111 protein-coding genes (2 of these 111 cut by a window edge) are annotated in these 112,368 nt (G+C 69.0%); 59 read left to right on the forward strand and 52 right to left on the reverse strand.

What is annotated here, in order from left to right:
• The 12 genes from LRQ07_RS04305 to LRQ07_RS04360 all read right to left on the reverse strand — a co-directional run.
• Positions 1-1,634 carry the 5' portion of a flagellar biosynthesis protein FlhA gene (locus LRQ07_RS04305; RefSeq protein ID WP_131491833.1) on the reverse strand. The gene continues 433 nt to the left of window position 1, outside the view, so the window shows 1,634 of its 2,067 coding nt (coding positions 1-1,634); it begins with the start codon at positions 1,632-1,634; the stop codon falls past the left edge of the window.
• The gene (locus tag LRQ07_RS04310; protein WP_256535941.1) at positions 1,631-2,722 is read right to left on the reverse strand and encodes a flagellar biosynthesis protein FlhB; all 1,092 of its coding nucleotides are present in this window, start codon (positions 2,720-2,722) and stop codon (positions 1,631-1,633) included. The genes LRQ07_RS04305 and LRQ07_RS04310 overlap by 4 nt, the downstream gene beginning before the upstream one ends.
• Positions 2,719-3,480: a flagellar biosynthetic protein FliR gene (locus LRQ07_RS04315; protein ID WP_256535942.1), complete on the reverse strand. Its 762-nt coding sequence runs from the start codon at positions 3,478-3,480 to the stop codon at positions 2,719-2,721. Before LRQ07_RS04315 ends, LRQ07_RS04310 begins: the two co-directional genes overlap by 4 nt.
• A 4-nt stretch (positions 3,481-3,484) precedes the next feature.
• Positions 3,485-3,757, reverse strand: coding sequence for a flagellar biosynthesis protein FliQ (gene fliQ, locus LRQ07_RS04320; protein WP_047524786.1), 273 nt, complete (start codon positions 3,755-3,757; stop codon positions 3,485-3,487).
• Entirely contained in the window at positions 3,754-4,569 is an 816-nt protein-coding gene (gene fliP / locus LRQ07_RS04325; protein WP_256535943.1) for a flagellar type III secretion system pore protein FliP, read from the reverse strand. Before fliP ends, fliQ begins: the two co-directional genes overlap by 4 nt.
• The gene (gene fliO, locus LRQ07_RS04330; protein ID WP_319944145.1) at positions 4,566-5,066 is read right to left on the reverse strand and encodes a flagellar biosynthetic protein FliO; all 501 of its coding nucleotides are present in this window, start codon (positions 5,064-5,066) and stop codon (positions 4,566-4,568) included. Before fliO ends, fliP begins: the two co-directional genes overlap by 4 nt.
• Positions 5,063-5,722: a flagellar motor switch protein FliN gene (gene fliN / locus LRQ07_RS04335; protein ID WP_047524792.1), complete on the reverse strand. Its 660-nt coding sequence runs from the start codon at positions 5,720-5,722 to the stop codon at positions 5,063-5,065. Before fliN ends, fliO begins: the two co-directional genes overlap by 4 nt.
• Positions 5,719-6,651, reverse strand: a complete 933-nt coding sequence (locus LRQ07_RS04340) for a flagellar motor switch protein FliM (RefSeq protein ID WP_256535944.1) — start codon at positions 6,649-6,651, stop codon at positions 5,719-5,721. Before LRQ07_RS04340 ends, fliN begins: the two co-directional genes overlap by 4 nt.
• Before the next feature lie 48 nt (positions 6,652-6,699).
• Positions 6,700-7,509, reverse strand: a complete 810-nt coding sequence (locus LRQ07_RS04345) for a flagellar motor protein MotB (RefSeq protein ID WP_047524795.1) — start codon at positions 7,507-7,509, stop codon at positions 6,700-6,702.
• Positions 7,506-8,318, reverse strand: coding sequence for a motility protein A (locus LRQ07_RS04350; protein WP_131491838.1), 813 nt, complete (start codon positions 8,316-8,318; stop codon positions 7,506-7,508). Before LRQ07_RS04350 ends, LRQ07_RS04345 begins: the two co-directional genes overlap by 4 nt.
• A complete protein-coding gene (locus LRQ07_RS04355) occupies positions 8,318-8,569 on the reverse strand; it encodes a flagellar FlbD family protein (RefSeq protein WP_131491839.1) in 252 nt (83 codons plus the stop codon). Before LRQ07_RS04355 ends, LRQ07_RS04350 begins: the two co-directional genes overlap by 1 nt.
• A gap of 140 nt (positions 8,570-8,709) precedes the next feature.
• The gene (locus tag LRQ07_RS04360; protein ID WP_232762435.1) at positions 8,710-9,051 is read right to left on the reverse strand and encodes an ArsR/SmtB family transcription factor; all 342 of its coding nucleotides are present in this window, start codon (positions 9,049-9,051) and stop codon (positions 8,710-8,712) included.
• Between the two features lie 84 nt (positions 9,052-9,135).
• Between LRQ07_RS04360 and LRQ07_RS04365 the strand changes: the two genes are divergently transcribed.
• On the forward strand, positions 9,136-10,473 hold the full coding sequence (locus LRQ07_RS04365; RefSeq protein ID WP_256535945.1) for an NAD(P)-binding domain-containing protein: 1,338 nt from the start codon (positions 9,136-9,138) through the stop codon (positions 10,471-10,473).
• Here LRQ07_RS04365 and LRQ07_RS04370 read toward each other — a convergent pair.
• The 3 genes from LRQ07_RS04370 to LRQ07_RS04380 are packed head-to-tail and all read right to left on the reverse strand — an operon-like array spanning position 10,424 to position 12,895.
• Positions 10,424-11,224 (reverse strand): ABC transporter permease subunit, encoded by an 801-nt coding sequence (locus tag LRQ07_RS04370; RefSeq protein WP_256535946.1) that lies wholly within the window; start codon positions 11,222-11,224, stop codon positions 10,424-10,426. The two genes, LRQ07_RS04365 and LRQ07_RS04370, sit on opposite strands and share 50 nt — an antisense overlap.
• Positions 11,217-12,155 carry an ABC transporter ATP-binding protein gene (locus LRQ07_RS04375; RefSeq protein WP_047524801.1) on the reverse strand — a complete coding sequence of 313 codons (939 nt, stop codon included), beginning with the start codon at positions 12,153-12,155 and terminating at the stop codon, positions 11,217-11,219. Before LRQ07_RS04375 ends, LRQ07_RS04370 begins: the two co-directional genes overlap by 8 nt.
• A gap of 50 nt (positions 12,156-12,205) precedes the next feature.
• Positions 12,206-12,895: a TetR family transcriptional regulator gene (locus LRQ07_RS04380; RefSeq protein ID WP_232762432.1), complete on the reverse strand. Its 690-nt coding sequence runs from the start codon at positions 12,893-12,895 to the stop codon at positions 12,206-12,208.
• Between the two features lie 80 nt (positions 12,896-12,975).
• On the opposite strand from LRQ07_RS04380, the gene LRQ07_RS04385 reads away from it, so the two are divergent.
• From LRQ07_RS04385 to LRQ07_RS04395, 3 genes are read left to right on the forward strand one after another with little or no spacing between them, the layout of a single operon-like run.
• A complete protein-coding gene (locus LRQ07_RS04385) occupies positions 12,976-13,533 on the forward strand; it encodes a TetR family transcriptional regulator (RefSeq protein WP_166804704.1) in 558 nt (185 codons plus the stop codon).
• Positions 13,530-14,294: an ABC transporter ATP-binding protein gene (locus LRQ07_RS04390; RefSeq protein ID WP_248539821.1), complete on the forward strand. Its 765-nt coding sequence runs from the start codon at positions 13,530-13,532 to the stop codon at positions 14,292-14,294. Before LRQ07_RS04385 ends, LRQ07_RS04390 begins: the two co-directional genes overlap by 4 nt.
• Positions 14,291-15,058 (forward strand): ABC transporter permease, encoded by a 768-nt coding sequence (locus LRQ07_RS04395; RefSeq protein ID WP_256535947.1) that lies wholly within the window; start codon positions 14,291-14,293, stop codon positions 15,056-15,058. Before LRQ07_RS04390 ends, LRQ07_RS04395 begins: the two co-directional genes overlap by 4 nt.
• An 18-nt stretch (positions 15,059-15,076) precedes the next feature.
• Here LRQ07_RS04395 and nhaA read toward each other — a convergent pair whose 3' ends face one another.
• Complete coding sequence (gene nhaA / locus LRQ07_RS04400) at positions 15,077-16,375, reverse strand: Na+/H+ antiporter NhaA (protein WP_256535948.1); 1,299 nt, start codon at positions 16,373-16,375, stop codon at positions 15,077-15,079.
• 218 nt (positions 16,376-16,593) lie between these two features.
• Between nhaA and LRQ07_RS04405 the strand changes: the two genes are divergently transcribed.
• The gene (locus LRQ07_RS04405) at positions 16,594-17,979 is read left to right on the forward strand and encodes a TrkH family potassium uptake protein (RefSeq protein ID WP_240740471.1); all 1,386 of its coding nucleotides are present in this window, start codon (positions 16,594-16,596) and stop codon (positions 17,977-17,979) included.
• A gap of 127 nt (positions 17,980-18,106) precedes the next feature.
• Positions 18,107-18,592, forward strand: a complete 486-nt coding sequence (locus LRQ07_RS04410) for a hypothetical protein (RefSeq protein ID WP_248569682.1) — start codon at positions 18,107-18,109, stop codon at positions 18,590-18,592.
• Here the strand turns inward: LRQ07_RS04410 and LRQ07_RS04415 are convergent.
• Positions 18,585-18,971, reverse strand: coding sequence for a MerR family transcriptional regulator (locus LRQ07_RS04415; protein ID WP_256536464.1), 387 nt, complete (start codon positions 18,969-18,971; stop codon positions 18,585-18,587). The two genes, LRQ07_RS04410 and LRQ07_RS04415, sit on opposite strands and share 8 nt — an antisense overlap.
• 182 nt (positions 18,972-19,153) lie before the next feature.
• On the opposite strand from LRQ07_RS04415, the gene LRQ07_RS04420 reads away from it, so the two are divergent.
• Complete coding sequence (locus tag LRQ07_RS04420) at positions 19,154-20,677, forward strand: SulP family inorganic anion transporter (RefSeq protein WP_256535950.1); 1,524 nt, start codon at positions 19,154-19,156, stop codon at positions 20,675-20,677.
• Between the two features lie 32 nt (positions 20,678-20,709).
• Here LRQ07_RS04420 and LRQ07_RS04425 read toward each other — a convergent pair whose 3' ends face one another.
• From LRQ07_RS04425 to LRQ07_RS04505, 17 genes are all read right to left on the reverse strand, one after another.
• Positions 20,710-22,176 carry an alanine/glycine:cation symporter family protein gene (locus LRQ07_RS04425; RefSeq protein ID WP_248569680.1) on the reverse strand — a complete coding sequence of 489 codons (1,467 nt, stop codon included), beginning with the start codon at positions 22,174-22,176 and terminating at the stop codon, positions 20,710-20,712.
• A gap of 60 nt (positions 22,177-22,236) precedes the next feature.
• Positions 22,237-23,397, reverse strand: a complete 1,161-nt coding sequence (locus LRQ07_RS04430) for a flagellar hook protein FlgE (RefSeq protein ID WP_131491850.1) — start codon at positions 23,395-23,397, stop codon at positions 22,237-22,239.
• Between the two features lie 31 nt (positions 23,398-23,428).
• Positions 23,429-23,866: a flagellar hook assembly protein FlgD gene (locus LRQ07_RS04435; protein WP_153243660.1), complete on the reverse strand. Its 438-nt coding sequence runs from the start codon at positions 23,864-23,866 to the stop codon at positions 23,429-23,431.
• Positions 23,867-23,881: 15 nt separating this feature from the next.
• A complete protein-coding gene (locus LRQ07_RS04440; protein WP_256535951.1) occupies positions 23,882-25,282 on the reverse strand; it encodes a flagellar hook-length control protein FliK in 1,401 nt (466 codons plus the stop codon).
• Positions 25,279-25,701 carry a hypothetical protein gene (locus LRQ07_RS04445; protein WP_131492584.1) on the reverse strand — a complete coding sequence of 141 codons (423 nt, stop codon included), beginning with the start codon at positions 25,699-25,701 and terminating at the stop codon, positions 25,279-25,281. The genes LRQ07_RS04440 and LRQ07_RS04445 overlap by 4 nt, the downstream gene beginning before the upstream one ends.
• On the reverse strand, positions 25,698-26,993 hold the full coding sequence (locus LRQ07_RS04450) for a FliI/YscN family ATPase (protein WP_047524141.1): 1,296 nt from the start codon (positions 26,991-26,993) through the stop codon (positions 25,698-25,700). Before LRQ07_RS04450 ends, LRQ07_RS04445 begins: the two co-directional genes overlap by 4 nt.
• Positions 26,990-27,595, reverse strand: a complete 606-nt coding sequence (locus LRQ07_RS04455; RefSeq protein ID WP_256535952.1) for a FliH/SctL family protein — start codon at positions 27,593-27,595, stop codon at positions 26,990-26,992. The genes LRQ07_RS04450 and LRQ07_RS04455 overlap by 4 nt, the downstream gene beginning before the upstream one ends.
• On the reverse strand, positions 27,585-28,589 hold the full coding sequence (gene fliG, locus LRQ07_RS04460) for a flagellar motor switch protein FliG (protein ID WP_134353140.1): 1,005 nt from the start codon (positions 28,587-28,589) through the stop codon (positions 27,585-27,587). Before fliG ends, LRQ07_RS04455 begins: the two co-directional genes overlap by 11 nt.
• The gene (gene fliF / locus LRQ07_RS04465; RefSeq protein WP_256535953.1) at positions 28,586-30,211 is read right to left on the reverse strand and encodes a flagellar basal-body MS-ring/collar protein FliF; all 1,626 of its coding nucleotides are present in this window, start codon (positions 30,209-30,211) and stop codon (positions 28,586-28,588) included. The genes fliG and fliF overlap by 4 nt, the downstream gene beginning before the upstream one ends.
• On the reverse strand, positions 30,211-30,513 hold the full coding sequence (gene fliE / locus LRQ07_RS04470) for a flagellar hook-basal body complex protein FliE (RefSeq protein WP_256535954.1): 303 nt from the start codon (positions 30,511-30,513) through the stop codon (positions 30,211-30,213). Before fliE ends, fliF begins: the two co-directional genes overlap by 1 nt.
• A complete protein-coding gene (locus LRQ07_RS04475; protein ID WP_047524146.1) occupies positions 30,513-30,905 on the reverse strand; it encodes a flagellar basal body rod protein FlgC in 393 nt (130 codons plus the stop codon). Before LRQ07_RS04475 ends, fliE begins: the two co-directional genes overlap by 1 nt.
• Positions 30,902-31,243: a flagellar basal body rod protein FlgB gene (gene flgB / locus LRQ07_RS04480; RefSeq protein WP_047524147.1), complete on the reverse strand. Its 342-nt coding sequence runs from the start codon at positions 31,241-31,243 to the stop codon at positions 30,902-30,904. Before flgB ends, LRQ07_RS04475 begins: the two co-directional genes overlap by 4 nt.
• A 112-nt stretch (positions 31,244-31,355) precedes the next feature.
• On the reverse strand, positions 31,356-31,646 hold the full coding sequence (locus LRQ07_RS04485; protein WP_231555080.1) for a hypothetical protein: 291 nt from the start codon (positions 31,644-31,646) through the stop codon (positions 31,356-31,358).
• Positions 31,647-31,648: 2 nt separating this feature from the next.
• Positions 31,649-32,035 (reverse strand): flagellar export chaperone FliS, encoded by a 387-nt coding sequence (fliS, locus tag LRQ07_RS04490; RefSeq protein WP_047524149.1) that lies wholly within the window; start codon positions 32,033-32,035, stop codon positions 31,649-31,651.
• Between the two features lie 2 nt (positions 32,036-32,037).
• Positions 32,038-33,426 (reverse strand): flagellar filament capping protein FliD, encoded by a 1,389-nt coding sequence (gene fliD, locus LRQ07_RS04495; protein WP_232762419.1) that lies wholly within the window; start codon positions 33,424-33,426, stop codon positions 32,038-32,040.
• A gap of 75 nt (positions 33,427-33,501) precedes the next feature.
• The gene (locus tag LRQ07_RS04500; RefSeq protein ID WP_047524151.1) at positions 33,502-34,332 is read right to left on the reverse strand and encodes a flagellin; all 831 of its coding nucleotides are present in this window, start codon (positions 34,330-34,332) and stop codon (positions 33,502-33,504) included.
• 109 nt (positions 34,333-34,441) lie between these two features.
• Entirely contained in the window at positions 34,442-35,242 is an 801-nt protein-coding gene (locus LRQ07_RS04505; RefSeq protein WP_256535955.1) for a sigma-70 family RNA polymerase sigma factor, read from the reverse strand.
• Between the two features lie 196 nt (positions 35,243-35,438).
• Between LRQ07_RS04505 and LRQ07_RS04510 the strand changes: the two genes are divergently transcribed.
• From LRQ07_RS04510 to LRQ07_RS04555, 10 genes are read left to right on the forward strand one after another with little or no spacing between them, the layout of a single operon-like run.
• Positions 35,439-35,921: a flagellar protein FlgN gene (locus tag LRQ07_RS04510; RefSeq protein WP_047524153.1), complete on the forward strand. Its 483-nt coding sequence runs from the start codon at positions 35,439-35,441 to the stop codon at positions 35,919-35,921.
• 13 nt (positions 35,922-35,934) lie between these two features.
• Positions 35,935-37,344 (forward strand): flagellar hook-associated protein FlgK, encoded by a 1,410-nt coding sequence (flgK, locus tag LRQ07_RS04515; RefSeq protein WP_047524154.1) that lies wholly within the window; start codon positions 35,935-35,937, stop codon positions 37,342-37,344.
• Positions 37,345-37,357: 13 nt separating this feature from the next.
• Complete coding sequence (gene flgL, locus LRQ07_RS04520) at positions 37,358-38,239, forward strand: flagellar hook-associated protein FlgL (RefSeq protein ID WP_047524155.1); 882 nt, start codon at positions 37,358-37,360, stop codon at positions 38,237-38,239.
• A complete protein-coding gene (locus tag LRQ07_RS04525) occupies positions 38,236-38,607 on the forward strand; it encodes a flagellar assembly protein FliW (protein ID WP_131492573.1) in 372 nt (123 codons plus the stop codon). The genes flgL and LRQ07_RS04525 overlap by 4 nt, the downstream gene beginning before the upstream one ends.
• Before the next feature lie 60 nt (positions 38,608-38,667).
• On the forward strand, positions 38,668-39,285 hold the full coding sequence (gene tsaB / locus LRQ07_RS04530) for a tRNA (adenosine(37)-N6)-threonylcarbamoyltransferase complex dimerization subunit type 1 TsaB (RefSeq protein WP_256535956.1): 618 nt from the start codon (positions 38,668-38,670) through the stop codon (positions 39,283-39,285).
• Complete coding sequence (gene rimI / locus LRQ07_RS04535) at positions 39,282-39,770, forward strand: ribosomal protein S18-alanine N-acetyltransferase (protein ID WP_256535958.1); 489 nt, start codon at positions 39,282-39,284, stop codon at positions 39,768-39,770. Before tsaB ends, rimI begins: the two co-directional genes overlap by 4 nt.
• On the forward strand, positions 39,767-40,834 hold the full coding sequence (tsaD, locus tag LRQ07_RS04540; protein WP_256535959.1) for a tRNA (adenosine(37)-N6)-threonylcarbamoyltransferase complex transferase subunit TsaD: 1,068 nt from the start codon (positions 39,767-39,769) through the stop codon (positions 40,832-40,834). Before rimI ends, tsaD begins: the two co-directional genes overlap by 4 nt.
• Positions 40,831-41,319, forward strand: a complete 489-nt coding sequence (locus tag LRQ07_RS04545; RefSeq protein WP_256535960.1) for a hypothetical protein — start codon at positions 40,831-40,833, stop codon at positions 41,317-41,319. Before tsaD ends, LRQ07_RS04545 begins: the two co-directional genes overlap by 4 nt.
• A 4-nt stretch (positions 41,320-41,323) precedes the next feature.
• Entirely contained in the window at positions 41,324-42,460 is a 1,137-nt protein-coding gene (locus LRQ07_RS04550; RefSeq protein WP_256535961.1) for a hypothetical protein, read from the forward strand.
• Positions 42,426-43,619 carry a hypothetical protein gene (locus LRQ07_RS04555; protein WP_256535962.1) on the forward strand — a complete coding sequence of 398 codons (1,194 nt, stop codon included), beginning with the start codon at positions 42,426-42,428 and terminating at the stop codon, positions 43,617-43,619. Before LRQ07_RS04550 ends, LRQ07_RS04555 begins: the two co-directional genes overlap by 35 nt.
• 7 nt (positions 43,620-43,626) lie before the next feature.
• On the opposite strand, the gene LRQ07_RS04560 is transcribed toward LRQ07_RS04555, so the two are convergent.
• The gene (locus LRQ07_RS04560) at positions 43,627-44,838 is read right to left on the reverse strand and encodes a class I SAM-dependent methyltransferase (RefSeq protein WP_256535963.1); all 1,212 of its coding nucleotides are present in this window, start codon (positions 44,836-44,838) and stop codon (positions 43,627-43,629) included.
• A gap of 163 nt (positions 44,839-45,001) precedes the next feature.
• Between LRQ07_RS04560 and groES the strand changes: the two genes are divergently transcribed.
• From groES to LRQ07_RS04575, 3 genes are all read left to right on the forward strand, one after another.
• The gene (gene groES / locus LRQ07_RS04565; RefSeq protein WP_047524164.1) at positions 45,002-45,298 is read left to right on the forward strand and encodes a co-chaperone GroES; all 297 of its coding nucleotides are present in this window, start codon (positions 45,002-45,004) and stop codon (positions 45,296-45,298) included.
• A gap of 110 nt (positions 45,299-45,408) precedes the next feature.
• The gene (gene rarD, locus LRQ07_RS04570) at positions 45,409-46,341 is read left to right on the forward strand and encodes an EamA family transporter RarD (protein WP_153243674.1); all 933 of its coding nucleotides are present in this window, start codon (positions 45,409-45,411) and stop codon (positions 46,339-46,341) included.
• A gap of 144 nt (positions 46,342-46,485) precedes the next feature.
• Complete coding sequence (locus LRQ07_RS04575) at positions 46,486-47,739, forward strand: ABC transporter substrate-binding protein (RefSeq protein ID WP_047524166.1); 1,254 nt, start codon at positions 46,486-46,488, stop codon at positions 47,737-47,739.
• 122 nt (positions 47,740-47,861) lie between these two features.
• Here the strand turns inward: LRQ07_RS04575 and LRQ07_RS04580 are convergent, their stop codons facing one another.
• The 4 genes from LRQ07_RS04580 to LRQ07_RS04595 are packed head-to-tail and all read right to left on the reverse strand — an operon-like array spanning position 47,862 to position 51,878.
• Positions 47,862-48,629 carry an ABC transporter ATP-binding protein gene (locus LRQ07_RS04580; protein WP_047524167.1) on the reverse strand — a complete coding sequence of 256 codons (768 nt, stop codon included), beginning with the start codon at positions 48,627-48,629 and terminating at the stop codon, positions 47,862-47,864.
• The gene (locus LRQ07_RS04585) at positions 48,626-49,621 is read right to left on the reverse strand and encodes an ABC transporter ATP-binding protein (RefSeq protein WP_052193800.1); all 996 of its coding nucleotides are present in this window, start codon (positions 49,619-49,621) and stop codon (positions 48,626-48,628) included. Before LRQ07_RS04585 ends, LRQ07_RS04580 begins: the two co-directional genes overlap by 4 nt.
• Complete coding sequence (locus tag LRQ07_RS04590) at positions 49,611-50,588, reverse strand: branched-chain amino acid ABC transporter permease (protein ID WP_131492557.1); 978 nt, start codon at positions 50,586-50,588, stop codon at positions 49,611-49,613. Before LRQ07_RS04590 ends, LRQ07_RS04585 begins: the two co-directional genes overlap by 11 nt.
• A gap of 3 nt (positions 50,589-50,591) precedes the next feature.
• Positions 50,592-51,878, reverse strand: a complete 1,287-nt coding sequence (locus LRQ07_RS04595; RefSeq protein WP_081997086.1) for a branched-chain amino acid ABC transporter permease — start codon at positions 51,876-51,878, stop codon at positions 50,592-50,594.
• A gap of 319 nt (positions 51,879-52,197) precedes the next feature.
• Here LRQ07_RS04595 and guaB point away from each other — a divergent pair, with 319 nt between their 5' ends.
• Positions 52,198-53,700, forward strand: a complete 1,503-nt coding sequence (gene guaB / locus LRQ07_RS04600) for an IMP dehydrogenase (RefSeq protein WP_131492556.1) — start codon at positions 52,198-52,200, stop codon at positions 53,698-53,700.
• Positions 53,701-53,767: 67 nt separating this feature from the next.
• Here guaB and LRQ07_RS04605 read toward each other — a convergent pair whose 3' ends face one another.
• Positions 53,768-54,163 (reverse strand): hypothetical protein, encoded by a 396-nt coding sequence (locus tag LRQ07_RS04605; protein WP_256535964.1) that lies wholly within the window; start codon positions 54,161-54,163, stop codon positions 53,768-53,770.
• A 153-nt stretch (positions 54,164-54,316) separates the two neighbouring features.
• Between LRQ07_RS04605 and LRQ07_RS04610 the strand changes: the two genes are divergently transcribed.
• From LRQ07_RS04610 to LRQ07_RS04665, 12 genes are all read left to right on the forward strand, one after another.
• Positions 54,317-54,631, forward strand: coding sequence for a DUF2277 domain-containing protein (locus tag LRQ07_RS04610; RefSeq protein ID WP_232762406.1), 315 nt, complete (start codon positions 54,317-54,319; stop codon positions 54,629-54,631).
• 143 nt (positions 54,632-54,774) lie between these two features.
• Positions 54,775-55,818 (forward strand): response regulator, encoded by a 1,044-nt coding sequence (locus LRQ07_RS04615; RefSeq protein ID WP_256535965.1) that lies wholly within the window; start codon positions 54,775-54,777, stop codon positions 55,816-55,818.
• Positions 55,818-56,807: an ATP-grasp domain-containing protein gene (locus LRQ07_RS04620; RefSeq protein ID WP_232762404.1), complete on the forward strand. Its 990-nt coding sequence runs from the start codon at positions 55,818-55,820 to the stop codon at positions 56,805-56,807. The genes LRQ07_RS04615 and LRQ07_RS04620 overlap by 1 nt, the downstream gene beginning before the upstream one ends.
• A complete protein-coding gene (locus tag LRQ07_RS04625; protein ID WP_256535966.1) occupies positions 56,804-57,520 on the forward strand; it encodes a PHP domain-containing protein in 717 nt (238 codons plus the stop codon). Before LRQ07_RS04620 ends, LRQ07_RS04625 begins: the two co-directional genes overlap by 4 nt.
• Entirely contained in the window at positions 57,517-59,004 is a 1,488-nt protein-coding gene (locus LRQ07_RS04630) for a glycosyltransferase family 2 protein (RefSeq protein ID WP_256535967.1), read from the forward strand. The genes LRQ07_RS04625 and LRQ07_RS04630 overlap by 4 nt, the downstream gene beginning before the upstream one ends.
• The gene (locus LRQ07_RS04635; protein ID WP_165875444.1) at positions 59,001-59,144 is read left to right on the forward strand and encodes a hypothetical protein; all 144 of its coding nucleotides are present in this window, start codon (positions 59,001-59,003) and stop codon (positions 59,142-59,144) included. The genes LRQ07_RS04630 and LRQ07_RS04635 overlap by 4 nt, the downstream gene beginning before the upstream one ends.
• Complete coding sequence (locus tag LRQ07_RS04640; protein WP_232762401.1) at positions 59,141-59,488, forward strand: response regulator; 348 nt, start codon at positions 59,141-59,143, stop codon at positions 59,486-59,488. The genes LRQ07_RS04635 and LRQ07_RS04640 overlap by 4 nt, the downstream gene beginning before the upstream one ends.
• Positions 59,485-61,290, forward strand: coding sequence for an ATP-binding protein (locus LRQ07_RS04645; RefSeq protein WP_256535968.1), 1,806 nt, complete (start codon positions 59,485-59,487; stop codon positions 61,288-61,290). The genes LRQ07_RS04640 and LRQ07_RS04645 overlap by 4 nt, the downstream gene beginning before the upstream one ends.
• Before the next feature lie 88 nt (positions 61,291-61,378).
• Positions 61,379-63,067: an ABC-F family ATP-binding cassette domain-containing protein gene (locus tag LRQ07_RS04650; protein ID WP_256535969.1), complete on the forward strand. Its 1,689-nt coding sequence runs from the start codon at positions 61,379-61,381 to the stop codon at positions 63,065-63,067.
• A gap of 152 nt (positions 63,068-63,219) precedes the next feature.
• A complete protein-coding gene (locus LRQ07_RS04655; RefSeq protein ID WP_047524178.1) occupies positions 63,220-64,335 on the forward strand; it encodes a GuaB3 family IMP dehydrogenase-related protein in 1,116 nt (371 codons plus the stop codon).
• 58 nt (positions 64,336-64,393) lie between these two features.
• Positions 64,394-65,152, forward strand: a complete 759-nt coding sequence (locus LRQ07_RS04660; protein ID WP_131492589.1) for an SURF1 family protein — start codon at positions 64,394-64,396, stop codon at positions 65,150-65,152.
• Positions 65,153-65,419: 267 nt separating this feature from the next.
• The gene (locus LRQ07_RS04665) at positions 65,420-70,009 is read left to right on the forward strand and encodes an ExeM/NucH family extracellular endonuclease (protein WP_256535970.1); all 4,590 of its coding nucleotides are present in this window, start codon (positions 65,420-65,422) and stop codon (positions 70,007-70,009) included.
• Between the two features lie 71 nt (positions 70,010-70,080).
• On the opposite strand, the gene LRQ07_RS04670 is transcribed toward LRQ07_RS04665, so the two are convergent.
• Both LRQ07_RS04670 and LRQ07_RS04675 read right to left on the reverse strand, forming a co-directional pair.
• The gene (locus tag LRQ07_RS04670; RefSeq protein WP_256535971.1) at positions 70,081-70,704 is read right to left on the reverse strand and encodes a glyoxalase; all 624 of its coding nucleotides are present in this window, start codon (positions 70,702-70,704) and stop codon (positions 70,081-70,083) included.
• Positions 70,705-70,772: 68 nt separating this feature from the next.
• Positions 70,773-71,579 carry a DeoR/GlpR family DNA-binding transcription regulator gene (locus LRQ07_RS04675; RefSeq protein ID WP_131492536.1) on the reverse strand — a complete coding sequence of 269 codons (807 nt, stop codon included), beginning with the start codon at positions 71,577-71,579 and terminating at the stop codon, positions 70,773-70,775.
• Between the two features lie 230 nt (positions 71,580-71,809).
• Here LRQ07_RS04675 and LRQ07_RS04680 point away from each other — a divergent pair, with 230 nt between their 5' ends.
• The 11 genes from LRQ07_RS04680 (at position 71,810) to LRQ07_RS04730 (ending at position 83,737) form a co-directional block, all read left to right on the forward strand.
• Entirely contained in the window at positions 71,810-73,108 is a 1,299-nt protein-coding gene (locus LRQ07_RS04680; RefSeq protein ID WP_256535972.1) for an ABC transporter substrate-binding protein, read from the forward strand.
• Between the two features lie 80 nt (positions 73,109-73,188).
• Positions 73,189-74,112 (forward strand): carbohydrate ABC transporter permease, encoded by a 924-nt coding sequence (locus tag LRQ07_RS04685; RefSeq protein WP_131492533.1) that lies wholly within the window; start codon positions 73,189-73,191, stop codon positions 74,110-74,112.
• Positions 74,113-74,114: 2 nt separating this feature from the next.
• Entirely contained in the window at positions 74,115-74,960 is an 846-nt protein-coding gene (locus LRQ07_RS04690; protein WP_131492531.1) for a carbohydrate ABC transporter permease, read from the forward strand.
• A 49-nt stretch (positions 74,961-75,009) separates the two neighbouring features.
• On the forward strand, positions 75,010-75,873 hold the full coding sequence (locus LRQ07_RS04695; protein WP_131492529.1) for a ketose-bisphosphate aldolase: 864 nt from the start codon (positions 75,010-75,012) through the stop codon (positions 75,871-75,873).
• 37 nt (positions 75,874-75,910) lie between these two features.
• The gene (locus LRQ07_RS04700; RefSeq protein ID WP_256535973.1) at positions 75,911-77,119 is read left to right on the forward strand and encodes an ADP-dependent glucokinase/phosphofructokinase; all 1,209 of its coding nucleotides are present in this window, start codon (positions 75,911-75,913) and stop codon (positions 77,117-77,119) included.
• On the forward strand, positions 77,116-78,093 hold the full coding sequence (locus tag LRQ07_RS04705) for a class I mannose-6-phosphate isomerase (protein ID WP_256535974.1): 978 nt from the start codon (positions 77,116-77,118) through the stop codon (positions 78,091-78,093). Before LRQ07_RS04700 ends, LRQ07_RS04705 begins: the two co-directional genes overlap by 4 nt.
• Positions 78,094-78,146: 53 nt before the next feature.
• Entirely contained in the window at positions 78,147-78,659 is a 513-nt protein-coding gene (locus LRQ07_RS04710) for a DUF3817 domain-containing protein (RefSeq protein ID WP_047524182.1), read from the forward strand.
• Positions 78,656-80,242, forward strand: coding sequence for a glutamine-hydrolyzing GMP synthase (gene guaA / locus LRQ07_RS04715; RefSeq protein ID WP_256535975.1), 1,587 nt, complete (start codon positions 78,656-78,658; stop codon positions 80,240-80,242). The genes LRQ07_RS04710 and guaA overlap by 4 nt, the downstream gene beginning before the upstream one ends.
• Positions 80,243-80,250: 8 nt before the next feature.
• Entirely contained in the window at positions 80,251-81,639 is a 1,389-nt protein-coding gene (locus LRQ07_RS04720) for a glycosyltransferase (protein WP_256535976.1), read from the forward strand.
• A gap of 361 nt (positions 81,640-82,000) precedes the next feature.
• On the forward strand, positions 82,001-82,426 hold the full coding sequence (locus tag LRQ07_RS04725; protein WP_256535977.1) for a YciI family protein: 426 nt from the start codon (positions 82,001-82,003) through the stop codon (positions 82,424-82,426).
• Positions 82,427-82,441: 15 nt separating this feature from the next.
• The gene (locus LRQ07_RS04730; RefSeq protein ID WP_256535978.1) at positions 82,442-83,737 is read left to right on the forward strand and encodes an RNA polymerase sigma factor; all 1,296 of its coding nucleotides are present in this window, start codon (positions 82,442-82,444) and stop codon (positions 83,735-83,737) included.
• A 64-nt stretch (positions 83,738-83,801) separates the two neighbouring features.
• Here LRQ07_RS04730 and LRQ07_RS04735 read toward each other — a convergent pair whose 3' ends face one another.
• Positions 83,802-84,728 (reverse strand): Bax inhibitor-1/YccA family membrane protein, encoded by a 927-nt coding sequence (locus LRQ07_RS04735; RefSeq protein ID WP_131492515.1) that lies wholly within the window; start codon positions 84,726-84,728, stop codon positions 83,802-83,804.
• A gap of 90 nt (positions 84,729-84,818) precedes the next feature.
• On the opposite strand from LRQ07_RS04735, the gene LRQ07_RS04740 reads away from it, so the two are divergent.
• Entirely contained in the window at positions 84,819-85,805 is a 987-nt protein-coding gene (locus tag LRQ07_RS04740) for a glycerophosphodiester phosphodiesterase family protein (RefSeq protein ID WP_256535979.1), read from the forward strand.
• 26 nt (positions 85,806-85,831) lie between these two features.
• Here LRQ07_RS04740 and LRQ07_RS04745 read toward each other — a convergent pair whose 3' ends face one another.
• Positions 85,832-86,230, reverse strand: coding sequence for a YccF domain-containing protein (locus LRQ07_RS04745; protein WP_131492512.1), 399 nt, complete (start codon positions 86,228-86,230; stop codon positions 85,832-85,834).
• 89 nt (positions 86,231-86,319) lie between these two features.
• On the opposite strand from LRQ07_RS04745, the gene LRQ07_RS04750 reads away from it, so the two are divergent.
• The 6 genes from LRQ07_RS04750 to ligD all read left to right on the forward strand — a co-directional run bounded on the left by LRQ07_RS04750 (position 86,320) and on the right by ligD (position 96,479).
• Positions 86,320-87,315, forward strand: a complete 996-nt coding sequence (locus tag LRQ07_RS04750; RefSeq protein WP_232762390.1) for an ABC transporter ATP-binding protein — start codon at positions 86,320-86,322, stop codon at positions 87,313-87,315.
• Positions 87,312-88,334 (forward strand): ABC transporter permease, encoded by a 1,023-nt coding sequence (locus LRQ07_RS04755; protein ID WP_256535980.1) that lies wholly within the window; start codon positions 87,312-87,314, stop codon positions 88,332-88,334. The genes LRQ07_RS04750 and LRQ07_RS04755 overlap by 4 nt, the downstream gene beginning before the upstream one ends.
• Positions 88,335-88,475: 141 nt before the next feature.
• Positions 88,476-91,550, forward strand: coding sequence for a lamin tail domain-containing protein (locus tag LRQ07_RS04760; RefSeq protein ID WP_256535981.1), 3,075 nt, complete (start codon positions 88,476-88,478; stop codon positions 91,548-91,550).
• 102 nt (positions 91,551-91,652) lie between these two features.
• The gene (locus LRQ07_RS04765; RefSeq protein WP_256535982.1) at positions 91,653-94,130 is read left to right on the forward strand and encodes an ATP-dependent helicase; all 2,478 of its coding nucleotides are present in this window, start codon (positions 91,653-91,655) and stop codon (positions 94,128-94,130) included.
• A 63-nt stretch (positions 94,131-94,193) separates the two neighbouring features.
• Positions 94,194-95,336 (forward strand): SseB family protein, encoded by a 1,143-nt coding sequence (locus LRQ07_RS04770; RefSeq protein WP_248539862.1) that lies wholly within the window; start codon positions 94,194-94,196, stop codon positions 95,334-95,336.
• 69 nt (positions 95,337-95,405) lie between these two features.
• Complete coding sequence (gene ligD / locus LRQ07_RS04775) at positions 95,406-96,479, forward strand: non-homologous end-joining DNA ligase (protein ID WP_256535983.1); 1,074 nt, start codon at positions 95,406-95,408, stop codon at positions 96,477-96,479.
• A 6-nt stretch (positions 96,480-96,485) separates the two neighbouring features.
• Here ligD and LRQ07_RS04780 read toward each other — a convergent pair whose 3' ends face one another.
• Entirely contained in the window at positions 96,486-97,529 is a 1,044-nt protein-coding gene (locus tag LRQ07_RS04780; protein WP_256535984.1) for an ATP-dependent DNA ligase, read from the reverse strand.
• 149 nt (positions 97,530-97,678) lie between these two features.
• On the reverse strand, positions 97,679-99,130 hold the full coding sequence (locus LRQ07_RS04785; protein ID WP_256535985.1) for a phytoene desaturase family protein: 1,452 nt from the start codon (positions 99,128-99,130) through the stop codon (positions 97,679-97,681).
• A gap of 72 nt (positions 99,131-99,202) precedes the next feature.
• Between LRQ07_RS04785 and LRQ07_RS04790 the strand changes: the two genes are divergently transcribed.
• Positions 99,203-99,691: a hypothetical protein gene (locus LRQ07_RS04790; RefSeq protein WP_232762384.1), complete on the forward strand. Its 489-nt coding sequence runs from the start codon at positions 99,203-99,205 to the stop codon at positions 99,689-99,691.
• A gap of 81 nt (positions 99,692-99,772) precedes the next feature.
• On the opposite strand, the gene LRQ07_RS04795 is transcribed toward LRQ07_RS04790, so the two are convergent.
• Together LRQ07_RS04795 and LRQ07_RS04800 are read right to left on the reverse strand one after the other, a co-directional pair.
• Positions 99,773-101,008 (reverse strand): acyl-CoA dehydrogenase family protein, encoded by a 1,236-nt coding sequence (locus tag LRQ07_RS04795; protein ID WP_248539867.1) that lies wholly within the window; start codon positions 101,006-101,008, stop codon positions 99,773-99,775.
• Between the two features lie 63 nt (positions 101,009-101,071).
• Complete coding sequence (locus LRQ07_RS04800) at positions 101,072-101,734, reverse strand: TetR/AcrR family transcriptional regulator (RefSeq protein WP_134353174.1); 663 nt, start codon at positions 101,732-101,734, stop codon at positions 101,072-101,074.
• Positions 101,735-101,793: 59 nt separating this feature from the next.
• Here LRQ07_RS04800 and LRQ07_RS04805 point away from each other — a divergent pair, with 59 nt between their 5' ends.
• From LRQ07_RS04805 to sucD, 3 genes are all read left to right on the forward strand, one after another.
• Positions 101,794-102,147, forward strand: a complete 354-nt coding sequence (locus LRQ07_RS04805) for a DUF2510 domain-containing protein (protein WP_256535986.1) — start codon at positions 101,794-101,796, stop codon at positions 102,145-102,147.
• A 115-nt stretch (positions 102,148-102,262) separates the two neighbouring features.
• On the forward strand, positions 102,263-103,429 hold the full coding sequence (gene sucC / locus LRQ07_RS04810) for an ADP-forming succinate--CoA ligase subunit beta (protein ID WP_047523104.1): 1,167 nt from the start codon (positions 102,263-102,265) through the stop codon (positions 103,427-103,429).
• A gap of 18 nt (positions 103,430-103,447) precedes the next feature.
• Positions 103,448-104,350, forward strand: a complete 903-nt coding sequence (sucD, locus tag LRQ07_RS04815) for a succinate--CoA ligase subunit alpha (protein WP_136042730.1) — start codon at positions 103,448-103,450, stop codon at positions 104,348-104,350.
• A gap of 94 nt (positions 104,351-104,444) precedes the next feature.
• Here sucD and LRQ07_RS04820 read toward each other — a convergent pair whose 3' ends face one another.
• Complete coding sequence (locus LRQ07_RS04820) at positions 104,445-105,020, reverse strand: TetR/AcrR family transcriptional regulator (protein ID WP_256535987.1); 576 nt, start codon at positions 105,018-105,020, stop codon at positions 104,445-104,447.
• Between the two features lie 74 nt (positions 105,021-105,094).
• Between LRQ07_RS04820 and LRQ07_RS04825 the strand changes: the two genes are divergently transcribed.
• Positions 105,095-105,496, forward strand: a complete 402-nt coding sequence (locus tag LRQ07_RS04825) for a VOC family protein (protein WP_047523107.1) — start codon at positions 105,095-105,097, stop codon at positions 105,494-105,496.
• 185 nt (positions 105,497-105,681) lie between these two features.
• Here LRQ07_RS04825 and LRQ07_RS04830 read toward each other — a convergent pair whose 3' ends face one another.
• Positions 105,682-107,157 (reverse strand): NCS2 family permease, encoded by a 1,476-nt coding sequence (locus LRQ07_RS04830; protein ID WP_047523108.1) that lies wholly within the window; start codon positions 107,155-107,157, stop codon positions 105,682-105,684.
• A gap of 90 nt (positions 107,158-107,247) precedes the next feature.
• Between LRQ07_RS04830 and LRQ07_RS04835 the strand changes: the two genes are divergently transcribed.
• From LRQ07_RS04835 to purH, 3 genes are all read left to right on the forward strand, one after another.
• Positions 107,248-108,648 (forward strand): DUF6350 family protein, encoded by a 1,401-nt coding sequence (locus LRQ07_RS04835; protein WP_256535988.1) that lies wholly within the window; start codon positions 107,248-107,250, stop codon positions 108,646-108,648.
• Between the two features lie 63 nt (positions 108,649-108,711).
• Positions 108,712-109,299 (forward strand): phosphoribosylglycinamide formyltransferase, encoded by a 588-nt coding sequence (gene purN / locus LRQ07_RS04840; protein ID WP_047523110.1) that lies wholly within the window; start codon positions 108,712-108,714, stop codon positions 109,297-109,299.
• A 35-nt stretch (positions 109,300-109,334) separates the two neighbouring features.
• Positions 109,335-110,942 carry a bifunctional phosphoribosylaminoimidazolecarboxamide formyltransferase/IMP cyclohydrolase gene (gene purH, locus LRQ07_RS04845; RefSeq protein ID WP_047523111.1) on the forward strand — a complete coding sequence of 536 codons (1,608 nt, stop codon included), beginning with the start codon at positions 109,335-109,337 and terminating at the stop codon, positions 110,940-110,942.
• 130 nt (positions 110,943-111,072) lie between these two features.
• Here the strand turns inward: purH and LRQ07_RS04850 are convergent, their stop codons facing one another.
• Together LRQ07_RS04850 and LRQ07_RS04855 are read right to left on the reverse strand one after the other, a co-directional pair.
• Positions 111,073-111,597 (reverse strand): hypothetical protein, encoded by a 525-nt coding sequence (locus LRQ07_RS04850; RefSeq protein ID WP_256535989.1) that lies wholly within the window; start codon positions 111,595-111,597, stop codon positions 111,073-111,075.
• Between the two features lies 1 nt (position 111,598).
• Positions 111,599-112,368 carry the 3' portion of a C45 family autoproteolytic acyltransferase/hydolase gene (locus tag LRQ07_RS04855; protein ID WP_256535990.1) on the reverse strand. Its footprint extends 322 nt past the window's final position, so the window shows 770 of its 1,092 coding nt (coding positions 323-1,092); its start codon lies beyond the right edge, outside the window; the stop codon is at positions 111,599-111,601.

Genomic DNA, 112,368 nt, shown 5'->3' on the forward strand with positions numbered 1-112,368 from the left:
GAGACCCTCGCCCGCAGCGCGAGTGCTTCGTAGATGCGGCTGAGGTCGTTGATCGGAACCCGCTCTGCGAGGAGTCCCTGGAGCACGCGCTGCACCTCGGCGAGCGACAGCAATGCCGGGGTGAGCTCCTCGACCGCGGCGGGGGAGGCCTGTTTGAGCGCGTCCGTGAGCTGGCGCACGTCTTCTCGGCTGAGCAGCCGCGCGGCGTGGGCGTGGATCACGCTGGAGAGGTGCGTGATGATCACGCTCGCCCGGTCGACCACGGTGGCTCCCGAGAACTCGGCGCTGTGGCGCATCTCGAGGGGGATCCACTTGCCCTCGAGCCCGAACACCGGGTCGAGCGTCGCGGCGCCGGGGAGGGACTCCAGGCCCTGCCCGAGCGCGAGGACGGAGCCGGCCGGAGCGGTGCCCCTCCCGGTCTCGACCCCGGCGATGCGGATGACATAGGTGGACTGGGGCAGCTCGATGCTGTCCCGGGTGCGCACCGGCGGCGCGATGAGTCCCAGATCGAGGGCGATCCGCCGTCGCAATGCCTTCACGCGCGCGAGGAGGTCATCGGGTCCTCCGGTGACCAGATCGACGATGTCGGGGGAGAGCAGGATCTCGAGCGGGTGCACGCGCATCTTCTCGATCAGCTCCTCCGGCTGATCCGCGGGGGCCGGCGTCGTCGTCTGCGCGGCGATGGCTTCGTCACGCTTCTGCGTCGCCTTGATGCGCTGCGCGATCAGCAGCAGAAGGGCGCCGATCGCCACGAACGGCAGCATCGGCATGTGCGGGATGAGCGACATGATGATCGCGGCGCAACCGGCGATGATGAGCGCATTGCGGGACTGACCGAGCTGCGCGGACGCGGCGCTGCCCATCTCGGCTTCCGCTGTCGAACGGGTCACGATCATGCCGGTGGACACCGCCATCAGCAACGCCGGGATCTGCGTGACGAGTCCGTCGCCGATGGTGAGGAGGCTGTACGTGCTCACGGCCCCGTCGATCGTCATGCCGTGCTGGACGATCCCGATCGCGATGCCGCCGACCACGTTGATGATGATGATGACGAGTCCGGCGATCGCGTCGCCCTTGACGAACTTGGAGGCACCGTCCATGGCGCCGTAGAAGTCGGCCTCTGCGGCGACCTCGGCGCGACGTTCCCGGGCTTCGGCGTCGGTGATGAGTCCCGCATTGAGGTCGGCGTCGATCGCCATCTGCTTGCCGGGCATGGCATCGAGGGTGAACCTCGCCCCGACCTCCGCGACGCGCTCCGCGCCCTTGGTCACCACCACGAACTGGATGACGACGAGGATCAGGAAGACGACGGCGCCGATGATGAGCGAGCCGCCGACGGCGATCGCACCGAACGCCTCGATGACCTGTCCGGCGTAGGCCTCCCCGAGCACCAGACGCGTGGAGGCGACGTTGAGACCCAGCCGGAACAGCGTCGCCACGAGCAGCAGCGAGGGGAACACCGAGAAGTCGAGGGGCTTCTTCACGAACATCGACGTGAGCAGGATCACGAGCGCGAACATGATGTTCAGGATGATCAGGATGTCGAGCAGGAACGGTGGCACCGGGACGACGAGCAGCATGATGATGCCGACGACGCCGACGGGCACCATGAGCTTGAGGAAGAGCTGTCTCATACGGTCCTCCGATAGGGAAGGGAATGGATGCCGCGCGCGGCCCCGCGCCGCCGCAGGGCGTCGACGAACACGAGTACGCGGGCGACGGCGTTGTACAGGTCCTCGGGGATCTCCTGACCCAGTTCGCACGCGGCGTGCAGGGCACGAGCGAGCGAGACCTCACGCACCATCGGGACACCGGTCCGTGTCGCTTCCTCGCGAATGCGCTCCGCGACGACGCCGCTGCCCTTCGCGACGACCTTGGGTGCGGCGCGTCCGACCTCGTATCGGAGCGCGACGGCGATGTGCGTGGGATTGACGAGGACCACGTCGGATCCCGCGACCGCGGAGATCATGCGGTTGCGGCTGATGGCCAGCTGTCGGGAACGCCGCTGCTGACGGATCAGGGGGTCGCCCTCGGAGTTCTTGTTCTCGTCGCGCACCTCGCGCTTGGTCATGCGGGTGTGCTTGCGGTTGCGTCGCATCACGACGAACATGTCGATCGCGGCCAGTACCAGTCCGACGGCGATGGCGGTCTGCAGGAGGGCGGCCGTCCCCTCGCTCGCGGTGCCGAGCAGCCGCGAGATCGAGTGTGCGCCGCTGGCGGTCAGCACGGGCATCAGGCTCGCGATCACGAACCACAGCGCGATGCCGATGGCCGCGGTCTTCAGGAGCGCTTTGGCGCCCTCCCAGAGGGCCTGCATGCCGAAGACGCGGCGGATCCCGGTGACGACGTTGAACTGCTCGAAGCGTCCGGTCAGCGGTTTCAGGTGGACCCCGCCCTGGACCACCGCGCCGATCAGCGTGACGATCGCGACCGCGGCCAGCATCACGGCGAGCGTGGGGAGCACGGAGGCGAGGCCGCGACCGAGGGCGGTGAGTGCCGCTTCCGGCGTCGGAGTGTCGACCAGCGAGGTCAGCGTGAGCAGCTGCTCGGTGCCGGCCGATGCCCCGAGGGTGATGGCAGCGGGCATGGTGACAGCCGCGGCGCCGATGCCCAGCCACGCGGTGAGATCCTGGCTACGCGACAGCCGCCCCTTCTTGCGGGCTTCGCGCAGGTGCTTGTCGGTCGCCTTCTCACTGCGCTCGCCGCTGTCCGTGCCGCTCATTCCTGCACCCCCTGCATCATCTTGAGGGCCTGTACGGCGAGGGCGTCCACGATGCCGGGCAGGACCGCGTAGACCGCTCCGGCCAGCAGGAGGGTCAGCAGGATCTTCACCGGGAAGCCCATCGCGAAGGCGTTGAGGGCCGGAGCCACACGCGTGATGAGGCCGAGCCCGACGTCGGCCAGGAAGAGCACGAGGACGAGCGGCCCGGCGATCTGCACGGCGGCCAGCACCATCTGCGAGACGCCGTCGACCAAGAGCTCCGCGGGACCGGACACCTCGAACACGCCGTCGAGCGGGACGGCGTCGAAGCTGCGCGCGAGTCCCGCGAGGATCAGCTGATAGCCCCCCGATGCGAACAGCAGGGTCAGCGCGGTCAAGTGGAAGAGGCGGGTGAACTGGGCGCCGTTCACGAGCGAGTGCGGGTCGAACGCCTGAGCGAGCTGGAAGCCGCCGAACACGTCGATCAGGCTGCCGGCGGCCTGGAGTGCCGAGAAGCACAGCAGCACCAGGAAGCCCAGGAGCGCACCGGTGACCAGCTGCAGCACCAGCGTGCCCAGGAAGGGTCCGGTGTCGAGGTTCTCGTATCCGGGGGAGACGGCCGTGCCGACGGCGAGCGAGAGGCCGATCGCGAGCATCGCCTTCACCCGCACCGGGATCGCCCCGTACGAGAAGGGCGGGGCGATCATGATGAACGCGGTGATGCGGACCGCGGCGAGCATCGTCGCCTCCAGCCACGCGAAATCGATGGGGATGAACACCGCGTCATCCGCTCAGGAGCGAGGGGATGCGGGCGAACATCTCGGTGGTGAACGCGATCATCTCCGCGATCATCCAGTTCCCGGCGATCAACAGGGCGATCCCGACCGCCACGATCTTCGGCACGAACGAGAGCGTCACCTCCTGCACCTGGGTGATGGACTGCAGCAGCGAGATCGCGAAACCCACCACGAGGGCGGTGACCAGGACCGGAGCGGCGAGCTTCGCGGCGATGATCAGCCCCTGGGTGCCGATGTCGATCACGGCTTCGGGGCTCATCCGACACCTCCATAGCTCTCCAGGAGGGCACGGATGATGAGCCCCCATCCGTCGACCAGGATGAACAGCAGGATCTTGAACGGCAGCGAGATCATGACGGGCGGCAGCATCATCATGCCCATTGACATGAGAGCCGCGGCGACCACGAGGTCGATCACCAGGAACGGCACGAAGATGACGAAGCCGATGATGAACGCGGCGCGCAGTTCGGAGATCATGAACGCCGGGATGAGCGTGTACATCGGCACGCTCGTCGGATCCTCCGGGTTGGGCTGACCCGCCATCCGCGTCATGAGCGCGAGGTCCTCCTCGCGCGTGAACCGCAGCATCCACTCCTGCAGCGGCAGTTGGCCGACGTCGATGGCCTGGGCGAACGTGTACGTGCCGTCGATGTACGGCTGCACCGCGACGGTGTTGATCTCGGTCAGCACCGGCCACATGATGAACAGCGACAGGAACAGCGACAGTCCTGCCAACACCTGGTTCGGCGGGATCGTGGGCAGGGACAGGGCGTTGCGTGTCATCGCGAGCACGACGAAGATCTTCGTGAACGACGACATCATCAGCAGCAGCGCAGGCGCCACCGAGAGCAGGGTGATGCCGAGCAGCGTCAGGATCGAGCCCGAGGGGGAGCCGTCGACACCGTTGATGTCGATCGTGACGCCGTCGCCGGGATCGTCGGGGGTCACGGCTGCGTGTGCCGGGCTGCCGGCGGCCAGCGTCAGCACGAGCACCAGAGCGAAGGCGACGGCGAGGAGCAGCGCGACCCGTCGCAGCGCGCGGCCGTCGGCGGCCCCACCGGGCATGCTCATCGCGTGCGCCGGATGGCCTCGGCGGTCTGCCGCCAGGTTTCGGGGGAGAGGATGGAACCGCGCAGCGGATCGTTCCGGTGGCGCACGCGTCGCTGCGGCACCTGCGCCGCGACGGCGGAGGTCGTGTCCTCGGTGCGCGCGGTCGCGGCGAGGATGCGGTCGAACTCGGCCGCGTCGGAGGCCGCTTCGGAGGTCGCGGCCGACCACACCGGTGTCGCCGGATCGTCGGGCAGGGCCGCGGGCTTGACGGGCAAACGGTCCACCACGTTGACGCCGTGTTCGGTGACGCCCAGCACGTAGCGGGCGTCTTCGGTCTGGACCACGACGATCTGCGCCTTCGGGCCCACTCCCTGGCGGCCCAGCACCGTGATGACCTCACCGTCGCGTCGCCGCACGGCGGTGCGCGAGACCCGGCGCTGCAGGAACCAGAGCAGCCCGAGCACCGCTGCGAGGGAGAGCGCGACCCGCAGCCCGAGCAGGAGGTCGTCCAGGATCAGGCCTCGACGTTCTCGAGGATGCGGGTGATCCGCACCGCATAGTCCTGGTCGACGACGACGACCTCACCATGCGCGATGACCCGGCCGTTGAGCTTGACGTCGGCGGGTGCACCGGCCGAGCGGTCGAGTTCGACGATGCGTCCCGGCTCGAGGCCGAGCACGTCGCGCACGGCCATCCTGGTGCGGCCGATCTCGACCGTCAGCTCCATCTCGACGCCGGCGATGCGGTGCAACCGGCGGGAAGAGCTCGCGGTGCCGGCCGGCGCGCGCGTGACGATCACGGCGAGGCGCCCGATCGTCCGGTCGGTGTCGTCCTGCAGGTCGAAGAGCTGGGCGGCGGGGTCGGCGAACAGAGCGGAGGCGTCGCCGATCGTGGCGTCACCAAGGGCGCCGGCCCCCAGCGCGCTCGCTGCGGCTTCGAGGGCATCGCGCAGCCGATCGCTCAGAGGCGCACCCCCGAGGCCGTCGACCAGGGCGTCGGGGTCGAACACCTGCACCGCCAGCTGCGCGCTGGCCTCGCCCACGAACGGGACGATCACGGCGTCGCCGGTGTCTCCCGACACCTGGGAGGCACGCGCGGAGGTCGCCGCGGCGGTCGGCAGCTTCGCCGCGAAAGCGGCGGCGACGGCGGACTCATAGGTGGTGGTGCTGGTCACGCGGGCTCCTCGGCGATGGCGGGATCGGGGATGGTGGTGGCGACGACGCAGGCCAGACGCGCCCCGGCGCTGCCCACGGCCGCGGTGGCGACGGTCTGATCGCCCACCGCGAGGATCATCGGTCGATCGGCGGAGTGCGGGAAGGAGACGATGTCTCCGACGGCGAGATCGAGCACCTCGCGGGGCAGCACGGCACGCGGGGCGAGCCGGAGCGCCACCTCGACGGGGGAGACCTCGACCTGACGGCGGACCAAGTCCGGCGCAGCCGAGCGATCCGCGTCCGAGGTGCGCACCGTGAAACCGGCGAGGACCGAGGCGGGCAGCATGACGCTCGCCGGGACGGCCCGACCGGCCAATCGCATCGAGAACCGCGCGACGATCACCGGTTCCCCCGAGGCCGCGACCTGCGCGAACTGGGAGCTGTACTGGATGCCGCTCACCGTGATCCCGGCGGGCAGCAACCCGTCCAGGGCACCGGTGAGGTGATCGAGGGCATCGACGATCAGGGAGCGGATCAGCGCCTGCTCGATCGGGGTGAAGGTGCGGTCTTCCGAGGAGCTGGACGAGCGTCCGCCGACCATCTGCACGATCCAGGTCGTGGCGGCGGAGGTCGGCAGCTGCACGATGAGGCGTTCGTCCGAATCGGGCAGCGCGCACACGATCATGGTGGTCGTGGTCGGGAGCGACTGCGCGTACTCGCCGTACGTCAGCATGCCGACATGCTCGACGGCGATGGTGGCGCGGACGTGGATCTTCGCCGAGAGCTGGGTCGACCACTGCCGGGAGAACGTCTCGAAGGCCAGTTCCAGGGTGCGGGTGTGCTCGCGCGAAAGGGTCGCCGAACGACCGAAGTCGTACACCTCGACTTCGGCGGTCTTCGTCGCCGTCGCTGCGCACGCTTCGGAGCGCACGCTGTCCTGAATCACCACGAACCCGACTATCGGGCGGCGACCTGCGTGCGTTAGGAGAGGAGGGGGTCAGGAGGACGGCTGCGCCGCCTGCGCTTCGGGAAGGAGGGCACGCACCTCCTCGTTCGCATCGGACAGGACGACGATGTCGACCCGTCGGTTCTGGGCCAGAGCCTCGCTGCTGTTGCCGGCGGCGATCGGCCGCGTATCACCGAACCCGACCGACTTCAGGTGGCTCGGCGGCAGCCCCGACGACTCGACCAGGTGCCGCAGCACCTGGGTGGATCGTCCGGCCGACAGTTCCCAGTTGGTGGGGTAGGGAGCGACGGAACCGCGCACGTCGGCATGACCCTCGACGGAGATCTCGTTCGGTGCGGTGACCAGCACCGAGCCGAGCGCGTCGAGGACCAGCACGGCGGTGGGGCTGAGTGCGGTGCTGTTCGTGGTGAAGAAGGTTTCCGCACTGACGAGACCGATCGTGAGCCCGCGCTCGTCGATCGTGAAGGTGACGTCGGCCTCGAGACCGTTGTCCGCGAGCACCCGCCGCAGCTTCTCCCGGAGAGCGGAGAGTTCGCTGAATTCGGTCTGTGCGGCGGCCAGGTCGACATCGGCGAAGTCGTCGCCGTCTTCGTCGACCAGTTCCGGAGGGACCACGACACCCGTGACCGCATCCACGTCGTCCGACGGTTCCTGACCGAAGCCGGTCGCGAGGGAAGCGCTGAGGGCCTCGAACTTCTCCTGGTCGACGGTCGACATCGCGAACAGCACGATGAACATGCACATGAGCACGGTGACCATGTCGAGGTACGAGGCCATCCAGCGCTCGTCCGGTCCGCTGTGCTCCTCTTGCGGCACCCGACGGCGGGCGCGCACGCTCATGGGGCCGGCTCCGTCTCCTCCGCGGCGCGAGTGCGGGTGCGCGACCGGGCGGATCGCGCCGAGGGGCGTTCGGCGACGAGTGCGCGCAGGCGTTCTCCGACGAACTGCGGCGGGGCGCCGGCCTGGATCGCGAGCATCCCCTCCATGAGCACGGTCATGCGTTCCAGCTCGAGTTCGCCGAGGCGCTGGAGCCGTCCGCCGATGGGGAGCCAGATGAAGTTCGCGGACAGCAGCCCCCACAGTGTCGCGACGAACGCGGCTGCGATCATCGGGCCGAGCGTGTCCGGCTTGTCGAGCTTCTCGAGCACGTGGGTCAGCGAGACGACGGTGCCGATGATGCCGACGGTCGGCGCGAAGCCACCGAGGGTCATGTAGAAGCGCGAGGCGGTGCGGTTGCGGGCGGCGGTCGAGGTGAGTTCGTCTTCCAACAGGGTCCGCAGGTCTTCGGCATCCGTGCCGTCGGCGATGCTCTGCAGTGCCTGGCGGAGGAACGGGTCCTTCTCCTCGTCCAGACCCTGTTCGAGGGCGAGCAGACCTTCCGCGCGCGCCTTCTCGGCGTATCCGACGACCGTGTCGATCGTGCTCGCGGCGGTGCGGCGTTCCCCGCGGAACGCCCGGGGGAGGGACTTGAGTGCGTGCAACGCGTCGCGCAGGGTGCCGCTCGCGAGGCCGACCGCGATGGTCGCGCCGAACACCAGGACCATCGGGGCCGGCAGCAGCAGGGAGCCGACGGTCGCGCCTTCGATGTTGATCATGGCGACCAGTGCGCCGAAGGCGAGGACCAGGCCGAGGATGAGGGACGGATCCATCAGAGGTCCGCCTCGGCGTCGGCGGCGATCGCGGGATTCTTCTCGTCCGCGGCGATCAGGGTCGCCGCGGTCGCGAGCACTCCGGCGCGGAACCGGGTGATCTGAGCGATCACGTCGTCCATCGTCTCGGTGACGACGAAGGTCGCGCCGTCGACCATGATGAGCGTCGTGTCCGGCGTGGCCTGGACACGTTCGATCAGGTCGGGATTCACCGCGAACCGCGAACGGTTCAGGCGCGTGAGGACGATCATGGGCTCCATCCTGGAAAGATCCGTCCGCGTTCCGGGGAACACGGACCCGACGGCCCGTCCTGGGCTGTCGGGGGTGACTGTCGGACGGAGGGCGCCGGTCGTTAGCCGGGAGGACCCGTGACGTCTGCCGGTGTGCGCGCTCAGACGGCGCGAAGGGCGTCGGCCGCGGCCGCCATCACGTTCGCATCGAGCGCGAAGTACGCCCACTTCCCCCGCTGTTCACGAGTGACCAGGCCGGCCTCCGTCAGGAGTTTCATGTGATGGGAGACCGTTCCCTGGGAGAGGCCCACGGGTTCGGTGAGGTCGCAGATGCAGGCTTCGCCGTCGGGTCCGGCGGCGATGAGGGACAGCAGTCGGACCCGCGTGGGATCGCCCAGTGCCTTGAACACCCGCGCGATGCGCTCCGCGTCCTCGGCGCTCACCGAAGGAGTGAGCGGAGGGACGCAGCACGCGGGCGCTTCGATCGTCGTCGGCAGGGTCACGAATCCATTGTGCCACGTATTGACAATCCTCGATAGATGCGCGACAGTCGCCATATTGAAGATTTTCGATTTGAGGAGAGTGTGATGTCCGAGCTTCCCGTCGTCGTCATCGGAGCGGGCCCGCAGGGGCTCGCCACCGCGGCGCATCTCGTCGAACGCGAGCAGGACGTGATCGTGGTCGAGTGCGGGCGCGGTCCTGCCGCCGCCGTCTCCGAATGGGGACACGTCCGCCTGTTCTCGGCGTGGCCGGAGCTCACGGATGCCGCCGCCCGTCGGCTGCTCGAGCCGACCGGGTGGACCGCGCCCGTCGCGGGATATCCCACCGGCGCGGAGTGGGTCAGCGCCTACCTCGCGCCTCTCGCAGAGGTCCTCGATGAGTGGATCCGCTACGAGACGACTGTCACCGGAGTCGCTCGGCAGGGCCGCGACAAGGTCGTGGACGGAGGGCGGCGGAGTCAGCCGTTCGTGGTGCACACCGTCGATGCCGACGGCCGGGAATCCCGCCTCCTCGCTCGTGCCGTCATCGACGCGAGCGGCACCTGGGCGCTTCCCAATCCGGCAGGCGCCGACGGCTTCCCCGCGATCGGGGAGTCCGCGTCGAGCCGACTGATCTCGTATCGCATCCCGGCGGAAGTCTCGGAGCTCGCGGGCGCGCATGTGGTCGTGGTGGGATCAGGGCACTCCGCCACGCACACCGTCCTCCGGTTGAGTGAGATGGCGCGACGGAACCCGGGCACGCGGGTGACCTGGGCGCTGCGCCGGGGGAGCACCGCGAACATCTTCGGAGGGGGCGCCGGAGACGATCTGCCGGAGCGGGCCGTGCTGGGCTCTCGTGCGCGCACGGTGATCGATGACGGGGCCGTGGATCTCGTCGCCGGATTCCGTGTCGCCGAGTTCCGCCAGGATGGATCCGGTCTGACGATCCTCGCTGAGGACGGGCGTGAGATCACCGGGGTCGGACGCGTGTTCGCGCTCACCGGGTTCCGGCCCGATACGGAGATCCTCCGAGAAGTGCGGGTCGATCTCGATCCGTCGCTCGAGGCCGTCGCCGGCATCGCATCCGAGATCGACCCGAACATCCACTCCTGCGGGTCCGTGGGGGCGACCGGCGCGAGAGAGCTCACGCACCCGGAACCCGGGCTCTTCATCGTCGGGGCGAAGTCCTACGGCCGGGCGCCGACCTTCCTCGCGATGACCGGATACGAGCAGGTGCGCAGCGTCGTCGCCCATCTCGTGGGCGATCAGGAGGCGGCGGCTCGCAACGAACTGGTCCTCCCGGCCACCGGAGTGTGCGGGGGATCCGGTGATTTCGATGCTGCTGCGGGTGGGTGCTGTGCCGCTCCCTCCGTGCTGCAGATCGGCGCGCCACCACTCAGCCGATCACGTCACGTCGCTGCAGCGCCCATGCGCTCCCCGCGATGAACGCGAGGCTCAGCGCCCACAGGACGATTGCTCCGCTCGGGCTGAGCCCCTCGGCGAGCGGAGGCTGGTGGAAGGCCCAGGAGTAGGGCGAGATCGTGCGCAGCCATTCGACCGCCTCGACCTGGTTGGCAATGGCGTTGAAGGCGTATCCGGCGAGCGCGATGCCCGCACCCGCTGCCATCGCCCAGGAGCGGCGACCGACCAGTGCGCCGATGAACAGCGCGGTGCTCCCCGCCAGCGCGGTGAGCCCGACGAAGACGACCGTGGCATCGACGATGTGGATCGGGGTGATGTCGAGTGTGGCGGAGTCGTTGAGCAGCGCGACGACCGCCCCGGCGAAGACGCCCAACCAGGCGAGCCTGACCAGGATCGCGGCGGCGGACTCCAGTGCATACCGCGCACGCCCGACCCCGTGAGCGAGATCGAGTTCGAGTCGGCCGGACTCCTCCGCGCCGGCGATGGCGCCCGCGCCCCAGGACGTGGCGGCGATGGTCAACAGCAGGAAGCCGATGAGCCCGTAGAACGTGCCCTGCGCGTATCCCGCACCGGTACCGATCTGGTCGTAGCCGAGTGCTCCGACCAGCTCGGGCGGGAGGCTGTCGATGATCTGCTGCATCTGGCCGTTGCCGCCGATGCTGGGGAAGAGTGGCAGGTACATGAACAGCACGGCGGCGACGCCGATGGTCCAGCCCAGGGTCCCGCGCCAGTCCTCGCGGAGGGAGCGCCGGAAGACGGGGAGTGCATCACGCATCGCGACCACCTTCCTCCGACTGCGAGGGTTCGCCGTAGAGCCTCAGCACGGACTCTTCCAGGTCTGGTTCCTCGATCGCCAGGTCGATGACGCGGTGATGGGCGAGCACCTTCACCAGCGGATCGATGTCGCCTTCGACGGTGGCGCTCACGCGCACGGTCTCGGCCGCGCCGCGCACCTCGAGATCCGTGACCTGCGGCAGCGCGCCGAGCTGCTCGCGGATCGTCGACTCGTCCGTCGCGAGGAGGCCGGCCCGCACTCGACGGACGGCCCCCAGTCGCAACGACGCCACGTCGCCTTCCGCGACGACCTTCCCCTGACTGAGGACGGCGACGACGTCGGCCGTCTGTTGGATCTCGCTGAGGACGTGTGAGCTCAGCAGCACGGTCTGGCCCCGATCCCTCGCGTCGGTGATGAGGTGGAGGAACTCGCGCTGCACGAGGGGATCGAGTCCGCTGGTCGGCTCGTCCAGCACCAGCAGCGGCGGCTCATGCATGAAGGCCTGGACGACACCGAGCTTCTGCTTGTTGCCCTTCGAGAGCGCGTGCACCGGGCGGCTCAGATCGAGGTCGAGTCGGTCCGCGAGCTCGCCGATCATGCCGGGCCTCACGGGTCCGGACACCTCGGCGTAGAAGTCCAGCATGCGCCGTCCGGTCGCTCGGCCGTCGAGTCGGAGTTCGCCCGGGATGAACCCGATGCGCCGTCGAAGGGCAGGGCCTCCCCGGCGCGGGTCTTCTCCCAGGACCCGGATGGTCCCCTCGGTGGGGCGGATGATGTCGAGGATCATGCGCAGCGTCGTGGTCTTGCCTGCGCCGTTGGGGCCGATCAGGCCGAACACGGTGCCGGGCTCGATGCTCAGATCCAGGGAGTCGACGGCCGTGTGCCGGCCGTATCGCTTGCGGAGGCGGGTCAGTTCGATGGCAGGGGTCATTTCCCTGCTCCTTTCGGATGGGTGGAGAGGAATCGGGTTCGGGCTTCGCGTCAGCGCGGCGGATCCGGATCCTGATTCGGGTCGTTCTCTCCTTTGTCGGACCGAGGGCCGCTGCGTCTGGACAGTGCTTCCTTGGCGGCGACGAGCAGCCGGTCGTCGGCGTAGAGGCCGTGCGTGTACAGCTCCAGGACGGGGATGGTCGAGCGTTCCAGCAGGGAGGTCGTCAGCGTGGTCTCACCGAAGGCGCGGGCGAGTTGGCGTCGCAGGATGACGGGGCCGAGGCCGTAGAGCGTCATGTACACGGCGGTCGCTTCGAGGTCGGATTGTGGGCGCATCGTCCCCTCGGCGATCTGCTCGCGCAGCATCTCCCTGGTGCTGGAGAGGAACGTGTCGAAGAGCCGGTCGGACGCGCCGGAGTCGTCGACGAGCATCCGAGCGAGGTAGTCCAGACCGGCGTTGCGCTCCTCCAGCGAGTCCAGGGCCTGGCGCATCAGCCGGGAGGCGTCAGCGCCGGTCATGCCGTCGCGCTCGGCGACGAACTCGTTCACGACGTGGGCGTCGCACACTTCCCTCAGCCCCTCTTTGCTGCCGAAGTGGTGGAGGATGAGCGCCGGGCTCACGCCGGCATCCTGCGCGATCTGTCGCACGCTCGTGCTCGCGAAACCCTGCTGGCCGAACCGCGATATCGCGGCGTCGCGAATGCGGGCGCGTGTCGTGAGATCCTCGGCTGCTGAACGCATAGTCAGGATGCTAAACGGTTGTTCAGTCACGCGCAAGAGGTGGTTGCATGCCAGTGGTGTTAGTGACTAACATCACTGGCATGGCCCGCACCTCCGCCACCGCCGAACGCCTGCGGGCGTCTGCCCTGCGATTGTTCTCCGAGCACGGTTTCGACGACGTCACGGTCGAGCAGATCGCCCGCGATGTCGGGGTGTCGCACATGACCTTCTTCCGGCACTTCCCGACGAAGGAGGACGCGATCCTCGACGATCCCTATGATCCGTTCATCGCGGAGGCGGTGGCGGCACAACCCGCCGACCTGCCCTCCGTGGAGCGGGTGCGAAGGGGCCTGTTGCGCGCGTGGGATTCCGTGCCGGCGGCGACCCCGGAGGAGACGCGCACCCGAGTGACGATCATCGCGGGTCACCCGCGGCTACGTGCCAGGGCCTGGCAGAACACGCAGCAGACGGAATCCCTCATCGTCGAGGCCCTGACCGCTCAGGGGACGCCGAGGCGCGAGGCGGTCGTCGCCGCGGGCGCCTGTCTGGGGGCAGTGATGGCGGCGCTTCTGGAGTGGGGGTCGGAAGCGTCCGATGCACCCCTCGGCCCGACGATCGTCGATGCGCTCGGCCTGCTCGCCACCGGGGCGAAGCCGTGACCGCGACGAGAGCGCTGCCGGTGATGATCGCCGCCCGGCAGGTGCACAAGCGGTACGGAGACGAGGTCGCGCTGCGCGGGGTGAGCCTCGACGTGCACGGCGGCAGCATCCACGCGCTCGTCGGCTTGAACGGGGCGGGAAAGACCACGCTCATGCGCTCGATGCTGGACATGATCCGCCTCGATGCCGGACGGGTGAGTATCCGGTGCGAGGACGACCTGGTCCCGGTGGAGAGGCTGCCGCGACCGGAATGGCGTCACGTCGGCCACATGATCGAGACGCCCTTCACCTACGCGGAACTCACGGTCACGGAGACGATCGTCGCTGCGGCCCGACTGCACGGGGTGTCGCGTGCGGATGCTCCGAAGGCCGCGCAGGCCATGATCGATCAGCTCGAACTCGGTCAGTGGGCGCATCGGAGAACGCACTCCCTGTCGCTCGGGAACAGGCAGCGCCTGGGGCTGGCCGGCGCGCTGGCACATCGACCCCGGCTGCTGATCCTCGATGAGCCGGCCAACGGTCTCGACCCCGCAGGCGTGCACGTCGTCCGCAGGATGCTGCAGCAGGCCGCGGCGAGCGGTGCCGCGATCCTGATCTCGAGCCATCACCTCGACGAGATGGCCCGCATCGCCGACACCATCAGCGTGATGCACCGCGGGTCGCTCATCGGAACCCTCCCGCCACAGGGAATCGACATCGAACGGCAGTTCTTCGACATGGTCTCCGTCCAGGACGGCGTCGACGGGGGAGGAGCAGGATGAGGGCTGCGCTCGCCGTGGAATGGATCAAGTTCCGCAGGGCGACGACGGTGCGTGTCGCGACCGTCCTCATCACGCTCCTCGTCCCCGCGATGAGTGCGGGTTTCCTCGTCGTGGTGCGTTCCGACTCGGACGGCGCGCTCGCGATCAAGGCTGCGGCACTCCTCACCGATGTGGGGTGGACGGGCATCACCGGTTTCTCGGCGCAGATCATGTCGGTGGGCGCCCTGCTCGCGGTCGGCGTCGTCGTCGCCTGGGTGTTCGGACGGGAGTTCACCGATCGCACGTTCGGGGCGCTCTTCGCCGCTCCGACGTCTCTCGGCGCCCTCGCCTCCGCCAAGATGCTCATCACGATGGTGTGGGGCGTCCTCGTATCGGGTGTCGCCGCGACGCTCACCCTCGTGGCCGGCGCGCTGATCAGACTCGGTATCCCCGACGCGGACGCCGTGGCCGGGGCGGGGCGGATCGCCGTCGTCGGAGCGCTCACCGTCGTGCTCACGCTGCCGCTGGCACTGGTCGCCAGCGCTGCCCGGGGCTATCTCCCCGCGATCTCCGCGCTGCTCGCCGTGGTCGTGATCACGCAGGTCGTTGTTGCGCTGGGCGCCGGGGCGTGGTTCCCGTATGCCGCTCCCGGCATGTGGTCCGGGTTGGGCGGCGCGAGTCTCGCCGAAGCGGTCACACCGCTCCAATTGCTCCTCGCGCTGCCGATCGGAGCAGTCTCGGCCGCCGCGACCTGGTGGTGGTGGCAGACGGCCGAGGCGCGGTGACGCCACGGCGTCCGAGGCTCAGGTCTCAGCGTCCGCAGCGTCGAGTCGGCGGTACCGGCGGTTGCGGATGCCGAGGAGCACCGAGGCGGCGAGGGCCGCGACGACGGATGCCGTGAGGATGGCGACCTTGGCGTGGTCGTGGTGCTCACTGCCGGCGGCGAAGCTCAGCTCCGCGACCAGGAGGGAGACCGTGAACCCGATCCCGGCGAGAAGGCCGACACCGACGATGTCCATCCACCGCAGTGAGGGATCGAGGTTGATGCGCCGGATCCTGGTGATGATCCAGGTCGCCGCCGTGATGCCGAGGGGCTTTCCGACCACGAGGGCCACGACGATCCCGACGACGACGGGGTCCGTGAAGGCCGAGACGAAACCTTCGCCTCCACCGATCGCGACGCCGGCGGAGAAGAACGCGAACACCGGTACCGCGAACCCTGCGGACAACGGACGGAAGCGGTGCTCGAACACCTCGGCGAGACCAGGCCCCGAGTCGGGTCCTCGGTCGGCCTTCTTGTGGAGTACCGGGATGGTGAAGCCGAGCAGCACGCCCGCGATCGTCGCGTGGACGCCGGACGCGTGGACCAGTGCCCAGGCGACGAGGCCGATCGGCAGGAGGATGAGCCAGGCCGCAGTGGGGCGCAGGTGGAAGAAGTCGCGATACCGCTGGGCGATCACGCCATAGACCGCGATCACGACGAGGGCGAGCACGAGGGGGAGGACCTCGATCGTCTCGGTGTAGAACAGCGCGATGATGCCGATCGCGATCAGGTCGTCGACCACCGCGAGGGTGAGCAGGAAGATGCGCAGCGCGCTCGGCAGGTGGGATCCGATGATGGCGAGCACAGCGACGGCGAACGCGATGTCGGTCGCCGTCGGGATCGCCCACCCGTGTGCGGCTTCCGGCGAGCCTGCCACCACGGCGAGGTAGATCACCGCGGGCACGATCACGCCGCCCACTGCAGCGACGATCGGAACCACAGCGGTGCTGAACCTGCGCAGATCGCCGGCCACGAACTCCCGCTTGAGCTCGAGACCGACGAGGAAGAAGAAGATCGCGAGCAGGCCGTCCGCGGCCCAGGCGCCGAGACTCAGACGCAGATGCCAGGGCTCGTATCCGATCTCGAAGTCGCGCAGCGCGAAGTACGACTCCGCCCAGGGCGAGTTCGCCCAGAGCAGCGCGATCGCGGCGAGCGACACGAGGAGGATGCCGCCGACGGTCTCCTTGCGCAGGATCTCGCCGATGCGGCGGGACTCGTCGCGGGAGGAGGAGGGGAAGACGGCGCGGACTTTGGCGAGTCGCGGGGAGGGCTTGACCATGCGGGAGCTTTCGGGTCGATGAGCGTGTGTTCGTCGACCAGGCTTCCCGACACTCCGCCTCCCAGCTTACCCGAACGGTGGAAGCCGGCGTGCGTACCCAGGAGCCTTCCCGGGGCGCGCAGCCCCGTGTCGCCACCCGTTTCCGCGTCCGACCGCTGCTGTACTGTGAATGGTCGGTGCGCCGGGAGTCGGCTCGGCGACCCGACAAGGAGCCCGTGGTGACCACCAGTCAGCCGAACGTCCGGACCGCGCGATTGTGGGCGCCGATCCGCTGGATCGCCGACTTCCCCCGTCGTTCGCCGGCCCGTGCGTCGATCGCGGTGTTCGTGCTCGCGGCCGTGCTCTTCACCGCGCTGTTGCGCCTGCCGTTCGCCGCGGCGGACGGTGTCGCCGCGCCGTGGGAGGATGCGACGTTCACCGCGTCGTCCGCCGTGACCGTGACGGGGCTGACCTCCGTCGACACCGGGACGTCCTGGTCGCTGTTCGGGCACATCGTGATCCTGCTCGCCATCCAGACCGGCGGGCTCGGCATCGTGACCGTCGCGCTGCTGCTCACCCAGGCCGTCACGCGCAGGCTGGGGCTGGGCGGACGCGTCTTCGCCCAGCAGGTGATGGGGGCGACGCCCCTGGGCGACGTCAAGCGGCTCCTCAAGATCGTCGTGCTGACCACGTTCATCATCGAGGGTGCGCTCTGCGCGCTGTTGCTGCCGGCGTTCATCGTCGAGGACGGCTGGGTGCGAGGCCCGTGGCACGCCCTGTTCTACAGCATCTCGGCCTTCAATAACGCCGGGTTCGTCCTCGATCCCGGCGGTCTCGCGGTCTACAGCCACAACGTCTGGATCATGGGGGTGCTCATGGTCGGCGTGATCGCGGGCAGCCTGGGATTCCCGGTGTACCTCGCCGTCATCGCTCATCTGTGGGGGCGCGGACGGTGGTCGCTGCACACCAAGCTGACCGTCACGACGACCCTCGTGCTGTTCCTGGTCGGCGCGGTCAGCTGGGGGGCGAGCGAGTGGAACAACACCGCGACCATCGGCACCCTGAATCCGCTCGATCGGATCCTCCATGCGCTGTTCGCGTCGACGATGATGCGCTCCGGGGGGTTCGCGATCGTCGACACGGAGCAGTCCACCTCGACGACCCTCCTTCTCACGGACGCGCTCATGTTCGTCGGCGGCGGTTCGATCTCGACCGCCGGGGGTATCAAGGTCACCACGCTCGCCGTGCTGTTCCTCGCCATCGTCGCCGAGGCCCGAGGCACCAGGGACATCGCGATCTTCGAACGACGACTCCCCGAGAGCGTTCTCCGTGTCGCGATCTCCGTCACCTTCCTCGGGGCGTCCCTCGTCCTCGCGGGGACGGTGCTCCTCACCCTCACGAACAAGGCGCCGCTCGACCACATCCTGTTCGAGGTCATCTCCGCGTTCGCGACCTGTGGGCTTTCGGTCGGACTGTCCGCCGACCTCGACCCCTTCGGCAAGTTCGTCCTGTCCGCACTCATGCTCGCGGGACGAGTGGGCCCCATCGGTCTCGCCGCCGCCCTCGCCGTGCGACAGCGCACCGAGCACTTCACCTATCCCACCGACCGTCCGATCCTCGGGTAGTCGCCGACACGCCTGAGCGCGATGAGGCGTCCGGTGCATCCGGCCTAGACTTCCGTGCAAGCCCGCAGGTCGGGCCGGAGAGCCGGGAAGCCTGGTCGGCACCACTCTTCGACGACCGGAAGACCTGATGCACACCACGATCGCGTACAGGGGCGACATCGCAGACGCCCATCCCTCGCCGTCCGCCGCGCCCGAGGTGACCGACGCGCGCTGTCTCGTGTGGTCGATCGACCTGGCCGGCGTCGAACGCCGTCGCGAGGCGGGACGCCTGCTGCGTGCGGGGGCGGCCGAGGCGCTCGCGGCCAGCGGCGCGTACGGAGACCTGAGGCACCTCGTCCTCACCTATCGCGGCCCCGACGCGAGGCGTCGATCGCTGCGCTTCACTGCCCGGGGCATCGCACGGCGGCTGCACAGCGAGCTCGAACGAACGCGGGGGCGCTACGTCGACGTCGTCGTCATCGACCTGTCAGGGATCGATCGTCGCGGGCTGCTCGCGCAGCGCGTCGACGAGCTCGCGAGTACCGGCCGGGGGATCGTCGGGTACGCCGCCATCCCCTGGGAGGACCTGCGCGGCGAGAGCATCCGCGACACCTGCACGCGCGACGTCATCTAGCGGGGCGCGGCGGGCTCTCGGCCGCCGAGAACTGCGCGAGCTGGGCGAGGAATTCGTCCGCCATCCCCACCTGGTTCGCGAGTCGTTCGCGCCGGGCTGTCGCTTCCTGTCGAAGCGCGCTGAGCCGCTCCTGGAGATTTTCGCTGTCCGGCTCGTCGGCGAGGGCGTCGACCACGTCCAGGACCGCCCGCATCTCATCCAGCGTGTAGCCGAGCGGCTTCATCCGTCGGACGATCATGAGGCGGCCGACGTCTTTCGGGGTGTAGAGCCGGAAGCCGCCGTCCGTGCGGCCGGTCGGGGTCACTAGCCCGACATCCTCGTAGTGACGGAGGGTGCGGAAGGACAACGACGTCTGGTCGGCGACCTCGCCGATGCGCATCGTCTCTTCGTGCTCCACAGATCGGCGTCCTTTCCCTGACTCGACAGCAAACCTCACGTTACGTTAGAGTCTGCGTGCGCGCATTTCTGCGCATCCCCCATTCTTCCGTGCCGAGCTCCGTGGCGCATGCGCACGGTCCGTGCGCGCCGTCCGCTCCTTCGCAAGCCCCTCCAGGAGAGCACATGACTGCTGTCGTCCCCGCCCCGGAACGCCCGTCTCGCTACCGCATCGAACCCACCGTCATGCAGGCGCTGCGGAACCCGCGTCTGCTCACCCGTGAGGTCCTCGCCGGGCTCGTCGTGGCCCTCGCGCTGATCCCCGAGGCGATCGCCTTCTCGATCATCGCCGGGGTCGACCCCCGGGTCGGCCTCTTCTCCTCGTTCGTGATGGCCGTCGCGATCTCCTTCCTCGGCGGACGCCCCGCGATGATCACGGCGGCCACGGGGGCCGTCGCCCTGGTGATCGCGCCGGTCGCGCGGGAGTACGGGATGGACTACTTCATCGCCACCGTGCTCCTCGGCGGAGTCATCCAGATCGGCCTCGCCCTGCTCGGCGTCGCCAAGCTCATGCGATTCATCCCCCGCTCGGTGATGGTGGGTTTCGTGAACGCGCTGGCGATCCTGATCTTCACCGCGCAGCTGCCCCAGCTCTGGGACGTGCCGTGGCTGGTGTATCCCCTCGTCGCCGTGGGCCTCGCCATCCTGTTCCTCATGCCGCGCATCACCAAGGTCGTGCCGGCCCCGCTGGTCACGATCGTGCTGCTCACGGGCGCCGTCGTCGTGTTCGGGTGGACCGTGCCGAACGTGGGGGATCAGGGTGAGCTTCCCCAGAGCCTGCCCGAGCTGTTCATCCCGAACGTCCCCTTCACCCTCGAAACGCTCGGGATCATCGGCCCGTTCGCTCTCGCCATGGCGGCGGTCGGCCTGCTCGAGACGCTCATGACCGCCAAGCTGGTCGACGACATCACGGACACCCACTCGCGCAAGACCCGTGAGGCCTGGGGCCTGGGCGTCGCGAACGTGCTCTCCGGAGCCTTCGGCGGGATGGGCGGATGCGCCATGATCGGCCAGACCATGATCAACGTGAAGGCGTCCGGTGCGCGCACGCGCATCTCGACGTTCCTCGCCGGTGTCTTCCTGCTCATCCTCGTGCTCGCACTCGGCGACGTGGTGGCGGTGATCCCGATGGCGGCCCTCGTCGCCGTGATGATCCTCGTCTCGATCTCGACCTTCGACTGGCACAGCATCCGCCCGTCGACGCTGCGCCGCATGCCGAAGAGCGAGACCGCCGTCATGGTGATCACCGTCGCCGCGACCGTCTGGACCCACAACCTCGCGATCGGTGTCGTCCTCGGAGTGCTCACGGCGATGATCATGTTCGCCCGGCGGGTTGCGCACTTCGTCACGGTGACCCGCACCGTCGCCCCGTCGGAGTCGGGGGACATCGCGCACTACGAGGTCGTCGGGGAGCTGTTCTTCGCCTCGAGCAACGACCTCACGACCCAGTTCGAGTACGCGGACGACCCCGAGCACGTGGTCATCGACATGACGCGCTCACACATCTGGGACGCCTCGACGGTGGCTGCGCTCGACGCGGTGGCCACGAAGTACGAGCGTCTCGGGAAGACGGCCAGCATCCAGGGTCTCAACGACACCGCAGCAGCGTTCCGTCGCCGTCTGAGCGGGAACCTCGGCGCCGGGCACTGAGCAGGGGCGCCCCCTATCCGGCCCGGCGACCCTCAGCGCCGACGAGCCCGGGGCAGGTCGATCGGACCCGTCACCGACAGCTCGTTCTCCCAGACCTCGATCCCGCGCACCCCGGGCAGTCGCGCCTGGGTGAAGACGGGATCCAGTCCCTCTCGTCGTTGCTGCGTGTAGTCCTTGAGGAGCTTGAAGGCGACGCCGGAGAGCAGAGCGATCGCGACGAGGTTCACGATCGCCATGAAGCCCATCGCGCCGTCGGCGAAGTTCCAGACGACGTCGGCCGAGACCAGCGCACCGGCGAACACCGCGGCGATCGCGAAGAGACGGTAGCCGAGCAGCACACCGCGGTTCGAGGTGATGAACTCGATGTTGGTCTGTCCGTAGTAGTAGTTGCCGAGGATCGAACTGAACGCGAGCAGGAAGATGATCACGATCAGCAGGATGTTCGACCAGCTCCCGAGGGCGCCGACGATCGCCCCCTGCGTCAAGTCGATGCCGCGCTCCGCGTTCGCGAGGTCGGGGACCGAGACGAGGATGATGAACGCGGTGATCGAGCACACGAGGAAGGTGTCGAAGTAGACGCCCAGCGTCTGCACGAGGCCCTGCTTGACGGGGTGCGTCACGGCGGCACTCGCGCCGGCGTTCGGCGCCGAGCCGAGGCCGGCTTCGTTGGAGAACATGCCGCGCTTGACGCCGGTGAGGATGATGTAGCCGAGCGCGGCCCCGACGATCTCGTTCGGCCCGAAGGCCTGGGTGAAGATCAGGGAGAACACTTCGGGGAGTCGCTCGATGTGCATCGCCACGATCACCAGTCCGAGCAGCAGGTACAGCAGCGCCATGACCGGCACGAGCGTCTGGGTGACCGACGCGATCCGGCGCACGCCACCGAAGATGACCAGACCCATGAGCAGCGCGAGTGCCGCGCCGATGACGACGGGCAGCCAGGCGGCGGACTCGTCGCCGAAGCTCCCCGAGATGGTCGCCTTGATGGTGTTCGCCTGCAAGGAGCTGAAGGCGATGGGGAAGCAGATGATGAGGATGACGGCGAACAGCACGCCCATCCATCGGGCACCGAGTCCGCGCTGCATGTAGTACGCGGGCCCGCCCAGGAATCCGTCCTTGTCGCGCGTCTTGTACAGCTGCGCCAGGGACGACTCGATGAATGCGGATGCGCCGCCGATGAAGGCCATCAGCCACATCCAGAAGATCGCGCCGGGACCACCGATCGCGATCGCGGTTCCCACTCCGGCGATGTTGCCGACTCCCACTCGGGAGGCCGCGGAGATGGTGAAGGCCTGGAACGCGGAGACCGATTGCGGCTCGCCGGTGTCGGTGCGTGGCGTCCGATCCCTCAGGGTGCGGAACATCTCCGGGATCAACCGGAACTGCACGACGCCGGAGCGCACCGTGAAGTACAGGCCGAGGAGGACCACGATCGGCAGGACGAGCCACGTCCACAGGTTGTCGCCCCAGGTCAGCAGCCACTCATTCACAGCATCCATCCGCACAGTATGGCAGGGCGGCGACCCGCGATGTCACGGGCCGCCGCGGTTGCCCGCCGCTCAGCGCTTGAGGTTGGTGAGCTCCTGCAGCACCTCATCGCTGGTGGTGATGATGCGGGCGTTCGCCTGGAAACCGCGCTGAGCGACGATCAGGTTGGTGAATTCCTGCGACAGATCGACGTTCGACATCTCGAGTGCACCGCTGATGATGCCGCCCAGGCCCTCGGTTCCGGCCTCTCCCAGCGTCGGCTCCCCGGAGTTGCCACTGGGGCGGAACTGCGAGGATCCGGCCTTCTCGAGTCCGCCCGGGTTGACGAAGCCGGCCAGTGCGACACGAGCGAGCACCTCGGTGTCTCCGTTGCTGAAGGTACCGACGAGGCTGCCGTCGTTCAGGAGCGCGTACGAGCTCAGCGTGCCGGCCGGCTTGCCGTTCTGCTCCTTGATCGCGACATCGCTGACGTCCGCGAAGCCGGTGACCGCCGAGAGGTCGACCGTGACGCCCCCGGACACGATGGAGGACGCGGCCGTCTGCGCGCCGTCGGTGAATGCGAGGGCGGTGGTCGCGCCGCCGGGCTCGGTGACGTCCCAGCCCGTGGCGGTGCGGGTGAAGGTGAGACGTAGCGACGTGGCTGCGCCCTCGGCGTCGTAGGTCTTGATGTCGCGCACCAGCTGCTCGCCGACGGCGGCACCGGAGGGCAGGTTGCCGGTGACGCGGGCGGTGGTGGTGGCGGTGGCGGGGCTCAGGGCTCCGACGGGGAGCCGGATGTCGCCGATGCCCTGGCCGGGGACGATCGCGCCGTTCTGCGCCGTCCATCCCTGCACGAGCGCGCCGTCGGCAGAGACCAGCTTGCCGCTCGCGTCGAACGAGAACCCGCCGTTGCGGGTGTACAGGGTCTCGCCCCCGGAGCGCACGACGAAGAAGCCATCGCCCGCGATCATGAGGTTGGTCGGCACTCCGGTGGGCTGTGGGGCGCCGGAGGCGAAGTTCGTGCTGATTCCCGCGACCTGCACGCCGAGGCCGACCTGCGCGGGGTTCTGACCGCCGGAGGCCTGCTGCGGCATCATCGAGTTGCGGACGAGCTGCGAGAGCGAATCCTGGAACTGCACGGCCGAAGCCTTGAACCCGGTCGTGTTGACGTTGGCGATGTTGTTGCCCGTGACGTCGAGCATGGTCTGGTGCGAGCGCAGACCCGAGATTCCGGCGAAGAGGGAGCGGAGCATGGTGATGCCTTTCTGGGATGTGCGGGGCTGGTCAGGACTGGGGGCGGGGGACGAGGGAGACGCCGGAGACGGCATCGAGCGGGATGGACGCTTCGCCGATGGTCACGAGCGGGACCGGGCCGGCGTACGACACCGACGTGACGATGCCCTTCTGCGTGACACCCTCCTCGTCGACGTACTGCGCCTCGTGGCCGATCAGCGCGGCGGCCGTCTGGCGCATGCTGAGCGCGAAGTTCTCGGTCGACGTCGCGGAGAGTGCGGTGAGCTGCTCCATCGAGGCCAGCTGGGTGGTCTGCGAGATCATCTCGTTGGTGTTCATGGGGGAACTCGGGTCCTGGTTGGTGAGCTGCGTCACCAGCAGCTTCAGGAAGACCTCGGAGTCGAGCGTCTTCTTGCGCTCCGCCGGGGGCGTGGTGCTCCCGGTGTGCACCCCGGAAGCGGGGAGGGTGCCGGAAATCGGGTCGGTCATGGGATTCCTCTCGGATCAGGCGAAGACGTCGATGCCGCCGTGCGGCGAGCGGAGGGGGAGGGGGCCGGGTCGGTCGGCCAGGGAGGTGGGCGGCTCCGGAGTCGCGCGAGCCTCGGCGGCTTCCCGATCGGCGGGGGCATCGCCACGGGAGTGACCGCCGCCCGCGCTCGCCGCGTTGCCGTTCGAGGTGCCCCCGTTCAGAGCGCCTCCGTTCGGGGCGCTCTGCGGGTGCAGGGGGCCGGGTCCGTCGTCCGCGGTCGAGAGCATGAGTGTCGCGTGCGGGGCGGCAGCGGCCAGGTCCCGGCGGAGGTCGGCAAGGATCACGCGCAGAGCCTCGCGCCCGAGATCGTTCGGCGCATGCAGCTCGATGTGGATGGCGCCTCCGGAGATGTGCGCCCGCACGGTCACGGGACCGAGGTTCTCCGGGGACACCGTGAGGGTGAGGCTGTGATCGCCGTCTGCGGCTTGCGCGAGCGAGACCACCGGTGCGGCGAGCTGGGGGAGCAGGACGGGTCGGGCGATCGCTGCAGCCGCCGCCGGGGTCGTGGGGGCGAGCGGGGGCGGGATCGACGGGGACCCCGTGAGTGCCGGCACGACCGCTTCACCGGCCGAGGGCGTGGAGTCGGGCGCTGGGGTGGTCGATACCGGAGGTGCGGGTGAGGGTGACACGCGCGGGGCATCCGGCATCGGCTCCTCCGCAGCAGGGAGAGGGGGAGCCGCCTTCGCGTCTGCGCCCGACACGAATTCCGTAGCGGGCGGGGAAGCCGGCACCGGGGGCATCGCCACGGACGCAGACGCGCCGCCCTCGACCCCCGTGCGCGCGGAAGCGGCAGCCGAGACGCCCGCGGTGGTGTCTGCGTCTCCCGAGGAATCGACGACGGCTGGAGCCGGTACGCCGAGGGGGACGGCCGCCGCCGAGACCCGCGACGACGATGCGACGGCCGGGGCGGTCGATTCGCGCACGGCCTCGACGACCTGCGCCGCGACGAGCGTTCCCGCGGCGGCGGGCTCCTGGCTGCTCTGACCGAGCGGAACGGACGTGCTCGCGAGCGTAGAAGTCTCGGCGGCCGCCGCCAGGGTGCCGTCGGCCACGGCCGATGCCGCCTCCGGTCCGTCGGCGGGGGTGGGCGGAGCAGACGGGACGAGCCCGACCGGCTCGGGAACGACGAGAGCGCCGTGGAGCGGTGCGGTCGGTGGAGGATCGGAGAGCGTGTCCTCCGGAGAGGCTTCGTGCTCCGGGGCGCCCTCCGCTACGGCGTCCACCGGCATATCCTGCGCGCGCTCTGCGCGTGAGGCATCGTGGATCACATCGGCGAACGCGGCGGCGCCTGCCGTCGCGGTGCGGGCGGGTGCCGTGCCGCCGCTGGGCCGCGCGGCACGCGGATCGAGGACGTCGATGATGCCGAGAGCTGTCATGACTGCCCCTCCGTCGTGGTCCGTACGCCGATCTCGTCCAGCTCGGCCTGCTCGGCGTGCAGCTCGGCGGTCCGCGTCTTCTCGGCATGCGCTTCGGCGAGGCGATCGAGTCCGCGCATCGCTCTCCGTGCCTCGGCATGCTCCGCGCGGGCCTGTGACACCGTCTGCTCTTGCAGCTCCGAGAGCGTCGTCAGATCGGCGAGCAGCGTCCGGCCTGCCACACGCGCCGCAGCGAGGGCCGCGAGGGAGCGGACGTCGACGGCCTCGTTCCCGCTCCCCGCCAGGTGCGCACGCAGCGACCGGTCGCGGGCTTCGGTGTGCTGTGCGTCGATCACCGCCCGGGAGAGCCGCTGCGCAGCCGCTCTCTCCTGGATCTCGCGCACGCGCAGCAGACCCGCCAAGGAGAAGGACCGGCTCATGCGACAGCTCCGAAGGTCGAGACGAGCTCCTCGAGTCGACGCCAGGACTCGTCGATCCCGCTCGTCTCATCGAGGGACTGGGTGAGGAAGGCGGAGATCGCCCGCTCATGGGTGATCGCGGCGTCGATGCGCGCGTCCGCTCCCGCCTGGTAGGCGCCGATGTCGATCAGGTCGTTCGCCCGTCGACGCGCGGCGAGCACGGCACGCAGGGTCGCCGCATCCGACCGTTGTCCGGCGGCGGTGATCTTGCCCGCCACGCGGGAGACCGAGCCGAGCACGTCGATCGCCGGATGATGTCCGGACAACGCGAGCGCCCGATCCAGCACGACGTGACCGTCGAGGATCGATCGCACGGTGTCCGCGATCGGTTCGTTGTGGTCGTCGCCGTCCACGAGCACGGTGTAGATGCCGGTGATCGAACCACCGCGATCGGTGCCCGCGCGTTCGAGGAGGCCCGCGAGGAGCGAGAAGGTCGACGGTGGATACCCGCGGGTGGCGGGGGGCTCGCCCGCGGAGAGACCGATCTCACGTTGCGCCATCGCGACGCGGGTGAGGGAATCCATCATGAGGATCGCGTGCGCGCCGTCGTCGCGGAAGGCTTCGGCGATCCTCGTCGCCGTGTAGGCGGCACGGATGCGCGCCATGGCCGGTTGGTCCGAGGTGGAGACGACGACCACAGAGCGGGCGAGGCCTTCGGGACCCAGATCGTCCTCGATGAACTCGCGCACCTCGCGACCGCGCTCACCGACCAGGGCGATCACCGTCACCTCGGCGTCGGTGCCGCGCGCGATCATGGACAGCAGCGAGGACTTGCCCACACCGGAGCCCGCGAAGAGCCCGACGCGCTGCCCTCGGCCGACGCTGACGAGGGTGTCGAGCGCCCGCACCCCGAGCGGAAGCGGGGAGTCGATCCGATCGCGGCCCATGATCGACGGCGGAGCATGATCCAGGCTCACCTCGGTGGCGCCGTGCAGCGGCCCCTTCCCGTCGATGGGACGGCCGAGCCCGTCCAGGACACGTCCGAGCAGGGGCGTTCCGGTCGGCACGCGCAGGGGTCCGCCGCGACCGCGCACCGGTGCCCCCACCGTGAGCCCGCTGACAGCGCCCAACGGCATGCACCGCAACCCGCCCTCGCCGACCGCGACCACCTCGGCGTCCACCCCGTCGAGGGTCACCACGTCGCCGACCGCGCCGTCGAGGCCGCGCACCTGCACGCTCAGTCCGCGCACCTGCGAGACGACCCCGACGCGTTCGGGCCGCACGGCCTCGCGCACCGCACCCCAGGCCGTCATGATCCGGCCTCGGCGAGTGCGCGACGAGCACGTTCGAGCGCGCTCCCGACCCGGGCATCGATGCGGCCGTGGTCCAGGATCGCGACGGCGTCTCCGCGGTCGAGCGTGTCATCGGCGATCAGCAGGAGGCCGGCGATCGTGCCTTCCGTGCCTTCCAGTGTGCGGAGGTCGTCGGGGTGCAGGCGCACTTCGCGGATCTCGTCGGGCACGCCGACCTCGAGGGCACGACGTGCCGCGGCGGCGGCGGAGGCACCGGCATCCGTGAGTTCGCCGAGCAGGATGAGCTCCGCGAGCTCGATCGCGCAGCGCAGCACGTGGTCCTGTGCGGCGGAGGTCAGCTCCCGCTCCCGCTCGCCGAAGGAGCGCGCCGCTGCGTGGAGTGCGGAGACGGCGTCCTCGACGCGGCGGGCGGATTCCTGCTCGCGGGCGGCGCGTTCCGCATCTGCGACGCGCTGGGCGGATGCGGCCTCCGCGAGCCCGGCGCGATATCCCTCCGCGTGACCGTCCGCGTAGCCGCGCAGCCGCGCCCGCGCATGCTCCGAGCCGTCCTCGCGTCGGTCGAGACGAGGGAAGAGCACGGGAGAGAAGGCGTCAGTAGACATATTCGTCCTCGTCGGTGCGCTGCACCGTGATGTCGCCGGCGGCTTCGAGCGCGCGGATGGTGCGCACGATCTCGGCCCGCGCCTCCTCGACCTGCGACATCCGCACGGGGCCGAGTGTCCGCGCCTCCTCGTCGAGGTTCTCGCGGTTGCGCTCGGAGACGTTGCGACGGATGAGGTCCGCGATCCCTTGATTGGCACCCTTCAGAGCGAGTGCGAGGGAGCGGATGTCCATGCCGCGCAGCACGCGCTGCGTGTCTCGATCGTCGAGCTTGACGATGTCGGCGAAGGTGAACATGCGTGAACGGATGTCCTCTGCGAGCGCGCTGTCCCGATCTTCGATGCTCGCCAGCAGAGCCTTCTCGACGGTCGCTCCGGAGCGGGCAATGATCTCGACCAACGGCTCGACGCCGCCGAGGGTCTCGGGCGCATCGCGGCTCGCGAAGGTCCCGGTGCGGGTCTTCAGCGCATCGGCCACGATCGCGATCGCCTCCTGGGACGCGGTCCCCATGGTGGCGATGGCGTGTGCGACGTCGGTGCGGGTCGGGTCGGGGAGAGCAGCCAGTACGGCGGCGGCGCGTTCGGTGGGCAGGTGTGCGAGCACGAGAGCCACGGTCTGCGGGAGCTCTCCGTCGAGCAGCGTCGCCAGCTGGGCGGGGTCGGCGGAGCCCAGGAAGTCGAACGACGAGTTCATCGCCGTCGAACCGACCCTGCCGAGGACGGCTGCCGCGCGTTCTGCGCCGAACGAGGCCTCGAGAAGCCCGGCGGCGATGTCCCGACCTCCGCGCGCGGGAGGGAGGTGCCCGCTCGCGATGCGGTGGAACTGGCCCAGCGCCTGCGCGGTGGTGGCGGCATCCAGGTCCTGGAGGCCGATGATCTCGGCGGCGACGGCCTCCGCCTCCGACTCCGAGAGGTGCTTCATGACCTCGATCGCCTGTGCACGATCGAGGTTCATCAGGACGACGGCCGCGGTCTGCCGATCGGTCAGCCCGCTCATACGTGCTGCCTGTCGTCGATGAGGGTGCGCAACAGCTCGGCCGTGCGCTTCGGGTCCTGCCGGGTGAGGGAGTCGATCTCGGCGCGACGACGCTCGAGGCTGACCTGCGCGGGTTCCGGATCAGGCTCGGGCTCGGGGTCGGGGGTCGTCTCGAGGAAGGCGAGCGGGGTCGTGGCAGCCTGGTCGATCGCTGCCGTCGTGGCGCCGGCGCCGATGGCCGACAGCGGCGCCGGGCGGTCGCCGAAGAGCTGGTCGAATTCGGTCGCCGAGTTCGCGCGGCGGCGCATGCGCACCAGAGCGGCGACGACGGCGAGCAGCAGCGGCAGGGCGATCGCGGCGGCGATGATCAGCGTGTTCAGCAGGACCGCCTGGCGCTCGGCGGCCTCCGTGTCCTTGGCGGCCTGCAGCGCGGCCTGCGCTGCTTCGGAGCTGGTCTGGTTGAACGAGACGAGTTCGACCGCGATCGAGTCGCCGCGCTCGGTGTCGATCCCGGCGGCGGTCTCGACGAGGTCGCTCAGCTGTGCGGTGCTCAGGTCACCGCCTGCTCCCGCATCGACCGCGACGGAGACCGACTGGCGAAGCAGCGAGCCGGCGGGCGTGGAGGTGCTCTGAGTGCTCTTGTTGACCGCGTTGGTCTTCGAGGTCTCCGTGGACTCGGAGGTGCCGTCGCCGTCCGTGGACGGCACGGCGATGTTGTCGGGGCCGAGCACTCCCGCGTTCGAGCTCGATCCGTCCTGCCTGTCGGTCCTGGTCTGCTCGGTGAGCGGCGGAGCGCCCTCGGCCGGGGTGTAGGTCTCTTCGACGCGCTCGTTGACGGAGTGATCGATCTCGGCGACCACGGTGACTTTGGCGTTGCCGGGCCCGACCACGGTGTCGAGCATCTGCTGGACGTTCGCCGTGACCCGAGCCTCGTAGTCGCTGGCCTGCTGGTCCACGCCGCCGGTGGTCCCGACTCCCGCGGCCGAGAGCGTCTGTCCGCTCTGGTCCACCACGGCGACGTTCTCGGGCTTCATCCCGCTGACGGCCGCGGAGGTGAGATGCACGATGGCCTCGACCTGCTTCGGGGTCAGCGTCGCGTTGCCGGATGTCTCCACGAACACCGAGGCCGTGGCGTCGACGGTCTCCGAGACGAAGACGCTCTCCTCCGGGATGGCCAGCTGCACCGAGGCCGCCGTCACTCCCTCGATCGACGAGATCGTGGCCGCGAGCTCGCCCTCGATCGCACGCTTGTAGGTCACGGACTGCTGGAACTCGGAGGTCGTCACCCCCATGTCGTCGAGCAGCGAGTAGCCGCCCGAGCTCGCGCCGGGAAGGCCGGCGGACGCCGCGGCGAGCCGCTGGTCGTAGACGTCTTTCTCGGGGACGAGCACGGTCGCGCCGCCGTCCGCCAGCTCGTAGGGCACCGACGACGACCGCAGCTGCTCGACCACGGCGTTCGCGTCGGAGGCGCTCATGCCGGAGAAGAGCGGGGTGTACGTGGGGCGGGTGAGCCAGCTGGAGAGCGCGACGATACCGAGGGCGAGCACGGCGACGCCGATGATCGCGATCGTGCGCTGCGCGAGCGAGAAGCCCGCGATCACGCGTCCGATCCGCTGGAACACGGTGGTGACGGCCTGGGGCATCAGGCTTGCATCCGCATGATCTCATTGAACGCGTCGACGCCCTTGTTGCGCACGGCGGCGACCAGCTCGAGCGTCACCGAGGCGCGGGAGGAGGCGATCATCGCGGCGTGGATGTCGTCGAGGTCACCGGTGACCGCGGCGACCTTGAGGGCATCGGACTCCGACTGCAGTGATCGCAGCTCGTCGATCGCCCCGGTGACGCTGCTCGAGAAGGCGGTGTCGTCGGTGCCCTTCGTGGGGGCGACGGGTGGCGTGAGCGTGAAACCCGAGGAGATGCCCTCGATGCCTGCGAGCGGGTCCATCAGTTGCGTCCGATCTGGAGGGCTGCTTCGTAGGCGTTGCGCGCACGATCGACGATGCCGGCGCTGGCCTGGTAGCCGCGCTGGGCGAGGATGAGCTGGCTCATCTGATCACCCAGGTCGATGTCCGGGTAGCGGACGTAGCCGTCCGCGTCGGCGAGCGGGTGGTCGGGCTGATGGACGACCCGTCCCACGGCGCTGCCCTGCACGGTGCCCGCAACGTACACACCGGGCGACTGATCGCTCGGCTGGGCGAGGATGTACCGTGCCCGGAAGGCTGCACCGTCGGTCGAGGTGGCCGTGTTGATGTTCGCGATGTTGTCGCTGATGGCGTCGAGCCACTTGCGGTGCACGGTCAGTCCGGTGCTCGCGATCCCGATCGCATCGAAGGTCATGAGGTCCTCATCGCCGTGCGCATCGAAGAGAACGAGCCGTTCACGGCCTGCGTCGCGAACTGGTAGCGCAGCATCGTGTCGACGCTGGAGAGGGTCTCGGTGTCGAGGTTGACGTTGTTGCCGTTCAGTCGGGTCGGTTCGAGCGAGGTGCCGACCGTCGCGCCGACCCGACCGTCGCCGGCATCGACCGAGCGGGCGAGGGCCTCTTCGAACTGCACGCGCTTGGCGTGATAGTTCGGGGTGTTGATGTTGGCGATGTTGTCCGCGATGGCCCGCTGACGCAGCGCGAGGCCGTCGAGCGCACTCGTCAGTGCGGTGATGGTCACAGAATCGAACACGAACCGGCTCCCCGTGTGTGGCTGGTGTGGCCGATCCCTGGCCGAGTCATGCGAGCCATCCGTGCTCTCCCTGCTCTATCGGCAGGTTCGTGCGCGGCGTTAGGGAGCGGTTTCAGCCGTCCACATCGAGGTAGGCGGGCTCCTCGGGGCGTCGGGTGCCCGGGATGCGGCTCACGGCGCCGAGGTGCTGCCGGAGGCCGTCGAGGTCGGTGCGGGTTCGTTCCATCGCCGTGCGCTGCAGCTCGACGACCTGTCTGGCGCGATCCGCGAGCGCGGGGGGAAGCGGAGCGGCGGGCGGTGTCCAGGGGGCCAGGTCTGCCGCATCCGCGGTGCCGGGGGCAGCGGCGAGGATCCGTTCGGCGTCGTGCTCGAGCCGATCGAGCAGCGCGGTCCACTCGTCCATGCTCACGCCCGGCTCTCCGCCACGGTGCGGGCGGCCTCGTGCCAGGCATCGCGCAGCGGGGCGACGATGCCGTGGCAGGCGCGGGTGCGCTCGGGATCGCGGCCGATGTTGGCCCCGATGAGCGTCTGAGAGAGGAAGACGTAGACCGAACGCAGTCCGGCACTGCCGTTCCAGTCGTCGGTCAGCGAGGAGGACAGCTCCGAGACGATCGCCTGCGCGTGCTGCAGTTGCGCGTTCGCCTCGGCCCAGTCCTCGGCACGCTGAGCGGTCTCGCCACGCTCGATGTCCAGCAGCAGCCGGTCGTAGAGCATGGTCACCAGGCGCTCCGGGGGTGCCGACAGCACGGCATCCTCACGGTAGCGCTGTTGTGCGCGCAGGGCGGCGTTCATGCTCACTTCCCCCCGTTCGAACTCGAGCCCGGGAGGGCGGCGATCTGCGACGAGAGGTACGTCGACTGCGACTGGAGCTGCGACAGCATGACTTCGAGTCGTGCGTACGTGCGCTCCAGGGAGGCCTTGCGCTGCGCGAGCCGCACGTCCCAGCGTTCCATCTGCTCGCCGAGGCCCTTGACCTCGCTCTCCTGACCCGTGATGCGGGAGGTGAGGAGCCCGTCGTACTTGTCCGAGTAGATCTTCGCGGTGTCCTGCACGCGCGCGGCGACGTCGGAGAAGAGGCCGGCCACGGCATCCGGATCCTTCGCGAGTGCCTCGGCGAACTTCTCCTCGTCGAAGCTCAGGACGCCGTACATGTCGGTCGAGATGCCGATGGATGAGGGAGAGACCCCGTCGACGGGGTGCTGCACGGCGTCGGCGAGCGCGTTGCGCAACCCGCGCACGGTGCTGTCGCCCGTGAAGACGCCGAGGGTGGTCTTGTCTCCCGGCTTCGCGGCGACGGTCGTCTTCGAGCCGTTGTCGATGCGGGTCAGGATGTCCTTGACGGCGGCGATGAAGTCCGCCGACGCCTTCGTCCGTGCTTCGGTGTCGACGGCGACGCCGATCGTGACGGGATCGGCGGAACGTGCGGTGACCGTCACGTCCACACCGTCGAACAGATCGGTGAACGTGTTGCTCGACGAGGTCAGCACCTGCTCTGCGCTCGTTCCCGCCCAGAGCCGCAGACGGGCGTCGGCGCCGGTGGCGATGACAGCGGCTCCCGCTTCGGTCGAGAGGTCGGATGCCGTGCCGCTCTCGACGGCGGCGATGTCACCGCGATAGGCGCGGAACTGTCCGGCCTCTCCCGAGTCCGCGGCGCGCAGCTGCAGGCGGTGCATCACGTTCCCGTCGGCGTCACGCCCGGCGGGAACGGCGGCGGCGACGATACCCGCGCCCGCTTCGTTGATCGCCTGGGCGACGTCCTGCATCGACGCGGAGTCGGCCGTGACCTGCACGCGCTCGCCCTTGGCGTTCTCGAGCGTGATCACGGGGGGATCGACCGGCCAGCCCTGTGTGGCGGCGGAGACGATCGTGTGGTTCGTGGCGACCTGGTCCACGACGATGTCGGCGGAGAGCGGAGCAGCGCCGGCGCGCGTGGCGACGGTGACCGAGGGCGACGAGGAGGTGGTGGTGAAGCGGGCGAGTCCATCGGGGACCGCGGCTTTCTCGGCTGCGGTCGCGAGGTTCTGGATCGCGGTGTTCAGGGTCTGCAGCTGGGAGACGATGCCGTTCTTGTCGTCCATCTTCGCCTTGAGCAGCGAGCGCGGGATGGCGTGCACGTCCATCAGCGCCTTGATGACCTCCGTGGTCTTCAGGCCGGAGACGAGACCGTCGAGCGAGAGGGACATGATCGCCTTTGCGGATCGGGAGCGGACGGTGTCCGGGCGACGGGCGGAACCGCCGCCCGGACACTACGGCGTGGGTCAGCGCAGGAGCTGGAGAACGCCCTGGTTGGACTGGTTCGCCTGGGCCAGCATGGCCGTGCCCGCCTGCGACAGGATGTTCGCCGACGTGAACTTGACCATCTCGGACGCCATGTCGGTGTCGCGGATCCGGCTCTCGGCGGCGGCGAGGTTCTCCGCCGACACGTTGAGGCTGTTGATGGTCGACTCGAAGCGGTTCTGCAGCGCACCGTAACCGGCACGTGCGGTCGAGACCGCCTGGATCTCGGTGTCGATGTCGGCGAGCGCGGCACCGTAGGTGGCAGCGTCCGTCATCGTGGCCGCGTATCCCTTGATGTCGGCGCCGAGGCTGGCGAAGTCGGTCAGTGCGACCGAGATCTGGTCCTCGGCGGCGACCGCGCCCGCACCGACCTGGAACGTCAGCGTCGTGCCGCCCGAGAGCAGCTTGATGCCGTTGAAGTTGGTGCTCTCGGCGATCCGGGTGAGCTCGTCGCCCAGGGCGCCGATCTCGGTCTGGATCGCTTCGCGCGACTTCGCGTTGTTCGAGTCGTTCGCACCCTGAGCGGTCAGGTCGCGAACGCGCTGAAGGATCGAGTGGACTTCGGTCAGGGCGCCTTCTGCGGTCTGGATGACCGAGATGCCGTCCTGGGCGTTGCGTGCCGCGACGTTCAGGCCGTTGACCTGCGAACGCAGACCCTCGGAGATCGCCAGGCCCGCCGCGTCGTCCGCCGCGCGGTTGATCCGCAGGCCGCTCGACAGCTTCTCGAGCGACTTCGACAGGTCGTTCTGCGTGTTGGACAGGTTGCGGTAGGCGTTGAGCGCCGACACGTTGGTGTTGATCTGCATACCCATAAGGGTTCTCCTCCGTGAATGGTGTTGTACGGGTGACCATCCGTGGTCTCCCGCCCACACCTATCGGCGGAGGTGGCGTGCCCGTTAGCCGGGCGATGAGAAGCGCGGGTCAGGCGGGGGCGGCTTCGCGGAAGATGTCCGCGATCCGCGGGCTGCTCGCATCGGCGATCCGCGAGAAGTAGGCGTCGCGGGCGCCGGCGGACACGCGCGTGGTCGACGTCGGCGCCGAGCCCTCGGCGAAGTACCGATCCAGAGCGTCGCGGAGGAGCCGGATGGCTTCCGAGCGCTGCTGCGACACCGCCGAGTGGGTCACCCCCAGTTCCTCGGCGATCTCCTTCACAGGCCGCTCGTCGAAGTACACGGCCTGCACGATCCGGCGCATACGTTCGGGGAGCGCGGCGACGGCCTGCTCGAGGATGTCGCGGCGTTCGCCGACGAGGGCGGATTCTTCGGGCAGGGGGATCTCGGTGGCGACGTCACGGGCCGCGGGATCGTCCAGGGTGGTGACAGTCCGCGCGGCATCGCCGAGTGCTTCGACGACGACGTCCTTCGTGACGCCCATGGCTGTGGCGACCTCGGTCGGGGTCGCGGTCCGGCCGAGACCGGCGGTGAGCGTCTCGCGGACGGCGACCGTCTCTTTGATGCGCTTGCGGATGCCGCGCGACGCCCAGTCCATGGAGCGCATCTCGTCGGCGAAGGCACCGAGGATGCGACGGCGCGCGTAGGCGCCGAAGGGGACGCCCAGGGCAGGATCGAATGCATCGGCCGCGGTCACGAGCGCGAGCGCGCCGACGGCCGCCAGCTCGTCACGGGGGATGTGGGTGGCGCGGGAATGGGTTTCGGCGGCGAGGTATCCGACCAGGGGGAGGTTGCTCTCGATGAGGAGATTGCGCTCAGCGCGCGAAGGCATGGGGGATGATCCACCTCTCTGGATGCACTCCGGAAGATCCGAGGAGATGAGCAGATGTACATATCACAAGGAGCGAGATATGTACATGGGGAGAACTACCCATCGCCGTTCCACATAGTAACCTTAGGGGCGCGGCAGCCGATAGTGACCTTTGGCCGCGTTATGAGGCGTGGCGATCACTGGGGAAAAGGGGATCATGGGAGCCAACGAACTATCGATACAGCTGTGGCGAGAGCGTGAACTGCTCGAGATGCTGCTCTTCAAGCTCGACGAGCAGCAGTTGCTGCTCGCCGCCGGGCGATCCCAATGGATACAGTTTGCCGCGCGTGAGATCGATCAGGTACTCGACAGGCTTCGTGGCGCGGGACTCGCACGCGCCGTGGAGGTCGCGACCGTCGCCGAGGAGTGGGGGGCTCCCGAGGGCGCGACGATTCGCGAACTGATCGCACACGCGCCGGAAGGTGCGTGGCAGGAGGTCTTCGCGGACCATATGCGGGCGCTGACCAAGCTCGCCGCCGAGGTGGAGCAGATGCGCGACGCCAACGCGGAACAGCTCAGCGGAGTGCTCCGCGCGACCCAGGAGACGATCGCCGCATTGGGGCACGACACCGGGGAGTACACGACGACGGGCGATCGCGCTCGCGACGACGCTGCGCGCATCATCGACACCGAGATGTGACCGGAAGGGGATCATGTCGACCTTCAGTGGATTGAACACCGCGGCCAGCGGCCTCGCGGCGGCCCGACGGGGCATGGACGTGGTGGGACAGAACATCGCGAACCAGAAGACCGAGGGGTACACGCGCCAACGCGTCCAGACCTCGGCCATCGCCGCCATCGCCCAGACCGGCCGCTTCAGCGTCGGCGCACAGCCGGGGCACGGTGTGTCGATCGACGGCGTGGCCCGTCTCGGCGATGCCCTGCTCGATGCCCGCGTCCGCGATTCCCTCGCCGCGTCCGGCTTCTGGTCCACCCGTGCCGTCGCCGCCACCACGATCGAGGCCTCCCTCGCCGAACCGACCGAGAACGGGCTCGCGGCCCGACTGTCGAAGTTCTGGTCGGGATGGCAGGACCTCGCGAACACCCCCGACTCGGGGGCCGCGGCGTCCAGCATCCTGGAATCCGCGAAGGAACTCGCCTCGCAGATCGCGGGTGGGTACCGGACGGTGGCCGGACAGTGGAACGATGCCCGCGCCGCGGCCGACCGGACGATCACCCAGGTGAACGCGGCGGCGGACCAGATCGCCGTGCTCAACGGCGAGATCCGTGACGCCCTGGCCTCGGGGCGCTCGGCGAACGAGCTCATGGACCAGCGCAGCGTGCTCGCGCAGAACGTCGCCCGCATGTCGGGTGCCGCCGCCACCCTCGAGACCGACGGCACGATGACCGTGCGCATCGGCGGCAACGCCCTCGTCGCAGGCTCCGATGCGCGCCATCTCGTCCTGGACGGACCGGCCACCATCGACGCCGGCCAGCGCTTCACGGTCTCCTGGGCGTCCGCTCCCGGTCTGACGGCATCGATCGACGGCGGTGAGCTCGGCGGTTCGCTCGCCGTCCTCGCCCCGGCCGCGGATGGAGGGATGCTCGCGCAGCTCGCTTCGACCTACGACGCGGTGGCGACGCGGCTGGCGGAAGCGCTGAACACCCAGCATCGCGCGGGGGTCACATCGTCGGGACAGCCCGGCGGCGACTTCTTCACGATCCCCCCGACCGGTTCCGCCGCACTCGGGTTGAGCGTCGCCATCACAGCACCGTCGGATCTGGCGCTCGCCGCGCCGGGTGCCGGTGCCTGGGACGCGAGCAACGCCGACCTGATCTCCCAGATCGGGCGGAGCGCGACCTCGCCCGACGCGCTCTGGTCCGACCATGTCACCCGGTTCGGTGTGGCGACGGCGGCCGATGTGCAGCGCGCGAAGGTGTCCGACGCGGCCGCGGTCGCGGCGGTCGGCGCGCAGCAGTCCGTCGCCGCCGTCGACGGCGACGAGGAGACCATCAGTCTGCTCACCTACCAGACCGCCTATCAGGCCGCGGCCCGGGTGATGACCGCGGTGGACGAAGCGCTCGACGTGCTCATCAACCGCACGGGTCTCGTCGGACGCTGATCGAAGGAGCATCATGATCTCTCGAGTCACCTCCTCGGCCATGACGCAGACGGCCATGCGGCAGCTGCAGTCCAACCTCTCCGAGCTCGCGCGTCTGCAGGAGCAGGCCACCTCGCAGCGTGCCTTCGCCGCGCCGTCCGACGATCCGGCCGCCGCGGCAGCCGCGCTCGCGCTTCACGCGGAGCAGCGACGCAACGACCAGTACGCGCGCAACATCGACGACGGACTCGCCTGGGTCACGGCGGCCGACGGGGCGATCACCGCGAGCACCTCACTGCTCGGGCGGGTCCGCGACCTCACCGCGCAGGGTGCGAACGACGGCGCGCTCGACGCCGTGGCCAAGGAAGCACTGGCCGTGGAACTCGAAGGCCTCCGCGAGGAGCTCTTCGCCCAGGCGAACACCCGGCTGCTCGGACGCTCCGTGTTCGCCGGAACGTCGGACACGGCAGCCTTCGCCGCCGACTACAGCCACAGTGGCGTACCGGGCGCGGAGGTGACCCGACGGGTCTCCGACGGTGCCTCCGTGCGCGTCGACACCGATGGCGCCGCCGTCTTCGGAACCGGGGACGACTCGGTGTTCGCGTTGGTGGACCGGATCGTCGCCGATCTCCGTTCCGGTACCAACGTCGGACCGCGACTCGCGGAGATCGACGCGCGTCGCACGGCCATGCTCGGGGTCCAGGGGTCGGTGGGCACCCGTCAATCTCAGATCGAACGCGCCAAGGAGGCGGCAGTGCAGAATTCCGTGTCCCTCGAGTCCCGCCGCACGGCGGTCGAGGACGTCGATTCGATCGAAGTGCTCGTGCGCCTCCAGGCGCAGGAACTCGTGTATCGCTCCGCGCTCGCGGTGAACGCGCGGGTGCTCCAGCCGTCGCTGATGGACTTCCTCCGATGACCGCGGCGCTGACTTTCCTCGCCCCGCCTCCCGGACTCGCGCCGCATGTCGACTTCGCCCTGGCCCCGGTCGACGGCGCCGACGGACTGTTCGCGATGCGGGCCGTGCAGGACGCGGAGCTGCGGCTCTACCTCGTCGATCCGCGGACGGTGCTGAGCGAGTACGCGCCGATCCTCACCGACGAGCAGGCCGACGCACTCGCTCTCCGCGAGGCCGAAGATGCACTGATCCTCGTGGTCGCCCACCCGTCGGCGGAGGGCGTGAGCGTGAACCTGCTCGCGCCGGTGATCGTGAACCGTACGACGGGGGCCGCGTCGCAGGTGATCCTCGAGGACCAGGACTATCCGTTGCGCGCACCCTTGGGCTGAGCCGTCGTTCCCGGCCGGTCCAGGCCGTTCTCCCAGCGGAACCACGGCTAATCTGGAAGGGTGATCCTCGCCGTCGACACCTCCCTGGGTACCGCTGTGGCCCTCATCGATGCCGACGGGGACCTCCGCGCCGAGGCGAGTGCAGCCGACCCGCTCGGCCATGCCGAGATCATCGGCGACCTGCTGGTCGAGGTGCTCAGACAGGCCGGAGCTGGAGCGGTGACCCACGTCGTCGCCGGCATGGGACCCGGACCGTTCACCGGACTGCGGATCGGCATCGCCGCGGCACGAGCCTTCGCGCTCGGACGCGACATCCCCGTGATCGCGGTGCCCAGCCATTTCGCGGCCGCGCTCACCGCGACCGAGACCGAGACGGGGCCGTTCGCCGTCGTCACCGACGCGCGCCGACGCGAGGTCGCGATCACGGTCTTCGACGGGATCGACGCCGACGGGATTCCGCACGTCGTCGCCGAGACGGTCCTGGTGCGCGCGGCGGACGCCGACGCACACCTCGACGGCATCCGACGTATCGACGTCGCGACGCTCTCCGCGCGGGACCTCGCCCGGGTCGGCGCGCGCGCCCTCGCCGCCGGTCGTGTGTTGACGGACGATGAGCCCCTCTATCTGCGGAACCCGGATGTGGCGCTGCCCGGTGCCCCGAAGAAGGTGGGGACGTGACGCTCCGCGACGCCGTGGCCGACGACCTCGACGCGATCATGATGATCGAGAACCGCTCCTTCCCGACCGATGCCTGGAGCCGGGAGACCATGGCGTCCGAGCTCGCCAGCTTGCACGGCCGGTACCTGGTCGATGAGCACGAGGGGAGTGTGATCGGTTACGGCGGGGTACGGGCCCTGCGCGGGAGCGCCGACGCCGATATCCAGACCATCGCGCTCCTCAGCGAGTACCGCGGCCAGGGCCGTGGCCGGGCGCTCCTGCGCGCGCTGCTCGCCGCCGCGGCGGAGCGCGGTGCCGGCGAGGTGTTCCTCGAGGTCAGGGCCGACAACCCCGCGGCCGAGGGCCTCTACCTCGCCGAAGGCTTCACCGAGATCGGCCGTCGTCCCCGCTACTATCAGCCGGATGATGTGGACGCGATCGTGATGCGCCTGGACCTGCGCCGCCACCCGGTCGCGCGACACCAGTCCGAGGAGGCGACGGCATGAACGAGCCTCTGGTCCTCGGCATCGAGACGAGCTGCGACGAGACCGGCATCGGAATCGTCCGCGGGCGCACCCTGCTGTCGAACACGATCGCGTCGAGCATGGACGAGCACGCCCGCTACGGCGGCGTCGTGCCCGAGGTCGCGGCCCGGGCGCATCTCGAGGCGCTCCAACCCGCCATCGATGCGGCGCTCGCCGAAGCGGGTGTGGGCCTGGACGAGCTCGACGCGGTGGCCGTCACGAGCGGTCCTGGTCTCGCGGGCGCGCTGATGGTGGGCGTGGGCGCGGCGAAGGGCCTCGCTGTCTCGATCGACAAACCGCTGTATGCCGTCAATCACCTCGTCGGCCACATCGCCGCCGACATCCTGACCGGCGGCTCCGCACCGCTCGAGTATCCGACGATCGCCCTGCTGGTATCCGGTGGGCACACCTCGCTGCTGCACGTCCGCGATCTCACGACCGACGTCGAACTGCTCGGCGAGACCATGGACGACGCCGCAGGCGAAGCCTTCGACAAGGTCGCCCGGCTCCTCTCGCTGCCCTACCCGGGTGGTCCCGAGATCGACCGCGCGGCGGCCGATGGCGATCCGGAGGCTATCCGCTTCCCCCGTGGTCTCTCCCGGGCCTCCGATCTGGCGAAGCATCGCTATGACTTCTCGTTCTCCGGACTGAAGACGGCCGTGGCCCGCTGGGTCGAGCGCTGCGAAGCGGAGGGTGTGGAGGTTCCGGTGGCCGACGTCGCCGCGAGCTTCCGTGAGGCCGTCGTCGATGTGCTCGTGACCAAGGCGCTCGCCGCCTGCGCGGATCTCGGCGTGCCGAGACTGCTCCTCGGCGGCGGGGTGATCGCGAACCGGCGCCTGCGCGAGGTCGCCCTCCGACGTGCCTCCGAGGCCGGCGTCACCGTCCGCATTCCCCCTCTCTCGCTGTGCACCGACAACGGCGCCATGATCGCGGCCCTGGCGTCGGAGCTGATCTCCTCGGGGCGTCCGCCGTCGCGCTTGACGTTCGGCGCGGACTCGACCCTTCCGGTGACCGAGATCCAGATCGCGGAGGGGGCGCCCGCATGAGCGACACCTCGGGTGCGGCCGAGGCGAAGGCCTCACCCACCCCGCCGACGCGCATCGAGAGCCCGAGCGAGCAGGTCGAGCAGCATCCGGCTGCGGCCGCGCGGCTTCCTGGAGCCCGCCGGGAGGGGTATGCCAAGTTCCCCACCGGCCCTGTCGGCATCGAACCCGTGGTCGCGAGCGGTCCCGACATCGACGCGCGAGACGACGTGGAGTGGGAGCCGTCGACCGATGCCTCGCCCATCGACGACACTCGACTCGCTCCGTGGGCGCTGCTGGCGGCGATCGTCGCGCTCGGAGCCTCGTTCTTCGTCGGCTGGGGGATCCCCGTCGCGATCGTCGCGGTCATCGCTGCGGCCATGTCGTTGCGTCGCCCGGTCGAGAGCCGGGCGATCGCGCGGTGGGCGCTCGTGCTGGGTCTCTGCGCGACCGTCTACAGTCTGGGGTGGCTGGTCTGGGCGGGCATGCAGTTCGAGAGGCTCGGGTGACCGGATGCTCGACGCCGAGGAATCGGAGGAGCTGCGCTCCCTGCACGCACGGGCCTATGGCCGCGACTCCGCACTGACGGCCGCTGAGGCGGTGCGGCTCCGCGAACTCGAGGACCGCCGGCGGACCACGGCCGCTGCGCCGAAGAGCGAGGAGCCGACGCAGCTCGAGGAGCCGGCGCAGCTCCCGCACGCGCCGCACGTCGATGGGACGGATTCCGTCGGGCCGTCGCCGGGTGAGCGCCGCGATGACCCCTCGACGGCGGATCGGTCGGGAGGCGAGATGTCCGAGCCGATCGCGGAGGCACACGCCTCACCGGGATCGTCGCTACGGTCGTTGCTCGCCGTGACGCGATCGCACTGGCGACCGGTCGCCCTCGCCACCGTGGCCGTACTCCTGGTCGGGTTGGGTGTGGGGTGGCTCGCCTTCGGTCGGTCCCACGACGCACCCGTCGCGCTGTCCCCTGAGCAGCAGCAGTGGGAGGACGACCTCGTCGCGGGTGGGGACTACGATCCCGGCTCGGTCCGTGCGCTCGGGGTGGAGGAGGGAGCGGTCATCTGGACCGCGACGAAGGACGGTCGCGAGCGCACCTGTCTGATTCTGAGCACGGGCGATGTGACCCTGCCGAACTGCGACGAGACGGAGTCCGTGTCCGCGCAGGGCATCTACGGTTCGATCACGGTGCGCTCCGAAGAAGACCTGCAGCGGCAGATCAGCGCGCAGATGCTCTTCACCGCGTCGGGTGAGCCTGCGGTCGCGGTGAACTCGTACGACTACGATCCGACGCAGACGGGGATCACGTATGCGAACGAGGAGGAGTCGCAGACCGCGGCGCGACTGACGCGCGAGGGGTTCGACGCCGGTTCCCTCTGGGTGGTCGGCTACGACGGCGACGTCCCGCTCTGGACGGCCGTGCAGAGCGACACGCAGAACTCCTGTCTGATCTACGACGGATCCACCGACGATTCCCCGCAGACGTGCCTCGATCCCGAGACGATGCAGGAGCAGGGGGCGAGTCTGGTCCTCAACGTCGTCGACGCCGATTCCGGTGCCGTCACGCACTTCGAACTCGCCTCGAGCACAGGCCCCGGCTACCTCGTCATCACCCATGAAGCGGACGCCACCGGTGCAGCCGAGGACTGACGCCGAGGAGCTTCGGGCGCTGCAGCAGCGGGCCTACGGCCGCGGGACACGGCTGACGGAGGGGGAGGCCGAGCGCCTGCGCGAACTGGAGGAGCAGCGCCGCTCTCCGATCGAGCCCCCGCCGTCGGCTGTCGACGAGGCCGGTGCAGATCCCTCGGCGGACGACGAGGGTCCCCCTGCGGAACAAGCGCCTGCGGACGCGTCGGTCGAACCTTCCGTGCCGGTCGCGCCTGCCGTCAGCGACGAACCCGTGCCTCGCCGGGGCGCGCTGCGGCAGCACGTCGTGGCTGCGATCGCGGGGGTCGCCGTCGTGCTCGCGGTCGGCATCGGAGCCGGCTGGGCACTGTTCTCGCCGCGGGACGCGAGTATTCCCCTGACCGGAGAGCAGCAGCAGCGACGTGCCGAACTCTCGGCCTCGACGTTCGATCCCGGCTCCGTCCGTGCGGTCGCCGAGTCGGACGACGCCCTTGTCTGGTACGCGACCAGGGAGGACGGCGCCCTGAGCTGCATGGTCCTCGATGTGAGCGGTCGGGAGCAGACGGACTGCCTCCCGGTCGACGAGGTCGACAACGGGTTGACCGCGGTTCTCCCCGTGGAAGCGGACGGGACGATCGGCGAGGAGTCTTCCGGCGACGGTGCCTTCGGCGTGGAGACGGTCATCGCCACGTTGCGCCTGTCGGTCGACGGTGAGCCGATGGTGGGGATCCAGCGCTGGGGCGGACCGTCGTCGCTGGCGGCGGAGTTCCCGGAAGCGGTGCGCGATCGCGCCGAGGAGCTCGCGGCGGACGGCTTCGGCTTCGGGCTCTCATTGATCACCATGTTCCGGGGGGAGCCCGTCTGGCTCGCCGACCGCCTCTCGGCGCAGGGCACGACGGACAGGTGCCTGATCGTCGACGCGGGCGGACCCATGGCGTGCGTACCGTTCGAGACGGCGGTGGAAGGAGGGCTCGCCACGCAGGTCGTCGACGACGACACGCGCGACGGCAGGGCGACGATCACGGCGCTCGAGCTGAGGTTCACAGGGCAGCAGAACGCGTATCTGGTGGTCGCCGAGGGCGTGCCCGTCGCCACCGTCCCGACGGGCGAGTCGTTCTTCGTCGATGCGCCACCCGGAGACCCGATCGAGATCGCACCGCCGGGGGCGGGAATCGGCGGCTGAAAACGGATCAGCTCGCGGCGGAGACCCGGTCGGCGAGGATCGCCACGCGTCGATCGCCGATGCGGGCGAGGATCAGCGTCGCCTCCTGGTCTCCCCGCAGCGTGAGCTTCTTGCGGAAGGACGCCGGGTCGACGTCGACCCCACGCTTCTTGATCTCGAGTCGCCCGATGTCGTGCGCCTTCAGCGCTGTGCTGATCGCCTTGGGGTTCGCCGGCATCGTCGCGCGCACGCGGAAGGACTGCACGAAGGGGCTCGTCAGCGCCGAATCGGAGGTCAGGTAGGCGATGTGCTCGTCGAGCATCCCGGCGTCGAGGCTCCTGGCCACATCGCCGATCAGACGCGCACGGATGACGGCACCGTCGGGTTCGTGCAGGAAGGCGCCGAGCTCACGCACCGGCTCATCGACGGCATCTGCGGGTGCGGTGAGCTCGTGAGACCGGTCGTCGCGGATCACCAGGGCCGCGCGGCGGACCCCTTCACGGGCGAGGGCGCCGCTCCACACCACGAGCTCGACGACACTGCCGTCGGCGCTCACCCACTGCGACTCCGCGTCGGCGGGCAGCGCATCTCGGTCGTGCGCGGGGCCGAGCTTGATGCCCGTGGACACGCGGCGGGCGACGTCGAACGCCCAGTCGAGGGAGGGGGAGTAGTCGTCGGCCGACACGCGCCGCGTCTCACCGTGACCGGAGGTGCGTCGGGCGGGATCCATCCAGATCGCCCGGTCGTCCGCGGCGGGCATCGTCTCGAAGGCGTCTTCGGCGGTGTCGTGGCGCACCCTCGCGCTGTCACCGAACGGCGCGAGGTTGTAGGCGGCGATCGCGGCGGTGACCTCATCGGCGTCGACCGCCAGCACGTCGAGCCCGGCCCCGGTGAAGGCCAGAGCGTCACCGCCGATCCCGCAACCGAGGTCGGCCACAGCGGTGAATCCCGCGCTGCGGATCCGCTGCGCGTGGCGAGCGGCGACTCCGAGCCTGGTGGCCTGCTCCAGGCCCGCCCGGGTGAACAGCATGCGTCCGGCGAACGGTCCGAACTTGGCGGCAGCCTTGGACCGCAGGTGAGCCTGTCCGACGACCGCGGAGACCAGGTCGGGGGAGTGGCCGGCGGCGCGCAGCCTCGAGACCGCGCGAGCGACGTCGGAACTCGATCCGACCGTCCCGACAGCGTCGAGGAGTTCGAGACCGGCGGGGGTCAGCAGGGCGCGCAGCTCGGACATCTCCACGCCCTCAGCCTAATTCCCCGCCACGCGCGGAGCCGTCTCGAGCGGGTGTGCTGGCACTCGCATTGCGTGAGTGCCAGCACACCGCCTACACTGGCATTAGCACTCTCGGGTTGAGAGTGCGAACAAGTCTTTCGTGTCAGCGTCAAGAAAGAAGAGGTAGACCGTGTCGGTTTCCATCAAGCCGCTCGAGGACCGGATCGTCATCAAGCAGGTCGAGGCCGAGCAGACCACCGCGAGTGGCCTGGTCATCCCCGACACCGCCAAGGAGAAGCCCCAGGAGGGCGAGGTCGTGGCGGTCGGCCCCGGCCGTATCGATGACAACGGCAACCGTGTTCCGATCGACGTCGCCGTCGGCGACCGCGTGCTCTACAGCAAGTACGGCGGCACCGAGGTGAAGTTTGGCGCAGACGAGTTCCTCGTCCTGTCCGCTCGCGACGTCCTGGCGGTCGTCGTCCGCTGATCTGCGGAACCTGATCCGGCCCCTCCGCGGGTCAGGGTCGAGGTCCTCGAAGGGGCCCGGATGCATCGGCATCCGGGCCCCTTCTGCATTCCCGGCGCTAGTGTTGTGCGGTGACCCCTGAGACGACCCGCGCCACCCGGACCGCGGGGGTCGCGTACGCCGGAGCCGCCTACCTGCTCTGGGGCGTGCTTCCGCTCTACTTCCTCCTGCTCGCACCGACCGGGCCGTGGGAGGTCGTCGCCTGGCGGGTGCTGCTGTCGTTCGTGTTCTGCCTCCTGCTGCTCACCGTCACCCGCGGGTGGGCCGCGTTCCGAGCGATCCTCCGGCAGCCCCGGCTGCTCGGCTGGACGGCGCTCGCCGGGCTCCTGATCTACGTCAACTGGCAGGTGTTCCTCATCGGAACCCTCAGCGACAACGTGATCGAGACGAGCCTGGGCTACTTCATCAATCCGATCACCACGGTGCTGCTCGGGGTCTTCGTCTTGAAGGAACGCATCCGTCGGCTGCAGTGGGCGGCGATCGCCATCGCCGCGATCGCCGTCGTCGTGATCATCGTGGCCTACCGTGCCTTCCCGTGGATCGCGCTCTCGCTGACCGCATCCTTCGGTATCTATGGACTCATCAAGAAGAAGATCGGTCCGGCGGTCGATGCCGTCAGCGGGCTCACCCTCGAGTCGTTCTGGCTGATCCCGATCGCCGTCGCGCAGCTGATCGTGGTGTCGATGACGCCGGCGGGCATCACGATGGGCGCGAACGGAGGGGTGCACGCTCTGCTGCTGGCGTTCGCGGGAGTCGCGACGGCGGTACCGCTGCTGTTGTTCGCCGCGGGAACCCGGCGGATCAACCTCACGGTGATCGGCATGATCCAGTTCATCACCCCGGTGATGCAGTTCCTCATCGGCGCCGTCGTCCTGAAGGAGCCGATGCCGCCGGAGCGCTGGGCGGGATTCATCCTCGTCTGGATCGCTATCGCCGTGTTCCTCGTCGATCTGCTGCTCGCCGGGCGCCGCGGCCGTCGGATCGCTGCGACCGAACTCGTCTGAACCCGGGTCTCTTCTCCGCCCGAACCCGGTCTCGGATCGTTAACGCACCGAGATACTTGCGATCCCTGCACGCGGGTATCACGGCCTAGTGTTAGAGCACCCGCCTGTGGTCACAATCCACGTTCAGTTACGCAAGGGAGCATCATGAACGCACTGAAGGGCTCGCGCACCGCGAAGGTCTTCGCCGGGATCGCTTTGATCAGCGCATCCGCCATCGTCGTCGCCGGCTGCAGCAGCACGCCGAACGCCGAGCCGAGCGAGGGTGGTGAGAAGCCGGCCGTCGATCTGACGCTCAAGCTCGGCTCGCTCCTGCCCGCGACCGGTTCGCTCGCGTTCCTCGGCGCTCCGATGGAGGCCGGTGTCCAGCTGGCCGTCAACCAGATCAACGAGGCTGACGCCGGCGTGACCATCGACCTCACCACCGCCGACGAGGGCGACCTCGACAACAAGGCGTATGAGACCTCGATCACCAACCTGCAGAACGCCGGCATCACGGCCATGGTCGGTGCCGCATCGTCGAGCGTCACCAAGCTCATCCTCGACGGCAACGCCGGTGCGGGCATCCTCACCGTCTCGCCGTCGAACACGTCCCCGGACTTCACGGGCATCAACCCGCTGTACTTCCGCACGGCGCCGAGCGACAACCTCCAGGGCGAGGTCCTCGGCAACGAGATCGCCGAGGACGGTCACAAGACGCTCGGCATCATCTACCAGAACGACCCGTACGGCACCGGTCTCTTCGAAGCCATCAAGGCGACGTTCGAGAGCACCGGCGGCGAGGTCGTCGCAGATGCGTCCTACAACCAGGGCGACGGCCAGTTCAACGCGCAGGTCTCGGAGATCGCTGCGGCGAACCCCGACGCCGTGGCCGTCGTGTCGTACGACCAGTTCGCGACCATCGCGCCGCTCCTCGGCAACGCCGGGGTCGACACCGGTTCGCTGTACCTCGTCGACGGCAACCTCAAGGACTGGGGAACCGACATCCCGGTCAGCCTCGAGGGCTCGAAGGGCACCCGCGCCGGTGCCGAGCTGCCGCAGGACTTCCTCGACCAGCTGAACGAGGTCTGGACGGCTGACGGCAACGACCCGATCGACGCCGTGACGTACTCCGCGGAGGCGTACGACGCCGTCGTCCTGATGGCGCTGTCGGCTCTGGCCGCCGGCTCGGTCGAGGGTGCGGACATGGCGGAGCAGATGCGCACCGTCTCCGGTGGCGACGGCGATGGCGAGAAGTGCTCCACGTTCGCGGAGTGCGCCGACATCATCAACGGCGGCGGCACGGCGGACTACGACGGCCTCTCGGGCGAGATCACGTTCGACGAGAACAACGACCCGAAGGGCGCCGCGATCGGCGTCTACGAGTTCGACGCCGACAACGTCACCTCGCGCATCAAGTAATCGCGCACAGGAAGGCCCCGGATGCATGCCATCCCGGGGCCTTCTTCTGTGCGGTCACCCTGCTCCGGTCGCAAAAAGGCTCGGTATCCGCGTGGATACCGAGCCTTTTCGCGACCGGAACGTCAGGCAGCGTCGGTCCCGAGCGTCCCCAGGTAGAGGCCGATGACCTTCGGATCGTTCAACAGCTCGCGACCGGAACCCTCGTAGGCGTCCTTGCCCTGATCGAGCACGTAGCCGCGGTCGCAGATCTGTAGGCAGCGCCGGGCGTTCTGCTCCACCATGATCGTCGTCACGCCGGCCTTGTTGATGTCGGAGACCCGGATGAAGGCATCGTCCTGCCGCACGGGGGAGAGGCCGGCCGACGGCTCGTCGAGCAGCAGCACGGAGGGGTCCATCATGAGCGCCCGGGACATCGCGACCATCTGCCGCTCACCGCCCGAGAGCGATCCGGCGCGCTGCTTGAGGCGCTTGCCGAGCTCGGCGAAGATGCTGCTCACGAACTCGAGGCGCTCGGCGAAGATCTTCGGATTCTGGTAGAGCCCCATCTCCAGGTTCTCCTGGATCGTGAGCGAGGGGAACACGTTGTTCGTCTGCGGCACGAAGGCCACACCGCGGCGGACGAGCTTGTCGGCCTTGAGGCCCACGATGCTCTCGCCCTTCACCGTGACGTCGCCCGAGCGGATCTCGACCATGCCGAAGATCGCCTTGAGCAGGGTGGACTTGCCGGCGCCGTTCGGTCCGATGATGCCGATCAACTCGCCCTTGTGGGCCACGAGGTTGGCTCCGTTGAGGATGTTCACTCCCGGCAGGTAGCCGGCGTGCACATCGGTCAGCTCGACGATGACGTCGTCGTTCTTGATCTCGTTGCGTTCGACGGGGGCGTCGGTCATGACTTCTTCTCCTCGATGTCCTCAGCCTCTTCTTCGGCCTCGACCTCGGTCTCGATCTTCTCCCGGATGCGGATCGCGTCCTCCTCCGAGATCACGGGGAGGCGACCGGTGACGGCACCGAGATCGAGATCCTGGTGCGCCCCGAGGTAGGCGTCCACGACGGCGGGATCCTCCATGACCTGGTCGGGCGGCCCCTCGGCCACGACCCGCCCCTCGGCCATCACGACCACCCAGTCGGCGATGTGCCGGACCATGTGCATGTCGTGCTCGACGAACAGCACGGTCATCCCCTGCTCCTTGAGGTCGAGGATGTGCTCGAGCAAGGACTGTGTGAGGGCGGGATTGACGCCGGCCATCGGCTCATCGAGCATGACCAGGGTCGGATCGCTCATGAGGGCGCGGGCCATCTCGAGGAGCTTGCGCTGACCGCCCGAGAGCGATGCCGCGAAGTCCTGCTCCTTGGCGTCGAGCTTGAAGCGGGTGAGGAGTTCGTGCGCGCGCGCCTCGATCTCCTGGTCCTGCGTGCGCCAGAGGAAGGGGAACAAGCCCGCCCAGAACCCTTCGCCGCGCTGGTCCTTCGCGCCGAGTTTCATGTTCTCGAGCACGGTGAGCAGCGACAGCGACTTGGTCAGCTGGAACGTGCGCACCTGTCCCATCCTCGCCACCTTGAAGGAGGGGATGCCTGAGAGGTTCTTGCCGTCGAACGACCAGGTGCCGGCGTTCGGCTTGTCGAAGCCGCACAGCAGGTTGAACAGGGTCGTCTTCCCGGCACCGTTCGGACCGATCAGGGCGGTGATCGCCCCGCGAGGGATCTCCAGGTGATCGACGTCGACCGCGGTGAGGCCGCCGAAGCGGCGCTCCACGGCATCGGCGATGAGGATCGGGTCGACCTTCTTGACCCCGGGGGCTGCGGGACCGGCGGCGAGACCGCCGGTCTTGGCGCGGGGTGTGGTCTTCGCGGGCGTGACCGCCGCGTCGTCGTTACTTGACAAAGGTCATCTCCCTCTTGTTTCCGAGGATGCCCTGGGGGCGGAAAATGACGATCAGCATCAGCACGACACCGATCACGATGTACCGCACGACGTCGGCTTGCGCGCTGGACATCGGGAGGTAGCCGGCGTTCGCCATCGCGGGGAGGAGCGCGCCGAGGAAGGCGAACACCACCCAGAACAGCACGGCGCCGAGTGTGGGTCCGAGCACGGTCGCCGCACCTCCGAGGAGGAGGATCGTCCACAGGAAGAACGTCAGCGACGTGGAGTAGCTGCCGGGGATCACCGCGGACGGCAGGATGAACACGACGCCGCCGAGGGCACCGATCACGCCACCCACCACGAGGGCCTGCATCTTGTAGGCGAAGACGTTCTTGCCGAGCGAGCGCACCGCGTCCTCATCCTCGCGGATGCCCTTGAGCACACGACCCCACGGGCTGCGCATGAGCGCCCACACCACGAGCACCGCCACCGCGAGACTGATCAGACCGACGACCCGGACCCAGAGGTCCGTCGCGTTGTAGGTCCACGGTCCGAAGCCGTAGGTGCCGGGAGGGAACGGGTTCGCATCGCGGAAGCTCTGGTGATAGCCCGAGAGTCCGCCCGCCGAGTTCGTCCAGTCCTTGAACAGCTCGGTCACGAACAACAGGCGCACCACCTCGGCGGTCGCGATGGTCGCGATGGCCAGATAGTCGGCGCGCAGACGGAGGGTGGGGATACCGAGCACGAGAGCGAACACCGCCCCGCCGAGCAGGCCGACCAGAAGCGCCGCCCACCAGGGGAAGCCGAACGTCAGGATCGAGATCGCATAGCCGTAGGCGCCGATGGCCATGAAGGCCGCCATGCCGAAGTTGAGCAGTCCGGTGTATCCGAAGTGCACGGCGAGGCCCGTTGCCGCGAGCGCGTAGGCGATCGTCGTCGGGCTGAAGAGATAGGAGGCGGTGTTGCCGAAAATACTGCCGAAGTCCATGCGTCAGCCCAACCTTTCCTTGCGCCCGAGGATGCCCTGCGGTCGCACCAGCAGGATCACGATCAGTGCGACCAGTGCTGTCGCGTACTTGAGGTCTGTCGGTACGCCGAACAAGGTCGACACCTCGACCGCGAGGCCGACGATGATCGAGCCGATCAGGGCGCCGATCGCGGAGCCGAGACCGCCGAGCGTGATCGCACAGAACATCAGCAGCAGCATCTGCATACCCATGTCCCACTTGACCCCGGGGCGGAAGTACGCCCACAGGATGCCGGAGATCGCCGCGAGCGTGCCGGCCAGGATCCACACCGTGCGGATCACCTTGTCGACGTCGATGCCCGATGCGGCGGCCAGCTGCGGGTTGTCCGAGATCGCTCGGGTCGCCTTTCCGGTGCGGGTCCTGGTGAGGAAGAAGGCCACGCCGAGGATCACGATGATGCTCGTCGCCATCGCGATCATGTCGATGTAGGAGAGCGAGATGGGCCCGAGCTTGATCGGCTCGGGACTCGCGCCCGGCAGCTGGTAGGTGCTCCCGCCGATCATGTACTGCATGCCGTAGCGCAGGGCGAGGGAGAGGCCGATGCTCACGATCATCAGTTGGACGACACCCAGGCCTCGGCGGCGCAGAGGCTTCCAGATCCCCGCATCCAGGGCCCAGCCGAGTGCCGCACCGCCCACGACCGCGGCGAGGATGCCGAGCCAGGGCGGAAGGTTCCAGAACGTGGTGAAGAGCAGCATGACCACCGCGCCCCACGTGACCATCTCACCGTGGGCGAAGTTCGACAGGCGGGTAGTCCCGTAGATCAGCGCGGCGCCCATGGAGGCGAGGCCGAGCAGGAGACCGAAGTTCAGCCCGCCCACCATGCGCGAGAGGAGCTGATCGAGGAAGGAGACCGTCACCCGTTCGCCGGCACCGAGGAAGAAGTTGACGATCTTGGTCCCGGTGAGGCCGAATTCGAGCTCGAACGAGGCCGTCGTCCCCGACACCGGTTGGATGCCTTCGGGGAGCTGGGTCGCGTCGACGATCACTCCGTCCGGAAGCGTGGATTCGTCGACCGTGAGGGTGTACGTCTCCTTCTCGGGCACGTACAGGCGCCACTTGCCCTCGGCGTCGGTCTCGGTCTCGGCCTCGAAGCCGTTGCCCTCGATGGACATGACGACGCCTTCGACGGGCTCGTCCGCGTTGGTGACGACGCCGGCGAAGTAGAAGTCGGTGATCTCCTGTCCGTCGTCCGTCGTCTCGGCCGAGGCCGATGAAGGGGGCAGGAGCAAGACGGCGCTGAGCGCCATGAGGATACCGAGGAAGGCGACCAGCCAGGGGCGCTTTCGATGCACGGCGATTGTTGTGGGTCCCACGCAACCTCCACTTTGAGTGCTGTGTCTCCGCGGTGTCGGGTTCGACCGCGGGGATGGACGACGCACTTGAGCGTAATGCGCGATCGGCGAATCACCTACCGTCGGGGCCAACGGTCCGGTAACGACGGGGATCTGGGAATGTTCTCGGGCGTGTCTCGCTTAGAATCTTCATACGGGCCGCTGCCCCGCGAACGGCCGACGTCGACCACCCCCTCGCACTCGGACATGCGCGACACGCGCAGAAGGAGACTCCATGGAACAGCACGATCCCTTCGGCTTCGTCGGACTGACGTACGATGACGTGCTGCTCCTGCCCGGGCACACCGACGTGATCCCCAGCGAGGCGGACACCTCGTCGAGGATCACGCGGCGCATCTCGGTCGCCACCCCGCTGCTGTCGAGCGCGATGGACACCGTGACGGAGTCGCGCATGGCGATCGCGATGGCGCGTGAGGGCGGCATCGGCATCCTCCACCGCAACCTCTCCATCGCGGATCAGGCCGCGCACGTCGACCGCGTCAAGCGCAGCGAATCGGGCATGATCACCGACCCCATCACGACCACGCAGGACGCCACGGTCGAAGAGGTCGACAACCTGTGCGCGAAGTACCGCATCTCGGGTCTCCCCGTCGTCGACGACGAGGGCAAGCTCGTCGGCATCATCACCAACCGCGACATGCGCTTCGTCTCCGGCTTCGAGCGTCAGAGCACCTTCGTCAAGGACGTCATGACGCGGGAGAACCTCGTGACCGCTCCGGTCGGCGTCGCCGCCGGCGAGGTCATCGCCCTGTTCGCCAAGCACCGTGTCGAGAAGCTGCCGCTGATCGACGGCGACGGCAAGCTCGCAGGGCTGATCACCATCAAGGACTTCGACAAGAGCGAGAAGTACCCGCTCGCGACCAAGGACGACCAGGGGCGACTCCGCGTCGGTGCGGCCATCGGCTTCTTCGGAGACGCGTGGGAGCGCGCGGAGGCGCTGCGTGACGCGGGTGTCGACGTGCTGGTCGTCGATACCGCCAACGGACAGTCCCAGGGCGTGATCGACCTCGTCCGCCGTCTGAAGGCCGACACATCGTTCGAGCACATCGACGTCATCGGGGGGAACGTGGCGACCCGGGAAGGCGCGCAGGCTCTGGTCGACGCCGGCGTCGACGCGGTGAAGGTCGGCGTCGGACCCGGATCCATCTGCACCACCCGCGTCGTCGCGGGCGTGGGCGTGCCCCAGGTCACGGCCGTCTACGAGGCGTCGCTCGCCGCTCGTCCCGCCGGTGTCCCGGTGATCGCCGATGGTGGTCTGCAGTACTCGGGCGACATCGCGAAGGCCCTCGTCGCCGGCGCCGATGCGGTGATGCTCGGTTCGCTCCTGGCCGGCACCGACGAGTCGCCCGGCGAGATCGTCTTCCAATCGGGCAAGCAGTTCAAGCAGTATCGCGGCATGGGCTCGCTGGGTGCGATGCAGACGCGCGGCAAGCAGACCTCGTACTCCAAGGACCGCTACTTCCAGGCCGATGTCCCGAGCGACGACAAGCTGATCCCGGAGGGCATCGAAGGGCAGGTCCCGTATCGCGGGCCGCTCGCCGCCGTGGCCTATCAGCTGGTCGGAGGCCTCCGGCAGTCGATGTTCTACGTCGGCGCGCGCACCATCGAAGAGCTCAAGACGCGGGGCAAGTTCGTCCGCATCACCTCGGCGGGGCTCAAGGAGTCGCACCCGCACGACGTGCAGATCGTGGTCGAAGCACCGAACTACAAGAAGTAACCTCTGCAGACGAGGAGGGACCGGATACCGCGGTATCCGGTCCCTCCTCGTCGTGGTGTCCCCGCGGTCAGCCGCAGGTGTAGGTCACGCCGCCGACCTCCCACACGCCGGGTCCGAGGTCGGCGCACATGCCGATGAGTCCGGCGAAGACGGTGACGACGAGGATGATCGCGACGATCTCCAGGATCGTGATGATCGCGCCGACGATGATGCCCGCGATGGCGAGCCCCTTGGGCTGACCGGCCTTGCCGAGCTTCACGGCGGCCACGATGCTGATGACCAGGCCGACGGGCGCCATGAGGAATGCGAGGACCAGTCCGACGATCGACAGCACCCGGCCCGGCGGAGTCGGCGTGGGCTGCGAGTAGGCAGGAGCGGGAGCAGCCGGGTAGCCGCCTCCCTGGGCGGCCGGGGCTCCGGAGCCGGGGGTCGGCTGCTCAGGGTATGGCGGGGGATTCGTCATGTGCTGTCCTGTCTCTGGGGGTACGAGGATTGTGCCCGGCGGCTCCGGACGCCCCGAGCGTAGCGAAGCGTCGACGCCCGCACCATCCCCTCCGGACGCGGCGCGGTCGCACGGACTCTTCCGTCGACGCGGCCCCAGGCGTAGCGTGCGGGTATGTGCCGAAACATCGTCCCGCTCAACAACCTCGAGCCTGCCGCGACCGACGACGAGTGCCACGACGCAGCCCTGCAGTTCGTGCGCAAGATCGCCGGGACGACGGCACCGTCCCGTGCCAATCGAGCCGTGTTCGATCGCGCTGTCACTGAGATCGCACAGGCGACCCGGGTGCTCCTGGACGAACTCGTCACGACGGCGCCCCCGAAGAACCGCGACGAGGAGGCGGCCAAGCGTCGGGCTCGGTCCGCAGAGCGCTACGAGGCGATCCGGGTGTATCAGCAGGAGAAGCGCGCGGCACGTGCGGCCTCGTGAGAACGAAGCCGCAGGGAAGGCGGTCGTGTATGCCAGAATCGACATACCCCGCTCGACTTTCCCGGCGGTTCCGGTGATGAAGGCACCGAGATCGCAGGCCGATCCCCATCGGTCAGGGAACCTCCCCAAGGAGAGCTGTATCCATGCCTGAGGATTCTCCTCGCGTTCTCGTCGTCGATGACGATCCGGACGTCGCCCTGCTCGTGAAGACCGTGCTCGAGCGGCGGGCGGGCTGCATCGTCGATGTCGCGGAAGACGGTCAGGTCGCCGTCGAGCGTGTCGGGGCGCAGCGCCCCGACGTCGTCGTGACCGACATCGAGATGCCGGGGCTGAGCGGCCTGGAGTTGCTGGCGGAGCTCCGTCGAACGGTTCCGACCGTGCCCGTGCTGGTGATGACGGCCCACGTCTCCGTCGAGTACGCGGTCTCCGCGCTGCGTGCGCAGGCGGACGAGTTCCTCACGAAACCGCTCGACAACGCCAAACTCGTCGAGTCCGTCACTCGGCTGATCGAGGAGGGGCGTCGGCGCCGGGAGGGGGCCCGCCAACCGGAACGGGTGCTCGCGATCGGCGCGCACCCCGATGACGTGGAGATCGGGGTCGGCGGACTTCTCGCGGCCCACGCCAGGGCGGGGGACGACATCACGATCCTCACTCTCTCCCGCGGCGCCAGAGGCGGTGACGCCGACAGCCGACAGGACGAGTCGCTGGCCGCGGCCGAGTTGCTCGGCGCCCGGCTCTTCCTCAAGGACCTCGTCGACACCGAGATCCCCGGCGGCGGATCGACCGTGCGCCTCATCGAAGAGGTGGTGCAGGAGATCCGCCCCACCATCGTCTACACGCACTCGGGTCACGACAGACACCAGGATCACCGGGCCGTGAGTGAGGCCACGATCGTGGCCACCCGCCGCGTCGGCACGGTCGCCTGCTACCAGAGCCCGTCGTCGACGATCGACTTCCGCCCCACGCGGTTCGTGCGGATCGACCAGTACCTGGACGAGAAGCTCCGGCTCCTGGAGAGCTTCCACTCGCAGACCGCGAGCCGGGAGTACCTCGCACCCGAGTTCGTCACGGCGACTGCACGCTACTGGTCCCGGTTCGGCGGTGGAACGGCCGTCGAACCTCTCGAGGTGGTGCGTGAGACGGCGGAGTTCATCGGCGCCCACGAACTCAGCCGACGGGAGAGCTGATGACGAAGCGTGTATTGGTGACCGGCGCGGGAGGTCCGGCAGGCGTGGCCGTGATCCGCTCCCTCCTCCGCCGTGCCGATCTGACCGTGTTCGCCGCCGACATGGACGGATGGGCGAGCGGCATCTACCTGGTGCCCCCGGCGCAGCGTCGTCTGGTGCCACCGGGGCGGGACGTGGACTTCGTGCCGGCCATCGCGCGGATGGTCGAAGCCGACGCCCTGGACCTCGTGATCTCCACGGTCGATGTCGAGCTCATCGCCCTCGCCGGACGACGGGACGAGCTGGCCCCCGCGGTCCTGGCCGCGCCCTCGGCGGACACGTTGAACACCGCGCTCGACAAGCTCGCCCTCGCCGAGCGATGCGCCCCGACCGGTCGCACGCCCCGCACGGTCCTCGCCGGCCCCGAGGCGGAGGCCGTCGACTGGGAGTTCCCGGTCTTCGCCAAGCCTCGCCAGGGTGCGGGAAGCCGTGGTGTCCGACTCGTGCCGGATCGTGCCGCCCTCGAGGCGCTGCCCACGGACGAAGGCCTGATCGTGCAGGACTTCCTCCCGGGGGAGGAGTACTCGGTCGACGTCATCGCCGATGCTGCGGGTGCCGTGGTCGCCGCCGTGCCGCGCACCCGTGCCAGGGTCGACTCGGGGGTCGCGATCGCCGGACGCACCGTGCGTGACCCCGAACTCGAAGAGACCGCCGCATCGATCGCGCGGGCCATCGGACTCGTGGGCGTCGCGAACGTGCAGCTGCGTCGTGACCGCGCCGGCCGTGCCGTGCTGCTCGAGGTCAACCCGCGTTTCCCCGGGGCTCTGCCGCTCACGATCGCGGCCGGGGTCGACATCCCTTCGCTCGTCGCGGATCTGTTCCTGGGGCGTGAGCTGCCGGTGAACATCCCGTTCCGTGAGGTCGCTTCGGTGCGCTTCCTGGAAGACGTGATCGTCGAGGTCGAGGACGTGCTGGTCTCCGACCACGCGGGGCACCAGGAGGAGCTGTGAGTCACCCCCTGCTTCGCGGCGATCACCACGTCCATTCGACCTTCTCCGACGACGCCGTCTCGACGCTCTCCGAGAATGTCGAGGCCGCAGCGGCGGCGGGCTTGAGCACGGTGCGGTTGGTCGACCATGTGCGTGAGAGCACCACCTGGGTGCCCGAGTACCTCTCCGCCGTGCGCGCTCTCCGGGTGCCGGACGGGCTCGTGGTGCTCACCGGTGTGGAAGCGAAGATCCTCGACAGCTCCGGGTCCCTCGACATCCCGGCTCTGCCGGACGGCATCGACCGGATCCTGATCGCCGACCATCAGTACCCCGGTGTCGACGGTCCGCTCGGCCCGTCCGTCGTGCGCGAGCGGATCGCCGCAGGGTGGGGGGTGGACGACGTGCTCGACCAGCTCGTGAACGCCCTGATCTCCACGATGCACCGGTATCCGGGAAACCAGCTCGCGCACTGCTTCTCCCTCCTGCCCAAGATCGGGCTGTCCGAGCAGGATCTCGGGGCGGAGCGGACGCAGGCCTGGGCGCGTGCCGCCGTCGAGACCGGGACACGGGTGGAGGTCAACGAGAAATGGGCGTGCCCCGGGCCTGAAGCGCTTTCGGCCCTGCGATGGGCGGGTGGAGAGCTCGTCGCCTCCACGGACAGTCATGAAGCGGCGGATGTCGGCCGATACTCCCGCGTGATCCCGCTGCTCGACGCGATCGAGGCCTCCTCATGACGGATCTGACCTGGCTCCAGACGGTGCTCGTCGTCGTCCTCCTGCTCTGTGTGCTGGTCGGCACGCTGCCCGTCGTCAACACGGGGTTGCAGTTCCTCGTGCTGCCGCTGCACGCGTTCCGCAACCATTACGGCAAGGCGGCCCCGTATCACCCGAACGTCGCGGTCATCATCCCGGCATGGAACGAGGGGCTCGTCATCGGCCCCGCCATCGAACGGCTGCTCCAGCTGGAGTACCCCGGCGAGCGACTGAGGATCTTCGTCGTCGATGATGCGTCAACGGACGACACGCCCATCATCGTCGCCGCGAAGGCCGCAGCACATCCCGGACGCGTCGTGCACCTGCGGCGCGAGAAGGGCGGCGAAGGCAAGGCGCACACCCTCAACCACGGACTCGAGGTCGCGCTCGCGGACGAGTGGACCGAAGCCGTGCTCATCATGGATGCGGACGTCATCTTCGCACGCGATTCTCTCCGCAAGCTCAGCCGGCATCTCGCCGACGACGACGTCGGTGCCGCGACCGCATACATCGCCGAGGGCAGTCGCGACCGCAACTACCTCACGCGCTTCATCGCGATCGAGTACGTGATCGGGCAGCTCTCCGCCCGCCGGGTGCAGAACGTCGGCGGCGCGATCGCGTGCCTGGCCGGCGGGGCGCAGCTGCATTCCCGCGCGAACCTCGAGGCGATCGGCGGACGCATCCCGACGGGGACCCTCGCAGAAGACACCATGACCACGTTCGAAGGTCAGCTCAAGGGGCGGCGCATGGTCTTCGAGCCGCACGCCGTCGTGCTCGCCGAAGAGCCGCGGACGATCGACAGCCTGTGGAAGCAGCGCCTGCGCTGGGCGCGGGGCAACGTGCAGCTGACGTCGATCTACCGGAAGCTGTGGTTCCGTCCGAGCCCCACCCATCGCCTGGGGAGCTTCTCGTTCGGTCTGGCCTGGTTCACGATCCTGCTGCTGCCGGCGTTCATGATCCTCGCTGCGGCGGGAATGCTCGCGCTGCTGGTCCTGCACAGCGACATCGCCGAGTTCGTGTTCCGCTTCATGTGGATCTCGGCGGCCTGCATCTATCTCTTCTCGATACTCTTCTCCGTGCAGCTCGACCCGCGAACGGGGAGGCATTCCTGGCGTGAGGCGATCATGTTCCCCGGGCTCGGGGCGCTCCTCCTCATGGCCATCGCCCTCTTCCCGTGGCTGTTCCAGGCGCTTCTGCAGGCGCTCGGCCAGCGCGCCACCGAGCAGACGTTGTTCACCTGGGCCGTGATCTTCTATCTGTGGGGTCCGATCTCGATGCTGGGGATCTGGCTCGCTCGCGCGGTGGAACCGCTCCCTACCGGCCGCTTCTTCGCCGGCCTGCTGCTGTACGTCTGCGGCTACGGATCCCTGCTCTGCGCCATCACCGTGGATTCGTACATCAAAGAATGGCGTCGCGCCGACGCCTCCTGGATCAAGACCGAGAAGATCGGACGTGTGGACTCATGACCGCAGCACCGTCACACGACACCGAAGCGGAGGAGATCGCCGAGGATGCGCGCCGCGAGCGGCGACTGATCCCGCAGGCGATCATCGCTCTCGTCGTCGTCGTCGCCGTCGTCATCGTGCGAGAGCTGTTCCTTCGATGACCGGGAGGCCGTTGGCCCTGGTCGTGGAAGACGCCCCCGATCAGGCGGCGTTGCTGCGTCGCTATCTCGATCGCGAGGGCTTCGACGTGTTCGTCGCCCGCGACGCCGAGTCGGCGATCGCCGCTTTCGATGAGATCGATCCGGTCCTGGCGGTGCTCGACCTGCTCCTGCCCGGGATCTCGGGGCAGGAATGCGCTCGTCTGGTGCAGGACCGGTTCCCCCGCTGCTTCCTCGTGATCAGTTCGGTGCTCGACGCGGCCGACTACCCACCGGCGGATGCCGCCCTGCCGAAGCCCATCACCGGGGCTGACCTGCACGCCATCGTGGAGCGGGTGGAGCGATGAGGGCCACGCCGCTCGCCCGCGCCGAGAGCCGGTGGTATCGGATCTTCGACGACCCGAGCCCGCTGCTCAAACAGGCGCCGACGGTCATCGCGGCCGCCGTCGCGGGGCTGCTCACCTGGTGGGTGCCGGACCTTCCTGTCGCCCACGCCGCGTCGGCGATCGGTGGCATCGCTCTGGTCCTCGGGGCCACCGTCCTCGCCGCGGTGCTCACCGCGCGGCGGATCCACGACGGATGGGCGGTCCTGCTCATCCCGATCATCGACATCATCGGCCTCGGCCTCTTCCGCACCGGTACCGGTGGCCCCGGCTCCCTCTTCTCCGCTCTCGTCCTCCTCCCCGTGGTGTGGCTGGCGGCGGCACCCGGCATCCGCTGGGTCTTCGTGGTCGCGGGCCTGACGTCTGTCGCGCTGCTCATGCCGTATTTCACCGATCCGCCCCACACTTCGACCGAGTGGCTCCGCGGCGTGGTGGCTCCCCTGGTGTTCGCCGCGGTGGCCGCGGTCATCAACCAGCTCGCCCGACAGCAGCGCCTCCGTGTCCAGCAGGCCGAGGAGCTGGTGGCCGAGCGCACCAAGGCGCTGTCGGAGAACGTCGCGATGATCGTGCAGCTGCGCGACAAGGAGCGCCAGTACCGCGAGCTCCTGGATTCGTTCGAGAGCCTGTGGTCGTCGATCACCGCCCAGGCCGTGATCGCGACGACGCGCGACGGTGTCGTGACGGCTTGGAACCCCGGGGCCGAGCGCCTGCTGGGGCTCTCGGCCGGTGAGGCGCTGAAAGATGTGCGCGTCGATCGCTTCTTCTCCACCGCTGTCTTGTCGATGCTGGCGGCGGAGCATGCCGACCGCCTGCAGCCATCCGAGGACCGTCGCTCGGGGGAGGACGAGCTCTCGCCGGGGATCCAGGCCCTGTTCGCGCAGGCCGATGCAGGACTCACGGTCGACGGCGACATCGAGGTGACGACCGCGGGCGGCACGACCGTTCCCGCCCGCGTGACCGTGAGCCCCCACAAGGACGGCGCCGGTGCCCAGCAGGGCTACCTGTTCGTGCTCACCGACGAGACCAGGGCGGTCGAGGTCGCCCGGATGAAAGACGAGTTCGTCGGGATGATCTCGCACGAGCTGCGCACCCCGCTCAGCGCGATCATCGGATTCCTCGACCTGCTCCAGAACGATCCCGGTCAGCCGCTCACCGGCGACCAGCAGGAGTTCGTCTCCATCATCGAGCGCAACGCCCAGCGCCTGCTCAACCTCGTCGGCGACCTCCTTTTCACCGCACAGGTGGAATCCGGGCGGTTCCCGCTCGATCGCGAGGAGGCCGATGTCGCCGAGCTGGTCCGTTCAGCGGTGGTGTCGGCGGGTCCGCACGCGCAACGAGAAGGCATCGAGATCGACGCCGAGGTCGGCCCTGACCCGGTCCGCCTCGTGGTCGACTCCGGAAGGATCGGCCAGGCGCTCGACAACCTCCTCTCCAACGCCATCAAGTTCACGCCGAGCGGCGGTCGGGTCACGGCGCGGGTGCGCCTGGTGGACGAGGGAGTGGAGCTCTCGGTCAGGGACACCGGGGTCGGGATCCCCGAGAACGAGCAGGGAATGCTGTTCACGCGCTTCTTCCGCGCGTCGACCGCGACACGTAACGCCGTACCGGGGGTGGGGCTCGGACTCACGATCACGCGGGCGATCGTCCTGGCGCACGGCGGCACCATGGACGTCACGAGTCAGGAGGGCGTCGGCACCGAGTTCCGGTTCGTCCTCCCCGTCGCCCCTCGCACCGAAGCGCTCACGAGCCTGGGTCACGTCGACTGACGCGGCCGGCCGCGGTTCGTGCCCAGGCCGCTCGCGCTGATAGCCTGGTCGGCTCGGCACATGCGGGGCGGAAGGACGGCCACGCACCGTGGGCTACATCGATGTCTCCAGCGTCTCACTGACGCTCCCCGACGGCAGACCGCTTCTCGACGAGGTGACGTTCCGTGTCGGTTCCGGGTCGACGAGCGCGCTCATCGGCCCCAACGGCGCGGGCAAGACGACGCTGCTGCGCATCATCCGCGGCGATCAGTCCGCTGATGACGGGGTCGTGACGATCGAGGGCGGCCTGGGCGTCATGGACCAGTTCGTCGGTCACGGCGAGGCCGGGGAGACGGTCCACCAACTGCTCGTGCGCGTCGCGCCCGCGCGCATCCGTACCGCGGCCGAGACGCTCGAAGCTGCGGAGAACGCGTTGATCGAGCGCGACGAGCACGACACGCAGATGGCGTATGCGTCGGCGATCGCCGAATACGCCGATGCCGGTGGATACGAGCACGAGACCGTCTGGGATCAGTGCACGGTCGCGGCGCTCGGTGTGCCGTTCGAACGTGCGCGGTTCCGCGAGCTCACCACGCTGTCCGGGGGCGAGCAGAAGCGGCTCGCACTCGAAGCGCTGCTGCGCGGACCCGACGAGGTGCTGCTGCTCGATGAGCCGGACAACTACCTCGACGTCCCGACGAAGCGCTGGCTCGAGGAGCAGCTGCGGGCGACGCCGAAGACCGTGCTGCTCGTGTCGCACGACCGAGAACTCCTGGCGCGCGCGATCGATCGGCTGATCACGCTCGAGCCCGGTGGTGCGGGAGCCACGGCCTGGGTCCACGGCGGTGGATTCGGTACCTATCCGCAGGCGCGGGCGGACCGGATGGAGCGGCTCGACGAACTGCGTCGTCGCTGGGATGAGCAGCACGAGAAGCTGCGCACCCTCGTCGCGAACCTCAAGGTGAAGGCGTCGGCGAACGACGGTTTCGCGTCTCGGTACCAGGCGGCGCAGACGCGGTTGCGGAAGTTCGAAGAGGCGGGTCCGCCCGAGGAGCGTCCGCCCGCGCAGGATTTCGACATGCGCCTGCGGGGAGCGCGCACGGGCAAGCGCGCCGTGGTGGTGCAGCTCCTGGAGCTGACCGGGCTGATGCGGCCGTTCGACACGGAGATCTGGTACGGCGATCGCGTCGCCGTGCTCGGCTCGAACGGGTCGGGCAAGTCCCACTTCCTGCGCTTGCTCGCGCGTGGTGGCAGCGACCCCGACACCACGCTCGGTCACGTCACCTCGTCGGGGGAGCAACTGAGCGTGGTCGAGCACACCGGCGCAGCGACGCTCGGAGCGCGGGTCGTGCCCGGTCTGTTCGCGCAGACGCACGCGCATCCGGAATTCGTCGGACGCACGCTCCTCGACATCCTGCACCGGGGTGACGATCGTCGCACCGGGATGCCGCGCGACGCCGCGAGCTCGGCGCTGGACCGCTATGGGCTCGTGCGTCAGGCCCTGCAGACCTTCGACTCGCTGTCCGGTGGACAGCAGGCGCGGTTCCAAGTCCTGTTGCTCGAGCTCTCCGGGGCGACGCTGCTGCTTCTGGACGAGCCGACCGACAACCTCGACCTGGAGTCGGCCGAGGCACTGGAACAGGCACTCGCGCGATTCGAGGGCACGGTGCTGGCCGTGACACACGATCGATGGTTCGCGCGATCGTTCGACCGGTTCCTGGTGTTCGGCTCGGGCGGGGACGTGTACGAGTCCGACGAACCGGTCTGGGATGAGCGCCGCGTGGCCCGCGCCCGCTGACGATACGGAGGCCGGACTCGCGGGTGCGCACACTGAGAGTCCGCGCGTGGGGATCACCTTCTCCGCATCCGACGAACATCAGAACATCAGGAGCCGGGCGCGTGCGTCCGCCCGAGCCGGCCCCCGCTCCCGGGTAGGCTGGACGGGTGACCATGGAGATCGAGCTCGGCCGAGGAAAGCGCGCACGTCGCGCGTACACGTTCGACGACATCGCGGTGGTGCCATCGCGGCGCACGCGCAACCCGGAGGACGTGTCGACCGCATGGACGATCGACGCCTTCGGCTTCGACATCCCGGTGCTGGGAGCGCCGATGGACTCGGTCGTGAGCCCGCAGACGGCGATCATGCTCGGACAGCTCGGCGGCCTCGGCGTCCTCGACCTCGAGGGTCTGTGGACGCGTTACGAAGACCCGGAGCCGCTGCTGGCGGAGATCGCCGGACTCGACGAGGGCGAGGCCACCGTCCGGATGCAGCAGCTGTACTCGGAGCCGATCAAGCCTGAGCTCATCACCCGCCGACTCGCCGAGATCCGCGAGTCCGGCGTCACGGTCGCCGGTTCGCTGACGCCGCAGCGCACCCAGGAGTACTACGACACGGTCGCCGCAGCGGGCGTCGACCTGTTCGTGATCCGCGGCACCACCGTGTCTGCCGAGCACGTCTCGAGCGTCGCGGAGCCCCTCAACCTCAAGAAGTTCATCTACGACCTCGACGTCCCCGTCATCGTCGGTGGCGCGGCGACCTACACCGCGGCCCTCCACCTCATGCGCACGGGCGCGGCAGGTGTGCTCGTCGGTTTCGGCGGCGGGGCGGCATCCACGACGCGTGCCACCCTCGGCATCCACGCGCCGATGGCGACCGCGGTCTCCGACGTCGCCGCGGCTCGCCGCGACTACCTCGACGAGTCCGGGGGCCGCTACGTCCACGTGATCGCCGATGGGGGCGTCGGCACCTCCGGCGACATCGTCAAGGCGCTCGCCATGGGGGCGGACGCCGTCATGCTCGGTGTTGCGCTCGCTCGGGCCACCGATGCGCCCGGCCGCGGCTTCCACTGGGGTCCCGAAGCGCACCACTCGAAGCTGCCGCGAGGCCGTCGTGTCGAGGTCGGGGGAATCGGCACGCTCGAGGAGATCCTCTACGGCCCTGCCCCGGTCGCCGACGGCACCGCGAACCTCATCGGCGCGCTGCGCAAGTCGATGGCGACCACCGGATACTCCGACCTCAAGGAGTTCCAGCGGGTCGAGGTCGTGCTCGCGCCGTACGAGGCCTGAGGCACAGCGCTCGACCGTGACGACTCCTGCTCTGTTCCCCCCGACCCTCCGCGAGGTCATGCTCCGGGGGCGCTGGATCGGGGTGCTGCTGCTGTGCCTCCTCGTCGCGGGGGTGTTCGCCTGGCTCGGTCAGTGGCAGTTGGAGCGCGCGATCGACACCGATCCGCCCCCCGCCGGCCAGACCGAGCAGGTGCAGCAGCTCACCGATGTCGTCGAGCCGGGTGAATACCTCCCCGAGCCGCTCGTGGGCCAGCGCGTCGAGACCTCGGGGCGCTGGATCCCCGAGGACTTCATCGTCGTGTCGAGCCGTTTCAACGACGATGTCCCGGGGTACTGGGTGACCGGACAATTGCGGGTCGCAGAGCGCACGTCGATCGCCGTCGCGATCGGGTGGACCCCCGATCGGGAGACCGCGGATGCGGCCGTGCGGGAGCTCGAAGCCGACGCGGACGGGTCAGAGGTCGAAGTGACCGGTCGGGTGATCTCGGACGAAGGGCCCCGTGTCCCCCCGCACTCCGCTCCCGAGCAGTTGGACCGAATGTCTCCAGCCGCCCTGCTCAGCCGATGGCACGACATCGAGCAGCTTCACGTGTACCGCCCCTACCTCGCCTCGACCACGGCGTCCGCGGGGCTGGTCGACATCTCGTCGCCCGCACCCGAGGAGATGTCGCCGGTCAACTGGCTGAACGTCTTCTACGCGGTCGAGTGGGCCATCTTCGCGGGCTTCGCCTTCTACCTCTGGTACCGCCTGGCGAAAGATGCCTGGGAGCGCGAGGTCGAGGAGTTCGAAGACGCGCTCGGTCGGGAAACCACCTGATCATCGCGCGCATCCGCGCGCTCGACGGTGCGCAATTGTGTGCTCCCGTGCGGCGATAGCGACCTTCGTCAGGGGTCCCTCGGGCCATCCGGTGAGCGCTCGGTGACGAATCGGGAAACTCCGTTGAGGATGTCCTGACCGCTCCGTATGCTCGCACCATGTGAGCGCGCTGGGAGTTTCCCCTGTGTGCCGTGACAGTCCTGAGAAGCGTCGAACCCGACCGAGGAGACAGCACCGATGATGTCCGCCCCAGACGAGAGGAACCGCATGGTTCCGGTCTCGCACCGTAGACGTCGGGGGCGCATCGGCGCTCTCGCCGTGACCTGCGTCGCCGCGCTGAGCTTCGGCTCGCTGGCCGCCGTTCCCGCCACAGCCGACACCACGGGCACGGGGGTGGTGATCAACGAGGCGTACCTCTCCGGCGGCAGCGCGGGGGCGGCCTTCAAGAACAAGTTCGTCGAGCTGTACAACCCGACGTCCGCCGCGATCACCCTCGATGGCATGTCGCTGCAGTACCGGTCCGCCACCGGCACAGGTGCCTTCAACGGTGTGGCCGCCCTCACCGGGGAGATCCCCGCCGGCGGCTACTACCTGGTGCAGGGCAACAGCAACGGCGCGAACGGTGCCGAGCTCCCCACGCCGGATGCCGTCACCACCCTCACTCCGAGCGGCACCAACGGCACACTCGCCCTCGTCGAGGGCACCGCCGCCGTCACCCTCACGCCGGGTTCGACGGTGGGTGTGGACGGTGTGGTCGACCTGCTCGGCTACGGCTCGTCGAACACCTTCGAGACGAAGGCGGCCACGGCGCCGTCGGGGAACACCGACGTCAAGTCGTTGAACCGCACGGGCGCTGTCGACACCGACGACAACAGCGCGGACTTCACGCTCTCTGCGACGATCACCCCGCAGGGCTCCGGCGGCACCGACCCCGGAACAGACCCGGGTGAGGACCCGATCGCGGCGACGATCGCCGAGGTCCAGGGCACGACCGATGTCTCCCCGCTGAACGGCCAGACGGTCGAGGTCGAGGGCGTCGTCACGGCGGACTACCGCACGGGCGGCTACAAGGGCATCGTCATCCAGACCCAGGGCTCCGGCGGGGCGACGGATGCCACGCCGGGCGCCTCGGACGGGGTGTTCGTCTTCCTGAACGCGCTGTCCCCGACACTCGAGATCGGCGACCTCGTCTCGGTGACCGGTGCGGTGAGCGAGTACTTCGGGCAGACCCAGATCACCCCGGCCGCGGCCGGTGACGTCGCGGTGCTGACCGCGGGAGTCGGCGTCCCCGCCGTCACACCGCTGCCGGACTCGGTGCGCGGTGCCGATCGGGAGCAGTACGAGAACATGTACGTGGCACCGGAGGGAAGCTACCGCCTGGCCTCCAGCCACCAGCTGTACAACTACGGCACGCTCTGGCTGAACGCCGGTGAAGACCTCGCGGTGAAGAGCACGGAGACCACGCGCCCCGGTGACGAGGCCACCGCGATCGCCGCGGCCAACCGAGCTAACCGCATCCTCCTGGATGACGGCTGGTCGATCCAGGTCACGAACAGCGGCCACCCCGGCGGGCAGCCGTACTTCACGAAGGACACCGTCGTCCGCAACGGCGACGTCGTGGACTTCAGCGACAACGGCTACGTGCTGCAGTGGGGATTCGACGACTGGCGTCTGCAGCCGGTCGTGCCGATCGACGATTCCTCGTCGGCCGACTTCAAGGTCGGATTCGAGGCGACGAACCCGCGGACCGCGTCGGCTCCGGAGGTCGGCGGTGACGTGCAGGTGGCCTCGTTCAACGTCTACAACTACTTCACGACGCTGAAGAGCGAGAACTCGAACGCCCGGGGTGCGGCGAACGCCGCGCAGTTCGCGATCCAGAAGTCGAAGATCGTCGCGGCGATCAACGGTCTGGATGCCGAGATCGTCTCCCTCATGGAGATCGAGAACTCCGTGAAGCTGGGCAAGCCGATCGACTCGGCGCTCGAGGATCTGGTCGACGGCCTCAACGACGACGCGGGCGCCGAGGTGTGGGACTACGTGCCCACGCCCGACGCGCTGAACGACGCGGCCACCACCGACTACATCACGAACGCCATCATCTACAAGAAGGATGCCGTCACGACGGTGGGCGACAGTGCCACCGTCACGGATGAGAGCGTGTGGGGCAACGCCCGCGAGCCCATCGCGCAGGCGTTCGACATCGACGGCCGTGTGGTCACGGTCGTGGCCAACCACTTGAAGTCGAAGTCGCCGCCCCAGGGCGCGGGCGCTGAGCCGGCCGACGGGCAGGGCTTCTTCAACGCGGACCGCGTCGCGCAGGCGAACGCGATCCTCGCCTTCACGGAAGACCTGGAGGAGACGACGGGCAGCAGCGACATGCTGCTGATCGGCGATTTCAACGCCTACAGCGAGGAAGACCCGATCGACGTGTTCACCTCGAAGGGGTGGAGCGACCTGGTCGCCGAAAAGGCATCGGGGCAGTACACGTACACGTTCGACGGTGAGCTCGGTTCCCTCGACCACGTGATCGCGTCGCCGTCGCTGGCCTCGTCGATCACGGGCGCCGGAGTCTGGGGCATCAACTCTCCGGAGTGGAGCGACCGCGGCTACGCGTTCGGCGCCACCGAGGAGGGCACCCCGTACCGCTCCAGCGACCACGACCCCATCATCGTCGGCGTCTCCGCGGAGATCCCGCCGGTGAGCATCGACGTCGTCACGGTCAACGACTTCCACGGAAGGATCGAAGCCGACGGTGCCGCCGCGGGAGCCGCGGTGCTGGCAGGGGCAGTGAAGCAGTTCCGTGAGACGAACCCGAACACGATCTTCGCCGGTGCCGGCGACCTGATCGGCGCCTCGACGTTCACCTCATTCATCAACGACGACAACCCGACGATCGACGCCCTCAACGCGGCCGGTCTCGACGTCAGCGCAGCGGGTAACCACGAGTTCGACCAGGGCTGGGAGGACCTGCGCGATCGGGTGCAGGACCGCGCGGACTGGGAGTACATCGCCTCGAACGTGTTCGTCACCGAGACCGGTGAGCCGGCGCTCGCCCCCGCCTGGGTCAAGGAGCTCGACGGTGTGAAGGTCGGCTTCATCGGAGCCGTCACCGAGGACCTCGACTCGCTCGTCTCGCCGGAGGGCATCGCGGACCTCGAAGTCCGGGGCATCGCCGATTCCGTGAACGCGGTGGCCGACGACCTGCGCGACGGCGACGAGTCCAACGGTGAGGCGGATGTCATCATCCTGCTCGTGCATGAGGGCGCTTCCAGCGTCGAGCTGTCGAGTATCACCCCGGAGTCGCCGCTCGGCGAGATCGTGTACGGGGTCGATGAAGACGTGGACGCCATCGTGTCGGCCCACACCCACCTCGCCTACAACCACGTGATCGACGGCCGCCCGGTCGTCTCCGCGGGGCAGTACGGCGAGAACCTGGGCCTGATGAACATCCAGGTCGACGCCACCACGAAGGACCTGATCTCGATCACCAACGAGATCAAGCCCCTCACCGAGGCCGGCAAGCCGCTCTATCCGGCAGTGCCGGAGGTGCAGACGATCGTCGACAAGGCGAAGGCCGAGGCCGATGTCCTGGGAGCGATCAAGGTCGGCGACATCACGGCGGACTTCAACCGCGCGCGTCAGACCAACGGCTCGGAGAACCGCGGTGGAGAGTCCACCATCGGCAACTTCGTCGCCGACGTGCAGCAGTCGTCCACCGGCGCCGACCTGGCTCTCATGAACCCGGGCGGTATCCGCGCGAACCTCACGTACGCGTCCTCCGGAGCATCCGATCCCGACGGCAACGTCACCTACCGAGAAGCGGCGACGGTCCAGCCGTTCGCCAACACGCTCGTGACGCTCACGCTCACGGGCGCGCAGCTGAAGAGCGTGCTCGAGGAGCAGTGGCAGCCGGCGGGTTCGGCACGTCCGTTCCTGAAACTCGGGGTCTCGAAGGGGCTGGTCTACACGTACGACCCCGCAGCGGCACAGGGTTCGCGGATCACCTCGATGACGCTCGACGGCACGCCGGTGGATCCTGCGGCGGACTACACGGTCGCGGCCAACTCGTTCCTCGCTGCGGGAGGAGACAACTTCTCCACCTTCAAGGAGGGCACGGGCAAGCGCGACACCGGCAAGATCGACCTGCAGTCGATGGTCGACTGGTTCGACGCGAACAAGACCGCCAGCCCCGATTACGCCCAGCGCGCGGTCGGTGTGTCGGTCAGCCCGGCGGACGCCGACGGGTACAGCGCCGGTGACCAGGTCACGGTGTCGCTCTCGTCGCTGGCGTTCAGCGCGGGTGAGTCGGCTCCGGGAGAGGTGTCGCTCTCGCTGGGCGACACCGTCCTGGCGACGGGTGCTGTGGATCCGACGATCGTCGACACCACGGATGAGGGCGGTCGTGCCGCTCTGACCTTCACGGTTCCGTCGGGTGTCTTCGGCGAACAGGTCCTGACCGTCGCGGTCGCCGGGACGGGGACCACCGCGCAGGTGCCGTTCACGATCGCCGGCGAGGAGGAGTTCGCGGGCACGATCGTCCTGGGCTCGTCCAAGGTGTCGGCGGGCAAGAGCCTCAAGGTCACCGGCCAGGGGTACGAGCCCGGTGAGACGGTGACGATCGAGCTGCGCCCGAAGAAGGGCAAGCCGGTCGAGGTCGGCACGGTCCAGGTGTCCGCGGACGGCACCTTCAGCACGCAGGTGACGGTGCCGAAGAGCGCTCCCTCGGGCAAGTACACCGTCGCGGCGGCTCAGGCCGATGGCGACGAGGCGACCGCCACGGTCAAGGTCAACCGCGCCGGCGGCATCATCGGTGCGATCCTCGACTGGCTCTGGGAACTCCTCACCAGGTGGTTCTGATCCGGTAGTCGGATGACACGCACGAAGGCCGTCGGGAGTGCTCCCGGCGGCCTTCGTCGGTTCGTCGGTGCTCAGGCGGTCACCGTGACCGGAGCCCACACGAACTCGTCAGGGTCGACGGCCGTGTCGAGCGCGCCGTGGACCGTGAGCCGATGCGAGCCCGACCCGGCCGCCGGAACACCTGCATCCTTGGCGAGCGAGGCATACCGGTACAGGCCGAGGCCGATCGGGCTCGCGCCCGTGTCAAACTGCACGTAGCTGCGGCCGAAGCTCTTCGCGACCGCGACGCCGCGATCCGCATAGAAGTTCTTCGACGCGACCACATCCTTCGCGCCGAGCAGGAGGATCATCTCGTCGATCGTGCGGCTCGGGGGAACAGTGTCCTTCTTCGCCGACGTCGCGACCTTCCAGATCGCGCCGTCCGGTGCCTGGATCGTGCCTCCGACACCCCAGAGGGACTTCGAGACGGGGCTGATCACGCGGGCGCCGGCGGTGACGGCCGCGTCCGCGAGGGCGCGGACGTTCGCCGGCTGCGAGACGACGAGTGACAGCGTGTACCCGCGGAAGCCGGAGGTCTCGGCATCCGCGGTGCGGAAGCGCAGGCGGTCGCCGAGGTCGAAGGCCTGCGTGTAGAACGAGCGGGCGGCGTCCACGTCCGGAACGTCGAGGGTGAGGGAATCGATCGTGGTGTTCATGCAGGAGACGCTACGGAGGCTCCGCAGGGCCCGCTTCTCGATTCCTGATCGATGTGCGGAGGCCGATGTCAGGGGGTCAGGACCTGCACGTCCGCCTGCGCGAGCGCAGTGGCGATGCGCGGGGGCGGGGGAGCGTCCGTGATCAGGTAGTCCGCGCGCTCGAGCAGGGCGATCTGGGCGAAGAACCGGCGTCCGAGCTTGGTGGAGTCCGCGAGGATCGCGGTGCGCTCGGCGCGCTGGATCATCTCCGACATCATCGCGGCATCCCCGAGGTTCGAGGTCGAGTACCCCGCTTCGTCGACGGCACCGACCGCGATGAGAGCGAGATCGCAGCGGATGTCGACCTCGGGACCGCCCGGTGTCATCGTGAAGGTCACCGGTCCGGTCGTGGCCTGGGTGATCGAGCGCACAGCTCCGCCGAAGACGTAGAGATCGCGGAACGCCGAGGGGGAGAGCTCGCCGGGGATGCGCAGATTGTTCGTCGCGATCGTCAAGTCGTGGTGGTTGCGCAGGGCTCGTGCCACGGCGAGCGTCGTGGTGCCCGCATTCAGCATCACGACGGAGCCGTCCTCGACGAGGCCCGCGGCGACCCGAGCGATGCGCTCCTTCTCCTCGGTCTGCATGCGCAGTCGCACATCCAGGGCCCGATCCTTGAGCTGCCCGTTCGCTGCGCTGACCGCCCCGCCGTGGGTGCGGATCAGTACGCCTTCACGATCCAGTTGATCGAGGTCACGGCGGATCGTGTCGATCGAGACCGCGAAGTGCTCGGCCAGATCGCTCACCGTCACCTGGCCGGTCTGCTCGACGTACGTCGCGAGATCCGCCTTCCGTCCGGCGGGCAGTCGGCGTCGCTGTCCGGTTGCTGATGCGTCCATGCAGACATATTTAGCACAAGAACGCGAAGAACGCGGCAGACTCATGCACAAAACGGCACATCGGCATCCCGCGAGATATGGGCATCGACTCAACGATTCGCGCGATATTCGTCGTGCTCGCGGGAAATCTGACGCTTGACGTTTCGGCAGATCACGGCATAACATGGCTCAAAACCGCATGAACAAGCATTGAAGCGCGTGATGCGGCACGATCTCAACGAGGAGAAGCGATGAGCACAGTGGGACGCGGGCAGCGACGAACCCGAAAGATCGTCGGCGCCGGAACCGCGGCGGTTGCCCTTCTGGCCCTGGCGGGTTGCGCGCCCGGCACGGACGGCGACAGCGGTGGCGAGGGCGGAGACGTCACGATCGAATTCGCGCAGTGGTGGGAGCCGGAGCTGCCCGACGGCGAGTTCCGGGCACTCATCGACCAGTTCGAAGAGGAGAACCCCGGTATCACTGTCGAGCTGGTCAGCGGTCCGTATGCATCGACCAAGGAACAGCTCTTCGCCGGCGCGGCCTCGGGCACGATGCCCGACGTCGTCGGCCTCGACGGTGCGTGGGTGAACGACTTCGCCTCCCAGGGCGTCATCGCCGACCTGAGCGCACTCATGGACGAGTACGACTACGACGACAGCGAACTGGCGAGCCAGATCCAGGTCGACGGCAGCACCTTCATGATCCCGGTCGTGAACTTCGTCTACCCGATGTTCACGAACGACGATCTGCTCGCTCAGGCGGGTGTGACGGCTCCACCGTCCACGCGCAGCGAGTTCGCGGACGCGGCGTCGAAGGTCGCTGCGCTCGGCGGCGACGTGTCCGGCTGGGTGCTGCCGCTGTCGCTGGAATCGCCGAACGGCGTGCAGAATGACGTCATGTCGTGGGTGTGGGCCTCGGGCGGTTCGATGTTGAAGGACGGGCAACCCGACCTCACGAATGACGACGTCACCTCCGCCGTCGAGTACATCGGCGGGCTGTGGGACGACGGGGTCATCGCCTCGGGTTCCTTCACGATGAAGGAGCAGGACAAGGTGGAGGAGTTCACCAACGGTCGTGCGGGCATGATGATCGACTCGCTCGCGCACATCAACCTGATCCGTGAGACGAACCCCGACCTGAAGTTCTCGATCTCGGCGATTCCGGCTGAGGACGGCTATGACGGCGAACGCGGCATTCCCTACGCTTCGTGGGGCATCGGCGTGGCCGAGAACTCCGAGCACAAGGAAGCAGCCTTCAAGCTGGTGTCGTTCCTGATGAGCGAGCAGACCAACTCCGAGCTCTCCACGATGGCCAAGGCCTTCCCCGGGAACTCGACCTCGGTCCCCGACTTCGTCAACGACGATGAGCTCTTCAAGACGGCGTTCGACATCTACCAGGCGGGATACCCGGCGAACGAGTTCACGGGACTCCCGGTCGCGGAAGACCTGATGCGCCAGTTCGGCGAGCAGCTCCAGGCGGCGCTCGACGGGCAGCAGTCGATCCCCGACGCGCTCAAGAAGGCGCAGGCCTCCTGGGAAGCGGAGTTCTGAGCACCCGCCTCCCCGCCTGAACGGGGTGCCGCATCGCGGTCGCGATGCGGCACCCGACCAACCAAGGAGCTCGCGTTTCCATGAGTCTGAGAACGTCCGACGACACCGAGGTGATCGTCACCGGAGTCGCCCTCTCGCGGCGGCGACGGCAACTGCGCAAGACCACAGAGTCCTACGCCTTCCTCTCGCCGACGGTCATCCTGTTGTTCGTGCTGATGATCGTGCCGATCGTGATGGTGATCGGCTACTCGTTCCAGGACAACGTGATCCTGAACAAGTCGCCCGAGTTCGTCGGCGTCGCGAACTACGTCGAGATCCTCTCCGACCCGCGCTTCTGGAAGGCGACGGGCAACACCATCCTCTTCACGGTCACGAGCGTCGCCGCCCATCTCGTACTCGGGCTCGCCTTCGCGATGATGCTCAACAGTCCGCTGCTCGGAAGGGTCTCGCGGTCGCTCTTCCGGGCTCTGTACGTTCTCCCGTGGCTGTTCACCGTCGCCGTCATCGCCGTCCTCTGGCGCATGCTCCTCGCCCCCAACGGCGTGGTCAACTTCCTGCTCAACACCGACATCGAGTGGCTGGCCTCGCCGCAGCTCGCGTTGGGCACGATCATCTTCATCAACATCTGGGCCGGCTACCCGTTCTTCATGGTCAGTCTCCTGGCCGGGCTGCAGGGGGTTCCCGCCGATCTGCACGAAGCGGCACGCGTCGACGGCGCGAGCGCGGTGCAGCGCTTCTGGAACGTCACGATCCCGCAGCTGCGGCCCATCATCGTCAGCCTGGTGCTGCTCGACCTGATCTGGACCTCGCAGCAGTTCGCCCTCATCTGGATGACCACGGGCGGTGGCCCGATCGACGTCACGGAGGTGCTCAGCACCTTCACCTACAAGCTGGCCTTCGCCAAGTACGACTTCTCGCTCGCGTCGACCTCGGCCGTGCTGGTCCTGCTCATGTCGATGGTGCTCGCCGTGTTCTACGTCCGTCACCAGAAAGCGAGGGACTGACCATGGCTCTCACCGCGCGCACCCAGCGTCGGGTCGGCAAGACCGGCCTCATGATCGGCCTCCTCATCGGTGCGGTCTTCGCCGCAGGACCGGTGCTGTGGATGCTGTCCAGCTCGTTCAAGTCGAACACGCAGATCTTCGAGTTGCCGCCGCGTCTGGTCACCGACACGTTCTCCTTCGACGCCTACATCGCGATCTTCACGAACCCCGAGACGATGCGGTTCTTCCTGAACAGCTACATCGTCGCGGGCTCGGTCACCATCCTCACGCTGATCGTCGCGATCCAGGCCGCCTACGCGTTCAGCCGCTTCGAGTTCCGGGGCAAGCGCATCCTGAACGTGGTGATCGTGAGCGTGCAGGCCGTGCCGCCCATCACCCTGCTGATCCCGTACTTCGGGCTCATGGTCGCGCTGGGTCTCTACAACTCCTACGCCGGTCTGATCCTCACCTACATGGTCTTCACGCTGCCCTACGCGATCATCATGATGACGGGCTACTTCAACACGCTGCCGAAGGAGCTCGACGAAGCCGTGCGCGTGGACGGTGCCGGATCCATGACGGCACTCTGGCGCATCCTCGTGCCGATCTCGGTTCCAGGAATCGTCTCCGTCGGCATCTACACGTTCATGATCGCCTGGAACGAGTACCTGTTCGCGCTGACGCTCACGCGCACCATCGACATGCGCACGGTGCCCATCGGCATCCAGCTCCTCATGGGACAGCACTCCTACGAGTGGAACCAGATCATGGCCATGAGCGTGCTCGGCTCGATCCCCGTGCTCATCCTCTTCCTCTTCTTCCAGCGGTACTTCATCAGCGGCCTCACGGCCGGCTCCGTGAAGAGCTGACACTCGTCCCGTCCCGGGGCTCCGACCACCACGAAAACAGGAGAATCACGTGCTCTACACCGGCAAATCCATCCTCGATGTCGCGAACGCGAACAACTTCGCCATCCCCGCGTTCAACATCAGCGACTGGGCGATGTTCAACGGCGTCATGGACATCAGTGAGGAGAAGGCCGCTCCGGTCATCATCGCCATCCACCCCGACGAGGTCGCGCACATCACGACCGACCTGATCGCCGCGATGCACTCCCGCGCGCATCGATCGAGCGTGCCGGTCGCGATCCACTGGGACCACGGAGGCAGCTACGAGCAGATGATCACCGCCATCAAGGCCGGCTTCACCTCGGTCATGATCGACGCGTCGCTGCTGCCCTTCGAGGAGAACGTCGCCCTGACCCGCAAGGTCGTCGAAGCCGCACACGCCGTCGGCATCCAGGTCGAGGGCGAACTGGGCACGATCGGCGCGAACGACAGCTACGGTGAGTCCGGCGCTGCCGAGATCATCTACACCAACCCCGCCGATGCCGTGCGCTTCGTCGAGGAGACCGGCGTCGACAGCCTCGCCATCGCGATCGGCACCTCGCACGGTCTGTACCCGGCGGAGAAGAACCCCGAGCTCCGTCACGACCTCCTGCAGGAGATCAAGGCCGCGGTCGGGATCCCGCTGGTGCTGCACGGCGGCTCGGCCAACCCCGACGCCGAGCTGCGTCGCGCGGTCGAGCTGGGCATCAACAAGATCAACATCTCCAGCGACATCAAGGTCTCGTACCACAACCGCATGCGCGAGATCCTCGGCACCGACGAGCGTCTGCGCGAGCCCAACGCGATCCAGCCGGAGCCGATCGCCGCGCTCAAGGCCACGGCGGCTGAGAAGATCGAGCTGTTCGGAGCGGACGGCAAGGCCGACCTGTACTGACCGGACGACGGACCTCGAAGGGGCGGGCGATCGACGGATGATCGATGCGAGAAGGCGGCAGCTCGTCCTGGGGCTCGGCGGCACGGTCGACTACGAGCTGCGGTGGGACGCGGCCGTGTTCGACCGGCTCGTCGCCGAGCACGGGGTGCGGCGCGCGGAACTGACCGAGAACGCACCCATCGTCGATGAACGGTCGCTGCTGATCGCGGTACTCGCCTTCGTGGCGACCGGGGCGGGAGCGGAGCGCTTCGTCGCGTCGTCCGCGGTCGTCGAGGCCTTCGCCGCGCACTTCCGCCACGAGGTGACCCTCGGGGGCACCGGAGTGCGGGCCGGCCTCGTCCTCGACGGCTTGGGCATCCCCAGCCTGCAGCACCTCGTCAGCATCGACGACACCGTGCGGCGCCTGCTGCCACCGGGGGTGTCCTTCGTCTGCTCCGCCGTGCGGGACACCCTCGATCCGCATCTGATCGTGCAGTATCCCGCGGGTGCCCGTATCCGTCTTCCGGACGGCGACATCGTGTCCCCGGGCGCCAACCGGTTGATCTTCGCCAATGATCCTCCGAACCGGGACATGCGCCTGGCGGGGGAACTGGGCGACGAACTGGCGTCGGCGTCGGCGTTCCTCATCTCCGGCTTCAACACCATGCAGGACGAGGACCTGCTCCGGCACCGGCTCGACACCCTCCAGGAGGCGATGCGCAGCCTCCCCTCCGACGCCCTGGTGTTCTACGAGGACGCCGGCTTCTACACACGGGCGTTCGCCGAGACCGTGCGCGAGCGGTTGCTGTCGCGCATCGACGTGTACAGCCTGAATGAGGATGAACTGCAGGAGTATCTGCGGCGCCGCGTGGATCTGCTCGATCCGGACGACGTGATCCTGGCGCTGGAGGAGATCCGCGCGCTCATCCCTGCGCCTGCCCTGGTGGTGCACACGCGGTACTGGGCACTCGCGGTCGGTGCTGAGGCAGCCCGGCACCGTGCGGCGCTGGAGAGTGCCGTGCGCGTGGCCGCGACGCGATTCCGGCTCGGCGACGGATTCACCGCGGTGCAGGCCGCCGAGACCGAAGGAATGCCTCGACACGGTGCCGGCGCCGACCTCGTCCGCACGGTGGAGGCAGCGGTGCGCGATGCCGTGGGTGTCGCGGCCTTCGCGCTCGACATCCCGAACCCGACCACGATCGGACTCGGCGACACCTTCGTCGGGGGATTCCTCGCCGTCCACGCCCCGCAGGAAGAGCACCCGTGAAACCGATCCGACTCGCATCGAACCGCCCCGCGGAACGCTTCTACCGCGGGGGCTCCCGCATCGCCGCCTTCCGCGGCGAGCCGGGGACCGCGCCACGGGAACCCGAGGACTGGGTCGGATCGACCACGACGATCCGGGGGGAGAGCACCCTCGGACTGACGACCCTCCCGGACGGGCGTCTCCTGCGCGAGGCGATCGCGGATGGTCCCGTGTCCTGGCTCGGTCGATCCCATGTCGAGCGCTGGGGGGATGACGCGCGTCTGCTCGTCAAGCTGCTCGACGCCGGGCAGCGGCTGCCCGTGCACGCGCACCCGCATGATGGGTTCGCCGCTTCGCACCTCGGTCGCCCGCACGGCAAGGCGGAGGCCTGGTACATCCTCGAGGGCGGCACCGTGCACATCGGGCTGCGCGAGGATGCATCGACGGAGGTACTCGGTGAACTCGTCGCCCGGCAGGATGTGGTCGCCCTCCTCGGTCTGCTGCACGAGGTCGAGGTCGCGCCCGGTGATGTGGTGTGGGTGCCCCCGGGCGAGCTCCACGCGATCGGGGCCGGAGTGCTCCTGCTCGAACTGCAGCAACCCGAGGACCTGTCGATCCTCCTCGAATGGGAGGGTTTCGCGATCGACGGTGCTGTCGAAGGCCACCTCGGGCTGGGGTTCGACCTCGCCCTGAGCGCGGTGACGATGAAAGCAAGGAGCACTGCCGAGATCGAGGCGCTCGTGCACCCGGCGCCGCCGTCCGGCTCCGTGTTCCCCCGTGCCGCCGACGAGTACTTCCGCCTCGAACGGCTGCCGGTGCGCGGAGCCGCGGTGCTCGACCCCGGTTTCTCGATCGTGGTCGTCATCGACGGCGCCGTCGACCTCGCGGGACTGCCGCTGTCGGCAGGAGCGACGGTGCTGGTCCCCGCGGCAGCCGGACGACTCGAGGTGAGCGGTGCCGGAGAGCTCCTGATCGCGCGCCCGCCCGCGGCGTGAAGGGTGATCCGGCGACGGCTCAGGCCCCCATCGACGCCGACTAGACTGGACGCATGCCCGAACCGAAAGTCGCCAGCTTTCCGGCGATCCGCGGTGCGCTGAAGTTCTACCAGATCGCGTCGATCATCACCGGAGTCATGCTGCTCCTGCTGCTGACCGAGATGGTGCTGAAGTACACGCCGATCCACCTCGAGCTCTTCCTGGGCGGCTCCGGAGGACCGCTCTGGTTCGCCGGCGTGCTCGCCGGGCCCGACTGCCAGTGGTGGTCGCTCTTCGCCCCGATGACCAACTCCTGCGAGATGACCTCGTTGGGCGACGGGTTCAACCTGTCCCTGTTCATCCTCGTGGCGCACGGGTGGTTCTACGTCGTCTACCTGTTCGCGTGCTTCCGCATGTGGAGCCTGATGCGCTGGCGCTTCCCGCGCTTCATCATGCTCGCGCTCGGCGGTGTCGTGCCGCTGCTGTCGTTCTTCATGGAGGCGGTCGTCGCCCGTGAGGTCAAGACCTATCTCGCCACCCGAGAGGCCGCCGAGGCCTCCGCCCCCGCCCCGGAAGGTGTCCGTTGACCGAACAGTCCGAGACCCAGCAGCGTCCTGCGCTCGTCGTCGACTTCGGCGCGCAGTACGCGCAGCTGATCGCCCGCCGCGTCCGTGAGGCGGGCGTCTACAGCGAGATCGTGCCGCACACCGCCACGGCTGCCGAGATCGCCGCCAAGAACCCGGTCGCGATCATCCTCTCCGGCGGACCCTCGTCCGTGTACGAGGAGGGGGCGCCGCGCCTCGACCCCGCGGTCTTCGAGCTCGGTATCCCGACCCTCGGCATCTGCTATGGCTTCCAGTACATGGCCCAGACCCTGGGCGGCGAGGTCGCCCACACCGGCCTGCGCGAGTACGGCGCCACCGATGCCGTCATCACCGGCGACGGCGGAACCCTGCTGGGCGGCCAGCCCGCGGAGCAGAACGTCTGGATGAGTCACGGCGACCAGGTCGCCAAGGCCCCCGAGGGCTTCGACGTGCTCGCCACGACCGAGGCCACCAAGGTCGCCGCGTTCGCACACGAGGAGCGCGGCTTCTACGGCGTGCAGTGGCACCCCGAGGTCAAGCACTCCGACCACGGCCAGCGTGTGCTCGAGAACTTCCTCCACAAGGGGGCGGGTCTGGCCTCCGACTGGAACAGCGGCAATGTGATCGCCGAGCAGATCGAGCGCATCCGTGAGCAGGTCGGCGATGCCCGCGTGATCTCCGCGCTCTCCGGTGGCGTCGACTCCGCGGTCTCCACCGCCCTCGTGCACAAGGCGATCGGCGACCAGCTGACTGCGGTCTTCGTCGATCACGGTCTCCTCCGCAAGGGCGAGCGCGAACAGGTCGAGAAGGACTACGTCGAATCGACGGGTGTGCGGCTGATCACGGTCGACGCGGCAGACACGTTCCTCGGCCACCTGAAGGGTGTGACCGACCCCGAGGAGAAGCGCAAGATCATCGGACGCGAGTTCATCCGCGCGTTCGAGAAGGTGCAGCTCGACCTCGTCGCCGAGGCCAAGGCATCGGGCGGCGCTCCGGTGAAGTTCCTCGTGCAGGGCACTCTCTACCCCGACGTCGTCGAGTCCGGCGGCGGAGCGGGGACCGCGAACATCAAGTCGCACCACAACGTGGGCGGCCTCCCCGACGACCTCGACTTCGAACTGATCGAACCGTTGCGCGCGTTGTTCAAGGATGAGGTCCGGGCGATCGGCCGCGAACTCGGCATTCCCGAGGCCATCGTGGGGCGTCAGCCGTTTCCGGGGCCCGGTCTCGGTATCCGGATCATCGGTGAGGTCACCGCTGACCGTCTCGAGATTCTGCGCGAGGCCGACGCCATCGCCCGCGAAGAGCTGACGAAGGCTGGACTCGACCAGGAGATCTGGCAGTGCCCGGTCGTGCTTCTCGCCGACGTGCGCTCGGTGGGTGTGCAGGGCGACGGTCGCACCTACGGCCACCCGATCGTGCTGCGTCCGGTGTCGAGCGAAGACGCCATGACCGCTGACTGGACGCGCCTGCCCTACGACGTGCTGTCGAAGATCTCGAACCGCATCACGAACGGCGTCCGTGACGTCAACCGCGTCGTGCTCGACGTCACGTCGAAGCCGCCGGGGACGATCGAGTGGGAGTAGGGGGCTCGGTGCTCCCCGATGCGGCGGCGGCTCTGCCCGACGCCGAGTACCTGGTGCTGTCGAGCCGGTTGATCCCGGGACTCGACGGCGGGTACACGATCGCCACGCTCGCGCGCGCCCGGCAGCTCGCCGGGGCGGGAGTCGCCGACGGGGCGGGACCACAGCTCCTCACGTTCGACCCCGGGACCGCTACGGACCACGCTGCGCATCGGCGTGCTTTCGTCGAGCACGGGGCGCTCGAGGACTCGTCGCGCCTGCGAAATCTGTTCGACGAGACGGTGGAGCCCAGCGGCGGCGCGGCGGAATGGCTGAGGGTGGCCGCCGACTCCGCGGTGGCCGCTGACCCCGGCGTCGAGTACCGGGTCCTCCGGGACACCGAAGACCGTCCTTTCGTGGCGCTCCCGGTGATTCCCGACAACCCGGACTGGCACCTGACCGACGAGCCGGTGCTGGTGTTCGACGCCGACGGTGAGGCTGTCGGAGCTCTGCACGGGTTCCGCGGTCTGTACCGGGCCTGGCTCGACCACGTCACGGCTGCCTTCGGTGATCGCCCCATCGTCGTGATCTGCGAGTCTCGCCAGCTCGGTGAGCTCATCGCGGACTGGTCCGACCCGCGGGTCCGCATCGTGCACACGATCCACACCATGCACGTCGAAGCGCCGTACACCCCGGACTCGACCATGAACACGCTCTGGACGCGCTGGTTCCGGCTCGCCGACCGGTTCGATGCCGTGATCTGGCCGACTGCGACCCAGCGCGACGACGTGGTCGCGCGGTTCGGGGACACGGCTTTCCACACGGTCGTCCCGAACCCGATCGCCCCCGTCGCTCCGCGCCCGGATCTGCGGGAGGACGGCCTCGTCGTCGTGCTCGGGCGCCTCGCTCCCGGCAAGCGTGTCGACCATGCGATCAGCGCCTTCCTCGCCGCGGATGTGCCGGGTGCGCGGATGGAGATCTGGGGCGGCGGGCCGGAGCAGGAGCGTCTGCAAGCGCTGATCGATGAGCTCGGCGCGGGGGATCGCATCGTGCTCGCCGGGTACTCGGACGCCCCGGGGACGGTGCTCGACCGCGCGTCGGTCCTGGTCACGTCCACGGCTTTCGAAGGCCAGCCGCTCGGCGTGGTCGAGGCGCTGCTGCACGCGACTCCCGTCATCTCGTACGACGTGCGCTACGGCATCCGTGATGTGCTGCAGCGCGGTGGCGGGATGCTGGTGCCGAGCGGCGACATCGATGCGCTCGGCCGAGCGATCCGCACGCTCCTGACCGACCCCGAGCGTCTCGCGGCGTTGAGCGCGGAGGCACCGTCGGTCGCCGCGGCCTGGAGTCCCGAATCCTCGCTCGAGGCCCTCACCGCCGCGATTGCCGCCGCGGTCGCCGCTCCGCCCCGTCGCGCCTGACCCTCCGCCCCGTCGCGCCTGACCCTCCGGCACGTCGCGCCTGAGCCTCCGGCACCTCCCCGGCGACCGCCCGGCCCCGCGGCCTCCCGCCCCCGCCGCCCCGGCGACCTCCCGCTGGCGGCCTCCGACGTGCATGCCCTTGCTCCGGTCGCGACATGACACTCATAAGGGCGCTTACGGGTGTCATATTGCGACCGGAGCGCGAGGAAGGTGCGACCGGAGCGCGAGGAAGGTGCGACCGGAGCGCGAGGAAGGTGCGACGGGAGCAGAAAAAGTGGCGGTGGATGTCGATCTGAGGCATTCTCGTTCGACGCCAGAGGTGAGAGGGTCGAGAGACGGCCCCGCGAACAAGGAGAACATCATGAAGTTCATGCTCATCATGCGTGCGAACGACGACGCCGTCGAGGCGTACAAGGAGATGCCGTTCGAGCAGGTCATCGAGGCCATGGGCACCTACAACGAGTCGATGATGAAGGCCGGTGTGCTCGTCGCGGGAGAGGGCTTGACCGACGCTGCCGAGGGCTTCGTGGTCGACTTCAGCGCAGAGAAGCCCCTGATCACCGACGGCCCCTACGGCGAGACGAAGGAGCTCTTCAACGGCTTCTGGATCATCGAGGTGTCGTCCCGCGAAGAAGCCGCCGAATGGGCGAGCCGTGCACCCCTGGGCGCGGGTTCGTTCCTCGAGGTGCGTCGGGTCACGGGCGTCGAGGACTTCCCGGCCGACAACGAGTGGATCGCGAAGGAAGCCGGCTGGCGCGAAGAGCTGGCGCAACGCGCGCAGCAGTGACGACGACACACGGTGATGGACGCATCCGAACACGGTGAGACGACGCGTTCCGCCCCCGAAGACGGGTCGGCGGAACGCGCCGTCGCCGCGGTCTGGCGCATCGAGTCCGCGCGCATCGTCGGTGCTCTCACGCGGACGGTAGGCGACTTCAGCCTGGCGGAGGACCTCGCCCAGGAGGCATTGGTCGACGCGCTGAGACAGTGGCCGGAGGAGGGGGTTCCCCGCAACCCCGGGGCATGGCTCACGGCGGTCGCGAAGCGCAAGGCCATCGACGAGTGGCGCCGCGCGGAGCGTCTGGATGCCAGGGTCGCGGCGCTCGCCCACGACCTGGAGCAGGAGCAGGCCGCCGCGCCGGAGCTGCTGTGGGACCCGGACGCCGTCGACGACGATGTCCTGCGGCTGATCTTCATCGCGTGCCACCCCGTTCTCTCGAAGGAGGCGCAGGTCGCCCTGACACTGCGGGTCGTGGGTGGTCTGTCGAGCGAGGAGATCGCGCGGGCCTTCCTCGTGCCGACGGCAACCGTTCAGCAGCGCATCGTGCGGGCGAAGAAGACGCTGAGCGCCGCCAATGCTCCCTTCGAGATCCCGCCGCGCGTAGAGCGGGCGGAGCGGATCGGGGCGGTCCTCGGTGTGCTGTATCTGATCTTCAATGAGGCGCACGCCGCGAGCAGTGGTCCGGACTGGATGCGACCGGAACTGAGCGTTGAGGCGATCCGGCTGAGCAGGGTGCTCGCGGCACTGATGCCGCGTGAGCCCGAGGTGCACGGTCTGCTCGCACTGATGGAGCTCACCGCAGCCCGGTTCGGAGCGCGTGTGGACCGGAACGGCGATCCGGTGCTGCTGGCTGACCAGGACCGGGGCCGGTGGGATCGCGGACGCATCACCCGCGGTCGTGCCTCGCTCGCGACGGCTGACGGCCTCGGGCGCGGACGCGGCGCGTACTGCCTCCAGGCGGCGATCGCGGAGTGCCATGCGGTGGCTTCGAGCGTCGATGACACGGACTGGGACAGGATCGTGCTGCTCTACGAGGCACTCGGCCGGATCGCCCCATCTCCGGTCGTCGAGCTCAACCGAGCGGCGGCGGTCGCGATGGCCACGGGCCCGGCGTCCGCATTGCGGATCATCGATCAGCTCTCGGCGTCGGGAGTGCTGCGCGGCTATCACCTCCTTCCCGCCACCCGTGGGGAGCTGCTGCGACGGCTCGGACGCGAGGACGAAGCGCGGAGCGAGTTCGCAGTGGCCGCAGGCCTCGCCGGCAATGATCGTGAGAGGTCACTGCTGGAGCGGAAGGCGAGCGGAGCCGCGAGCTAGAGTCCCGTCGAAACGCGAAGTGGCCCGCCTCCCTGGGGAGACGGGCCACTTCGATGAACGGCGGTCAGTTGTTGCCGCGGACGATCGCGATGATGCGCAGGATCTCGACGTAGAGCCAGACCACGGTGACCATGATGCCGAAGGCTCCGAGCCAGCCGTACTTGCGCGGTGCGCCGTTGCGGACGCCTTGCTGGATCTGGTCGAAGTCGAGCACGAGCGAGTATGCCGCCATGATCACGACGAGGACACCGATGATGAGGCCGAGCGGGATGCCCATGATGCTGGCGCTCAGCATGCCGAACGCCTGGTCCTGCGGCAGCACGCCGGTCCACATCAGGACGACGTTCAGCAGCGAGAAGACCAGGTAGCCGATCATGGCGATCATGAAGATCTTGGTCGCCTTCTTCGACGCGCGGATCTTGCCGCTCGCGAAGAGAGCCAGAGTCACGCCGACGACCGAGACGGTCGCGAGCGTCGCCTGGAAGACGATGCCGGGGTAGATGACCTCGAAGAACGCCGAGATGCCACCGATGAAGAGGCCCTCGAACGCCGCGTACGCGAAGATCAGTGCGGGGCGCACCTTCTTGCGTGAGGTGAAGGTGATGACCATGGCGAGCACGAAACCGCCGAGCGCACCGACGATCCACGGCAGCATGTTCGGCTGGAAGGTGCTCTCACGGCTGAACGCGGGAACGTCGACACCGCCGAGCGTCATGACCCAGCCGATGGCCGCGGTGACGAGCAGGATGCCGAACAGGCCGGCCGTCTTCCAGACCGTGTCCTCGACCGACATGCGATCGGTCTCGATGGCACCGGCCGGCGGGGCGGCGTACATGCCCTCGAGCTGTGCGTTGGCCGCCGCGTCCATCGCCCCGTGCTGGAGCGAGGCGCTCTGCGCGCCCTGAGCAGCCTGAGGTCCGCCCGGGTAGGTCGCGACGTTGCGCGGGTCCTGCTGCTGGAAAGCAGGGTTGTTGAAAGCGAAGTTGCTCATTGGTGGGCCTCACTCCAAAGGGGGGTAGTAGGTCTCTTGCCTCTACGATACTCGGGAGGTACCCCTCCTGGGGTGTTCTACGCTGAGAGCGTGCCCAGGAAATCGCCCCTCGTCATTGGGCATCGCGGTGCGCCCGGCTACCGTCCGGAACACAGCCGCTCCTCCTACGAACTCGCGCTCGCGATGGGGGTGGATGCCGTCGAACCCGATGTCGTCGCCACGAAGGACGGCGTGCTGGTCGTGCGACACGAGAACGAGATCTCCGGGACGACCGACGTCAGCGCGCGTCCGGAGTTCGCCGACCGCAAGACGACCAAGCGCGTCGACGGGCAGGCACTGACCGGGTGGTTCACCGAGGACTTCACCTGGGCTGAGCTGTCGACGCTGCGTGGCCGTGAGCGGCTGCCCGAGGTGCGGGCGTCGAGCGCGAGCTTCGACGGCACCCAGTCCATCCTCCGTCTCCGCGACGTGCTCGACCTCGTGCGGGAAGGCTCCGCCGAGCACGGCCGCGAGATCGGCGTCGTGCTCGAGGTCAAGCACGCCACCTACTTCGCGAGCATCGGCCTCGCGCTCGCGCCCCTCATCGAGCAGGAGCTGCGTGCGGCGGGATGGGCCGACGGCGAGCTGCCTCTCGTGATCGAGTCCTTCGAGTCGACGGTGCTCGGGGAGCTTCGGGAGCGGGGCATCGCCGCGACCTCCATCTACCTGATCGAGGCGACGGGCCGGCCGTATGACCGCAAGGTAGCCGAGGGCGCGCAGGCGATGACCTACAAGGCGACCGTCACCCCCCGCGGGCTCGATGGCCTCGTCGGGCTCGTCGACGGCATCAGCGTGAACAAGAAGATGCTCCTCGATCGCGGCAACACCATCGTCGCCGACGCCCATGCACGCGGCCTTCTCGTGTACACGTGGACCTGCCGTCCCGAGAACGCCTTCCTGGCCGCCGAGTTCCGCGGTGCCGGCGGCCGGGGTGCGTACGGCGACTACGAGTCGGAGTGGGGTGTCCTCGCGCAGCAGGGTATCGATGGGGTGTTCGTCGACCACCCCGACCTCGGCGTCGCCTTCTTCCGCGGCTGAGCCGGTGCCGATCGCCGGTCGACGGCTCAGAGCGTGCGATCGAAGGAGCCGCGACGCGTGGAGACGATCTCCTTGCCGAGCGGCATGAGCGAGATCGGGACCATCTTGAAGTCGGCGATGCCCATCGGGATGCCGATGATCGTGACGCACAGCAGGATGCCGGAGACGATGTGGCCGATGGCGAGCCACCAGCCGGCCAGGATGACCCAGAGGACGTTGCCGAGGAACGACCCGACCCCCGCGGTCGGCTTGCTCACGACCTCGCGTCCGAACGGCCAGATTGCGTAGGCGGCGATGCGGAACGAGGCGATCGCCCACGGGATCGTGATGATCGGGATGCACAGCAGGATGCCGGCCAGGACGTACCCGAGGAACAGTGCCCAGCCGGCCAGGATGACCCAGATGATGTTGAGGATCGTGCGCATGAGCTGATTGTGTCACCCGCGCGACGCGATGTCTGAGCATCCGCCCCGAGGTCCCGGGGGGCCCGTGTTCCGGATGCCAGACTGACCGCATGACCGGAATCGTGGTGCAAGACGTCAGCAGAGCGTTCGGGACGGTGCAGGCGGTGCGAGCGGCCTCGCTCCGCGCGGACCCCGGCAGAGTGACCGGACTCGTGGGGCCGAACGGGGCGGGGAAGACGACGCTGCTGCTGATGCTCGCCTCGCTCCTCGCCCCCGACACCGGGACGATCAGCATCGGGGGCGTCGATCCCGCGATCGATCCTCTCGCCGCGCGCCGCATGCTCGGCTGGATGCCCGATGCACTGGGAGCCTGGCCGTCGCTCACCGCCCGCGAAACCCTCGTCACCACCGCTCGTCTCTACGGCATCGAGAAGGCGGACGCTCAGGCCCGTGCCGAGCACCTGCTCACGCTCGTCGGGCTCGCGCCGCTCGCGGACTCGCCCGCGAAGGTGCTCTCGCGCGGGCAGAAGCAGAAGCTGGGTCTTGCCCGCGCTCTCGTGCATGACCCGCAGGTGCTGCTCCTCGACGAGCCGGCGTCGGGCCTCGACCCGGAAGCGCGCGTGCAGCTGCGCGGTCTGTTGCGTCGTTTCGCTGCGGAGGGGCGCACCGTGCTGATCTCGAGCCACATCCTCTCGGAGCTGGAGGAGGTCGTCGACGATGCGGTGTTCCTCGTCGCCGGCTCCGTGGTGGATGCGGCTCCCTCCCAGAGCACGGTGCGACCGTGGCGGGTCCGTCTCGCCGGCGCGACGCCCGAGCGGATGAACGCCGACACCTGGCAGGTGGCCTCGAACCTCGGGCTCGCTCCGGAGTCGCTCGCCAACGACCGCGGCGCGGTGCTGGTCGGGTTCGCGGGGGAGGACGCAGCGGCCCAGTCGCTGCGCCGCCTCGTCGACGCGGGCCTTCCGGTCTCGGAGTTCGCTCCTGCACAGAGCGACCTGGAGCACACGTTCCTGAACCTGCCGCAGGCGCCGATACCACAAGCCGCACCTCGGCCCCCTGCACCCCCTGCGCCCCCGGCGCCGACCGGAACGGAGGCGGGAGCATGAGCCTCGCCAACATCGGGATCATCGCCCGACTCGAACTGACGCAGCGCCTACGGAGTGTCGGGTGGTACGTCCTGCTGGGCGTGTTCGCGCTCATCCTGCTCGGTGTCACCGGGCTCGCATTCGCCGTGTACTCCTGGGGCGACTTCATCGGGGCCGGCGTCTACTCGATCGTCGTCAACATCGTCCTTCTGCTCGTGGTGCTGGTGTCGCCGACGCTCAGCGGCAACGCGATCAACGGCGACCGCGATGCCGCCACCCTCGGCGCGATCCAGGTGACCGCGGCCTCCACCGGCGACATCATGCTCGGCAAGCTCCTCGCTGCCGTCGCGACCGGCGGGGCGTTCCTCCTCGTCGCCGTTCCCTTCCTCGCCCTGTCTCTGCTCGGCGGGGGAGCGAACCCCCTCGTGCTGCTCGTCTCGCTGCTCGTGCTCGCGGCGGAGATCATCGTGGTCGCCGCGATCGGCGTCGGATTGAGCGGACTCATCGCGCGCCCGCTGTTCTCGGTTGCAGCCACGTACCTCGTGGTCGCCGCGTTCGTGTTCGGCACGCTCATCGCGTTCGGGCTGGGCGGGATGGCGGTACGCAGCGAGGGGACCAGCTACTCGCGACCGTACGACGCGAACGGCAACGTCGACTGCGATGAGTGGCAGGTCAGCACGATGCACGAAGTGCCCCGGTTCGACCTGGTGTGGTGGGCGCTCGCGGCCAATCCCTTCGTGGTGCTCGCGGATGCGACGCCGACCGAGTTCACGCCCGACGGCTACCCGGTCGACCTGTTCGGCCAGATCAAGACGGGCGTGCGCGGGGCGCAGCAGTCGCCGCTCGAGCAGCGCTGGGACGACTGCGACCGGGACGGCAGCGGCTATCCCACGCCGCAGGAGGTGATCGAATCGTCGGTGCCCAGCTGGTTCGTGGGCCTCGGTGTGCAGGTCGTGATCGCGGGGTCGCTGTTCGCCGGGGCCTGGGCGCGCACGCGGACGCCTGCCCGGCGCCTCCCGCCGGGCACTCGTATCGCCTGACACCGGCAGCGGGTGACGCGGGGGTGGCGGTCGCGGCAGATCGTCATCCCCCGTTCACCTCCCGTGCACCCGGGGGATTCTCCGCGGCCACGCGGTATCGGTGGTCTGGTCGGGTACCCGACTGAGACCCCAGGAGTTTCCATGCCCCGCCTGCACCGCGCAGCGGCGGTCACGACGGTGTGCGCCTTGAGCGCCGCCGCCCTGCTCGCCACCCCCATCGCCGCGATCGGTTCGACCGCTCCGAGTCTCGTCCTGAACGAGATCGTCTATGACGACGCCGCGACCGGCCTCGCCGACCAGGTCGAGATCTACAACGCCGGAACCGAGACGGTCGACCTCGCGGGGTGGACCATCGCGGATGAGAAGCGCGACAGCTTCGGAGCTGCGCCGGAAGGCACCTCGCTCGCACCGGGCGAGTTCCTGGTTCTGGAGAAGGATGTCGACTTCGACTTCGGGCTCGGCAAGGGGGACGAGGTCGTGCTCTTCGACCCGAGCAGCACCGAGGTCGACGCGTACGCGTATGAGAACACCGCGCCGCTGTCGGTGTGGGCGCGCTGTCCTGACGGCTCGGGGGCATGGGCACCGGCGACGACGGTGACTCCCGGGGCTCCCAACGACTGCGCCGTCGCTCCCGTCGCGGGCTCCATCCTCATCAACGAGGTCGACTCGCAACCCGCCGACTGGGTGGAGTTCCACAACCCCGGCACCGAGGCGCTCGACATCTCGGGCTACGAGATCCGCGACAACTCCGACGATCACCGCTGGCAGTTCCCGCCGGGCACGCAGATCGCGGCGGGGCAGTTCCTCGTCGTTGAAGAGGGCACGATCGGACTCTCCGGAGGCGTCGAGGCCGCATTCCGCGAGCCGATCGGTATCGGCAGCGCCGACCGCATCCGTCTCTACGACGCCTCGGGCGCGATGATCGACGACACGCTCCCGTGGCAGGGGCACGCGGCGATCGATGGCGACTTCGCTGCGGCCACCCTGGCACGCTGTCCCGACGGCGTCGGTTCCTTCGTGCTCGCGCATCCGACCCCCGGTGCCGCGAACTCGTGCGTCCTGCCCGACGTCGTGATCAACGAGATCGAGTCGAACGGTGACAGCACCGACTGGGTCGAGGTCGTGAACACGGGCACGTCTGCGGTGGACCTCTCGGGCTGGACCGTCATGGACAACGATCCGACCGGTCACGCGGACGACACCACACCGCTCCCCGCCGGTACGGTGCTGCCGCCCGGGGGCTACTTCGTCTTCGACCAGCCAGCGAACTTCGTGTTCGGACTCGGCAACGGCGACACCGTGACCATCCGCGATGCGAACGGCAACACGGTCGACGAGCACCTCTACGCCGCGCATGCCGCCGGCGTCCTCGCGCGCTGTGCCGACGGTACCGGCGACTTCGTCGACATCGCGGTCTCGACCAAGGGTCTCCGCAACGCCTGCGGCAACCCGGTGCGTATCAACGAGGTGGAATCCGACGGCGGCTCGCCGGACGATTGGGTGGAGCTCGTGAACCCGACGAGCACCGAGCTCGATGTGTCGGGCGTCGTGGTGAAGGACGACGACGACACCCATGCGTACGCGATCCCAGCCGGAACCCGCCTCGGTGCGGGGGAGTACCTCGTGATCGAGCGGGCACAGCTCGGGTTCGGTCTCGGTTCCGGCGACGCGGTGCGCGTGTTCGACGGCGACCTGCTCATCGACGAGACCACCTGGGGGTCCGGCCACGCCGCCACCACCTGGGGCCGTTGCCCCGACACGAGCGGCGCGTTCGCCGTGACCGCGGAGTCCACGAAGGGCGCCACGAACGTGTGTGCCGGCGAGGTCGCCGTGTCGCCGTGGCCCGGTTCCGCCGAGGTGCGCGTGGTCGACAGCATCCCGACGTTCCTCGAGGACAGTTCCGGACTCGACGTGCAGGAGACCGCTGACGGTGCGTTCCTGTGGGCGGTCGACAACGGCGAGGGTCGCATCTGGAAGCTCGAGGCGCGCGCCGACGGCTCGGTCGAGAAGGCCGACGGCTGGGATGCGGGCAAGCGCGTGCGCTTCCAGAAGGACGCCGCCGATCCGGGGGCTGCGGGCCCCGACACCGAGGGCATCACGGTCGACCGAGACGGCTTCGTGTACGTGGCCTCCGAGCGGGACAACAGCGCCAAGGGCGTCAACCAGAACGTGGTCCTCAAGGTCGATCCCGAGGCGTCGAGCGGTGACCTCATCGCTCAGCAGGAGTGGGATCTGACCACGTTGCTCCCTGCCGTGGGGGCGAATCTCGGCGTGGAGGCCGTGCAGTGGGTGCCCGATGCCGCGCTCGCCGGGAAGCTCTTCGACGACACGTCGGGCACGGTGTATGACCCGAAGGATCATGCAGGTCACGGCGACGGGCTGTTCTTCGTCGCGGTCGAGGACAACGGCCACGTCTATGCGTTCGCGCTCGGATCCGACGGGTCGGCGACGCTGGTGTCGCAGATCGCTCCCGGCCTCCCCGGAGTGATGGCGCTCGACTACGACACCGTGCGCGACACCCTGTGGGCGGTGTGCGACGACGGCTGCCAGGGGCGCTCGGCGGAGATCACGCTGAACGGCACGGCACAGCCCGACATCGCGCACTACGCCCGTGCCGCCGGCCTGCCCGACATCAACAACGAGGGTTTCGCGACCGCGCCGGCCTCGCTGTCGGTCGACGGGCAGCGCCCGGTGTGGTGGTTCGCCGACGGCTTCGCCTCCGAGTCGCTGCGCACCGGGACGCTGCCGGGAACAGGCGGCGGTACTCCCGGCGGCGAGACCCCGCCGCTCCCCGGCGCAGGGCTCGTGGACGACAACCGCAACGGACTGACGGTGAACCCGTCGGTCGCGGCCCGGGGGCAGGAGGTCACGATCACGGTCGGTTCCGCAGGCGCAGGCACGGACGTGTCGGTGTGGATGTACTCCGAGCCGATGCGGATCGCGTCGGGGACGCTCACGACCGCGGGGACCATCACGGCGACCATCCCGGCCGATGCGCCTCTCGGCGCCCACCGGATCGCCGTGTTCGATGCGAGCGGTGGGCTCCTCGGCTGGGCGGACCTCCGTATCGCGGGAGCGGCAGGATCGGGATCTGAGACGGGTGCGGGTGCGCTGGCGACGACCGGCTCCGAGCTCCCGGTCGCCGCCGTCGCGCTGGCGCTGCTGCTCCTCACCGCCGGCGCGGCAGCAGTCCGCCGTCGCAGGCGCGACGCCTGAGCGCGCAGGGGTGCACGGGTCGACCGTGCACCCCTGCGTCGCCGCCGATGCCCCCGCATCCCGTGCCGCGGTGTCTGTGCCGACGCCTAGACTCATAAGGCCATGACCGAAGCTCCTCTCATCGTCCCCGGATCCGCCGGCCCCCGCACTTCCGGGGCGGAGGGACAGGACGAACTCCTCGCCGGACTGAACCCGCAACAGCTCGAGGCCGTCACCTATCGCGGCCCCGCTCTGCTCATCGTCGCGGGCGCGGGGTCGGGCAAGACCAGCGTGCTCACGCGACGCATCGCCTCGCTGCTGCGCTCACGCGAGGCCTGGCCGAGTCAGATCCTCGCGATCACCTTCACCAACAAAGCCGCCGGCGAGATGCGCGAGCGCGTCGAAGGACTGATCGGGGACGCCGCCCGGGGCATGTGGATCTCGACGTTCCACTCGGCCTGCGTCCGCATCCTCCGCCGCGAGGCTCAGCAGTTCGGGTACACGAAGTCCTTCACGATCTACGACTCCGGCGACTCGCGCGCTCTGCTCAAGCGGCTGGTCAAGGAGCACGAGGCGGATGCGTACGGGCTGACCCCGGCCTCGGTGCAGTCGCGCATCTCGAAGCTCAAGAACGAGCTCTCCGACGCCGAGTCCTACGCGCGTCAGGCCAACATGAGCGATCCCGCCGAGCGCGTGTTCGTCGAGGTGTTCGCCGACTACCAGCGTCAGCTGCAGAAGGCCAACGCGTTCGATTTCGACGACCTCATCGGTCAGACGGTGTACCTGTTCCGTGCTTTCCCGCAGGTCGCCGACACCTACCGTCGTCGCTTCCGGCACATCCTGGTCGACGAGTATCAGGACACCAACCACGCGCAGTACGCGCTGATCCATGAGCTGACGCGACCCGTGTCGGGCGCCGGAGCAGCTCCCGACCCGTATGCCTCGAACGGCATGATGATCTTCGAGCCCGATCCCGCCCCCGCTGCCGATGCCGGCGAGCCCGGTGCCTCGCTCACGGTGGTCGGCGACTCCGACCAGTCGATCTACGCTTTCCGCGGCGCCGACATCCGCAACATCAGCGAGTTCGAACGTGACTTCCCCGGCGCCCGCGTGGTGCTGCTCGAACAGAACTACCGTTCGACGCAGAACATCCTCTCCGCCGCGAACGCCGTGATCGGCAACAACTTCGACCGCAAAGACAAGAAGCTGTGGAGTGACAAGGGCGACGGCGATCCGATCGTCGGCTTCACCGGCTACTCGCAGCATGACGAGGCCCAGTTCGTCGCCGACGAGGTCGAGGCACTGCACCGTGCCGGCATGCCGTACTCCGAGATGGCGGTGTTCTATCGCACCAACTCGCAGTCCCGTGCGCTGGAGGAGATCTTCATCCGCTCGGCGGTGCCCTACAAGATCATGGGCGGCACGAAGTTCTACGACCGCGCCGAGATCAAGGACGCGCTCGCCTATCTCGTCGCGGTGGCGAATCCGGCCGATGAGATGTCGGTGCGCCGCATCCTGAACAAGCCGCGCCGTGGCATCGGCGACGTGACGGAGACGGCCATCGCGCGGTTCGCCGAGGAACACGGCATCAGCTTCCGTGACGCGTTGTCGATGCCGGCCCAGCTCGGCGTCGGCCCGAAGATCCAGGCGGCGATCGGTCAGCTCGACGCCGTGCTGACCGAAGCCACCGCGATCCTGATCCCGGCCAGCGGCGAGCTTCCGCCCTCCACGGCGGTGGCCGACGGGCTCAGTCTGCTGCTCGGCAAGAGCGGCTATCTCGACGCCCTGCGTGCGAGCCGTGATCCGCAGGACGAGGCGCGCGTCGAGAACCTCGACGAGTTCGTGGCCGTGGCCCGCGACTTCGCGCGCAACAACCCCGAAGGCACGATCGTCGACTTCTTGACCGAAGTCGCCCTGGTCTCGGACGCCGACGACCTCGACGACGAGTCCGGCTCGGTCTCACTCATGACGATGCACACGGCGAAGGGACTCGAGTACGACGCCGTGTTCGTCACGGGCGTTGAAGAAGACCTGATCCCGCACCGGATCTCGGCCGGAGAGCCTGGGGGGCCGCAGGAGGAGCGCCGGCTCTTCTACGTCGGCATCACGCGGGCGCGCAAGCGGCTGCACCTGTCCCTCGCGATGACCAGAGCCCAGTTCGGCGAAGTGACCGTGGCGATGCCCAGCCGCTTCCTGCAGGAGATCCCGTCGGGACTCATCGACTGGCGTCAGTCGCCGGGTGACGTGAACTCACGCGGCGGGATGCAGTCTCGCGCCCTCAACGCGCGGCGCCAGGGCGGTTTCGGCGGTTCGAGCTCCGGATCGGGCGATCGCTTCGCGGTCAAGACGCTTCCCGGTCGCGATTCCCTCAAGCCCCTGTCGACGGCGATGGACAAGTTCCCCAACCGCGTCACGGCCAAGATGCGCGACAACGGCGATCTCGAGCTCGCCGCGGGCGACCGCATTCGCCACGTCGACTTCGGCGAAGGGCGGGTCGATGCGGTGACCGGCGAGGGAGCCAAACGCATCGCCCACGTGCGCTTCGACTCGGCAGGGCAGAAGAAGCTCCTCATCAAGGTCGCGCCGATCGAGAAGATCTGACGTCACCGCGGGTGTTCACGCTTCGGCGGATCACGGGCCGGAATGGCGGTTAGGCTGGCTCATATGGCCCTCTTCTCCCGCCGCAAGAAGTCCGGTGACGATGCCGTCGCCCCCACCACCGACGTCGTAGAGACGGACGCGGGGGCGCCCGGATCCGACTCCGTCGCCGCCGAAGACGCCTCGGACGCCGGCAGCGTCGACGCTCCCTCGATCGGCATCTCCGTGCAGGCCTTCCGGGGCGTCGGCGCCGAGGCCGGTCCGGAGGTGGCGCTGCCCAGCGCTGAGACGGCGCCCGCGGCGGCGGCCCCTGCCGCCCCTCGCGCCCCACAGGCTCCGACGGCGCCGCAGGAAGAGCCCCCGCAGCGGCGTCTGCCCCTCGCCTCGCCGCTGCCGCCCGAGCAGACCGAGACCGTCGCCGGGATGAAGGACAACGTCCTGCTCCGTGAGGCGCTCACCGAGATCGAAGCGGGGGCGACCAACGACCAGCTGCTGGGCGTGATGCGTCAGGCGCTTCAAGGGCACCTCTATATCCGCGTCAACGGAGATGCCCGCGCGCAGATCAGCGAGGGCAAGCCGCTCTCCGTGGCGGTCGTCCGCGACAACGACGACCGCCAGTTCATGCTCGCTTTCAGCTCGGCGGCCGCGGTGCGCGATTCCGTGCAGCTCGAGCCGGATCCCGCGGCCACCTCCGCCGTCGCGCAGCCCGTGACGTCGGTGCTGCAGCAGGTCGTGGCAGGAGACTTCGCGGGGCTCATCGTCGACAACGCGTCTGCACCCCACCGCGTGGTCTTCCCGACCGAGCTGCTGCAGAAGACGCTCGACCAGGCCGACGTCGACATGACCGTGAAGTCGATCCTGGCCGCTCCCCGTGCGCAGGATTCGGCGGTCAAGGTCGGAGAGGCCCTGGCGACCACGCGCATGTGGGTGGCGGTCAACGACGGCTCCGGCAGCGGTCAGGTCGGCATCGCCGAGGCCCAGACCCCCGACGGGCGACGGTTTCTGCAGCTCTTCTCGCACCCGCTCGAGGTCATCGCGCTCGGCCGGGGTGATCGTCCGCTCCCGTTCGAGCCGATGCAGCTCGCCAAGGTCCTCACGAGCCACTCCGAGATGGGCGGTGTGATCGTCGACCCCGCCGGCCCGTCCATCATCGTCGAGCGTGACGCCCTCACGCCGGTCCTGGTGCTCGCGGTCGATCTCGGCGACTGACCGGGCTCCGTCGCTCCTGCCGGCGCGCGCGGGGTTCCGTCCGTCCGGGCATCGCTCTAGGGTCGGAGCATGGCCTCAGAACGTGTGACCCTGACCGTGGTCGACTCCGACGGAGAGCGTGAGGTCGCGCTCTCCAGCCCCAACAGAGTCGTGTGGCCGGACCTCGGGATCACGAAGGCCGAGCTCGCGGAGTACGTGCAGCGCGTCTCGGTGCCCTTCCTCGCGGCGAACGGCAATCGGCCGGTCTCGCTGGAGCGCTTCCGCGACGGTATCGGCCCCTCGGGCGGGCCGAAGGCGGAAGGGTTCTTCTCGAAGAACCCGCCCAAAGGCACCCCCGACTTCGTCGATGCGGTGACAGTGACGTACAACAGCGGACGCCGGCATCCGCAGATCGTGCTGAACCGATCGAGCGCGATCGTCTGGGCGGTGCAGATGAACACGATCGTGTTCCACCCCTGGGCATCGCTCGCGACCGACGCCGACGACCCGGTCGAACTGCGCATCGATCTGGACCCGCAGCCGGGGACGGATTTCGCGGATGCGGTGACGGCCGCGCACACGCTGCGCGAGGTGCTGCGTGAGGCGGGCCTGGAGGCGTTCGCCAAGACCAGCGGCAACCGCGGGCTGCACGTGTTCGCGCCGATCGAGCCGACCCACGAGTTCCTCGATGTGCGCCATGCCGTGATCGCAGCGGGGCGGGAGCTCGAGCGTCGGATGCCGGATCAGGTCACGACGAACCGGTGGAAGGAGGAGCGCGGGGAGCGGATCTTCGTCGACTTCAACCAGGCGAACCGCGACCGCACGATGGCCGGTGCCTACAGTCCTCGCGCGTTGCCGGGAGCGGCGGTGTCGACACCGGTGGCTTGGGACGAGCTCGACGGGCTGGATCCGCGGACCTTCACCGTGCGCACGATCCCGAAGCGCCTGGATGAGATCGGCGACCCGTGGGCGACCATGCAGGAGGCCCCAGGTCGGATCGACACCCTGCTGGCCTGGTGGGAGCGCGACAAGGAGAACGGGCTGGGGGAGCTGCCGTTTCCTCCGGAGTTTCCGAAGATGCCGGGCGAGCCGCCCCGCGTGCAGCCCAGCAAGAAGGTCGCGGCCAACTGGGACGACGACGGCACTCCCGCCGAGAAGGACTGACCGCGTTCAGCGGAGGACGTCGGCGAGGTCGTAGCCTGCGACGGTGTCGAGCTGGTCGTACGTGCACGACCGGGCGTCGCGGTCCGGCCGCCAGCGCTCGAACTGCACGGTATGGCGGAACCGAGCGCCCTCGAGCTGGTCGTAGCGCACCTCGAGCACCCGCTCCGGGCGCAGCCGGACGAACGAGACGTCCTTGCCGCCGCTGAATCGCGAACGCTCGCCTTCCGCGGTCACCGCTTCCCCGGAATCGTCCCTCTCCACCCAGGGGTCGAGTTCCTCGACGAGCTCTTGCCGACGGGCATCGCTCCACGCCGCGACGCCGCCGACCTGGCGGAGCACACCGTCGGCTCCGTACAGTCCCACCAGCAGCGAGCCGACGCCCGAACCCGACTTGTGGACCCGGTAGCCGAGTGCGACCACATCGGCCGTGCGCGCGTGCTTGATCTTGAACAGCGTGCGCTTGCCCGGCGCGTATGGCTGAGTGAGCGGCTTGGCGATCACCCCGTCGAGCCCGGCGCCCTCGAACTCGGCGAGCCAACGGACGGCCGCGTCGTGATCCCTCGTCGTCCGGGTGATGTGCAGCGGATGCTCCACGGATGCCAGGAGTGCCTCCAGGCGCGTTCGCCGGGACTCGAAGGGCTCGGCGAGGAGGTCGTCGTCGCCGACGGCGAGCAGATCGAAGGCGATGAACATCGCCGGGGTCGAGGCGGCGAGCGTGGCGACGCGGGAGGCGGCGGGGTGGATGCGCTGACTCAGCGCCTCCCAGTCCAGGCGCTGGGACCCCTGCGGGCCGGTGGCGACGACGATCTCGCCGTCGAGCAGGCACGGACCGGGGAGCAGCTCGGGAATCGCCTCGACCAGCTCGGGGAAGTAGCGCGTGAGAGGTTTCGCTCCGCGGGAGCCGATCTCGACGGTCTCCCCGTCCCAAGCGATCAGTCCGCGGAAGCCGTCCCACTTCGGCTCGTACAGGAGCCCGCCGGGGACCTTCTCTGCAGGAGGAACCGCGGGGATGGCTTTGGCGAGCATCGGCGCGGGGATCTCGTAGCGCATGCTCCCATCCTGGTCCTCGGCCGTGCGGGGCGGAAGAGCGGGCCGATGTTCACAACTCCGCAGAAACCGGCGGTGGGTGCGGCGGTCCTCCCGTGATTCGCAGGGCTACGGGGGCAGCGCGTCCCGTTCTTGAGGAGTAGTGAGCGCGCTCAGTCGAACAGGTCGGACAGCGTCGCGGGCGAACCGGCGTCCTGCAGCGCCGTGCGGGCGGCATGCCACCCCGCCATGCCGTTGACGGACGGACCGGGAGGGGTCGAGGCGGAAGCCAGGTAGACGCCCGGCATCGGCGTGCGCCACGGCGTCGGCGAGAGGATCGGTCGGCGGAGGGCCTGACGCATGTCGAACACCCCGCCGGAGATGTCGCCGCCGATCTCCGCGGGATTGATCGCCTCGCGCGACGATGCCGGCACCGCGTGGTGGGCGAGGATGAGGTCGCGGAACCCCGGGGCGAACCTTTCGACCTGCGCGGTGATGAGCTCCGTGGGGTCGAGGTCGGAGCCCGGCGGCACGTGGATGTACGCCCAGAACACGGCTTTGCCCGCGGGAGCACGGGAGTCGTCGAGCACGGACGGTTGCACGGTGAGGACGTAGGGGCGCTCGCTCACTCGTCCGGCGGCGACGGCGTTCTCGCTGGCCCACACCTCGGCTCTGGTCCCGCCGAGGTGCACGGTCGCCGCCTGCCCGACCTCGGGGTGCGTCCAGGGGATGGGGCCGTCGAGGGCGAAGTCGACCTTCGCCGCACCGGGTCCGTAGCGGTAGGCGCCGATGGCCCGGGCGTAGCGGCGTGGCACATCGCGGTGTGTGAGAGCGAGTCGGGGAGACGTGTTCAGGATCAGCAGGTCTCCGCGGCGCGGGTCGCCCCAGTCCAGCGTCTCGAGGTCGGTGACTCGCACGCCGGTCTCGACGGACCCACCGTGCGCCGTGATGTCGGCGACCAGGGTATCGGCGATCCCTTGCGCACCACCGCGTGGATACGGCCAGCCTCCGGCGTGTCCCAGGGCGGCCAGCAACAGGCCCGCAGCGGCCCCCGCGAGGGAGGGGAGAGGCGCGTTGCCGTGAGCGACGGCTCCCGCCAGGAGCGCGGCCGCCTCCTCGGTGCGGAAAGCCGAGGCGGCCAGAGGAGTGCCCTGCTCCAGCATCCTGATCGCATAGCGCAGGGCGGTCAATGGATCCCGGGGGACTCGGAGCAGTTGATTGCCCGTGAAGTCCACCACACCGTCGATGTGCGCGGTCAACGGCCGGATGCGGGTGCGCCAGGCGTCGCCGTCTGCCCCGAGCGCGGTCGCCGTGCGGTCGAGGTCGCGCCAGGCGATGGCGGCCCTTCCGCCATCGAGCGGGTGTGCGTAGGAGGCTTCGGGGCGGATCCAGTCCAGACGCCGTTCGAGGCCGAAAGCACGGAAGAAGGGTGAGGCCAAGGCGGTCGGATGCACGGTGGAGCAGACGTCGTGCCGGAAACCCGGAAGCGTCGACTCGGCCGTGCGGAGACCGCCACCGACGGTGTCGGCCGCCTCGAGCACCCGCACGGCATAGCCGGCGCGCGCGAGCGTCACCCCGGCGGCGAGCCCGTTGGGGCCGGAACCGATGATCGTCGCCCGCGCCATTCCGTCAGTCTGGCATGCCGCCACCGGCGAAACGGTCGAGAGGGGCCCTCCGGGCGTGCGATCCTGGAAAGGATGAAAGAAGTTCAGGGGCCGACCCCCGCAGGCACCTCCCGTCCATACCGCTCCCTCGCCGAGGCGCTGCGCGCGCATCGGATCGATCCGTCGAACCATGCGTTCATCACGGCCATCGTCGAGGCGATCGGAATCAGCTCGTTCATCGACCGTGGGCGCTACATCGAGGCGATCCGTCGAGGCGAGGGCGCGTCCCTGCACATCGGGCGCACCTACACGAACGGCTTCACCGAAGAGGAGCGGATCGTGGTGGGCGCAGCACCCCTGCGCCTGCAGCCGAGCGAGGGGCGCGCGCCGTACTTCTACGTGAGCCACCCGAGCGAGTTCATCCCGCTCGCGCCGGCCCGCGCCGCCAAGCGCACGACGACTCCACGCGTCGCCGCGCCCCGCGCCGAGAAGGCACCGAAGCCCGTCGAGGAACGCGACTACGGCGTGTGCGACGAGTGCTTCATGGTGAAGACCCCGTCCGGCGGCTGCGGCTGCGGCTGACGTGACGCCGCTGTCGAATCGCGCAAAAGGCTCCGGAATCGGCGTCGAACGTGCAATTTGCGCGAGTCGAAAGCCGGCGCCTCAGGCGAACGCGCTCATCCCGGTGATGTCGCGGCCGAGCAGCAGGGCCTGCACGCTCTCGGTGCCCTCGTAGGTGTGGATGGCCTCGATGTCGGCCATGTGCTGCATGACGCCGTTCTCGAGCAGGATGCCGTTGCCGCCGAGCAGGTCGCGGGCGGTCGCGGCGATGCGGCGTGCGGCACGCGTGTTGTGGAACTTCGCGAGCGAGGCCTGGGTCGGGCGCAGTTCGCCTGAGGTCTCGAGGTCGGCCATCCGTCGGCAGTACAGCTGCATGGCCGTGAGGTCTTCGAGCATGTGGGTGAGGCGCTCCTGGACCATCTGGAACTTCGCGAGCGGCTTTCCGAACTGCACCCGCTGCATCGCGTAGGCCAGTGCTGCCTCGTAGCAGGCCGTCGCGTGTCCGAGGGCCGACCACGCGACGCCCGAGCGGGTCGCGTACAGCACGGTCGAGGCGTCCTTGAAGCTCATGGTGCCGGGCAGGACGGCGTCCAGCGGCACCCGCACGTCGTCGAGGACGATGTGCGCCTGATGGATCGCGCGCAGCGAGGCCTTGCCCCGGATCACACTGCCGGTGTATCCGGGCGTGTCCTGCTCGACCAGGAAGCAGCGCACAGCGCCGTGCGCGGCCGTGTCCGCATCGTCGACGCGCGCCCACACGAAGGTGATCCCGCCGGATGCGCCGTTGCCGATCCACTTCTTCGTGCCTCGGATGACCCAGGCGTCCCCGTCGCGGCGGGCTACCGTCTCGAGCGAGACCGAGTCGGAGCCGTGGTCGGGTTCGGTCAGCGCGAACGAGCCGAGAACCGAGCCGTCGGCGAGTGCCGTGAGCCATCGGTCCTGCTGGGCGGGGGAGCCGAACAGGGCGAGGGTGCGCAGCGCGAGGCCGCCCTGCACCGCGAGGATGGTGCCCAGCGACCCGTCACCGCGCGAGATCTCCATGTTCACCAGGCCCGCGGCCAGCGGCGACAGGTGCGTGAGGGCGGGATGCTGGATGCCGTCGACGACGAGGTCCATCTCGCCCATCCGACGGGCGGCGTCGAGCGGGTACTCCGCGCGGTCCCAGGCGTCCGCCATCTGCGGCGCGACCTCGTCGGTGTAGGACTTCGCCCGATCCCAGGCCTCGCGGTCGGCGGCGGGGATGTCGGCGAAGACGGCGTAGTAGTCGCTGTCCCGGCGCCCGGTGACGTCGTACGACGAGACGCGCTCGCCGGGGAAGGGGGAGGCTGCAGTGCTCATGATGCTCCTTCGTGGCACCAAGTATCGTACTCCTCGATACTCGGTTTCACGACCCTCGAGCGATCAGTCGAGCTCCGACTGCAGTCTGCGGGTCACCTCGGCGATCGGCATGGACCGCGGGAACACCGCGACGACCATGTCGTCCGGCGCATCGGGGGCCGCGTCTCCCGCGACGCCGTAGCGGCGGCGGACGTCGGCCAGCGCCGTCTGCAGCGTCGCGAGCGGCACCTTCTTGCGGCCCCGGAGCAACTGCCGCAGCACGTGATTGTGGACGGCCGTCACGAGGGCGGCGAAGCCGACGGCGTCGAGCGGGTCGACGCCGGGGAGGGCTCCGCGCAGGTACTCGTCGAACAGCCGCTCGTATCGGAAGACCGTGATGATCTCGCGCTCACGCAGCACCGGCACCTGCCGCACGATCTGGTAGCGGCGGCGTGCGAGCTCCGGGTCGTGCGCGAAATGCACGAAGACCGATTCGGACGCCGCGCACACCGCGGCCCAGGGGTCGTCGTGCCCTTCGTCGAGGAACTCCCTGAGTTGTTCGAGCAGCACCTCGTGATCCGCGAAGACGACGTCCTCCTTGCCGCCGAACTGGCGGAAGAATGTCGATCTCGAGACACCCGCGGCCTTGGCGATCTGTTCCACCGACGTCTGATCGAACCCCTGGGCGCTGAAGAGCTCGAGCGCTGCGGCGACGACGCCCGTGCGCAGTTCTGCGGATTCGTGCATGGCGAAAGCCTAGACCTCGGCGGCCATCGGCGTCGGTGGCCGGGCGTCATAATGAGGGCGTGAGCGAACGCGGGAGAGCGGCCGGATGGTTCGAGACGCGGCGGCGCGGCACCCGTCGCTGGTGGGACGGCGCGCGCTGGACCGAGCACCTCTCGGTGCGGGGGAGGGAGACGACCCTGGCGGAGGACCGCAGGGCCGTGCGCCGACAGCTGATCCTGACCGAGCTCGTGCTCGTGACCCTCCTCGTCGGTTCGATCCTCATCGCGCTGTGGAGCGCGCTCCCGGTGGTCGTGGTGCGCCCGATGATCGTCGCCACCGGCACCGCGCTGCTGCTCGTTCCGCTCGTGATCTCGCGGCAGCTCCGCCTGGTCGCGCTGCCGGCGCGGCGTCCGGGCGTGCCGACCCTCCGATGATCGACCGAGAGTCCGGGGCCGCGGGCGTGCCCAGGTCGAGGTAGTAGGCTGGGGGACTGGTCGATGTCTCGACATCGAGAGAATTACCAGACAGCAGCCCAGTGAAGGAACCACAGTGGATCTGTACGAGTACCAGGCACGAGACGTTTTCGAGAAGTACGGAGTGCCGGTCCTCGCCGGCATCGTCGCGGACACCCCGGAAGAGGTGAGGGCGGCGGCCGAGAAGATCGGTGGCGTCGTCGTCGTCAAGGCCCAGGTGAAGACCGGCGGCCGTGGCAAGGCGGGCGGCGTCAAGGTCGCCAAGACGCCCGACGAGGCGTACGAGGCAGCGAAGGCCATCCTCGGCCTCGACATCAAGGGCCACGTCGTCAAGCGCGTCATGGTCGCGCAGGGTGCGCGCATCGCCGAGGAGTACTACTTCTCCGTGCTGCTCGATCGTGCCAACCGCTCGTACCTGAGCCTCTGCTCGGTCGAGGGCGGCATGGAGATCGAAGAGCTCGCCGTCGAGCGTCCCGAGGCGCTCGCACGCGTCGAGGTCAACCCGCTCACGGGCATCGACAAGACGAAGGCCGTGGAGATCGCCCGCGCCGCGAACTTCCCGGAAGACCTGATCGAGAAGGTCTCCGACGTGTTCGTGAAGCTCTACGACGTGTACAAGGGTGAGGACGCGACCCTTGTCGAGGTCAACCCGCTGGTCCGCACCGAAGAGGGCGACATCATCGCGCTCGACGGCAAGGTCACGCTCGACGACAACGCCTCCGAGATCCGTCACCCCGAGCACGAGGCGCTCGAAGACAAGGACGCCGCTGACCCGCTCGAGGCCAAGGCCAAGGAGTCGGGCCTCAACTACGTGAAGCTCGACGGAGAGGTCGGCATCATCGGAAACGGCGCCGGACTCGTCATGTCGACCCTCGACGTCGTGGCCTACGCCGGGGAGAACCACAACGGCGTCAAGCCGGCCAACTTCCTCGACATCGGGGGCGGCGCGTCGGCTGAGGTCATGGCTGCCGGCCTCGACGTCATCCTCGGCGACCCGCAGGTCAAGAGCGTGTTCGTCAACGTCTTCGGCGGCATCACGGCCTGCGACGCCGTCGCCAACGGCATCAAGGGCGCGCTCGAGACACTGGGCGCCACGGCCTCCAAGCCGCTCGTCGTGCGCCTGGACGGCAACCGCGTCGACGAGGGTCGTGCGATCCTCGCCGACTACGCGCACCCGCTTGTGACCCTGGCCGCCACCATGGACGAGGGCGCCGACAAGGCCGCCGAGCTCGCCAACGCCTGAGACTGAAGGACGAGAAGAATGTCGATCTACCTCAACAAGGACTCCAAGGTCATCGTCCAGGGCATCACCGGCGGTGAGGGCACCAAGCACACCGCGCTGATGCTCAAGGCCGGCACCCAGGTCGTCGGTGGCGTCAACGCCCGCAAGGCCGGCACCACGGTCTCGCACACCGACAAGGACGGCAACGCCGTCGAGCTCCCCGTCTTCGCCTCGGTCGCCGAGGCCATGAAGGAGACCGGCGCCGACGTGTCGATCGCCTTCGTCCCGGGAGCCTTCACGAAGGACGCGATGATCGAGGCCATCGACGCCGAGATCCCGCTGCTCGTGGTCATCACCGAGGGCGTCCCCGTCGGCGACTCCGCCGAGGCCTGGGCATACGCGCAGAGCAAGGGCAACAAGACCCGCATCATCGGGCCGAACTGCCCCGGCATCATCACCCCGGGCGAGGCGCTCGTGGGCATCACGCCGGCGAACATCACGGGAAAGGGACCGATCGGCCTCGTGTCGAAGTCGGGCACCCTGACCTACCAGATGATGTTCGAGCTGCGCGACCTGGGCTTCTCCACCGCCATCGGCATCGGCGGCGACCCGGTCATCGGCACCACGCACATCGACGCGCTCGCCGCGTTCGAGGCCGACCCCGAGACCAAGGCCATCGTCATGATCGGTGAGATCGGTGGCGACGCCGAGGAGCGCGCGGCCGACTACATCAAGGCGAACGTCACGAAGCCGGTCGTCGGCTACGTGGCGGGCTTCACGGCTCCCGAGGGCAAGACCATGGGTCACGCCGGCGCGATCGTCTCCGGCTCGGCCGGTACCGCGCAGGCGAAGAAGGAGGCCCTCGAGGCCGCCGGTGTCAAGGTCGGCAAGACGCCGTCCGAGACCGCTGACCTGATGCGCGCGATCATCGAGTCGCTCTGATCTGAGCTACGCTTGAGCTGAAGGCCCCGGACTCCACTCCGGGGCCTTCTTTCATGCCCGGGACCGGAAGTCCGCCGCCACGGACCATCACCGGTCAGGTCTGGGGAGCGACGGAGTCCAGCAGGGTGTCGAGCGCGCGATGGGCCTGACGGCGCGCGGCGGCGTCGGGATGGGCGGCCAGCCAGAGGGCGAGCTCGTTCATCGCTCCGGAGAGCACCGCCGCAAGGGGGTCCAGGAGGGCCGGGGAGACACCGGCCTCGCGCAGTCCGGCACGCAGCTCCTGCTCGGGGCCCTCGGCATCGAGTCGGCGCCACTGCTCCCACCCGAGCACCGCGGGGCCGTCGATGAGCAGCACGCGCGAGGCGGCGCCCCGGGTGATGGCGTCGAGGAAGGCGTGGCTGCCGTCGCGGAGAGCGGCGTCGGGCGCGCTGCCCGCCGTGGCCTGGACGATCGCGTCGGCGACGATCTGCTGCTGCGCGGAGGCGACGGCGGCGAACAGCAGCGGCTTCGAGGTGTAGTGGTGGTAGACGGCGCCACGGGTCACGCTCGCGGCCCGGGCGAGTTCGTCGACCGACGCGGCCGCATAGCCGTGCTCGGCGAAATGTGCGGTGGCGACATCGAGGATCCGCCGTGCGGTCTCGGCGGCGTCGGCTGCGGATGCTCGGGGCATGGGTTCCTTTACGTGCGGTGTGTATGTATTCTAGCCCCACCGATACAAACACACTGCATGTAAAAGAGGTCAGGATGGACATCACGAGTTTCTACCCGGTGCTGATGGTGGACGACGTCTCCGCCGCCGCACGGTTCTATCGAGAAGAGCTCGGCTTCGAGGTGACGTTCGAGGCCGACTGGTACGTCAGCCTGCGCTTCGACGGCGGCGAGCTCGCGATCCTCGACCGCGCGCACGAGACCATTCCCGAAGGGTTCCGAGAGCCCGTGCGGGGACTCCTGCTCAACGTGGAGGTACCGGATGCGACCGCCGAGCACGTGCGGCTGGTGGGGGAGCGGAAGCTTCCCGAGCGCCTGACGCTGCGGGACGAGGACTTCGGGCAGCGGCACTTCATCGTCGAGGCGCCCGGCGGCGTGCTGATCGACGTGATCGAGCCGATCGAGCCCGCGCCGGAGTTTGCGGCGGCCTACGCCTGACGTCCGCCCCCGTGTCGCCCGCCGACACGCCAGATGTCGGACCGTTTCCCTCACGCCGTCCGACGTCTGGCGTGTCGCCCTGAGAGTGGGCGGAATGCAGGAGGGGGCGGAGAGGCGGGGAAGGGGGAGACGCGAGAGGGGCGGATGCCGCAGCATCCGCCCCTCTTGTGATCTCTGCCCCGTCGTCAGATCCCGACGCCGAAGAGGGCCTCGATCGGACCGCGGGCGAAGAAGATCAGGAAGCCCGCTCCGACGACCCACAGCAGCGGGCTGATCGTCTTGGCCTTGCCGGAGAATGCGTGGATGAGCACCCAGCTCACGAAGCCCGCACCGATGCCGTTGGCGATCGAGTAGGTCAGCGGCATGACGGACACGGTGAGGAACACCGGCAGCAGCACGCGGAAGTCGGAGAAGTCGATGTACCGGATCTGCGCCATCATCATGGCACCGACGATGATCAGCGCGGCTGCGGCGATCTCGGTCGGGACGATCGACGTCAACGGAGTGAGGAACATCGCGACCAGGAACACGAAGCCGGTGACGACGTTCGCGAGGCCCGTGCGTGCACCTTCGCCGATGCCGGCACCCGACTCGATGAAGACCGTGCTCGACGACGAGGAGGTCGCGCCACCTGCGATCGCGCCGACGCCCTCGACCACCAGCGCCGACTTGATGCGCGGGAAGTCACCGTTGTCGTCGGCGAGGTTCGCCTCCTTCGCGAGGCCCGTCATGGTGCCCATCGCGTCGAAGAAGTTCGTGAAGAGCAGTGTGAAGACGATCATCACGATCGCCACGAGGCTCACCTTGCTCAGGTCGAAGCTGAAGTCCACCGCACCGATCAGGCTCAGGTCGGGGACACCGACCGGCGAACCGTCGAGCGCGGGCACGGTGAGGCCCCAGCCGCCCGGGTTGACCACGTTGCCCTCATCGTCGAAACCACGGGGTCCGATGTGCCAGATCGCCTCGACGATCACGGCCAGCACGGTGCCGCCGATGAGGCCGATCAGCATGCCGCCCTTGATCTTGAGGGCGACGAGGATGCCGGTGAGCAGGAGCGTGATCACGAAGAGCAGGCTCGGCACGGTCGCGACCGAGCCGTTGACGCCGAGTCCGACCGGCGGCGACGATGCACCGGTGGCCGTCACGAAACCGGAGTTCACGAAGCCGATGAACGCGATGAACAGGCCGATGCCGACGGTGATCGCGATCTTCAGCTGGAAGGGCACGGCGTCGAAGATCGCCTTGCGAAGACCGGTCGCGGCCAGCAGCACGATCACGACACCGTTGATCATCACGAGCGCCATGGCTTCCGGCCAGGTCACCTGACCCACGACCGAGAACGCCACGAAGGCGTTGATGCCCAGTCCTGCGGCGAAGCCGAACGGCAGTCGTGTGACCAGCCCGAACAGGATCGTCATCACTCCGGCGGTCAGCGCGGTCGCTGCCCCCACGGCGTTGAACTCGAGCATGTTGCCGGCGACATCCGGCTTGCCGGACAGGATGATCGGGTTCAGGATCACGATGTAGGCCATCGTGACGAAGGTCACCAAGCCCCCTCGGATCTCTGTGCCGATCGTGGATCCGCGCTTGCTGATCTCGAAGAAGCGGTCCACGGCGTTCTTGGGCTCGGTGGATGCCGGGGCGGGCGGGGCAGTTGTCATCGGGAAACCTCCGGAGAAACGCTATCGTGTCGCCGACCTCACGCGCGCCCCAGGGGCTTCGTCGGGAACTCGTCGTAGTCTCGAATCGCTATGCAACGCCTCCTCGTCGCGCTCCTCGCCGCCTTCGATGCCGCCATCGCCGCGGCGGTCGGTCTCGTCGTGCTGCTCGCGCCGTTGACGCTGCTGTGGACGCTCGCCTTCGGCGTCACCGCGGACTGGGGTGCGCTCTGGCCGCTCACCGGAACGCTCTGGCAGTTCGGCCACGGGGTGCCGCTCGACGTCACGATCCCGGATGCGCTCCTGGTGGCTCTCGCCATCCCCGCGGAGGCCGCGAGCTTCGCGGTGTCGATCACTCCGCTGGCGTTCCTGTTCTTCACGCTGCTCTTCGCGGCGCGTTCGGGAGACAGGGCGGCGAAGGCGGGCGCATGGCTGCTGGGGCCCCTGACCGGCACCGTGGTGTTCGCCGTCATCTCAGCCGGCGTCGCACTGACGACCCGTTTGGAAGCCGCCGCGACCTCGTTGCCCCTCGCCATCATCCTTCCCACCGCGGTCTACCTCGTCGGCGCGCTCTGCGGAGCCGTGCGCATCGCGTGGGAGGACGGGGACGGCGGCATCCTCGACCGTCTGCACGATCTGATCGACGCCCGCGAGGACTGGGCTCCGGTCCCGGTCGCGATCGTGCGCGGCGCGGCCTTCGCGCTCGTCGCCGTGGTCGGCGCCTCCGCGTTGGCTCTCGCCGTCACGACCCTGTTCCGCGGGGGCGAGGTGGTGGCCCTGTTCCAGGCGGCCCGCGTCGACGCGCTCGGGGCGACCGTGTTGACGCTCGCCCAACTCGCCTACCTGCCGACCCTGATCGTGTGGGCGGCTTCCTGGCTCGCCGGTCCCGGCTTCGCGGTCGGGTTCGGGACGGCCGTGTCGCCCGCCGGCACCCAGCTCGGTGTGGTGCCCGGTATCCCGGTGTTCGGTCTGCTGCCCGAGAACAGTTCGATCTGGATGCTGATCGTCGTGCTCCTCCCCGTCGCCGCCGGAGCCTTCGCCGGATGGGCGGTGCGCTCTCGCCTCGTGTGGGAGGGCACTCCGCTGCGAATGCCGCAGCGCGCGGTGATCGCCCTCGGCATCGCCGGTGTCACCGCGGGGATCGCCGGGCTCGCCGCTGCCCTGGCGAACGGGTCGATGGGGCCGGGCCGGATGGCGGTGGTCGGACCGGCCGTGGTCCCGTTCGTCCTCGCCCTCGGCGCGGAGGTCCTCGTCGGCGCCGCGATCCTGCTGCTCTCGCCGCGGCACCGCGATGAGCTCGCGGAAGAGCGGACCGACCGGTGGATCGCCGAGATGACGGCGTACGATCCGGGGTACGCGCCCGCCGGTGCGGAGGCAGGAGTCCCCGTGGCCGGAATGTCGGTCGACGCATCCGGGCCCGACGACACGGCACCGCTCGACGACCTCCGGCGGTTCGAACGGCCGAAGGATGAACCGGCCGATCCGCGCGACTGACCGCTTTCGCGTGGCCGGGGAGGCCGGAAGAGAGCCGGTCGCGCACCCCGGTAGACTGGGCGCGTGCTCACGGTCGCCGTTCTCATCTCGGGCACCGGCTCGAACCTTCGCGCCCTCCTCGAGGCCGCTCGTCATCCCGATTTTCCCGCCAGGATCATCGTCGTGGGTGCCGACCGCGAAGCAGACGGGCTGGCCCACGCCGAGGAGTTCGGCATCCCCAGCTTCACGGTGCCCTGGCACGAGCACGAGAGTCGTGAGGCCTGGGGTGAGGAACTCGCCCGGCAGCTGGACGTCTGGAAGCCGGACCTCATCGTGCTCAGCGGACTCATGCGCCTCCTGCCGCCGACGCTCGTCGCCCGGTACTCCCCGCGCCTCATCAACACCCACCCCGCGTACCTGCCGGAGTTCCCCGGTGCGCACGGTGTGCGGGACGCGCTCGCCGCAGGGGTCTCCGAGACCGGCGCCAGTGTGATCGTCGTCGACGACGGGGTCGACACCGGGCCGATCCTGGCCCAGGAGCGCGTGCCGGTTCTCGCCGACGACACCGAGCACAGCCTGCACGAGCGCATCAAGCCCGTCGAACGTCGACTGCTCATCGACGTCGTCCGCGGGATCGCCACCGGTGATCTCGCCCTGACGCCTTCTTCCTGACCTCCACCCGACGCCCCCGCACGAAGGAGCCCATCATGGCCGGCCCCCGCCACGACCCCACGCTCTACCGCGACCGCGACACCGTGCCGATCCGGCGCGCGCTCGTCTCGGTGAGCGACAAGACCGACCTGCTCGTCCTCGCCGAGGCGCTCGCCGGAGCGGGGATCGAGATCGTGTCGACCGGATCGACCGCCGCGACGATCCGTGACGCGGGTTTCACCGTCACCGACGTGGCCGCCGTCACCGGCGTCGCCGAGATGCTCGACGGCCGCGTGAAGACGCTGCACCCGAAGGTCCATGGCGGCCTGCTCGCGGACCTCCGCCTCGAGGAGCACGAGCGTCAGCTCGAGGAGCTCGACATCGCGCCGTTCGAGCTCGTCGTGGTGAACCTGTATCCGTTCGTCGAGACCGTGGCCTCGGGCGCGATCGGCGATGACGTCGTCGAGCAGATCGACATCGGTGGACCCGCCATGGTGCGCGCCGCGGCGAAGAACCACGCCAACGTCGCGATCGTCGTCTCGCCGCAGTCCTATCCCGCCATCATCTCCGCGATCGAGGCCGGCGGGACGTCCGTGGGTCAGCGCCGGGAGCTCGCGGCCCGCGCGTTCGCTCACACCGCGGCGTATGACACGGCCGTCGCCCAGTGGTTCGCCGAAGGGACGCTCACCGAGCCGGGCGACCTCCCCGCGCACCTCACCATCCAGGCCGAGCGCCTCGCGACCCTCCGCTACGGCGAGAACTCCCATCAGCGCGGCGCGATCTACACCCGCGCCGGTGGCCACGGCATCGCGCAGGCCACGCAGTTGCAGGGCAAGGAGATGTCGTACAACAACTACGTCGACGCGGATGCCGCACTGCGCGCCGCCTACGACATGATCAAGCCCGCCGTCGCGATCATCAAGCACGCCAACCCGTGCGGCATCGCGACCACCGCTCCCAACGCCCTCGACCCGATCGCCAGCGCCCACCTGCGGGCCCACGAATGCGACCCGGTCTCGGCGTACGGCGGGGTGATCGCCGCGAACGGCACCGTGACCCTCAAGATGGCCGAGAACCTCAAGGACATCTTCACCGAGGTCATCGTCGCACCGGCGTTCGAGCCGGCCGCGCTCGAGGTGTTCAAGGCGAAGAAGAACCTGCGCCTGCTGCAGCTTCCGCAGGACTGGCGGCAGGAGCGGATGGACGTGCGTCTGGTCTCGGGCGGGCTCCTCCTCCAGGACGCCGACCGCTTCCCGGACGACATCGGCTCGGTCGCGAAGAACTGGGAGCTCGTGTCGGGTGAGCGCCCGAGCGAGGCGGAGATGGAGAACCTGATCTTCGCGTGGAAGGCCTGCCGCGCGGTGAAGTCGAACGCGATCGTGCTCGCGAAGGACAACGCCACGGTCGGTGTCGGCATGGGCCAGGTCAACCGTGTCGACTCGTGCCGCCTCGCGGTCGAGCGTGCGGGGGATCGGGCGGCCGGTTCTGTCGCCTCCTCCGACGCGTTCTTCCCGTTCGCGGATGGCGCTCAGGTGCTGATCGATGCCGGTGTCACGGCCATCGTGCAGCCGGGCGGATCGGTGCGCGACGAGGAGGTCGTGGATGCCGCGCGCAAGGCCGGCGTCACGATGTTCTTCACCGGGGAGCGTCACTTCTTCCACTGAGCGACTGTCTCCCGCCGAGACCCCCGTTCCTTGCCGAGACCCCCGCCTGCCGACGTGTGCAGGCGGGGGTCTCGGCGTTGCGCGGGGGTCTCGGCAGCACTGGAGAGACGGGGACGGGGGACGGGGAGGGTCAGGTCGCGACGATCGCGCACATCGCGACGGTCGACACCGCCATGGTCGCGTGGTGGAGCCGATGCGGCCAGGCGCGCTCGGTCCGCAGCGCGACCACCGCGAGGATCACCGTCCCCAGCGCAAGCCCGGCACTCACCAGCAACGGCATCGTGTCGACGGCTCCGTGCACGTGCGACGTGATGATCGGAGACGCCGCGGGCGACGGGATCCCGGGCATCAGGAGGACGAGCACCGCGGTCGTGATGACGCCGAGAGCCAGATGCGTCGACACCATCGCCTCCGGACGAGCGGTGGGGACCGGCGCCGCCCGGCGCACGGCGGCGAGCACGATCCCGACGACGACGAGCACCGCGAACCACAGCACCGGCGGGAGCAGCGACACGGTCATCACATCGGCCATGCCGGCGAGCATCAGGGCGGCGACGAGGATCTCCGGGCGTCCCGCATCCCGCCGCATCCCGACGAGCGCGCCCACCCCGACCGCGGCAGGGAGGAGTGCGACGACATGGAGGACCGCGTGCACGTCAGCCGGGCACGCGCTCGTCGAGCACACCGACGCGCCGCCACGGGGCCGTGACGACCTCGGAGGGCGGTCCTGCGGCGAATGCGATCGCTCCGTGCGCGACATCGAGCGCCACGGTGAGCTTCGTCTCCCAGCGCAGGTGCTCCGGCTCCTCCGGCCGTGCGCGGACCGAGATCGGGGCGTCCGGGATCGCACCGAAGGCGACCGCCCGCTCACGGTCGTCGACGATGCGGGCGAGGTCGGCCGCGTCGGTCAGACAGCGATACCGGGGCACGCTCGTCGTCTCGTAGGGGGAGTACTCGCCCGCGGCGAGCGTCTCGTCGAGGAAGTGGTTCGTGTGTGCCAGGGCCTTTCCGCGTGGGGCGGGGAGCACGGCGACTCCCGCGGGTGAGACCTCGACGGCCGCGGCCTCGGGGGTCACGCCATCGAACGACACCACCGTCAGGACGCTGGACGCGGCGAGGGGCACGGACTCGGCGATCGCGACCGCGCCGGCCACGTCGTGCGCCCCGTCGAGCATCATCCGTGCCAGCACGTGCACCGGCACACCCGCCTGCGACCCGTCGCTGCGATGGTGGAGGATGTTGAAGTGCACGCCGAGACCGCGGTCGTTGACACCGATCTTGGCCGGCTGTCCGAACTCGGAGAACGTCACGACGCGGGCTCCGGATGCCGCACGCAGCCGCCGGACGACCGTCTCGTTCGAGAGCGTCTCATGCCAGTCCCACGTCTGCAGTGTGCGTGGAGGATTCGCGTCGTCGGGCACGTAGA

It is taken from the genome of Microbacterium sp. J1-1 (genome assembly GCF_024498615.1).
GTDB classification, from domain to species: domain Bacteria; phylum Actinomycetota; class Actinomycetes; order Actinomycetales; family Microbacteriaceae; genus Microbacterium; species Microbacterium aurugineum.

Excerpts from the sequence above, each read along its gene's own strand:
- LRQ07_RS04385 (WP_166804704.1), top strand. The coding sequence starts at position 12,976 with ATGGCCCGCACCTCCGCCACCGCCGAACGCCTGCGGGCGTCTGCCCTG.
- LRQ07_RS04375 (WP_047524801.1), bottom strand. The coding sequence starts at position 12,155 with ATGACCCCTGCCATCGAACTGACCCGCCTCCGCAAGCGATACGGCCGG.
- LRQ07_RS04310 (WP_256535941.1), bottom strand. The coding sequence starts at position 2,722 with ATGAGCGGCACGGACAGCGGCGAGCGCAGTGAGAAGGCGACCGACAAG.
- LRQ07_RS04380 (WP_232762432.1), bottom strand. The coding sequence starts at position 12,895 with ATGCGTTCAGCAGCCGAGGATCTCACGACACGCGCCCGCATTCGCGAC.
- LRQ07_RS04670 (WP_256535971.1), bottom strand. The coding sequence starts at position 70,704 with ATGAACACCACGATCGATTCCCTCACCCTCGACGTTCCGGACGTGGAC.
- fliG (WP_134353140.1), bottom strand. The coding sequence starts at position 28,589 with ATGAGCGGGCTGACCGATCGGCAGACCGCGGCCGTCGTCCTGATGAAC.
- LRQ07_RS04580 (WP_047524167.1), bottom strand. The coding sequence starts at position 48,629 with ATGACCGACGCCCCCGTCGAACGCAACGAGATCAAGAACGACGACGTC.
- LRQ07_RS04785 (WP_256535985.1), bottom strand. The coding sequence starts at position 99,130 with ATGGCGCGGGCGACGATCATCGGTTCCGGCCCCAACGGGCTCGCCGCC.
- LRQ07_RS04675 (WP_131492536.1), bottom strand. The coding sequence starts at position 71,579 with ATGGACGCATCAGCAACCGGACAGCGACGCCGACTGCCCGCCGGACGG.
- LRQ07_RS04760 (WP_256535981.1), top strand. The coding sequence starts at position 88,476 with ATGCCCCGCCTGCACCGCGCAGCGGCGGTCACGACGGTGTGCGCCTTG.
- fliF (WP_256535953.1), bottom strand. The coding sequence starts at position 30,211 with ATGCCCCAGGCCGTCACCACCGTGTTCCAGCGGATCGGACGCGTGATC.
- LRQ07_RS04735 (WP_131492515.1), bottom strand. The coding sequence starts at position 84,728 with ATGAGCAACTTCGCTTTCAACAACCCTGCTTTCCAGCAGCAGGACCCG.
- LRQ07_RS04795 (WP_248539867.1), bottom strand. The coding sequence starts at position 101,008 with ATGAGCACTGCAGCCTCCCCCTTCCCCGGCGAGCGCGTCTCGTCGTAC.
- LRQ07_RS04595 (WP_081997086.1), bottom strand. The coding sequence starts at position 51,878 with ATGGCGCTCAGCGCCGTCTTGCTCCTGCCCCCTTCATCGGCCTCGGCC.
- LRQ07_RS04835 (WP_256535988.1), top strand. The coding sequence starts at position 107,248 with ATGCAACGCCTCCTCGTCGCGCTCCTCGCCGCCTTCGATGCCGCCATC.
- LRQ07_RS04770 (WP_248539862.1), top strand. The coding sequence starts at position 94,194 with ATGGCCCTCTTCTCCCGCCGCAAGAAGTCCGGTGACGATGCCGTCGCC.
- LRQ07_RS04830 (WP_047523108.1), bottom strand. The coding sequence starts at position 107,157 with ATGACAACTGCCCCGCCCGCCCCGGCATCCACCGAGCCCAAGAACGCC.
- fliP (WP_256535943.1), bottom strand. The coding sequence starts at position 4,569 with ATGAGCATGCCCGGTGGGGCCGCCGACGGCCGCGCGCTGCGACGGGTC.
- fliD (WP_232762419.1), bottom strand. The coding sequence starts at position 33,426 with ATGTCCCTCTCGCTCGACGGTCTCGTCTCCGGCCTGAAGACCACGGAG.
- LRQ07_RS04725 (WP_256535977.1), top strand. The coding sequence starts at position 82,001 with ATGAAGTTCATGCTCATCATGCGTGCGAACGACGACGCCGTCGAGGCG.
- fliQ (WP_047524786.1), bottom strand. The coding sequence starts at position 3,757 with ATGAGCCCCGAAGCCGTGATCGACATCGGCACCCAGGGGCTGATCATC.
- LRQ07_RS04635 (WP_165875444.1), top strand. The coding sequence starts at position 59,001 with ATGACCGCAGCACCGTCACACGACACCGAAGCGGAGGAGATCGCCGAG.
- LRQ07_RS04730 (WP_256535978.1), top strand. The coding sequence starts at position 82,442 with ATGGACGCATCCGAACACGGTGAGACGACGCGTTCCGCCCCCGAAGAC.
- LRQ07_RS04750 (WP_232762390.1), top strand. The coding sequence starts at position 86,320 with ATGACCGGAATCGTGGTGCAAGACGTCAGCAGAGCGTTCGGGACGGTG.
- LRQ07_RS04550 (WP_256535961.1), top strand. The coding sequence starts at position 41,324 with ATGCTCGACGCCGAGGAATCGGAGGAGCTGCGCTCCCTGCACGCACGG.
- LRQ07_RS04690 (WP_131492531.1), top strand. The coding sequence starts at position 74,115 with ATGGCTCTCACCGCGCGCACCCAGCGTCGGGTCGGCAAGACCGGCCTC.
- fliS (WP_047524149.1), bottom strand. The coding sequence starts at position 32,035 with ATGAACGCCGCCCTGCGCGCACAACAGCGCTACCGTGAGGATGCCGTG.
- fliE (WP_256535954.1), bottom strand. The coding sequence starts at position 30,513 with ATGGACCCGCTCGCAGGCATCGAGGGCATCTCCTCGGGTTTCACGCTC.
- LRQ07_RS04820 (WP_256535987.1), bottom strand. The coding sequence starts at position 105,020 with ATGCCCCGAGCATCCGCAGCCGACGCCGCCGAGACCGCACGGCGGATC.
- LRQ07_RS04355 (WP_131491839.1), bottom strand. The coding sequence starts at position 8,569 with ATGATCGTCCTCACGCGCCTGAACCGTTCGCGGTTCGCGGTGAATCCC.
- LRQ07_RS04370 (WP_256535946.1), bottom strand. The coding sequence starts at position 11,224 with ATGCGTGATGCACTCCCCGTCTTCCGGCGCTCCCTCCGCGAGGACTGG.
- LRQ07_RS04410 (WP_248569682.1), top strand. The coding sequence starts at position 18,107 with ATGCACACCACGATCGCGTACAGGGGCGACATCGCAGACGCCCATCCC.
- LRQ07_RS04665 (WP_256535970.1), top strand. The coding sequence starts at position 65,420 with ATGGTTCCGGTCTCGCACCGTAGACGTCGGGGGCGCATCGGCGCTCTC.
- LRQ07_RS04345 (WP_047524795.1), bottom strand. The coding sequence starts at position 7,509 with ATGAGCGTGCGCGCCCGCCGTCGGGTGCCGCAAGAGGAGCACAGCGGA.
- LRQ07_RS04610 (WP_232762406.1), top strand. The coding sequence starts at position 54,317 with ATGTGCCGAAACATCGTCCCGCTCAACAACCTCGAGCCTGCCGCGACC.
- LRQ07_RS04640 (WP_232762401.1), top strand. The coding sequence starts at position 59,141 with ATGACCGGGAGGCCGTTGGCCCTGGTCGTGGAAGACGCCCCCGATCAG.
- purH (WP_047523111.1), top strand. The coding sequence starts at position 109,335 with ATGGCCGGCCCCCGCCACGACCCCACGCTCTACCGCGACCGCGACACC.
- LRQ07_RS04350 (WP_131491838.1), bottom strand. The coding sequence starts at position 8,318 with ATGGATCCGTCCCTCATCCTCGGCCTGGTCCTCGCCTTCGGCGCACTG.
- tsaD (WP_256535959.1), top strand. The coding sequence starts at position 39,767 with ATGAACGAGCCTCTGGTCCTCGGCATCGAGACGAGCTGCGACGAGACC.
- LRQ07_RS04590 (WP_131492557.1), bottom strand. The coding sequence starts at position 50,588 with ATGGACTTCGGCAGTATTTTCGGCAACACCGCCTCCTATCTCTTCAGC.
- LRQ07_RS04425 (WP_248569680.1), bottom strand. The coding sequence starts at position 22,176 with ATGGATGCTGTGAATGAGTGGCTGCTGACCTGGGGCGACAACCTGTGG.
- LRQ07_RS04395 (WP_256535947.1), top strand. The coding sequence starts at position 14,291 with ATGAGGGCTGCGCTCGCCGTGGAATGGATCAAGTTCCGCAGGGCGACG.
- LRQ07_RS04700 (WP_256535973.1), top strand. The coding sequence starts at position 75,911 with ATGATCGATGCGAGAAGGCGGCAGCTCGTCCTGGGGCTCGGCGGCACG.
- LRQ07_RS04475 (WP_047524146.1), bottom strand. The coding sequence starts at position 30,905 with ATGACCTTCGATGCGATCGGGATCGCGAGCACCGGACTGACCGTGCAC.
- LRQ07_RS04525 (WP_131492573.1), top strand. The coding sequence starts at position 38,236 with ATGACCGCGGCGCTGACTTTCCTCGCCCCGCCTCCCGGACTCGCGCCG.
- LRQ07_RS04620 (WP_232762404.1), top strand. The coding sequence starts at position 55,818 with ATGACGAAGCGTGTATTGGTGACCGGCGCGGGAGGTCCGGCAGGCGTG.
- LRQ07_RS04615 (WP_256535965.1), top strand. The coding sequence starts at position 54,775 with ATGCCTGAGGATTCTCCTCGCGTTCTCGTCGTCGATGACGATCCGGAC.
- LRQ07_RS04500 (WP_047524151.1), bottom strand. The coding sequence starts at position 34,332 with ATGGGTATGCAGATCAACACCAACGTGTCGGCGCTCAACGCCTACCGC.
- LRQ07_RS04435 (WP_153243660.1), bottom strand. The coding sequence starts at position 23,866 with ATGACCGACCCGATTTCCGGCACCCTCCCCGCTTCCGGGGTGCACACC.
- LRQ07_RS04365 (WP_256535945.1), top strand. The coding sequence starts at position 9,136 with ATGTCCGAGCTTCCCGTCGTCGTCATCGGAGCGGGCCCGCAGGGGCTC.
- flgK (WP_047524154.1), top strand. The coding sequence starts at position 35,935 with ATGTCGACCTTCAGTGGATTGAACACCGCGGCCAGCGGCCTCGCGGCG.
- LRQ07_RS04645 (WP_256535968.1), top strand. The coding sequence starts at position 59,485 with ATGAGGGCCACGCCGCTCGCCCGCGCCGAGAGCCGGTGGTATCGGATC.
- LRQ07_RS04555 (WP_256535962.1), top strand. The coding sequence starts at position 42,426 with ATGAAGCGGACGCCACCGGTGCAGCCGAGGACTGACGCCGAGGAGCTT.
- LRQ07_RS04455 (WP_256535952.1), bottom strand. The coding sequence starts at position 27,595 with ATGTCTACTGACGCCTTCTCTCCCGTGCTCTTCCCTCGTCTCGACCGA.
- LRQ07_RS04825 (WP_047523107.1), top strand. The coding sequence starts at position 105,095 with ATGGACATCACGAGTTTCTACCCGGTGCTGATGGTGGACGACGTCTCC.
- nhaA (WP_256535948.1), bottom strand. The coding sequence starts at position 16,375 with ATGGTCAAGCCCTCCCCGCGACTCGCCAAAGTCCGCGCCGTCTTCCCC.
- LRQ07_RS04450 (WP_047524141.1), bottom strand. The coding sequence starts at position 26,993 with ATGACGGCCTGGGGTGCGGTGCGCGAGGCCGTGCGGCCCGAACGCGTC.
- sucD (WP_136042730.1), top strand. The coding sequence starts at position 103,448 with ATGTCGATCTACCTCAACAAGGACTCCAAGGTCATCGTCCAGGGCATC.
- LRQ07_RS04445 (WP_131492584.1), bottom strand. The coding sequence starts at position 25,701 with ATGAGCCGGTCCTTCTCCTTGGCGGGTCTGCTGCGCGTGCGCGAGATC.
- LRQ07_RS04710 (WP_047524182.1), top strand. The coding sequence starts at position 78,147 with ATGCCCGAACCGAAAGTCGCCAGCTTTCCGGCGATCCGCGGTGCGCTG.
- LRQ07_RS04790 (WP_232762384.1), top strand. The coding sequence starts at position 99,203 with ATGAAAGAAGTTCAGGGGCCGACCCCCGCAGGCACCTCCCGTCCATAC.
- LRQ07_RS04510 (WP_047524153.1), top strand. The coding sequence starts at position 35,439 with ATGGGAGCCAACGAACTATCGATACAGCTGTGGCGAGAGCGTGAACTG.
- LRQ07_RS04545 (WP_256535960.1), top strand. The coding sequence starts at position 40,831 with ATGAGCGACACCTCGGGTGCGGCCGAGGCGAAGGCCTCACCCACCCCG.
- LRQ07_RS04755 (WP_256535980.1), top strand. The coding sequence starts at position 87,312 with ATGAGCCTCGCCAACATCGGGATCATCGCCCGACTCGAACTGACGCAG.
- LRQ07_RS04430 (WP_131491850.1), bottom strand. The coding sequence starts at position 23,397 with ATGCTCCGCTCCCTCTTCGCCGGAATCTCGGGTCTGCGCTCGCACCAG.
- LRQ07_RS04800 (WP_134353174.1), bottom strand. The coding sequence starts at position 101,734 with ATGCACGAATCCGCAGAACTGCGCACGGGCGTCGTCGCCGCAGCGCTC.
- LRQ07_RS04485 (WP_231555080.1), bottom strand. The coding sequence starts at position 31,646 with ATGGACGAGTGGACCGCGCTGCTCGATCGGCTCGAGCACGACGCCGAA.
- LRQ07_RS04660 (WP_131492589.1), top strand. The coding sequence starts at position 64,394 with ATGCTCCGGGGGCGCTGGATCGGGGTGCTGCTGCTGTGCCTCCTCGTC.
- LRQ07_RS04745 (WP_131492512.1), bottom strand. The coding sequence starts at position 86,230 with ATGCGCACGATCCTCAACATCATCTGGGTCATCCTGGCCGGCTGGGCA.
- ligD (WP_256535983.1), top strand. The coding sequence starts at position 95,406 with ATGGCCTCAGAACGTGTGACCCTGACCGTGGTCGACTCCGACGGAGAG.
- guaB (WP_131492556.1), top strand. The coding sequence starts at position 52,198 with ATGGAACAGCACGATCCCTTCGGCTTCGTCGGACTGACGTACGATGAC.
- LRQ07_RS04655 (WP_047524178.1), top strand. The coding sequence starts at position 63,220 with ATGGAGATCGAGCTCGGCCGAGGAAAGCGCGCACGTCGCGCGTACACG.
- flgL (WP_047524155.1), top strand. The coding sequence starts at position 37,358 with ATGATCTCTCGAGTCACCTCCTCGGCCATGACGCAGACGGCCATGCGG.
- LRQ07_RS04415 (WP_256536464.1), bottom strand. The coding sequence starts at position 18,971 with ATGCGCATCGGCGAGGTCGCCGACCAGACGTCGTTGTCCTTCCGCACC.
- LRQ07_RS04765 (WP_256535982.1), top strand. The coding sequence starts at position 91,653 with ATGACCGAAGCTCCTCTCATCGTCCCCGGATCCGCCGGCCCCCGCACT.
- LRQ07_RS04685 (WP_131492533.1), top strand. The coding sequence starts at position 73,189 with ATGAGTCTGAGAACGTCCGACGACACCGAGGTGATCGTCACCGGAGTC.
- LRQ07_RS04420 (WP_256535950.1), top strand. The coding sequence starts at position 19,154 with ATGACTGCTGTCGTCCCCGCCCCGGAACGCCCGTCTCGCTACCGCATC.
- LRQ07_RS04630 (WP_256535967.1), top strand. The coding sequence starts at position 57,517 with ATGACGGATCTGACCTGGCTCCAGACGGTGCTCGTCGTCGTCCTCCTG.
- LRQ07_RS04780 (WP_256535984.1), bottom strand. The coding sequence starts at position 97,529 with ATGCGCTACGAGATCCCCGCGCCGATGCTCGCCAAAGCCATCCCCGCG.
- LRQ07_RS04505 (WP_256535955.1), bottom strand. The coding sequence starts at position 35,242 with ATGCCTTCGCGCGCTGAGCGCAATCTCCTCATCGAGAGCAACCTCCCC.
- LRQ07_RS04605 (WP_256535964.1), bottom strand. The coding sequence starts at position 54,163 with ATGACGAATCCCCCGCCATACCCTGAGCAGCCGACCCCCGGCTCCGGA.
- LRQ07_RS04575 (WP_047524166.1), top strand. The coding sequence starts at position 46,486 with ATGAACGCACTGAAGGGCTCGCGCACCGCGAAGGTCTTCGCCGGGATC.
- LRQ07_RS04680 (WP_256535972.1), top strand. The coding sequence starts at position 71,810 with ATGAGCACAGTGGGACGCGGGCAGCGACGAACCCGAAAGATCGTCGGC.
- LRQ07_RS04440 (WP_256535951.1), bottom strand. The coding sequence starts at position 25,282 with ATGACAGCTCTCGGCATCATCGACGTCCTCGATCCGCGTGCCGCGCGG.